This window comes from Pseudovibrio sp. Ad46, from assembly GCF_001623065.1.
Lineage (GTDB): Bacteria > Pseudomonadota > Alphaproteobacteria > Rhizobiales > Stappiaceae > Pseudovibrio.
Map to the genome: position 1 here is coordinate 115,343 of NZ_LMCG01000040.1, position 115,343 is coordinate 230,685.

General features: G+C 51.3%; 105 protein-coding genes and 1 riboswitch (1 of these 106 cut by a window edge). Of the genes, 49 read left to right on the plus strand and 56 right to left on the minus strand.

Annotated features, from left to right (window positions below):
* Positions 1 to 13: 13 nt before the first annotated feature.
* The gene (locus PsAD46_RS07520; RefSeq protein ID WP_063306526.1) at positions 14 to 1,522 is read left to right on the plus strand and encodes a hypothetical protein; all 1,509 of its coding nucleotides are present in this window, start codon (positions 14 to 16) and stop codon (positions 1,520 to 1,522) included.
* A gap of 164 nt (positions 1,523 to 1,686) precedes the next feature.
* On the opposite strand, the gene fbaA is transcribed toward PsAD46_RS07520, so the two are convergent.
* Both fbaA and PsAD46_RS07530 read right to left on the minus strand, forming a co-directional pair.
* On the minus strand, positions 1,687 to 2,757 hold the full coding sequence (gene fbaA, locus PsAD46_RS07525) for a class II fructose-bisphosphate aldolase (RefSeq protein ID WP_063306527.1): 1,071 nt from the start codon (positions 2,755 to 2,757) through the stop codon (positions 1,687 to 1,689).
* Positions 2,758 to 3,036: 279 nt separating this feature from the next.
* On the minus strand, positions 3,037 to 3,852 hold the full coding sequence (locus PsAD46_RS07530; RefSeq protein ID WP_063306528.1) for a (Fe-S)-binding protein: 816 nt from the start codon (positions 3,850 to 3,852) through the stop codon (positions 3,037 to 3,039).
* Positions 3,853 to 4,075: 223 nt separating this feature from the next.
* Here PsAD46_RS07530 and nfsB point away from each other — a divergent pair, with 223 nt between their 5' ends.
* Positions 4,076 to 4,732: an oxygen-insensitive NAD(P)H nitroreductase gene (nfsB, locus tag PsAD46_RS07535; protein ID WP_063293838.1), complete on the plus strand. Its 657-nt coding sequence runs from the start codon at positions 4,076 to 4,078 to the stop codon at positions 4,730 to 4,732.
* A gap of 184 nt (positions 4,733 to 4,916) precedes the next feature.
* Positions 4,917 to 5,357, plus strand: a complete 441-nt coding sequence (locus tag PsAD46_RS07540) for a GNAT family N-acetyltransferase (RefSeq protein ID WP_063306529.1) — start codon at positions 4,917 to 4,919, stop codon at positions 5,355 to 5,357.
* Between the two features lie 77 nt (positions 5,358 to 5,434).
* Here the strand turns inward: PsAD46_RS07540 and PsAD46_RS07545 are convergent, their stop codons facing one another.
* Positions 5,435 to 5,833 carry a cytochrome c family protein gene (locus PsAD46_RS07545; RefSeq protein WP_057463750.1) on the minus strand — a complete coding sequence of 133 codons (399 nt, stop codon included), beginning with the start codon at positions 5,831 to 5,833 and terminating at the stop codon, positions 5,435 to 5,437.
* A 340-nt stretch (positions 5,834 to 6,173) separates the two neighbouring features.
* Here PsAD46_RS07545 and PsAD46_RS07550 point away from each other — a divergent pair, with 340 nt between their 5' ends.
* The 3 genes from PsAD46_RS07550 to glcF are packed head-to-tail and all read left to right on the plus strand — an operon-like array spanning position 6,174 to position 10,219.
* On the plus strand, positions 6,174 to 7,670 hold the full coding sequence (locus PsAD46_RS07550; protein WP_063306530.1) for an FAD-linked oxidase C-terminal domain-containing protein: 1,497 nt from the start codon (positions 6,174 to 6,176) through the stop codon (positions 7,668 to 7,670).
* Positions 7,671 to 7,705: 35 nt separating this feature from the next.
* Entirely contained in the window at positions 7,706 to 8,905 is a 1,200-nt protein-coding gene (gene glcE / locus PsAD46_RS07555; RefSeq protein WP_063306531.1) for a glycolate oxidase subunit GlcE, read from the plus strand.
* A 3-nt stretch (positions 8,906 to 8,908) separates the two neighbouring features.
* Entirely contained in the window at positions 8,909 to 10,219 is a 1,311-nt protein-coding gene (gene glcF / locus PsAD46_RS07560) for a glycolate oxidase subunit GlcF (RefSeq protein ID WP_063306532.1), read from the plus strand.
* A 63-nt stretch (positions 10,220 to 10,282) separates the two neighbouring features.
* Here the strand turns inward: glcF and PsAD46_RS07565 are convergent, their stop codons facing one another.
* The 3 genes from PsAD46_RS07565 to PsAD46_RS07575 all read right to left on the minus strand — a co-directional run bounded on the left by PsAD46_RS07565 (position 10,283) and on the right by PsAD46_RS07575 (position 12,834).
* Positions 10,283 to 10,783, minus strand: coding sequence for a PEGA domain-containing protein (locus PsAD46_RS07565; protein ID WP_057463746.1), 501 nt, complete (start codon positions 10,781 to 10,783; stop codon positions 10,283 to 10,285).
* A 362-nt stretch (positions 10,784 to 11,145) separates the two neighbouring features.
* Positions 11,146 to 11,916, minus strand: a complete 771-nt coding sequence (locus PsAD46_RS07570; protein ID WP_063306533.1) for a hypothetical protein — start codon at positions 11,914 to 11,916, stop codon at positions 11,146 to 11,148.
* A 207-nt stretch (positions 11,917 to 12,123) separates the two neighbouring features.
* Positions 12,124 to 12,834, minus strand: coding sequence for a L,D-transpeptidase (locus tag PsAD46_RS07575; RefSeq protein WP_063306534.1), 711 nt, complete (start codon positions 12,832 to 12,834; stop codon positions 12,124 to 12,126).
* Between the two features lie 448 nt (positions 12,835 to 13,282).
* Here PsAD46_RS07575 and PsAD46_RS07580 point away from each other — a divergent pair, with 448 nt between their 5' ends.
* Positions 13,283 to 14,032, plus strand: a complete 750-nt coding sequence (locus tag PsAD46_RS07580) for a protein phosphatase CheZ (RefSeq protein WP_063287144.1) — start codon at positions 13,283 to 13,285, stop codon at positions 14,030 to 14,032.
* Between the two features lie 155 nt (positions 14,033 to 14,187).
* Positions 14,188 to 14,844 carry a DNA-3-methyladenine glycosylase I gene (locus PsAD46_RS07585; RefSeq protein WP_084404374.1) on the plus strand — a complete coding sequence of 219 codons (657 nt, stop codon included), beginning with the start codon at positions 14,188 to 14,190 and terminating at the stop codon, positions 14,842 to 14,844.
* Positions 14,845 to 14,910: 66 nt separating this feature from the next.
* On the opposite strand, the gene PsAD46_RS07590 is transcribed toward PsAD46_RS07585, so the two are convergent.
* The 6 genes from PsAD46_RS07590 to hisS form a co-directional block, all read right to left on the minus strand.
* A complete protein-coding gene (locus PsAD46_RS07590) occupies positions 14,911 to 15,744 on the minus strand; it encodes a GNAT family N-acetyltransferase (RefSeq protein WP_208981723.1) in 834 nt (277 codons plus the stop codon).
* A gap of 207 nt (positions 15,745 to 15,951) precedes the next feature.
* A complete protein-coding gene (locus tag PsAD46_RS07595; protein ID WP_063293693.1) occupies positions 15,952 to 17,769 on the minus strand; it encodes a calcium-binding protein in 1,818 nt (605 codons plus the stop codon).
* A gap of 281 nt (positions 17,770 to 18,050) precedes the next feature.
* Positions 18,051 to 21,824, minus strand: a complete 3,774-nt coding sequence (locus PsAD46_RS07600) for a calcium-binding protein (protein ID WP_063306535.1) — start codon at positions 21,822 to 21,824, stop codon at positions 18,051 to 18,053.
* Positions 21,825 to 22,081: 257 nt separating this feature from the next.
* Positions 22,082 to 23,047, minus strand: coding sequence for an ATP phosphoribosyltransferase (hisG, locus tag PsAD46_RS07605; RefSeq protein WP_063306536.1), 966 nt, complete (start codon positions 23,045 to 23,047; stop codon positions 22,082 to 22,084).
* Complete coding sequence (locus PsAD46_RS07610; protein WP_063306646.1) at positions 23,047 to 24,144, minus strand: ATP phosphoribosyltransferase regulatory subunit; 1,098 nt, start codon at positions 24,142 to 24,144, stop codon at positions 23,047 to 23,049. The genes hisG and PsAD46_RS07610 overlap by 1 nt, the downstream gene beginning before the upstream one ends.
* 25 nt (positions 24,145 to 24,169) lie before the next feature.
* Positions 24,170 to 25,690 carry a histidine--tRNA ligase gene (gene hisS, locus PsAD46_RS07615; RefSeq protein ID WP_063293696.1) on the minus strand — a complete coding sequence of 507 codons (1,521 nt, stop codon included), beginning with the start codon at positions 25,688 to 25,690 and terminating at the stop codon, positions 24,170 to 24,172.
* 260 nt (positions 25,691 to 25,950) lie between these two features.
* Between hisS and PsAD46_RS07620 the strand changes: the two genes are divergently transcribed.
* The 7 genes from PsAD46_RS07620 to PsAD46_RS07650 all read left to right on the plus strand — a co-directional run bounded on the left by PsAD46_RS07620 (position 25,951) and on the right by PsAD46_RS07650 (position 31,942).
* Complete coding sequence (locus tag PsAD46_RS07620) at positions 25,951 to 27,099, plus strand: glycosyltransferase family 2 protein (RefSeq protein ID WP_063293697.1); 1,149 nt, start codon at positions 25,951 to 25,953, stop codon at positions 27,097 to 27,099.
* An 85-nt stretch (positions 27,100 to 27,184) separates the two neighbouring features.
* Positions 27,185 to 28,690, plus strand: coding sequence for a glycosyltransferase family 39 protein (locus PsAD46_RS07625; RefSeq protein ID WP_063306537.1), 1,506 nt, complete (start codon positions 27,185 to 27,187; stop codon positions 28,688 to 28,690).
* Positions 28,691 to 28,771: 81 nt separating this feature from the next.
* Positions 28,772 to 29,569, plus strand: coding sequence for a ChbG/HpnK family deacetylase (locus PsAD46_RS07630; protein ID WP_208981724.1), 798 nt, complete (start codon positions 28,772 to 28,774; stop codon positions 29,567 to 29,569).
* A 219-nt stretch (positions 29,570 to 29,788) separates the two neighbouring features.
* Positions 29,789 to 30,478, plus strand: a complete 690-nt coding sequence (locus PsAD46_RS07635) for a Crp/Fnr family transcriptional regulator (RefSeq protein ID WP_008552228.1) — start codon at positions 29,789 to 29,791, stop codon at positions 30,476 to 30,478.
* 80 nt (positions 30,479 to 30,558) lie between these two features.
* Positions 30,559 to 30,972: a group III truncated hemoglobin gene (locus PsAD46_RS07640; RefSeq protein WP_063293700.1), complete on the plus strand. Its 414-nt coding sequence runs from the start codon at positions 30,559 to 30,561 to the stop codon at positions 30,970 to 30,972.
* Between the two features lie 59 nt (positions 30,973 to 31,031).
* Positions 31,032 to 31,460 carry an acyl-CoA thioesterase gene (locus PsAD46_RS07645; RefSeq protein WP_057463735.1) on the plus strand — a complete coding sequence of 143 codons (429 nt, stop codon included), beginning with the start codon at positions 31,032 to 31,034 and terminating at the stop codon, positions 31,458 to 31,460.
* Positions 31,461 to 31,492: 32 nt separating this feature from the next.
* Positions 31,493 to 31,942, plus strand: a complete 450-nt coding sequence (locus tag PsAD46_RS07650) for a group III truncated hemoglobin (RefSeq protein ID WP_244273181.1) — start codon at positions 31,493 to 31,495, stop codon at positions 31,940 to 31,942.
* A gap of 27 nt (positions 31,943 to 31,969) precedes the next feature.
* On the opposite strand, the gene PsAD46_RS07655 is transcribed toward PsAD46_RS07650, so the two are convergent.
* Positions 31,970 to 32,350: a hypothetical protein gene (locus PsAD46_RS07655; RefSeq protein WP_208980504.1), complete on the minus strand. Its 381-nt coding sequence runs from the start codon at positions 32,348 to 32,350 to the stop codon at positions 31,970 to 31,972.
* A 47-nt stretch (positions 32,351 to 32,397) separates the two neighbouring features.
* Positions 32,398 to 32,528, minus strand: a riboswitch (SAM-I-IV-variant riboswitch).
* A 288-nt stretch (positions 32,529 to 32,816) separates the two neighbouring features.
* Between PsAD46_RS07655 and PsAD46_RS07660 the strand changes: the two genes are divergently transcribed.
* Positions 32,817 to 34,058, plus strand: a complete 1,242-nt coding sequence (locus PsAD46_RS07660; protein WP_063306538.1) for a PQQ-dependent sugar dehydrogenase — start codon at positions 32,817 to 32,819, stop codon at positions 34,056 to 34,058.
* Between the two features lie 85 nt (positions 34,059 to 34,143).
* Here the strand turns inward: PsAD46_RS07660 and msrA are convergent, their stop codons facing one another.
* Both msrA and PsAD46_RS07670 read right to left on the minus strand, forming a co-directional pair.
* Positions 34,144 to 34,773 carry a peptide-methionine (S)-S-oxide reductase MsrA gene (gene msrA, locus PsAD46_RS07665; protein WP_057463732.1) on the minus strand — a complete coding sequence of 210 codons (630 nt, stop codon included), beginning with the start codon at positions 34,771 to 34,773 and terminating at the stop codon, positions 34,144 to 34,146.
* A 118-nt stretch (positions 34,774 to 34,891) separates the two neighbouring features.
* Positions 34,892 to 35,359, minus strand: a complete 468-nt coding sequence (locus PsAD46_RS07670; protein ID WP_063287156.1) for a GNAT family N-acetyltransferase — start codon at positions 35,357 to 35,359, stop codon at positions 34,892 to 34,894.
* A gap of 296 nt (positions 35,360 to 35,655) precedes the next feature.
* Here PsAD46_RS07670 and PsAD46_RS07675 point away from each other — a divergent pair, with 296 nt between their 5' ends.
* Positions 35,656 to 37,044, plus strand: a complete 1,389-nt coding sequence (locus PsAD46_RS07675; RefSeq protein WP_063306647.1) for a sugar porter family MFS transporter — start codon at positions 35,656 to 35,658, stop codon at positions 37,042 to 37,044.
* Positions 37,045 to 37,563: 519 nt separating this feature from the next.
* On the opposite strand, the gene PsAD46_RS07680 is transcribed toward PsAD46_RS07675, so the two are convergent.
* The 6 genes from PsAD46_RS07680 to PsAD46_RS07705 all read right to left on the minus strand — a co-directional run bounded on the left by PsAD46_RS07680 (position 37,564) and on the right by PsAD46_RS07705 (position 43,578).
* The gene (locus PsAD46_RS07680; RefSeq protein WP_063306539.1) at positions 37,564 to 38,226 is read right to left on the minus strand and encodes an NAD-dependent epimerase/dehydratase family protein; all 663 of its coding nucleotides are present in this window, start codon (positions 38,224 to 38,226) and stop codon (positions 37,564 to 37,566) included.
* A gap of 124 nt (positions 38,227 to 38,350) precedes the next feature.
* Positions 38,351 to 38,797: a DUF4268 domain-containing protein gene (locus tag PsAD46_RS07685; protein ID WP_063306540.1), complete on the minus strand. Its 447-nt coding sequence runs from the start codon at positions 38,795 to 38,797 to the stop codon at positions 38,351 to 38,353.
* A gap of 94 nt (positions 38,798 to 38,891) precedes the next feature.
* Positions 38,892 to 40,544 (minus strand): chaperonin GroEL, encoded by a 1,653-nt coding sequence (gene groL, locus PsAD46_RS07690; RefSeq protein ID WP_063302469.1) that lies wholly within the window; start codon positions 40,542 to 40,544, stop codon positions 38,892 to 38,894.
* Between the two features lie 65 nt (positions 40,545 to 40,609).
* Positions 40,610 to 40,897, minus strand: coding sequence for a co-chaperone GroES (gene groES, locus PsAD46_RS07695; RefSeq protein ID WP_057464068.1), 288 nt, complete (start codon positions 40,895 to 40,897; stop codon positions 40,610 to 40,612).
* A 479-nt stretch (positions 40,898 to 41,376) separates the two neighbouring features.
* The gene (locus PsAD46_RS07700; RefSeq protein WP_063293706.1) at positions 41,377 to 41,952 is read right to left on the minus strand and encodes a hypothetical protein; all 576 of its coding nucleotides are present in this window, start codon (positions 41,950 to 41,952) and stop codon (positions 41,377 to 41,379) included.
* Between the two features lie 174 nt (positions 41,953 to 42,126).
* On the minus strand, positions 42,127 to 43,578 hold the full coding sequence (locus PsAD46_RS07705) for a sigma-54 dependent transcriptional regulator (protein WP_063293707.1): 1,452 nt from the start codon (positions 43,576 to 43,578) through the stop codon (positions 42,127 to 42,129).
* A gap of 380 nt (positions 43,579 to 43,958) precedes the next feature.
* Here PsAD46_RS07705 and PsAD46_RS07710 point away from each other — a divergent pair, with 380 nt between their 5' ends.
* On the plus strand, positions 43,959 to 45,401 hold the full coding sequence (locus tag PsAD46_RS07710) for an EAL domain-containing protein (protein ID WP_063293708.1): 1,443 nt from the start codon (positions 43,959 to 43,961) through the stop codon (positions 45,399 to 45,401).
* 43 nt (positions 45,402 to 45,444) lie between these two features.
* Here PsAD46_RS07710 and PsAD46_RS07715 read toward each other — a convergent pair whose 3' ends face one another.
* The 9 genes from PsAD46_RS07715 to PsAD46_RS07755 form a co-directional block, all read right to left on the minus strand.
* Entirely contained in the window at positions 45,445 to 46,800 is a 1,356-nt protein-coding gene (locus PsAD46_RS07715) for a pitrilysin family protein (RefSeq protein WP_063306541.1), read from the minus strand.
* Positions 46,801 to 46,813: 13 nt separating this feature from the next.
* Complete coding sequence (locus PsAD46_RS07720; protein ID WP_063287163.1) at positions 46,814 to 48,223, minus strand: pitrilysin family protein; 1,410 nt, start codon at positions 48,221 to 48,223, stop codon at positions 46,814 to 46,816.
* Positions 48,224 to 48,409: 186 nt separating this feature from the next.
* Positions 48,410 to 49,147, minus strand: coding sequence for a hypothetical protein (locus PsAD46_RS07725; RefSeq protein ID WP_208980502.1), 738 nt, complete (start codon positions 49,145 to 49,147; stop codon positions 48,410 to 48,412).
* Between the two features lie 198 nt (positions 49,148 to 49,345).
* Positions 49,346 to 49,852, minus strand: a complete 507-nt coding sequence (gene lspA / locus PsAD46_RS07730) for a signal peptidase II (protein WP_057464062.1) — start codon at positions 49,850 to 49,852, stop codon at positions 49,346 to 49,348.
* 27 nt (positions 49,853 to 49,879) lie between these two features.
* Complete coding sequence (gene ileS / locus PsAD46_RS07735) at positions 49,880 to 52,813, minus strand: isoleucine--tRNA ligase (RefSeq protein ID WP_063306542.1); 2,934 nt, start codon at positions 52,811 to 52,813, stop codon at positions 49,880 to 49,882.
* 339 nt (positions 52,814 to 53,152) lie between these two features.
* On the minus strand, positions 53,153 to 54,127 hold the full coding sequence (locus tag PsAD46_RS07740) for a DMT family transporter (RefSeq protein ID WP_057464059.1): 975 nt from the start codon (positions 54,125 to 54,127) through the stop codon (positions 53,153 to 53,155).
* Between the two features lie 162 nt (positions 54,128 to 54,289).
* Positions 54,290 to 55,228, minus strand: coding sequence for a DMT family transporter (locus tag PsAD46_RS07745; protein ID WP_063306543.1), 939 nt, complete (start codon positions 55,226 to 55,228; stop codon positions 54,290 to 54,292).
* 24 nt (positions 55,229 to 55,252) lie between these two features.
* The gene (locus PsAD46_RS07750) at positions 55,253 to 56,254 is read right to left on the minus strand and encodes a bifunctional riboflavin kinase/FAD synthetase (protein ID WP_057464073.1); all 1,002 of its coding nucleotides are present in this window, start codon (positions 56,252 to 56,254) and stop codon (positions 55,253 to 55,255) included.
* 234 nt (positions 56,255 to 56,488) lie between these two features.
* Entirely contained in the window at positions 56,489 to 56,935 is a 447-nt protein-coding gene (locus PsAD46_RS07755; RefSeq protein ID WP_057464057.1) for a MaoC family dehydratase, read from the minus strand.
* Positions 56,936 to 57,215: 280 nt separating this feature from the next.
* Here PsAD46_RS07755 and PsAD46_RS07760 point away from each other — a divergent pair, with 280 nt between their 5' ends.
* Entirely contained in the window at positions 57,216 to 57,599 is a 384-nt protein-coding gene (locus tag PsAD46_RS07760; RefSeq protein ID WP_063306648.1) for a response regulator, read from the plus strand.
* Between the two features lie 174 nt (positions 57,600 to 57,773).
* A complete protein-coding gene (locus PsAD46_RS07765) occupies positions 57,774 to 58,448 on the plus strand; it encodes a protein phosphatase CheZ (protein WP_063287169.1) in 675 nt (224 codons plus the stop codon).
* Positions 58,449 to 58,541: 93 nt separating this feature from the next.
* Here the strand turns inward: PsAD46_RS07765 and PsAD46_RS07770 are convergent, their stop codons facing one another.
* The gene (locus PsAD46_RS07770; protein ID WP_063306544.1) at positions 58,542 to 59,396 is read right to left on the minus strand and encodes a TIGR01459 family HAD-type hydrolase; all 855 of its coding nucleotides are present in this window, start codon (positions 59,394 to 59,396) and stop codon (positions 58,542 to 58,544) included.
* A 202-nt stretch (positions 59,397 to 59,598) separates the two neighbouring features.
* Here PsAD46_RS07770 and mutL point away from each other — a divergent pair, with 202 nt between their 5' ends.
* Entirely contained in the window at positions 59,599 to 61,554 is a 1,956-nt protein-coding gene (gene mutL, locus PsAD46_RS07775) for a DNA mismatch repair endonuclease MutL (RefSeq protein WP_063306545.1), read from the plus strand.
* 99 nt (positions 61,555 to 61,653) lie between these two features.
* Here mutL and PsAD46_RS07780 read toward each other — a convergent pair whose 3' ends face one another.
* The 3 genes from PsAD46_RS07780 to PsAD46_RS07790 form a co-directional block, all read right to left on the minus strand.
* On the minus strand, positions 61,654 to 62,955 hold the full coding sequence (locus PsAD46_RS07780) for a porin (protein WP_063287172.1): 1,302 nt from the start codon (positions 62,953 to 62,955) through the stop codon (positions 61,654 to 61,656).
* A gap of 836 nt (positions 62,956 to 63,791) precedes the next feature.
* Positions 63,792 to 64,352 carry a 16S rRNA (guanine(966)-N(2))-methyltransferase RsmD gene (gene rsmD / locus PsAD46_RS07785; RefSeq protein ID WP_063287173.1) on the minus strand — a complete coding sequence of 187 codons (561 nt, stop codon included), beginning with the start codon at positions 64,350 to 64,352 and terminating at the stop codon, positions 63,792 to 63,794.
* Positions 64,349 to 66,385: a pseudouridine synthase gene (locus PsAD46_RS07790; protein WP_063306546.1), complete on the minus strand. Its 2,037-nt coding sequence runs from the start codon at positions 66,383 to 66,385 to the stop codon at positions 64,349 to 64,351. Before PsAD46_RS07790 ends, rsmD begins: the two co-directional genes overlap by 4 nt.
* Before the next feature lie 510 nt (positions 66,386 to 66,895).
* On the opposite strand from PsAD46_RS07790, the gene PsAD46_RS07795 reads away from it, so the two are divergent.
* Complete coding sequence (locus tag PsAD46_RS07795) at positions 66,896 to 67,327, plus strand: nucleoside deaminase (RefSeq protein WP_063298790.1); 432 nt, start codon at positions 66,896 to 66,898, stop codon at positions 67,325 to 67,327.
* Here the strand turns inward: PsAD46_RS07795 and PsAD46_RS07800 are convergent.
* The 3 genes from PsAD46_RS07800 to PsAD46_RS07810 form a co-directional block, all read right to left on the minus strand.
* Positions 67,296 to 68,123 carry a hypothetical protein gene (locus PsAD46_RS07800; RefSeq protein WP_063306547.1) on the minus strand — a complete coding sequence of 276 codons (828 nt, stop codon included), beginning with the start codon at positions 68,121 to 68,123 and terminating at the stop codon, positions 67,296 to 67,298. The two genes, PsAD46_RS07795 and PsAD46_RS07800, sit on opposite strands and share 32 nt — an antisense overlap.
* A 54-nt stretch (positions 68,124 to 68,177) precedes the next feature.
* A complete protein-coding gene (locus PsAD46_RS07805; protein WP_057462248.1) occupies positions 68,178 to 68,762 on the minus strand; it encodes a class I SAM-dependent methyltransferase in 585 nt (194 codons plus the stop codon).
* A gap of 81 nt (positions 68,763 to 68,843) precedes the next feature.
* Positions 68,844 to 69,734 carry an EamA family transporter gene (locus tag PsAD46_RS07810; RefSeq protein WP_063306548.1) on the minus strand — a complete coding sequence of 297 codons (891 nt, stop codon included), beginning with the start codon at positions 69,732 to 69,734 and terminating at the stop codon, positions 68,844 to 68,846.
* Positions 69,735 to 69,942: 208 nt separating this feature from the next.
* On the opposite strand from PsAD46_RS07810, the gene PsAD46_RS07815 reads away from it, so the two are divergent.
* The 3 genes from PsAD46_RS07815 (at position 69,943) to PsAD46_RS07825 (ending at position 72,772) form a co-directional block, all read left to right on the plus strand.
* A complete protein-coding gene (locus PsAD46_RS07815) occupies positions 69,943 to 70,692 on the plus strand; it encodes an AraC family transcriptional regulator (RefSeq protein WP_063306549.1) in 750 nt (249 codons plus the stop codon).
* Positions 70,693 to 70,821: 129 nt separating this feature from the next.
* Positions 70,822 to 71,451, plus strand: a complete 630-nt coding sequence (locus PsAD46_RS07820; RefSeq protein WP_063293716.1) for an NAAT family transporter — start codon at positions 70,822 to 70,824, stop codon at positions 71,449 to 71,451.
* Positions 71,452 to 71,662: 211 nt separating this feature from the next.
* On the plus strand, positions 71,663 to 72,772 hold the full coding sequence (locus PsAD46_RS07825) for a PLP-dependent cysteine synthase family protein (RefSeq protein WP_063306550.1): 1,110 nt from the start codon (positions 71,663 to 71,665) through the stop codon (positions 72,770 to 72,772).
* Between the two features lie 59 nt (positions 72,773 to 72,831).
* On the opposite strand, the gene PsAD46_RS07830 is transcribed toward PsAD46_RS07825, so the two are convergent.
* From PsAD46_RS07830 to PsAD46_RS07840, 3 genes are all read right to left on the minus strand, one after another.
* Positions 72,832 to 73,275: a VOC family protein gene (locus PsAD46_RS07830; RefSeq protein ID WP_063293717.1), complete on the minus strand. Its 444-nt coding sequence runs from the start codon at positions 73,273 to 73,275 to the stop codon at positions 72,832 to 72,834.
* A 504-nt stretch (positions 73,276 to 73,779) separates the two neighbouring features.
* Positions 73,780 to 74,370, minus strand: coding sequence for a TetR family transcriptional regulator (locus tag PsAD46_RS07835; RefSeq protein ID WP_193776924.1), 591 nt, complete (start codon positions 74,368 to 74,370; stop codon positions 73,780 to 73,782).
* Positions 74,371 to 74,524: 154 nt separating this feature from the next.
* Positions 74,525 to 75,109, minus strand: a complete 585-nt coding sequence (locus PsAD46_RS07840; RefSeq protein ID WP_063306551.1) for a methyltransferase domain-containing protein — start codon at positions 75,107 to 75,109, stop codon at positions 74,525 to 74,527.
* Between the two features lie 144 nt (positions 75,110 to 75,253).
* On the opposite strand from PsAD46_RS07840, the gene PsAD46_RS07845 reads away from it, so the two are divergent.
* Complete coding sequence (locus PsAD46_RS07845; RefSeq protein WP_063306552.1) at positions 75,254 to 76,693, plus strand: aldehyde dehydrogenase family protein; 1,440 nt, start codon at positions 75,254 to 75,256, stop codon at positions 76,691 to 76,693.
* A gap of 124 nt (positions 76,694 to 76,817) precedes the next feature.
* Complete coding sequence (locus tag PsAD46_RS07850; RefSeq protein ID WP_063306553.1) at positions 76,818 to 77,210, plus strand: DUF2147 domain-containing protein; 393 nt, start codon at positions 76,818 to 76,820, stop codon at positions 77,208 to 77,210.
* A 201-nt stretch (positions 77,211 to 77,411) separates the two neighbouring features.
* Here the strand turns inward: PsAD46_RS07850 and PsAD46_RS07855 are convergent, their stop codons facing one another.
* Genes PsAD46_RS07855 through PsAD46_RS07865 form a run of 3 tightly spaced genes read right to left on the minus strand, consistent with a single transcriptional unit; the run spans position 77,412 to position 81,381 of the window.
* Entirely contained in the window at positions 77,412 to 79,706 is a 2,295-nt protein-coding gene (locus PsAD46_RS07855; protein ID WP_063306554.1) for an FdhF/YdeP family oxidoreductase, read from the minus strand.
* 46 nt (positions 79,707 to 79,752) lie between these two features.
* Positions 79,753 to 80,505, minus strand: coding sequence for a formate dehydrogenase accessory sulfurtransferase FdhD (fdhD, locus tag PsAD46_RS07860; protein ID WP_063306649.1), 753 nt, complete (start codon positions 80,503 to 80,505; stop codon positions 79,753 to 79,755).
* A gap of 30 nt (positions 80,506 to 80,535) precedes the next feature.
* Complete coding sequence (locus tag PsAD46_RS07865; protein WP_063306555.1) at positions 80,536 to 81,381, minus strand: patatin-like phospholipase family protein; 846 nt, start codon at positions 81,379 to 81,381, stop codon at positions 80,536 to 80,538.
* Between the two features lie 215 nt (positions 81,382 to 81,596).
* Between PsAD46_RS07865 and PsAD46_RS07870 the strand changes: the two genes are divergently transcribed.
* Entirely contained in the window at positions 81,597 to 82,364 is a 768-nt protein-coding gene (locus PsAD46_RS07870; RefSeq protein ID WP_208981725.1) for a LuxR family transcriptional regulator, read from the plus strand.
* Positions 82,365 to 82,685: 321 nt separating this feature from the next.
* Here the strand turns inward: PsAD46_RS07870 and purD are convergent, their stop codons facing one another.
* A complete protein-coding gene (gene purD, locus PsAD46_RS07875; RefSeq protein ID WP_063306556.1) occupies positions 82,686 to 83,966 on the minus strand; it encodes a phosphoribosylamine--glycine ligase in 1,281 nt (426 codons plus the stop codon).
* A 120-nt stretch (positions 83,967 to 84,086) separates the two neighbouring features.
* On the opposite strand from purD, the gene PsAD46_RS07880 reads away from it, so the two are divergent.
* The gene (locus PsAD46_RS07880; RefSeq protein ID WP_063302443.1) at positions 84,087 to 84,575 is read left to right on the plus strand and encodes a hypothetical protein; all 489 of its coding nucleotides are present in this window, start codon (positions 84,087 to 84,089) and stop codon (positions 84,573 to 84,575) included.
* A gap of 71 nt (positions 84,576 to 84,646) precedes the next feature.
* Positions 84,647 to 85,591: a 4-hydroxybenzoate octaprenyltransferase gene (gene ubiA / locus PsAD46_RS07885; RefSeq protein WP_063293725.1), complete on the plus strand. Its 945-nt coding sequence runs from the start codon at positions 84,647 to 84,649 to the stop codon at positions 85,589 to 85,591.
* 5 nt (positions 85,592 to 85,596) lie between these two features.
* Here the strand turns inward: ubiA and PsAD46_RS07890 are convergent, their stop codons facing one another.
* Positions 85,597 to 86,196: a DUF6101 family protein gene (locus PsAD46_RS07890; protein ID WP_063306557.1), complete on the minus strand. Its 600-nt coding sequence runs from the start codon at positions 86,194 to 86,196 to the stop codon at positions 85,597 to 85,599.
* Between the two features lie 317 nt (positions 86,197 to 86,513).
* On the opposite strand from PsAD46_RS07890, the gene PsAD46_RS07895 reads away from it, so the two are divergent.
* The 6 genes from PsAD46_RS07895 to lpxK are packed head-to-tail and all read left to right on the plus strand — an operon-like array spanning position 86,514 to position 92,006.
* Positions 86,514 to 87,857, plus strand: a complete 1,344-nt coding sequence (locus tag PsAD46_RS07895) for a TldD/PmbA family protein (protein WP_063306558.1) — start codon at positions 86,514 to 86,516, stop codon at positions 87,855 to 87,857.
* A complete protein-coding gene (locus PsAD46_RS07900) occupies positions 87,844 to 88,638 on the plus strand; it encodes a 3'(2'),5'-bisphosphate nucleotidase CysQ (RefSeq protein WP_063295492.1) in 795 nt (264 codons plus the stop codon). Before PsAD46_RS07895 ends, PsAD46_RS07900 begins: the two co-directional genes overlap by 14 nt.
* A gap of 50 nt (positions 88,639 to 88,688) precedes the next feature.
* Positions 88,689 to 88,931 carry a DUF4170 domain-containing protein gene (locus PsAD46_RS07905; RefSeq protein ID WP_057462263.1) on the plus strand — a complete coding sequence of 81 codons (243 nt, stop codon included), beginning with the start codon at positions 88,689 to 88,691 and terminating at the stop codon, positions 88,929 to 88,931.
* Between the two features lie 48 nt (positions 88,932 to 88,979).
* Positions 88,980 to 89,675, plus strand: coding sequence for a lysophospholipid acyltransferase family protein (locus tag PsAD46_RS07910; protein ID WP_057462264.1), 696 nt, complete (start codon positions 88,980 to 88,982; stop codon positions 89,673 to 89,675).
* Positions 89,676 to 89,699: 24 nt separating this feature from the next.
* On the plus strand, positions 89,700 to 90,989 hold the full coding sequence (locus PsAD46_RS07915; RefSeq protein WP_063306559.1) for a 3-deoxy-D-manno-octulosonic acid transferase: 1,290 nt from the start codon (positions 89,700 to 89,702) through the stop codon (positions 90,987 to 90,989).
* Positions 90,990 to 90,992: 3 nt separating this feature from the next.
* Positions 90,993 to 92,006: a tetraacyldisaccharide 4'-kinase gene (gene lpxK, locus PsAD46_RS07920; protein WP_063306560.1), complete on the plus strand. Its 1,014-nt coding sequence runs from the start codon at positions 90,993 to 90,995 to the stop codon at positions 92,004 to 92,006.
* On the opposite strand, the gene PsAD46_RS07925 is transcribed toward lpxK, so the two are convergent.
* The 5 genes from PsAD46_RS07925 to PsAD46_RS07945 form a co-directional block, all read right to left on the minus strand.
* Positions 92,003 to 92,224, minus strand: coding sequence for a DUF2093 domain-containing protein (locus tag PsAD46_RS07925; protein ID WP_093517470.1), 222 nt, complete (start codon positions 92,222 to 92,224; stop codon positions 92,003 to 92,005). The genes lpxK and PsAD46_RS07925 overlap by 4 nt on opposite strands.
* A 104-nt stretch (positions 92,225 to 92,328) precedes the next feature.
* Positions 92,329 to 93,693 (minus strand): MATE family efflux transporter, encoded by a 1,365-nt coding sequence (locus tag PsAD46_RS07930; RefSeq protein WP_057462268.1) that lies wholly within the window; start codon positions 93,691 to 93,693, stop codon positions 92,329 to 92,331.
* Positions 93,694 to 93,699: 6 nt separating this feature from the next.
* A complete protein-coding gene (locus PsAD46_RS07935) occupies positions 93,700 to 94,122 on the minus strand; it encodes a helix-turn-helix domain-containing protein (RefSeq protein ID WP_057462269.1) in 423 nt (140 codons plus the stop codon).
* Positions 94,123 to 94,268: 146 nt separating this feature from the next.
* Positions 94,269 to 96,047, minus strand: a complete 1,779-nt coding sequence (locus PsAD46_RS07940; RefSeq protein WP_063306561.1) for a monovalent cation:proton antiporter-2 (CPA2) family protein — start codon at positions 96,045 to 96,047, stop codon at positions 94,269 to 94,271.
* Positions 96,048 to 96,161: 114 nt separating this feature from the next.
* On the minus strand, positions 96,162 to 98,066 hold the full coding sequence (locus tag PsAD46_RS07945) for a monovalent cation:proton antiporter-2 (CPA2) family protein (protein ID WP_063306650.1): 1,905 nt from the start codon (positions 98,064 to 98,066) through the stop codon (positions 96,162 to 96,164).
* A 217-nt stretch (positions 98,067 to 98,283) separates the two neighbouring features.
* Between PsAD46_RS07945 and PsAD46_RS07950 the strand changes: the two genes are divergently transcribed.
* Positions 98,284 to 99,033, plus strand: a complete 750-nt coding sequence (locus tag PsAD46_RS07950; protein ID WP_063306562.1) for a transglutaminase family protein — start codon at positions 98,284 to 98,286, stop codon at positions 99,031 to 99,033.
* A 67-nt stretch (positions 99,034 to 99,100) separates the two neighbouring features.
* On the opposite strand, the gene tldD is transcribed toward PsAD46_RS07950, so the two are convergent.
* The 3 genes from tldD to PsAD46_RS07965 all read right to left on the minus strand — a co-directional run bounded on the left by tldD (position 99,101) and on the right by PsAD46_RS07965 (position 101,860).
* Positions 99,101 to 100,525: a metalloprotease TldD gene (tldD, locus tag PsAD46_RS07955; RefSeq protein WP_063293732.1), complete on the minus strand. Its 1,425-nt coding sequence runs from the start codon at positions 100,523 to 100,525 to the stop codon at positions 99,101 to 99,103.
* 115 nt (positions 100,526 to 100,640) lie between these two features.
* Positions 100,641 to 101,246, minus strand: a complete 606-nt coding sequence (locus PsAD46_RS07960; protein WP_208981726.1) for a LysE family translocator — start codon at positions 101,244 to 101,246, stop codon at positions 100,641 to 100,643.
* Positions 101,243 to 101,860, minus strand: coding sequence for a LysE family translocator (locus PsAD46_RS07965; protein WP_208980500.1), 618 nt, complete (start codon positions 101,858 to 101,860; stop codon positions 101,243 to 101,245). Before PsAD46_RS07965 ends, PsAD46_RS07960 begins: the two co-directional genes overlap by 4 nt.
* A 196-nt stretch (positions 101,861 to 102,056) precedes the next feature.
* Here PsAD46_RS07965 and PsAD46_RS07970 point away from each other — a divergent pair, with 196 nt between their 5' ends.
* Positions 102,057 to 102,623 carry a DinB family protein gene (locus tag PsAD46_RS07970; protein ID WP_063306563.1) on the plus strand — a complete coding sequence of 189 codons (567 nt, stop codon included), beginning with the start codon at positions 102,057 to 102,059 and terminating at the stop codon, positions 102,621 to 102,623.
* 104 nt (positions 102,624 to 102,727) lie between these two features.
* On the opposite strand, the gene PsAD46_RS07975 is transcribed toward PsAD46_RS07970, so the two are convergent.
* Complete coding sequence (locus PsAD46_RS07975) at positions 102,728 to 103,255, minus strand: invasion associated locus B family protein (protein WP_082830689.1); 528 nt, start codon at positions 103,253 to 103,255, stop codon at positions 102,728 to 102,730.
* A gap of 548 nt (positions 103,256 to 103,803) precedes the next feature.
* Here PsAD46_RS07975 and coxB point away from each other — a divergent pair.
* The 8 genes from coxB to PsAD46_RS08010 all read left to right on the plus strand — a co-directional run bounded on the left by coxB (position 103,804) and on the right by PsAD46_RS08010 (position 110,839).
* The gene (gene coxB / locus PsAD46_RS07980) at positions 103,804 to 104,727 is read left to right on the plus strand and encodes a cytochrome c oxidase subunit II (protein ID WP_063287202.1); all 924 of its coding nucleotides are present in this window, start codon (positions 103,804 to 103,806) and stop codon (positions 104,725 to 104,727) included.
* A gap of 82 nt (positions 104,728 to 104,809) precedes the next feature.
* A complete protein-coding gene (ctaD, locus tag PsAD46_RS07985; protein WP_063293733.1) occupies positions 104,810 to 106,402 on the plus strand; it encodes a cytochrome c oxidase subunit I in 1,593 nt (530 codons plus the stop codon).
* Between the two features lie 141 nt (positions 106,403 to 106,543).
* On the plus strand, positions 106,544 to 107,476 hold the full coding sequence (locus PsAD46_RS07990; RefSeq protein ID WP_063287204.1) for a heme o synthase: 933 nt from the start codon (positions 106,544 to 106,546) through the stop codon (positions 107,474 to 107,476).
* A 23-nt stretch (positions 107,477 to 107,499) separates the two neighbouring features.
* Complete coding sequence (locus PsAD46_RS28090; RefSeq protein ID WP_193757736.1) at positions 107,500 to 107,655, plus strand: hypothetical protein; 156 nt, start codon at positions 107,500 to 107,502, stop codon at positions 107,653 to 107,655.
* A 9-nt stretch (positions 107,656 to 107,664) separates the two neighbouring features.
* On the plus strand, positions 107,665 to 108,288 hold the full coding sequence (locus PsAD46_RS07995; protein WP_063287205.1) for a cytochrome c oxidase assembly protein: 624 nt from the start codon (positions 107,665 to 107,667) through the stop codon (positions 108,286 to 108,288).
* Positions 108,289 to 108,346: 58 nt separating this feature from the next.
* Entirely contained in the window at positions 108,347 to 109,225 is an 879-nt protein-coding gene (locus PsAD46_RS08000; protein WP_063293734.1) for a cytochrome c oxidase subunit 3, read from the plus strand.
* Between the two features lie 143 nt (positions 109,226 to 109,368).
* Positions 109,369 to 109,764: a DUF983 domain-containing protein gene (locus PsAD46_RS08005; protein ID WP_208981727.1), complete on the plus strand. Its 396-nt coding sequence runs from the start codon at positions 109,369 to 109,371 to the stop codon at positions 109,762 to 109,764.
* Positions 109,754 to 110,839 carry an SURF1 family protein gene (locus tag PsAD46_RS08010; RefSeq protein WP_063306564.1) on the plus strand — a complete coding sequence of 362 codons (1,086 nt, stop codon included), beginning with the start codon at positions 109,754 to 109,756 and terminating at the stop codon, positions 110,837 to 110,839. The genes PsAD46_RS08005 and PsAD46_RS08010 overlap by 11 nt, the downstream gene beginning before the upstream one ends.
* Before the next feature lie 52 nt (positions 110,840 to 110,891).
* Here the strand turns inward: PsAD46_RS08010 and PsAD46_RS08015 are convergent, their stop codons facing one another.
* Complete coding sequence (locus PsAD46_RS08015) at positions 110,892 to 111,377, minus strand: peroxiredoxin (protein ID WP_057462915.1); 486 nt, start codon at positions 111,375 to 111,377, stop codon at positions 110,892 to 110,894.
* Positions 111,378 to 111,517: 140 nt separating this feature from the next.
* Positions 111,518 to 112,375, minus strand: coding sequence for a protein-disulfide reductase DsbD domain-containing protein (locus tag PsAD46_RS08020; protein WP_063293736.1), 858 nt, complete (start codon positions 112,373 to 112,375; stop codon positions 111,518 to 111,520).
* Positions 112,376 to 112,567: 192 nt separating this feature from the next.
* Between PsAD46_RS08020 and PsAD46_RS08025 the strand changes: the two genes are divergently transcribed.
* The 3 genes from PsAD46_RS08025 to PsAD46_RS08035 all read left to right on the plus strand — a co-directional run.
* A complete protein-coding gene (locus tag PsAD46_RS08025) occupies positions 112,568 to 113,161 on the plus strand; it encodes a YqgE/AlgH family protein (RefSeq protein WP_063293737.1) in 594 nt (197 codons plus the stop codon).
* Between the two features lie 190 nt (positions 113,162 to 113,351).
* Positions 113,352 to 114,758 (plus strand): threonine synthase, encoded by a 1,407-nt coding sequence (gene thrC, locus PsAD46_RS08030; RefSeq protein ID WP_063293738.1) that lies wholly within the window; start codon positions 113,352 to 113,354, stop codon positions 114,756 to 114,758.
* Positions 114,758 to 115,343: the 5' portion of a pitrilysin family protein gene (locus tag PsAD46_RS08035; RefSeq protein WP_063293739.1), read on the plus strand. Its footprint extends 686 nt past the window's final position; the window shows 586 of its 1,272 coding nt (coding positions 1–586); the start codon lies at positions 114,758 to 114,760; the stop codon falls past the right edge of the window. The genes thrC and PsAD46_RS08035 overlap by 1 nt, the downstream gene beginning before the upstream one ends.

Consider the following 115,343-nt stretch of genomic DNA (forward strand, 5'->3'; position numbering starts at 1 on the left):
TCGGAGTTGATCTATGTCCCCGCAAACGTTGAACAAACAAGAGCACAAATGGGCCAGTGACATGGCGCGCCATCTTAACCTGAACTTTGTGGAAGAGGTGAATGCTCCTATTGATCCAGGGGAAGAGCTTGCTGCCTTGGAAAAAACAGCAGAATACTTGTTTGCAAATACGGATCTCGTAAAGCACCAAAGCGCAGTCTTCTCACCATTCAAAAAGGCAGGTCAATCCGCTCGCTCAGGTATTGCAAGTGCGAAGAAGGATTTTAAAGGCCGCAAAACTCAAAACGCACAGGCACGGATCACAAAGGTTAAAGAGAACATCGCCTCTATGGAGCAACTCATTACAGTTGCCAAATCTAACCAGATAGGTTTAGAGGCGCAGCTACCTTGGGTGAAAGAAGACCTCGCGCAACTGGCACTCGAGTTACCTATTGTTGACAGCCTTGCCATTGCTAAGAAAATCCCGAGCAAAAAGCACAAGAAATTCCTCAGTCTTGATCAGGAAGCCAACGGCCTGATTAGTGAAGCAGAGACGCTTTGCGCAAACTTTCAGGTGGATGCTGCGAACAAGATCCTGAAGAAACTCAATAAGACGCTTCAGAACTATCAGAAGGAAGTCGATTGGCTGCATGCTCTGCCCGAAGTTTCTGGCGTCGGAGCTAGCGAAAACCCACATGTTTCCAAACTCGACAAACTTGCTGCTGCACTTATGCGAAAAAAGACTCAGGAGCATAAAGTCGAGCTGGTCAAAGCTGAGCCGGATGAGAAGACGAAGGCTTTTCTTAAGACTTGGAACAGAGAGAACTTCTCTGATCCTTCCGAAAGGCTCGATCTCCAAAAAAGAGGCGGCTGCAAAGCACCCTTCAAGTTCATCGTTCGAACAGGTTCAATGGATGATTTTATCAATCAAAAGGGTTGTTTCTCTGCTCAGGGAGCTGAGTATCTGGAGAACAAGGATGCCATTTGTACGTCTGTCGTGACAGACGAAAAATGCTTTGTTTACGGCGCCTTCGGCGTCATCTTGGATGTCCCGCCACAAAACGTTCTGGTCTCTAGTCCTGATGATCTTATGAGTGAACTCAACATTGGGCGCAAAGATAAAAAGGACAGAATGGTCAACGTCACACAAGAGCAAAATGAAAAGCTTCTTGATGTGCCAGACCACGTTCGCAACGGTTACTTGAAGAATGAGCTGGACAGATACCAGTACGACAAACGTCAGCAGAACGTTGATGACTTGATGGACAACACCTACTATGCGCATAACGAAGTGATTGTTTCATCCAAGGACGGCATTCAGCCTAAACAAGGCGTAGACGCAACTGAGCCTGTCAAGATCAATGGTATTTTCCTCATAGACGCTGAACCTTCACCCGACACCATTGCGTTTCAGGAATTTGAAGGCAAGAAGGCCCTGACCAAGGAAGAAAAATACCAGATCTTCATGGAACACGCCGAAAAAGTAGCCAAAAATCTCGGCGTACCGATCCTGTTTTTAGATGGTGAGAGCACGATGGCTTAATCATCTTAGAACAGGTTAACTACTAGATGTTGGCTCTGCCAGCACCCATAGTGCGGTGTAACCTTCCACGAAACGTAATGTACTGCGTCCCAGCATAAGTGGACAAACATAAAAAGCCCGACGCGTCTGCACCGGGCTCTTCAATCTTATAAAATCTAGTCAGCTTACTGGCAGAGGCTCTTGCCAACGCAGTTCAGGTCTTCGCAAGCTTCTTTCAGGCGTTCAACAATGCCCAGCTCACCTTCACGCAGCCATTTGCGTGGGTCGTAAGCCTTCTTCGTTGGGGCACCAGTTTCCGGGTCGATCTGGTATTTGAAAGCACTTGCGTTTGCTTCCACGTACGCACCAACCTTTTCAGAGAAGGCGAACTGTGTATCGGTGTCGATGTTCATCTTGAACACGCCGTAGTTCAGGCTCTCTGTGATCTTGGATTTCTCAGAACCGGACCCACCGTGGAACACAAGCGCCAGCGGGTTTGTACCAAGGCTGTGAGTTTCGCTGACCAGTTTCTGGCTTTCACGTAGAATCTCAGGGCGCAGCTTCACGTTGCCCGGCTTGTAAACGCCGTGCACGTTACCGAAGGATGCCGCAACGGAGAAGTGGCCAAGTGGGTTCAGACGGTCATAAGCCTGCAGAACGTCTTCAGGCTGGGTGTAAAGCTTTGGATTGTCAGCTCCGATGTCATCATCAGAACCGATGCCGTCTTCTTCACCACCAGTCACGCCCAGCTCAATCTCAAGGCTCATTTCCAGCGGAGCCATCATCTTCAGCAGGCGTTCGCTTTCAGACAGGTTAAACTCGATGTCTTCTGCAGAAAGATCCAGCATGTGAGAGGAGAACAGTGGCTTGCCGTTTGCCTTGTAGAATGCTTCACCGTGTTTGATGAGCTCTTCCAGCCAAGGGATCAGGCTCTTGTCTGCGTGGTCGGTGTGCAACACAACGCCAACACCGTAATGCTCTGCCAGAAGGTGCACGTGCTGAGCTGCAGCAACTGCCCCAAGCACTTTTGCCTGGAAGCTGTCCTTGATGCCTTTACCGGCATAGAACTGCGCACCACCGTTGGAGAGCTGAACGATAATATCTGTATTGTTTGCAGCTGCTGCTTCAAGAACTGCGTTGATGGAGTCCGTTCCAACAACGTTGACCGCAGGCAAGGCGAACTTACCTTCGCGGCATGCTTCAATCAGGGTTTTATAGTCTTCACCAAAGATGACGCCCGGCTTGAGCTTTCCCATTTTTATAGGCTCCTGTGTAACAGCAGATAGGGGAGACAAAGTGCCTCACACTGTGAACTGGCAACAAAGCCGGACCATGGCCTTGGCCAGTTGCCGCGCACACTACTCAGCAATACGCAGAACTACAACATTTGTAAGGGCATTCTGAGGAATTTAATGGATTTAAGAGGCAAATCACTGGCCTTAAGCAGTATTTCCCGTCATGCAGAATTTGTGTTTTTCACAAGCAGCACCGGGAACCACAATCCCTGCGCAAGGTTCGGTGACGACCTAGGGGAATCAGAGGATGGACTGACCTGCCATCACACGGGCACTCAAGCCAATCGGCATGGATTGAGTATCACCTGCCAGAACCTCTAAAGCAGGTCTGAGCTCAATGGCAGACCCATAGCGGCGCAGATGGGTAGAAAGCTCCATCAGGAGCGCCAGATCTGTTGAGACAAGCGTACCAGCCCCACAGGAGCGCACCGCATGCAGCAAACCGCTCAAATCGCCGGGACCCAGTTCAGGGGAGATCGTTCCCTCTGGAGCGCATTTGACCTGAGAAGCACAGATCTGCGGCAGGTCAACAACGCCCACTTGCTCCATCTGACCCAGCAGAATGCGGGAAGCGACCTGACTGCCAAATAGATTTGGCGCGTCTGACACATCCAGAAACGCGACCTTACCTGCAAAGCCTTGCAAGCTCTGCCCAAACTCCGGCGCAGCCAGCAACAGATCAGAAACTTCAAAACACTTACGCGTAAACTTGGCGGTGATCTTCGTGAGTTCTTCAGACTGCTCGGAAAGCAGCGGCGCGTAGGCCCGTTCAAACACCTTGGCACAAAAAGGAGAAAGCACAGCCACATAGTCATAATGACCAAACTGAGAAATCACCTCCTTCGCCATATCTCGCGCATCCTCCAGCTCATTGGAACGAAGCGACACAAGCCCGCAACAACTTTGTATGCTGGGTGCTTCAACCTCATAACCAGCTCTTTCCAGCAGATGAACTGCAGCTTTTATGAGGGAAGGACGAAAGAGATTGGTAGTGCAGGAAACAAACAAACCGACCCGGGCATCCTTTTTGTATTTGGGGCGTCTTGGTCGGGCCATAAAAAGAGAAGTCCTGCAGTTTCTGAGCAATGCATAAATGAAATCGCTACAACCTGCCTGCCACAATTCGAAGGGGACTTCAATGCTTTATCAGGCGTCGGGTACGGAGCTTGTAGTATACATTTTGTGCCTATGTGCATTTTCTGTGCGTACTTGCTAAGAAAAAACTAATGGTTATCTTCCGGTCAGAACATCACTTAAAATAAGAAACTGGAACATGAGCATGAACCTGAAAGACGTCGCGCTGAGCCGCTATTCCACCAAGGAATTTGATCCATCAAAGCAGATTTCCGCAGAGCAGTTTGACCACATTAAATCCCTGCTTCGCTTCAGCCCATCAAGTGTGAACTCACAACCTTGGCACTTTATCATTGCAGACACCCCAGAAGGACGTGAGCGCGTTTCAAAGGGCACACAAGGCATGTTCTCCTTCAACAACGGCAAGGTGCTCAACTCCTCCCACGTCGTCGTCTTTTGCGTAAGAACGGACATCTCTGATGAGTATCTGGACCGTCTGTTGGAAGCAGAAGAACAAGATAAACGCTTCGCTGACCCAGCTGTAAAAGAGACAGTCAAAGCAGGCCGTGCCACCTTTGTGGGTATTCATCGCGACCAGCTCAAAGACGCTGACCATTGGATGGAAAAACAGGTTTACCTCAACATGGGAACCATCCTCTTGGGTGCAGGCGCGCTGGGCATTGATGCTGTGCCGATTGAGGGCGTAGACGTTGACGCGCTTAACGAAGAGTTTGGCCTTCAGGAAAAAGGCTACCGCGCAGTTGCTCTGATTGCCCTCGGCCACCGTCACGAAAGCGACTTCAACGCCGCCCTCCCAAAATCCCGCCTCCCGGAAGGCGAAATCTTCACAGAACTGGCTTAATCAGTTCTACAGCTGACGCAAAAGGGGGTGCTCCGCGCATCCCTTTTTACATGAAATGACCGAGTTTTATTCTGCATTTTGACTGTACTAAACTACAATCAAAAGCAGGTGCACAAAGTTACCTCAATTGCCTGCCATCAAAATACGAGGGAATCAAAAAACACATATACTTAGAAAGAGTTGAATGATGATCAGACCGTATCGGGACGCGGACCTTCCAGCTGTGCTAGACATTTACGCGAAGTCCAAACTTGATGAGTTCGCCTATGAAGATAAGCAGTTTGAATTACTCCCGCTTGATCAGGACCGCAAGCGGTATACGAGTCTAATCACGTCGCAAATCTCAGTTTATGAAGAAGAGAAAATGCTGGCCTATGCAGCTCAGGATGGAGCTGATCTCAGGTCATTGTTCGTCCACCCGCAAGGCAGAGGCAAGGGCATCGGTAGAACGCTCATGCAACACATGCTGGCGAGGGCTGAGGGGGAGGCAACTCTCTATGTCGCTAAATCCAACCTGCCGGCCAAGCGGCTCTATGAGCAATTTGGTTTTGTCATTACCAGCGAGTTCATGACCGATTATAACGGCATTCCGATCCTTGCAAACAAGATGGTGCGCAAGGCTTAAGCCACTCACCAACATAGCAGCAATAAAAAAGGGCCGCAGAACTGCGACCCCCGATCTTTAGAATCTCTGGAATCCAATTATTTCTTGGAGCCGTCTTTATTGAACTGAGCGAGGTACGCAATAACGTCCTGACGCTGAGTTTCTTTCTTAAGACCAGCGAAAGCCATCTTACCTTTCGGGATAACTTTCTTCGGTTTTGTAAGGTATGCGTCCAGGGTAGCTGCGTCCCAAGCTTTACCTTCTTCTTTACCTGCCAGAAGAGGCTTGGAATACTTGTAGCCTTCGACTTCACCCCAACCAGCATCGATGATGCCGTTGAGTTTAGGTCCTACCTTGTTCTTGGCTTTTTCACCAACAGCATGACAAGCCTTACATTTTTTGAAAACTTTTGCGCCCTTAGCAACATCGCCTTCAGCGAATGCCGCACCGGAACTCAACAGCAATGCAAGCGCTGCAACGACGCCAAACTGCTTCATATTTTATCCTTCCCACTATATCCTAAGAGATAACCGCGAATAGAGAACAACATAGTCTAACTCATGGGGTAGTTCCCACAGATTCGACGTTACCTTCGTATATATTGTTACGGCATATTGTCGCGGACGGAATTGATCATAAGCATAAACGACTGAAAATAACTTGCTTTGAGTCAAACTCACCAAAATCTGAAGCCGTTGTTTTGTGGGCGACAATAGACTTAATGCGGCTTTTATCTTTGCAAAAATTATGAGAGTCTCATCTATTGTATTCAGTAAGTACGGTTGGGTTGGTGGCTTGGAAATATAGTTTCAAACCACAACTCAGGAGGGAGGCCTGATGGCAGCGATCGCAATGCCAAAACCGTCACAGGAAACACTAAAAAAGCGCTCCAAAATCGTCGCTGATTTGAAAAAAATCGTGCGTGGAGAAGGTGTTATCTGCGATGAGATCGAGATGCGTCCCTATGAGACGGATGCCTTGACGGCATACCGCCAGCTGCCGCTTGTTGTGGTCTTACCTGAGACCGTGGATCAGGTCTCGCAAGTGCTCAAGTACTGCTATGACAATAATGTAAAAGTAGTGCCTCGTGGTGCCGGAACTTCCCTGTCAGGTGGTGCATTGCCGTTGGAAGACGGCGTTTTGCTGTCCATGATGAAATTTAATCGGATTTTGGAAATAGATCTGGAAAACCGGGCAGTTGTGACCCAGCCGGGTGTAACCAACCTGGGGATTACGACGGCTGTACAGCAGGATGGCTTCTATTATGCTCCTGATCCGTCCTCCCAAATCGCCTGTTCCATTGGCGGTAATATCGCTGAAAACTCCGGCGGCGTGCACTCCCTCAAATACGGTTTGACCACCAACAACCTGTTGGGACTGGAAATTGTCCTTATCACCGGAGAGGTGATCCGCCTCGGCGGCAAACATCTGGATTCTGAGGCCTACGACTTGATGGCCCTGCTCACAGGCTCCGAAGGATTGCTCGCAGTTGTCACTGAAGTCACTGTCCGCGTTCTACAAAAACCGGAAACAGCCCGTGCAGCACTCATCGGCTTCCCAACCTCAGAGGAAGCTGGCAAGTGCGTTGCTGAAATCATCGGAGTAGGTATCATCCCCGGTGGCATGGAGCTCATGGACAAGCTCGCAATTGATGCTGCCGAGGACTTCGTACATGCCGGATATCCGTTGGATGTTGACGCCCTCATGATCGTGGAACTGGACGGCCCTGAAGCTGAAGTCGATGATTTGCTCAAGCGCGTCAGTGCAATCGCAGAAAAGAACGGCTCATCTTACCTGCGCGTCTCTCAGTCAGAAGACGAGTGCAACACATTCTGGGCAGGGCGCAAGGCAGCCTTCCCGGCAGTGGGCCGTATTTCGCCGGATTATTTGTGCATGGACGGCACCATTCCACGCGCAGCTCTGCCACAAGTCCTGCAGGAAATGCAGGAGCTGAGCGAAAAACATGGGTTACGCGTCGCTAACGTGTTCCATGCAGGCGATGGAAACTTGCATCCACTCATCCTTTATGACGCCAACAAGCCGGGCGAACTGGCCGCAGCAGAAGCCTTTGGCGCAGACATCCTGCGCCTTTGCGTAAAAGTAGGCGGCGTCCTCACAGGGGAACATGGTGTCGGCATTGAGAAACGCGATCTCATGCCGGAAATGTACTCTGAGGATGACCTGAAACAGCAGCAACGCGTGAAGTGTGCGTTTGATGAAAAGCAGCTTCTCAATCCGGGCAAGATGTTCCCGGTCCTGCACCGTTGTGCAGAGCTTGGCTTCATGCACGTTCATCAGGGCCAACTGCCATTCCCGGATATTCCACGCTTCTAGAGCGTGATCCTAAGACAAGAGAACAGGACGAAACCATGGGAGAGGGTTTCCACCCAACAACAGCTGATGAGCTGGAGGCGGTCGTCAAATGGGCCGCCGCCGAGCGAACTCCGCTGGAAGTAATCGGCAGCGGCTCCAAGCGCAACTGGGGCAGGGCGGTGCAGTCCGCGCATACTTTGCGCGTTGACGGCATCACCGGCGTGATCGACTACGAACCGGCAGAACTTGTGCTCACCGTGAAGGCAGGCACGCCACTGACGGACGTTCAGACCCTCTTGAAGGAGCACAATCAGGAACTCCCCTTTGAACCAGCAGACCTAAGTGCAGTTCTGGGTGGCCCAAATCAGGCAGGCACCATTGGCGGTGTTCTGGCAACAAACCTGTCTGGCCCGCGCCGTCTCAAAGCGGGTGCAGCACGCGATCATGTACTTGGTCTGGAAGCTGTTTCTGGCCGTGGCGAGATCTTCAAGGCAGGCGGACGCGTGGTGAAAAACGTGACGGGTTATGATCTTTCCCGGGGCTTCTGCTCCTCATGGGGTACTCTTGCTGTTGCCACAAGTTTCTCCATCAAAGTTCTCCCTCGAGCAGCCAAAGAATGCACCTTCGTATTGCTGGGCCTGACCCCGCAAGAAGCATCCAGTGCCATGTCAGAAGCGATGGGGTCTTCCGCAGAGGTTTCCTCTGCAGCTCATCTGCCCAAAAGCTTCTGCCCGCTCTCACAAGAACACTCCATCACTTTGCTCAGATTGGAAGGCATTCCCGTTTCCATCGACTATCGCTTGAACAAACTGCGCAGCATCCTGAAGCGCTTTCCATCGCAAGAGCTCATCGAAGGTCAGGCCTCCCGCAAAACATGGGGTGATCTGCGTGACCTCATTCCGTTCGCCGGAAGTGACAAGCCGCTCTGGAAGCTCTCAGTAAGCCCGACTGCTGGTCAACAGATGATTGCTGAGCTGGAAAAGCGCTTTGCAATCCGCTGGATGATGGACTGGGCAGGTGGTCTGGTCTGGGTGGAGATGCAAGGCGAAGAGCCTCACGATGTTCCGCTCCGCCGTCTGATTGCTGAAAACGGTGGCGGTCACGCTACGCTCCTGCGCGCAAGTGCTGAGCTGCGCATGAGTGTGGATGTGTTCCAGCCCTTGCCGGAGACATTGATGGGGCTTTCTAAGCGCTTGAAAGCTCAGTTCGATCCGCACAACATCCTCAACCCGGGCCGAATGTACGCGGGGATCTAGGTCATGCAAACCAACTTCACACCAGAGCAACTCAAAGACAGCGCCACAGCAGTTTCCGAACAGATCCTGCGCAAATGCGTGCACTGCGGATTTTGTACCGCAACGTGCCCAACCTTCGTGCTGCTGGGAGATGAGCTGGACAGTCCACGTGGCCGCATCTACCTCATCAAAGAGATGCTGGAAAACGACCGCCCTGCAGATGCCAAAACCGTCAAGCATATCGACCGCTGCCTGTCCTGTTTGTCTTGCATGACCACATGCCCTTCGGGTGTGAACTACATGCATCTTGTAGATCACGCTCGCATCCATATCGAACGCACTTACAAACGTCCGTTACAAGACCGGATGCTCAGAGCAGTGCTACAGGCCATTCTGCCCAAACCGGGCCGTTTCCGTCTTGCAATCGCAGCCGCCTTCTATGGTCGCCCACTTGCTGGGCTCATGAAGAAATGCGGTGGTACGCTTGCAAAGCTGGGTACCCTGCTGGCGCTGGCTCCGACCAAATCAGCAATGCCCTCGCAGTTCGCAGGACAGGAAACCGTTGCCCCGAAAGTGCAGAAGAAGGGCCGCGTCGCCATCTTGAAAGGTTGCGCGCAAAGCGTCCTTGCCCCGTCCATCAATGATGCAGCGACCCGCTTACTTACCCGCATCGGCTATGAAGTGGTCTTCCCGAAAGGCGAGGGCTGTTGTGGTGCGCTCGTTCATCATATGGGCAAAGAAGAAGCCTCTAACGAACAGGCCAAAGCCAACATTGATGCATGGGTGAGAGAGATGGATGGTGAGGGGCTCGATGCCGTCATCATCACCGCGTCAGGCTGCGGGACCACCATCAAAGATTATGGCTTCATGCTGCGCGATGACCCGCAATATGCGGCGAAAGCTCAACAAATCTCGCAGATGTCCAAGGATATTGTTGAGTTTCTGATTGAGCAGGATTTGGGCGAAGCACAGCTGCACGAAGAGCTGACCATCGCCTACCACTCTGCCTGCTCCATGCAGCATGGCCAGAAGATCACTTGGCAACCGAAGAAGCTGCTGCAAAATGCTGGCTTTACAGTCAAAGAACCTCTGGAAGGGCACCTCTGCTGTGGCTCGGCTGGTACCTACAACATCATGCAACCCAAAATTGCCACTGCTCTGCGAGACCGCAAAGTAAGCAATCTGGAAGCTACCAAGCCAGACCTCGTCGCCACCGGCAACATCGGCTGCATCACCCAAATCTCCAGCGGCACCCAAATCCCGGTCATCCATAGCATCGAGCTTCTGGATTGGGCTTATGGTGGCCCAAAGCCGATGATGCTGGATAAGGTGTAAGTATGCTGATCTAAGCTGCTTTACACAAATCCCTCTCAAATAAGATTGAGAGGGATTTGGAAGTTATACGCCGCCTCCACGACGCATAACATTCTCCTGATGAGCTTTCTCATCATCAGCATATTGCTTCCGAATATGTGAGAGATCGCCGACAGGTGTATTAGGGTTTGCTGGGTTTGTTGGCTTAAGCTCAACGAGAACTGGGTTCGGCTTGTGATTGAGCATCGCACCGGTATACGCGTCCACACCTACGCCAATCACACCTCCGATCAGGGCATTGCCTGCCATAGCAGCTGCACCGCTTCCTGCAACTTCAGTGGTGACATGTACTTTCTGCGTTTTATAACCTTCTTTGGAAACGGTGACGTTGAACTTTTCTTTGCGTGAAACCTTGAGTGTACAAGGCGAGGAACTGCAGGTCATCCCTATGTCCGTCGAGATCTGTGCATCCTCTGGAGAGGTATAGATTTTGACTTTTTCACTCATACCGCGTGTGACACTGGCGCACCCTGAAAGGACAAAACCTGCTGAAATAAATGACGCAAACAAAAATGTAGTCTTCATCTCAAAATTCCCGCCTTAGAAAACTGAACCGATACCCTCGGCATCGTGGGGGACATGCAACGGTGAAAAATTTGATTCCCAATGCATTTATGAGTTTGATTTTGTGCCTTTCGCAGCTTCAGGCAATTCCTGAAAATGAATATGTTAAACTGATGGTTTTAGGGGTAAAAATCTATTGAGTTCAAACCCACCCTCAATCTCGTGGATTAATTGCAGAACGGCTCAAACACTGACAGTCTAAAACCTGAAAGCTGCGCGAGCTTAATTGAGATCGACATCCAAAATGCCGGCGTACTGCAGTTCATCCAAACGCAGACTAGATATTTGGGGTGAGGAGTGAGCTACATGAAGCCTTCTGCCATTTACTCAGCGAGAACATGCCCATCGGAGTGAATTTTGCAGCTGACTTTCCCGCCAAGTTCACCTTCTATATGTCGTAACTCCGCTGCAATTTCTGGTGGGATCTGATCTTCGTCAATCGTTGGAGGCGGAACAGCGACGACTTGGGTATGCCAATCTCCGGCAAACACCAAGCCAGTCTCATGCGCAAGCAGCAACAAGCTCAACATACTGGCGAAACAGCCAAGCAGGATGGCTGCAAGCGTATACCGGTTGAGTGATGGTCCTTGGTCTTTCAGGCAATCCTCCAGAACACCGCGGATCTGGGTGATGTCTTCAGAGTTCAAAGGCTCATCCAACAGCTCAATGGGTGAGCGTTCCTCGCTCGTGTGTTGTGAGGGAGAGGCGTTGCTCTCTTCATCAGCCCCGTCAACAACGGGTCGTAGACACTCAAATACAGGTACATAACCCATGTCTGGCAACCGGATCTGCATGTGATGCACATCAGGGTGTGCGTCGTTGTAACCCCGCAGAAGAGACCGCAAGCGCGAGATGTTGACCCGCACAATTGGGTTTTCACGCGGATTAAACCCTTCAGGTAAATTGAAGACCCTCTGTCCAATAACTTGCTCTTTGAGGTCTTCTTCCTGTTTGGAGAGTTTACGCTCGACGAGAAACGTCAGGAGGGCAGTTAGTTTCGGGCTTCGCCTGAAGTTGGGGCTGGACAAAATACTGGAAAGAGTTGCAACCACTTCGTCCTTGCTGATGACTAGTCCATTCTTCTTGGCACACATACGCCGCACTCCCAAAACACACAGATGTGGCTTGGGGGAAAAGTCCCTCAATCAGATGGTCAGCAACGGCACATTCACATAATAAGCCTGTTTAAAGACAGACCTTTATTTTTTGATGCTTTGCCGTTGTCTGGGGTACGGCAAGCAACTTGAAGTTGTTGCCTTATCATAGGTTCCTGTACCCAAGATTGCAACAAACGTGCATGCCTAGCGCACATAGACCTTTGCGCCAACCGGAACCATATTATACAGCTCCGCCACATCTTCGTTTCTCATACGAATGCAACCGGAAGAAACTGCTTGGCCAATCGTCCATGGTTCATTCGACCCATGAATACGGTAAAGCGTTGAACCCAGATAAAGTGCACGCGCGCCCAATGGGTTACGCGGTCCGCCCGGCATGTAACGAGGGAGGCTTGGTTGCCGTTTCAGCATCTCAGCAGGTGGCCTCCAGTCTGGCCACTCGCGCTTACGGGTGACTTTGTGAACGCCAGCCCATTCAAAACCTGGACGGCCAACGCCCACGCCATAACGGCGGGCCTTGCCATTGCTTTGCACCAGGTAAAGATATCGTGATGTCGTATCGATCACGACAGATCCGGGTGAATACGAGGTGTTGTAGCTCACTGTCGTCGGCAAGAACTGTTTGGGAATACGGCGATCGTACCGCTTTGATGTCGTACGCGACCGTCTTGCTTGTTTTGCAGATCCACGAAGGTTCTGGACAGCCTTGGCTTGGGATCGCGGAATTTGCACAACCCACGGATTTGCAAGATCAGGGCTAAGGACAAGTGGAGGTGCAGAGGCGCGCGGCTTGTACTCTGCTTGCGCAGCAGTACCAAACGCACAAACTAAGCTACCTACGCCGAACAAAGTAACAAACCAGTTTGCTTTGCTTTTTGCCGTTGCTCCAAACATTCCACACTCCTCTGGACCTTGCCAATGACCCGATGTCCTCGGGAAAACTAGGAGTTGCAGTTCTAATAATCGTTAAAATTATCAATGTAATTAATGCTAGTTCAAACTAAGGTTAACCAATTGTTACTGGGTTATGCGGCCAATCGTCGAATTTATCCTTAAAAATCAATGCTGATAAATCTAAGGTAATAATTAACACTCTAAGAAGTATGTGAGTAGTGACCGGCGTGCAGGAGTGCGAATCGTGCCCATCTTACTTATGGGTGCATGGACGCGTCTTGTGACCGGGATTGCTATTTAAAACCTGTAATTGAGAGCCTGTCTTCGTAAGCCTGTGCCAGTTTGCGAAGAAAGGGCGGAAAACAAAAGAGGGCGCATCGCCGGACAGGAGTAGCGACGGTGTGGTCCTCATTAGGAAGCGTATTGGCTTCATGAGTTCGGGGTTGGGATGTCAGTTGTAAGAAAAACCTTTCGTGCAGAGGCTCAGTTCGGAGTGCGTAGCAAACGCACCGAAGTAAGCACTCCGATTCAGGACAATGGTGAAGAGTTGCGTCACCAGCAGATCATGGAAGAAATTGCCAGCTTGAAAGAGTTGGTGGGATCTCCGGCAACTGACCCACAAGAACTGTCCCGACGCGTCGCAGAAGAACTGCGTGAGGAAATCGGCGAGGCCGCAAAGCTCAAGGGTGAGCTGGATGCGATTTATCAGGCAATCGCTGAAACCAAGAATGAAATTGCTGCTCTTCACAACAAGGCCAGCGTCGACAATGACGAGCGTGGCCGCGTGACATTGGAGCTGGGTGCGATTGTATCCGGCACCGAAGGGGCGACAGAGCAAATCCTGACCGCAGCTGAGGTCATCGACCAGAGCGCAGCAACGGTCATGCCAATGGTCCCGAGTGAGCATGAAGGCCTTGTCACTGACATTCATGAGCAGGTTGTGTCGATCTTTGAAGCCTGTAACTTCCAGGATCTGACTGGCCAGCGCATCAGCAAGGTGGTGAACACCTTGTCATTCGTCGAAGAGCGCATCATCCGTATGATTGAGATATGGGGCGGTATTGAAAGCTTCAAGGAGATCAGTGATCGTATTGCCTCTGATAAAGAGGGCGATGATTCCGCACTGCTTCATGGTCCGGCTTTGGATGTGGAAGCTGGTACCGTGACACAGGATGACATTGACGCTTTGTTCGATTGATCTGTCTGAAAAGTGAATTGCAGATGGCTTGCTATTTTGGCAAGCCAATGCTTTATAAGAGAACATAACATAAACATTTTGAGCGGGTTAGTGAGGGTGACTGATGGTCGCCCAACAAGAGCCTGCAAAGACGATTGACCAAGAAGGGCAAGGCAATGGACCAGAACTCAACACCGATTGCTGAAGGACTGATCCGCGGAGAAGATGGCAAAGACCGCTGCTGGTGGCATGGGGGAGATCCATTCTATCAGGCCTATCATGACAATGAGTGGGGGCATCCGGTCACCAACGACATCCGTCTCTTTGAAAAGATCTGCCTAGAAGGTTTCCAGTCCGGTCTGTCCTGGATTACTATCCTGCGCAAACGCGAGAATTTCCGCGCTGGCTTTGCAGGTTTTGACTTTGAGAAGGTCGCAAAGTTCACACAAAATGACATCGAGCGCCTTGTTCAGGATGCCGGCATCATCCGCCACCGCGGCAAGATCAATTCCACCATCAACAACGCCAATCGTGCACTGGAAATGCGTGAAGAGTTCGGTTCACTCGCAGCTTACTTCTGGAAGTGGGAACCAACCCCGGATCAACGCCCTGAGACCTGTGATTACGCCAACCTCAAGACGCTCGGCAAAACCGAAATCTCCACGGCCATCTCCAAAGATCTCAAAAAACGCGGATGGTCCTTCGTCGGCCCAACCACCGTCTACGCCTTCATGCAAGCTATGGGCATGGTCAATGACCACCTCGAAGGCTGCTGTTGCCGGGACATCGTTGAGGCCAAGCGCGAGGCTTTGGTGCGCCCTGTGAAGAGCTAGCAGAAGTTCTGCCCAAATGGATGATGAGGTGAGGGGGCTTAATGCACCAATCACCTCGTACGATTGCTATGCAGTGTCAGCCGGACGCTCAAAGGTGCCTTGGGGGGGAAGGATAGCAAGAACAAGCGTTTCGCGATGCTCAAAGCCACAACGCCGATAAATCCGGCCTGCCGGGCCGTCACTGTGAGCTTGTAAGACAGGTATGGTAGCAGGTGCCTGCGCCTTAGCCCAATCGACACCAGCAGTAACAAGAGCCGCGCATATGCCGCGCTTGCGATGGCTGGGCCGTGTCTCAACTTCCTGAAAACGCGAAACCGCTGCATCGGTATAGATTCCCAGATCTGCAACCAAGAGCACCCCATCAAAAGCGCCAAACCAGTTCGCCAGTCCTGCTTTAACCTGGCGGCGACGGCTCTCAAAGCGTCTCCGCACATAGGTCCCGAAACTGTCTCGGTCATAGCCCTGATCAACAGCAGTGTCGATTTGGAGCGCGATGACTTGCTCCCAGTCTTCATCAGTCTGAACAAGACGGATTACGATCCCATCTGGCACCGGAGCACGGCTCAAAGGCCCGGTCAGGCTTAGCACATCGATTTGTTCCAACTTGTATCCAAGATCAGATAAAGGCGTATGTGCAGCCCCAATTGTCATGTCAGGTGTATCCCAACCGAACATTGTATGCGCAGCCTCTGGAAGGTCCTTGCGAAACTGCGCAATCTGCTTTTCTGGTTCAACCTTGTCACCCCGGAAGAAAACCATATTGCCAGCCCAGTAATGAGGCTCTTCCGGTATGCGCAATATGATCCGGTCTGGATGAACCTCAACCTCACTAACGCTCCGTTCAACAAGGAGATCACTACACACCCCCAGAGTCTTCGCTATTTCCTGCTCGTTGCCCACACCGCGTCCTTCAAGTCACCCTGCTTTCAATCAGCATGAAGCTATTGAAAATAATCAACGCCCACAAGGGCAACACACCCCATCAAAGCAGAACCAAGCGTCCTATCACTCATCCGCTATTGTCAAACGTTAGATCAGCAGGGCGAAATATAAAAAAGCCCCGGCGAATACACGCCGAGGCCTCATATTAGTCTAATTCACCACCACTTAAACGAATGCAAAATCATCAGCATGGAGATCAGCTACAGAAACATTCTGCAGGGTGATTGAAGTGTCATCATTCACATAGATAACAGTATCCGCACCAACATCACTTGCTGCAGCAAGGACATCTGCAACGCTATCGAAAGTCTCAGAGAATTGAAGCACATCCTCGGAACCAGCGCCGGCTACAAAATCCGTGATGATGTCATTGCCAAAGTTTGACCGGAAATAGAACGTATCGCTATCCGCTCCACCTTCCATGGTGTCATCACCCGCGCCAGCATCAAACGTGTCATCACCAGCACCGCCGATAATAGTATCATTGCCACCATATCCGTAGATCTTATTTGCATTTGCATCACCCGTTAGATGATCGGCATGCTTATCAGATCCCATAATGTTTTCGATGGAGACGTAAACGTCGCCAGCAGCATCTCCAGTGTTGTTTGATTGGTCGGTCAAGTCCACAGTGACTGCAGATGTAGACCAACGATAACGCACAGTGTCATTGCCAGTGCCGCCATCGAGATAATCTGAACCCGAACCATAAGCGTTGAGCCAGTCATCGCCGCCGCCGCCTTCCAGGTGGTCATTGCCACTAAAGCCAAACAGTCCGTTATTTCCGTCGTCTCCGACGATAACGTCATCAAAGTGAGATCCGAAAACCTGACTGATGTTTGTCAGTTGATCGCCTTCAGCATGGCCGCCAGTATTCACGTTGGTCGCTAGATTAACTGACACGCCTTCTTCCGACAGTGTGTATCTGATAGCATTCCGGCCACCACCACCATCAACATTGTCAGCACCAGCACTGCCGTAGATTTCCTCATTGGAGTCCGTACCGGTGAAGGTGTCGTCACCAGAGGTGCCGTAGTACCTAAGGACACCATCTTCTTCGATTGGGAACTGAGATAGCATTGTTCCATCAGAAAACTCAAACTGCTCAATTTGAGGGTTATCTGCACTCCAGTTTTTGATTGTTATAACGTCAGCAATCTCGTCAAGTGGTTGGTCTGGATTAGCTGGATCAATAAGATAGATCTTCAGGTCATTACCATCAATCACGCCTTTAAGGTTTGACAGTGTGATACCATCTTCAAAGCGGATGGTATCTGTTCCAGATGTCTCAGTAATAACGTCCTTGCCAAAGCCAAGCTTGAACACATAGGTGTCATTGTCTTCTCCACCGAGAAGGTGATCATCTCCTTTACCACCATAAAGGGTGTCGTTACCTTTATCGCCGTAAATGGTATCATTGCCGCTTAGTTTGTACTTTGAGTCATCACCATAAATGGTGTCGTCTCCATCTTCCCCATGAAGAGTATCGCTACCATCTTTTCCTTCAATGTAATCATCATTGTTCGTTGCAAAGATTTCATCAGCTTTATAAGAACCATGTAGTCCGGTAATATTGGTAAGCTTCACATTTCGAACATCTAAAACAAGAGGATCGTTCTCGGACCCACCAGTTGGATTGAAGGAATATTTCGGAAGAGATGTTCCTACCTGCACAAAAGTGTCAGCATATGTCACAGTGCTTTTTATCTCTTCAATGCCAGTCATTGTAATGATCTCGACATTAGCGTAACTTGAATACTGATCAAAGCCATAAATCTCAATTACATCATATCCAGAGCCCCCGATGTAATGATCTCCATTTGTTGTAGTACCAATTCGGAAGGTATCATCACCTCCAAAGCCACTCATGATGTCATTACAGAGTGTGCCTTCGAAAATATCATTCCCTGCTGTTCCGTTGTACTGACCGCCATATCCGTAGGTATAACCCAGATTGTTCTTATCAGTATCTATATACGCCATAATAAAATCCCACTATACATTGTTTCTATGAAGTTGTTTAGGTTCATTCAACTTCATATGGATAGTGTTTTACGTAGCTTGCGCGTGGCTTTTATAAATAAATTAATGTATTTTTGATTTTTTTATTAGTTTATTCACTTCATGTATGAATGTGATGTTGTTCTTTTGCTGTAATGGAAAGTGGTATATTTTTGAAAACGTCTTTTCAAAATTTACCACTTCCTACTGTGAAGCTCCGACATAGAAATGCCGGAGCTCAAAGCACTTGATTACATAACTACTCAGGAAGCGAACGCAAAATCATCTGCATGCAGATCAGTAATCGTTACATTCTGCAGAGTTATAGAGTTTCCCTCATCAAGCTGGATGACAGTATCAGTTCCAACGTCACTTGCTGCCGCAATCACATCCTCAAAGTTCCCAAAGGTGCCTTCGCTGAAGTGGATGGTGTCGACAGAATTTGCTCCCGCAGTGAAATCTGTAATGACATCTTTGCCGAAGTTTGCACCGAAATAGAACGCATCGCTGCCTTCGCCTCCAGTCAGAGTGTCATTACCGGCTTCACCATGAATTTGATCATCACCACCACCAGATTCAATGATGTCATCACCTGCACCGGCAAAGATGATGTGATCTTCGGCTAAGGTAGTAGAGTAAAACTCATCAGAGCTTGAGAGTGTAATCTGAGTAACTATCTCATCAGGTTGGCTTGCACTTGCCATTTCAAGCTTCTGGCTAATGTCATCTCCGGTCCAGATCGTACCATCTGCGAAGTGGAGCTCGCCAAAGTCGAACTGCGAAGTTTGACGGTTAAAAGCTTCTTTGATGATGATTGTCCCACCATCAGCAAATGTCAGCAGGAGATCCTCCTCCTGCTCTGCCACGTAAGCATCAACAACGGAACTCGGCGAGACATCTTCACCAAATACAATCTTGTTTGGCTGAACTGTAGGAGAAGTTGCTTCCAGTGTGTCATTGCCATCCCCCAGATTATAAAGGAATGTGGCATCTTTACTGCGATAGATAATGAAGTCGTCGCCTGTCCCGCCTTCAATTATGGATGAACCACCATGTGCGAATATGTTGTCATCACCCGCACCTCCGAGTAGCTCGTTACTCTCGCTGGAAAAACTAACGATAACGTCGTCACCATCTCCGCCATCAAGGATATTTTTGCCTCTATATCCTTCGAGTGTATCATTACCTGCCCCACCTTCAAGATGATCATCACCTTCGCCGGCATTCAGTTTGTCGTTGCCTGCACCGCCAATTAGATGATCATTTCCATCGTCACCGAAGATGATATCATCACCTCCGAGCCCATCAATGGTATCATCAGCAGTAGTGCCTCGAAGATGGTCTGCCTCATCACTCAAGCCTCCAAGAAGCCTTTCATTGATGCTTTCCCAGTTCCAAATTGTGCCATCGGCAAATTCGATTTCACCGAAGTTTAGGCGCAATATATCAGGATCAATGACAGATAGCAGGTTTACTGTTCCACCATCTTTAAATGTGAGTAAGATGCTTTTTGAAGTACCTGTGAAGCGTGTCACTGAAACTTCGTCTGGCAAGATACCTTCGCCAAGGATCAGTTTATGACTTTCATTCTGCAACTCGCCTGAGTACGCTAAATCAACTGTGTCATTGCCATCTCCAAGCTTGTAGTGGAGTGTGACTTTTGCGTTTGAGATGTAAAGTTTATCGTTTCCTGTTCCTGCATCCACAACGGCAGAACCACTCCAAGCAAGAATTTTATCGTCACCACTTCCCCCTTTGATCTGGTCTACTCCATCAGTGGCGCTGTAAATTGTATCGTTGCCATCTCCTCCATCGAGGATGTTGTTGCCCGTCCAGCCGTTCAGTTTATCGTTGCCAGCCCCGCCTTCCAGGTGATCATCACCTTCTCCACCGAAGAGATCATCATTCCCTTCACCTCCAATGAGATGATCGTCACCGGAGTAACCGTCGATTGTGTCGTCACCACCCCGGCCATCAATCACGTCATCGCCCAGGGTGCCAGCGAGTTCTTCACCTTCGTCACTAGCGTTTTCAAAGCGCATCTTGTTGAAGCTTTCCCAGTTCCAAACAGTGCCGTCTGCAAAGTGGAGTTCGCCAAATGTAAAGTGATTTGGTCCATAGTGGAAAACATCGTAGAGACGCAACGTCCCGCCATCTTTGAAAGTCAGCAGAAGGGTGGTTGAAGTGCTACTTGCACGCGTAACAGTAACCTCATCAGGTGATATACCTGCTCCAAAAATAACTTTATTGTTGTAAGAGCTATCGTCAGAGTGCTTGATGTCAACAGTATCATTGCCATCACCTAGATCGTAATGAATGGTGACGGTTGAACTAGATATATCTATATCGTCATCACCTGTTCCACCATCAACAATCGCAGTTCCACTCCACGTATAAATGGAATCGTCTCCGCTCCCACCAATAATTGTATCCTCGCCGTCTGTGCTGCTAAAGAAAGTGTCATTGCCATCGCCACCATCGAGAATGTTGTTGCCAATAGAGCCTTTTAGCGTGTCATCGCCAGTACCACCTTCCAGGTGGTTATTTCCTTCGACACCTTCAAGCGTGTCGTTTCCGGCACCGCCGATTAGGTGATCATTTCCTGAATAACCAATGATATCATCGTCACCACCCCGGCCATCAATCACGTCATCGCCCAAGGTGCCAGCGAGTTTTTCACCTTCGTCACCAGCGTTTTCAAAGCGCATTTTGTTGAAGCTTTCCCAGTTCCAGACAGTGCCATCTGCGAACTGAAGTTCTCCGAAGGCAAAGCCATTCGGTCCATAATAAAAAGCTTCTTTGACAAGCAAGGTGCTGCCATCTTTGAATGTCAGCAGGAGGTCAAGATCATTGCGTTCGGTGCCATATTTATCTGTGCCTTCTCCCTGGCGAGTTACCGTGATCTCATCAGGGGAGATGCCTGGGCCAAAGACGATTTTGTCATTGTAGGAAGAATCTACATCGTGGTTGACGTGAATGGTGTCGTTGCCATTGCCAAGGTCATAGCGGAAGGTAGTGGTACCTTCACCGTAGTTGAACTCATCGTCTCCAGCGCCACCGTCGAGATAGTCGTCACCATTACCGGCTTTCAGGATGTCGTTGCCATTTCCGCCAAGGAGAGTGTCGTTCCCATCGCCACCTTCCAGCGTGTCATTGCCGCCGTAGCCCCAGATCTTGTTGTCACCAGCATCGCCTGTGATGTGGTCACCGTAGCTGTTGCTGCCCATCACGTTTTCGATGGAGACGTAGACGTCACCAGAAGCATCACCAGCATTGTTTGCCTGGTCGGTCAGGTCCACGGTAACCCCAGATCCTGACCAGCGATAGCGTACAGTATCGTTTCCTGAGCCGCCATCAAGGTAGTCCGCTCCAGAGCCATAAGCGTTGAGCCAATCATCACCGGCTCCACCTTCCAGGTGATCATTGCCGTTCTGAGCAAACAGGTTGTTGTTGCCATCATCACCAATCAAGACATCATCATGATAAGAACCAATGATGGACTCGACATTTGAGATCTGATCGCCTTCCGCGTGGCCACCAGAGCCTTCACCTGTCGCAAGATTAACGGTCACGCCAGCATCGGACAGAAGATAGTTGACGATGTCGGTACCGCCTTTGCCATCAATCGTGTCTGCACCTTCACTACCGTAAATCTCATCTCTATCGGAAGTTCCGATAAAGGCATCATCTCCATCGGTTCCATAGAGCTTCAGACGTCCGTTACTTTGTACGGCAATTTTTGACAGGGATGTCCCATCAGCAAATTCAAATCGTTCGATGCCGTGATCACCAGCAATCCAATTATCAAAGTAAAAAACGTCAGCAATCTCATTAAGCGGCTGGTTCGGGTTAGCCGGGTCGATCAGATAGAATACCAGATCGCCACCTTCGAGGCGGATCTTGAAATCGCTTAGTGTGAGGTCACCATCAAAACGAATGGTAGTGATTCCAGGCGCTCCTCCAAAATAGTCGATGCCTATTCCACGCTTGAAACCGTAGCTGTTATCGCCTTCAAGAGGCATTTTATCTGCAGCCATCTGTTTTCCTCGAATTTCATAAATATTTAAATATGTGCATTGAGCACATATAAGAAATGCACTTCAAGGTTGTGCCTAGGTGACTCAAAGAAATCGCTAAATTTACATAAATTAGATGGATAAGTATTTTGAAGTTACTTCAGGTATGTCATAGATACATAAACACGCAGAAATCTCACAAGTAACGCAAATCAACGCAATAAAAAACGCACCCCGGTCAGAGGTGCGTTCAAAAATATTTCTCAGTGGTTTAGGTGTTAGCCTGCGACTTTTTGTGCCAGAGGCTCAAACAGCGGGTTTGCTGTGTGGAACACATACTCCAGCGGCGTCACAGTCACCATTTGTGCTCCTTCTTCGCGCAGCATGTCTGCACATTCAGGCACTTTGGCAGCAGGGCAATGCAGGACTAAAGAAGAACCTTCAATGCCGAACGGGGCAACACAGCCAAGAGCAGCAACCTTCTCCAGCACCTTTGCAGGGGTTGCGACAACAGTACGCATCTCTTTGAAATTGTGAGCGTTATCCTGCGCCGTGATCCGGTCCAGCATCAAACGGGCGGCCTGCAAAGCACTCTCATTCCAGTTGGCTGTTCTGGACGCCACAAGGTGTGCCTGAGACCTGGCGATCACACCATCCTCAGGGATCTTCAGATTGTTGGCTTTCAGCGTAGAACCAGTTGAAGTGATGTCCACCACCAACTCAGCAGAACCAGCAGCAGGTGCACCTTCAGTCGCGCCAGCACTCTCAACAATGCGGTAATCCGCAATGCCTTTTTCCGCGAAGAACTGCCGAGTATGGTTCACATACTTAGTCGCAATACGCAGGCGGCGACCATGCCGCGCACGAAAATCAGAAGCAACATCAGCAAGATCGGACATAGTGGACACATCAATCCACGCCGTTGGAACCGCAATCACAACGTCCGCATGGCCAAAGCCAAGAGCGGTGATGATATGCGTCTTTTCTTCGGGGCGGTCGATGTTCTCGTTGACCAGATCCGTTCCGGTGATACCGAAGTGGACCGTACCAGCAGCAATCTCACGCGCGATCTCGGAGGCCGAAAGGAAAGCGATCTCAACGCCGTCCACGCCCTTCAAAGTCCCACGGTAATTGCGATCACCACCCGGACGCTTCACCTTCAAACCAGCCCGCGCGAAGAACGCGTGGGTCATTTCCTGAAGGCGGCCTTTGGACGGTATCGCAAGAATAAGATTAGAGCTCATCAGCTTGCTCCCTCAAAAGCGCGGTCCAGCCAGATTGTAAAGCCAACAGCAGGCACAGTACTTGGCGCACCAAGACGTTCCACCAGCTTGTTGTAGCGACCACCACCGATCACCTGTCCAAGATGTTCACTGGTTTCATGATGAATTTCAAAGACAAAGTCGGTGTAGTAATCGAGACGGCGACCAAAATCACCGGAGTACTCCAGCTTTGAAATGTCAATGCCACGCGCTGCCATCAGGTCGGTACGCTTCGCCAAACGCTCAATAGAGGCATCCAGATTAAGCCCGGTCTCGTTGGCAAACCCGTGCAAGGTCTCAACCGCTTTCGCAGGTGGCGGACCGGACACGTTGAGATACTCGCTCAATCGCGAGATCACATCCTTGTCCACGCCTGATCCAGCAGAAAGGGCGGCTTGCTCCATGAAGCGCTCAGCAATTTCGTGAGCTGTACGTCCACCAACAGCAGAAATGCCCGCAAGTGAAAGCACATCTTCAACAACAGCCACAGCTGCTTCTGGGTCCCGCCCCTCAAGAGCAGCAAGAAAGCCCAGCTTCGCATCCGGCTTGGCTTCAACACCACTCATTCGGGTGATAACCTGATCCAGCCGGTCACGCTCACCAAACACATCACGCAGACGACGTTGCCAAACCTTTGGAATCTCAAGCGCTTGCAGAACAGCTGTAAACAGGCCTTCATCACCCACTCGAATGCGTGGGGAGGACAGGCCCAGCTTATCAGCAGTCTCTAGAGCAAGCGCCAGCATATCCGCATCAGCTTGTTCTTCATCCTCGCGGCCAATGGATTCAACACCAGCCTGCATGGTTTCACCCAGTTGCCCAGGTCGATGTCGGAAAACTTGCCCAACATAAGAGAATGCCGCAGTACGACCCGCGATACCTGTTTCCAGATAATGTCGGGCAATCGGAATAGTAAAATCTGGACGCAAGCAAAGCTCTTGTCCATCTTCCCCTGTAGTCAGGAAAAGGCGCCGCCGGAGATCTTCACCAGCCAGATCTAAAAAGATATCGGCTGGCTGTAAGATTGGCGGGGTTGCCTCTTCATAACCTGCATCCCGAAAAAGCTGGCCCAAAGCCACGCTGCGGTTATCCCCCAAGGTCATATTAGTTCTCGCTTTGGTTTTTGCGATCGTCTTCCTGTGCGGCCAGAAGCTTTTTCACTTCTGCAACAAGATCATCCCGTTTCACAGCAAACTGTGCAGGACGGCTCTCACGCCAGGTTTTGTTATCTTCAATCTCGGCAGAAAGGCGTTTGCCTTCAATGAGATCTTTGATTTGAATTTCGCCTTCTTCACGCTCTTGCGAGCCTTGAATGATGGCACAAGGTGAATTGCGGCGGTCAGCGTACTGAAGCTGCTTGCCAAACTGCTTTGGGTTGCCCTGATACATTTCTGAGCGGATACCAGCAGTGCGAAGCTCCTGAACCATGGCTTGGTAATGCGCAAGGGAGTCAACGTCCTTGTCCATCACACATACAACCACTGGGCCTGCAACTTCTTCCTGCCCAAGCTTGCCGAGCATAGTGAGTGCTGACATCAGACGGGAAACACCAACAGAGAAGCCGGTAGAAGGCACAGGCTGGCTCATGAAGCGGGAAACAAGGCCGTCGTAACGCCCGCCACCACCAACAGAGCCAAAACGCACAGGGCGGCCTTTATCGTCTTTCACTTCAAAGGTCAGTTCAGCTTCATAAACAGGGCCGGTGTAGTATTCCAAACCGCGCACAACAGATGGGTCAATGAGAACACGGCCATCGGTGTAGTCAGCTGCATCAAACAGCTTGCCCATGGTTGCTAGCTCTTCAACGCCTTCTGCACCAGTTTTGCTGTCTGCGATCAAACCACGAAGGTTCTCGATGGTCTGGTCAGTGGTTTCCCCGCCAGCTTCCACAAAGGCAAGAACCTTTTCCGCTTCCGCTTCGCCAAGGCCAGCACCCTTGGTAAAGTCGCCGGAAGCATCTTTACGGCCTTCACCCAAAAGCAGCTTAACGCCTTCAACACCAAGACGATCCAGTTTATCGACAGCCCGTAGAACGGTCAGGCGGGTTTCAGCGTGTTCGTCACCGGAAAGGCCGATCACTTCCATCACACCGTCCAGAACCTTGCGGTTGTTCACGCGGATCACGTAGTCACCACGAGCAATGCCGAGGCGCTCCATCGTGTCGGACGCCATCATGCAGATTTCAGCATCAGCAGAGACAGAAGGTGCACCAATCGTATCTGCATCAAACTGCATGAACTGGCGGAAACGACCCGGTCCTGGCTTCTCATTCCGGAATACATAACCAGCGCGGTAGCTGCGGTAAGGCTTTGGCAGGCTTTCGAAATTCTCGGCCACATGACGGGCGAGGGGCGCGGTCAGGTCGTACCGCAGGCTCATCCATTGCTCGTCATCATCTTGTAGCGAAAACACACCAGCGTTCGGACGGTCCTGATCTGGCAAGAACTTGCCAAGAGCATCAGTGTACTCGAACATTGGAGTTTCCACGGGCTCAAAGCCGTAAAGCTCATAAGTCTGCTTGATAACGGAGAGCATCTGCTCCATCGCCTGCAGTTCAGCTGGACCGCGATCTACAAATCCACGCGGTAAACGAGCTTTGAGCTTGGCACTTTTCTTTTTTGCCATGAGGCCGTCTCATCCATGAAATAAAAGGGTTGTTGCAAGCGCTTCCCGCAATAAGTCCCCAGAACGCACCAAGGGAAGCATGCTGTTGTCTGTCTCCTAGCCCATTGAGCAGGGGAGGGCAAGGCGCGAAGCGGGTGCAATCCGGCGCAAATTTCCCAATCAATACTTGCAATAGCGTCAAGAGAAGCTAAGGTCGCCCCAAAAAATGGAAGGACCATTCCCTTACGCATGCAAAGGAAGGTCTGCACACTGGAGAAATCATGGTGTCAAACACCAACTACGAACCAACTGAAATCAGCAAATCCGAAGGTCGCGTTACAGGTCCAACAGAGTTAACTGTTGTATTGCCGACTTATAACGAAAGCAAAAACGTTCCCATCGTGGTTGAGCTGCTGGATAAAGCGCTCGCTGGTGTAGCTTGGGAAGTTATTGTTGTTGATGATAATTCTCCAGATGGGACCTCTAAAGTCACTGCTGACATTGCGCAGCAAGACCCGCGTGTTCGCATTGTTCAGCGTATTGGTCGTCGTGGTTTGTCCGGCGCATGCATTGAAGGCATGCTGGCCTCCAGCTCCAAATTTGTAGCTGTGATGGATGCTGACCTTCAGCACGATGAGAGCCTGTTGCCCAAGATGCTCGAAGCACTTCGTTCTGAAAGCTACGACATCTGCGTTGCCTCCCGCCATGTGGAAGGTGGGGATGTTGGGACGGGTTTGTCCTCAATTCGTGCATGGGGCTCCAATCTTGCCAACAATCTGGCACGTAAGTTTCTTAAAGTGGAACTGTCCGACCCGATGAGCGGCTTCTTCATGCTGCGTCGTGACAGGTTTGTTGAGCTCGCTCCGCGTTTGTCGTCCCAAGGCTTCAAAATCATGCTCGATATTGTCGCCAGCGGAAAAGGCGCTCTGCGTGTGAAAGAACTGCCTTTCGTTTTTCGTGAGCGTCAGCATGGTGAAAGCAAGCTCGATACACTAGTGACCATGGATTACCTCGGCCTGCTGGTTTCCAAAATCTTCGATGACAAGATTTCAGTTCGCTTTCTTATGTACTCCATGGTCGGTGGAACAGGTGTCGTCGTTCACCTTATCGCACTGAAGATCTTTCTTGCCGCCTTCGGCATGCCATTTGGCCTCTCTCAGTTGGTTGCGACCTTTGTGGCCATGTCCTCAAACTTTTTCCTCAACAACCGCCTGACCTATCGCGACCGTCGTTTGACAGGGCTTGCGTGGATCAAAGGTCTGCTCACATTCTATGTGATCTGTAGCTTTGGTATTTTGGCAAACGTTGGTGTGGCAGAGTTGATCTACACGAACAAACCAATCTGGTGGTTTGCTGGTGCTGCTGGTGCTGTTATGGGTGCGGTTTGGAACTACGTTGTTTCCAACGCTCTGACATGGCGCAAAGGCTAAAGCGTTTCTTCGAATAGCGAGAGAAGCTTTTCACAGGAAGAAACGCAGGAAACCAAAGTTAAAGCACTTTGAGGAAAGCATTTAAATGCAGGACAATCCCGCAGGAAAGCCGCTGAGCTTTTGGTTGCGCCCGACCAATCTGATCCTGATTGTCGCCGTGCTGTCTTTGGCGCGGCTGGCAACTGGTATGAATGTCGATCTGGTTGAGGATGAAGCCTACTATCGTTTGTGGGGGCTGTATCCTGCATTGGGTTATTACGACCACCCGCCAATGGTCGCTTATTGGATCTGGCTTGGTCAATCCTTGTTCGGTGACACGGCTCTTGGCGTTCGCTTCATCAGTATCCTGTCTGCTGCAATCGGTTCCCTTGCCCTCTGGCGAACTGCAAAAATTCTATATGACGCCCATGTCGCTGGCTGGACAGTCCTGTTTTTCAACGCAAGTTTGCTGATTGGTGTCGGCTCACTGTTAGCTACGCCTGACGCACCCTCTGTTTTCTTCTGGGGACTGGCTTTGTGGGCCATGGCAGAGCTGACGGTATCCAAAAATGCGAACTGGTGGATTCTGGCTGGTATCTTTGCAGGATTAGGCCTTCTTTCAAAATACTCCGTGTTGTTTCTGGGGGTAGGGATTATTCTCTGGCTGGTGTGGGTGCCGGAGAACCGCAGATACTTCCTGTCCTGGCAGTTGTGGCTCGGCGGAGCACTGGCAATCGCAATCTTCTCTCCAGTACTTTACTGGAACTCGCAGCATGAGTGGATTTCTTTTGTAAAGCAGTTTGGGCGTTCTGTACCGGAAGGGTACTCCGTCAAGTACATTGGCGAGTTCATAGGCGCTGTTGCAGGCCTACTGAGCCCGCTCGTCTTTATCATTGCGATGGTTGGTGCGTGGCGCGTCATCCGCAAAATGATAAAGCAAGACAACACGGCCAGCCTGCTGGTTCTGACGGTCCTGCCGTTCCTGATTTATCTACTCTTCCATTCACTCCATTCGCGTGTTCAGGGCAACTGGCCAGCACCAATGTATCCGACACTTGCCATGTTCGCTGGTATTGCAGCAGCTTATCCGCCTGCCAATGTTGGTCGCTGGTTCAAGGTGCTTGCCCCGACTACAGTCGGCCTGGGTGTCGTTGTCGCTGGCGTGGTCTATATCCACGCCTACACCCCGCTCAACACATCTCTGGGCCGTAAAGATCCAACGCACCAGATGCGCGGCTGGCAAGATATTGGGGATGAACTAACCGAGTTGGCAGACGCGAATGACATCAATTGGATTGGCACAACCAGCTATGGTTTGACTGGCCAAATGTCGGATGCGCTCAAGAAGACAGACCTCAAAGTCTACGGAATTCCTGAGCGAATGCGCTATGCAATGATTCCCGATAATCTCCAAAATCCCGAAAATAGTGACATGCTGTACGTCACCGAGGAAAGAAGAGACCGCTCACAAAAGCTGAAAACTAACTTCAATCAGGTTGAGCTGCTGAAGACCATCCCCCGAGAGAATAAGGGATTATTCGGAAAAACCGCTATTGAAAATGTACGGGTCTATCGATTATCAGACCCGAAACAGCCCCTGAAATCCAACTGAAACAGCTGAGATTCCGTTGCGTTAAATTTGCAGGCTTTGTTAAATGTACTCCTGAACCTTTTGGATTGGGAGATCCGCGCGATGAAGCGCATCCTCTTGACGAGTCTCGAATTTGGGCAAAGCTACGGTGTTGACCGGGCGATCTGCGATCTAATCATCGCAGGTCGGCTTTCTGCTGTAGGCTGCGTTGTCACTGGCAAGATGTGGTCGAGGGAGTTCTATCAGCTGCGTGACGTGGTTGCCTGGGCCGAACATGAAACCATGGTCGGTCTGACAGTCACACTGACAAAGCCCGCCGGACCGCTCACCGATTTTGGCCGGACCGTATTCGGAGAGACGTTCCCCGCCCCGTGGTGGTATGCAATGCGCAGCCCCATGAAGATGCTGCCGGAAGAGGCGATTGCCGCTGAGATCGCCGCACAGGTGGATCTGTTCGAAGAGGTCTATGCCCGTCCGCCAGCATTTGTTGCCATTCAGGGAAATCTCGCAAAGCATCCTGCCGTGCATTCAGCGCTCATCACGGTGCTCAGCATGATGACAGGGCGAGAGCCTGCACTGGTACTGCCTGCTGGTGTTAGTCGATCAAGCAACTCCATTTCAAAGCGCGCCACCAAAGCCGGATTGGAAACTATATTCTCAGGACCAGATCTGCCAATGGCTGATGAGGACACGGATCTGAGAGATTTCTTCTGGCACGGAATCAATGAGGCACAGGATTCGGCGATGGTCCTATGTCGGCCATCCTATCCTGAAGAGCAGGCCCAACCCGTCAAAAAGAAAAACGTACGCCAGAGCTCATCCCGTGAGAACCAGCTGAAGTTCCTGATAAGTGAGGAATTTCCGTTTCTTTTGATGGAAAAAGATATCTTCTTGTTCTAAGAACGATCTCTTCCTGCGGTTGAAGAGATCGTTCCTTTTGAATTTGCCATAAACGTTGGGGTATTTATGAACACCCCTAATTTGCCTAAAACTAAAGAACATCTCTGTGACTCCGGTCACAAAATGGCCGCATGATAGACCTAATTAAAATCATCAATTATATTGATGCAGCTTAAACTAAAAAACTGAATCTACGGCGCGTCAGGATCTTGTGGCAAGATGACAAAGTTCAAAGAACTCCTTCAAAATAGCTTTTCACTGTCGGGTTTGGCTGAGGAACACGCACACGGTCTCTCTGAGATAGCTCAGCCTATGTCATTGAAATCCGGCGCAGTTCTCTTCAAGGCCGGAGATCCGGGCAATGGTTGTTACGCAATCATCGAAGGCAGCATGAAAGTCTCCGTCGTCTCGTTGGATGGCAGTGAGCAGCTGCTCGCAGTTCTCGGGCAGGGCTCTCTGGTAGGTGAAATTGCTTTGCTTGACGGCAGTGAGCGTTCCGCTACCGTTACGGCACTCAAGCCAAGCCAGCTTGCATTTATCTCCAAAGCTGCATTTTATCGCTACGCCGATGAAAACCCCGCTGTTTACCGTCACATGCTGCAGATCGTAGCGACTCGCCTGCGTCGTTCAAACGATGCACTCGCTGCACGGTCCTTCTTGCCACTCAATGGCCGGGTTGCGCAGACGCTGCTGCAACTCTCTGAAACATTTGGCAAAAAAGTCGACAGCAACAAAATTCTTGTTCACTATAAGATCTCTCAGGCTGAAATCGCCAATATGGCTGGTGGGGCTCGGGAGAACGTCAGCCGCGTCCTCAATGTCTGGAAGAGAGAAGGTGTAATCAGCCGCCTCTCTGGATATTACTGCCTCGAAAAGCCGGAGGTGCTACGAGCTGCCGCAGAGCTTTAAACTCGGTATTTGAGTAAAAGTGACCCGAAGTAACAAGAAGGGCATGGGCCTTGTCCCTACAAGGCTCCTGAAACACCGAGATGACCTATCAGCATTTTGACATTCGCCCGCAGGACGAGTGCACACCAATCCATCCTGACCTGACGCATTCTCAAGTGCGTGCTTTGGTTGCCAGTCATTCAGAAAAACTCCGTCACAATGGCGAGCTGGCATCAGTCTACCAAAATAGCATGAAGTGCGACTGGGAGGATTACGAAGCTCAGGCCGTGCGATTCTGGTGCTCCGCTCTCATGAAAGACAGAAGCTATTCTGGCCGTCCACTTGGCAAGTATCGTGGTGCTGCAAAGCAGGTATGCAGCGATGATATTGCCAGCTGGTTGAAATTATTCGAGAATGCAGTAGATGAATGCGTTGCTGAAACTGCTCGGGCCAACACCAAGAAATGTGCGACCCAGGTTGTTGATTGCTTCCATATGGCGATGATCCCTGCTTGAGTAGTTGAGCTTCGCCATGCATAGCATTTCCTCTGGTGGATCTACGGAGCTTTAGAACTATGAATGATACAAGAGACGCTGTCGAAGAAGAGCAGCCAATTGGTGAACTGACCACGCGCACAATGGCGATGCCGGCAGACACCAATGCTTCTGGCGATATCTTCGGCGGTTGGGTTGTCTCTCAAATGGATATTGCCGCCGGTATTGCAGCAAGCCAGTGCGCCATGGAGCGCGTTGTGACTGTTGCGATCGACAGCATGACCTTTATCCGCCCTGTTAAAGTGGGCGATGTAATGTGTGTCTACTCCAATGTGCTCCGTGTTGGCAGAACCTCTGTAACGCTTGCCATTGAGGCCTGGGCTTTGCGCCACCGCTTTGGTTATCGCGAGAAGGTTACGAATGCTCAGTTCACCTTTGTTGCTGTTGACGATGACGGCAAACCGATTGTGATCTCTGAAGAGCAACGTGCTAAATACAACAAGGCTTAAGCGGATCGCGGACCAGGAACAGGAAACAAGCAGTGTCATCAAAAATTCCCGTTATGTCAGCGCGTGAACGGACACCGCTTGATCCTTCCATCACACCTGCCCAGATTAATCATCTGGTTGAGAGTTTTTACGGCAAGGTCCGCCAGCATGAAACGCTTGGGCCGATCTTCCTGAGAGAGATGGGCGAGGACTGGGGTCCGCATCTACACAAGATGAAGCACTTTTGGGCGTCAGTGCTGCTAAAAACTGGATCGTATAAAGGCAAGCCGGTTCCCGCTCACGCGAGGATTCAAGGGGTCACCACTGAGAATTTCCATGAGTGGATGGACCTGTTTGAAGACGAAGTCTATGCGATTTTCTCACCAGAAGCCGCACCGCTTCTTCTAGCAACTGCACAGCGCATCGCACAGAGCCTGTGGCTTGCAATGTTCGCAGACCCATTTGCCACGCCTCCTGCAAAATTCGGCAGCCGCGCAGCTTAAATCAGTTCTTATTTTAGTGCAGCTTACCTAGCTCGGGAACTTCTTTTTCGAGCGCAGCGCGTTTTGCCTGAAGTACTCACGCAAGGCTTCCAGTTCTTCAGGACGGCGGCGTGCAGTATCCGCAAACAAGCGCTCGTCGACAACCGTGTGGCAGCCTTCTGCCCAAAGCCGAAGCAGCACAGCAAACCTGTCGGAGCGCTCGTCGGTGGTCAGCGGCGTATTCGGCTGTCGGGTTGAATTGGAAAGCAACCGACTGCGCAGTCCTTTCTCCAGAATCAAGCAATCCAGCAAATAGGCAGCAGTAAACTCGTCGGCAAGGTGTGCGACGGCTTCCCTCAAAGATTGAGGCACATATTCAGATACATACGATTGCCATGCAGACTGTGGCTGACCAGCAATATCAAACATTAAATCCTCCATCGGTTTCCCGAGGAGGACTGGCGCAAAATCCATTGAAACTACCGCTTGGTTGTTACGAATGATGAAGACAGCGTCCTCACTTCGAAACCACATCCCTTTTGGCGGAGACCACCTTGCCCGGTTAGGCAGGTTGGCGAGGGCGCCAGCCCTTCTCTTGATGATGCGTAGGATTTGGCACGAAAATGAGGCAATTGCAAGTGGGCACCTTTCCTTTGTTCTTTGTCCACACTTTCAAACTTACGTTGTGTCGTATTCTAGCACCACAAAACGCAACTTCCGCTAAGTGAATATCTTCAATTTTTGTGGTTCTATAAACCGAATTCCCGTCATATCTGAGTATTCTCCTCAGACTTTGAATGAGCGCATAGTGGCGGCTCAAAAAGGCAGAGCATTTCAAATATTCCGATAAATTTTCTCAGTCAAATTTCTAAGCCCTTCAGGAAGGAAAAAAACGATGTGCACCACAAAGCCCGTTCTCTTTGGAGTCCTGACAGGGTGCGCTTACGCCTTGCTGCTAACCACATCTCTGGCGGCAACGACCACCAAAATGGTCGATGGTGTCAAAACAGAGTTTGTGGAGCAGGTCTCTGAAGAACAGAAAACTCTGGCTCGCAACGCTGAAGTTGTGGTCATGCCCAAAGGCTTCCACATCGAACCTTATGCAGCCGTGCCAGATGCCCGCCATATGGCCGTCGCGCCTGATGGCAAAACTGTCTTTGTAGGGACGACCACGGACAGAGTCTGGGTCGTTACTCCGGATGAAGAGGGCAAGAAAGCTGCAGAAGTTCGCCAGTTCGCTCCAGATCAATCCTTCATCATCCCAAATGGTGTTTGCTTCACAAAAGATGGCTCATTAGTCCTTGCTGAGCAAAACCGTGTTCTGAGTTTTCCGAACGCATTGGAAAATAAAGAGCAGGGCAAGCCAGCAGTGAAGGTGCTGGTCGGCAAGGGCATGCTTATCCCTCCCTCTGAAGAAAGCTATAATCACTCCTCCCGCGTGTGTGATCAGGGTCCGGATGACCGCATCTACATCTCTCTTGGCCAGCCTTACAACGTCCCGCCCAAGATGAAGCTGAAACTCTATGACAGCCTCGGCATCGGCGGCATTATCTCCATCACCGCAGATGGTATGGACCGTCAGGTCTATGCGACCGGGATCAGAAACTCCGTGGGCCTGGAGTTCCATCCAAACTCCGGCAATCTCTGGTTTACCGACAATCAGGTGGACGGCATGGGAGATGACATCCCGCCCGAAGAGCTGAACAAAGGCACCGAGCCGGGCAAGAACTACGGTTTCCCATGGTATGGCGGCGGAACGGTCCGTACCCCGCATTACATCGACGAGCCTGTCCCAAGTGGCGTGGTGAACCCGGAAGTCGAGTTAGACGCCCATGCCGCAAGTTTGGGCATGACATTCTATCAGGGCGATATGTTCCCTGAAGAATACAAGGGCGGCGTCTTCATCGCGCAGCACGGCTCATGGGACCGCTCAGTGCCAATTGGCGCACGTGTGGTGTTCGTGCCCATCAACGAGAAAGAAGAAGCTGGAGCCCCAAGTATTGTCGCAACTGGCTGGATTGATGCCAGCGGCGATTATCTGGGCCGTCCGGTAGACGTGGTCGAGCTTGGCGACGGATCCTTGTTGATCTCTGATGATTCTGCCGGAGGGATCTATCGCATGTACTACGAAGAGTAGGGCCCCCTTCTGACCTGCGACAATACACCTAAAAGCAAAAGACCAGAGCAGTGCCTCTGGTCTTCTTGAGTTCTATACTAAGCCCTTAGTGCTCGCCGGGGATACCTTTGTAAGCATTTGGACCCCAGACCTGCTTGACGCGCTGATCACGACCACAGCGATAGCGGTAGAACTTGTAGCGGATCGGGTTTTTCTCATAGTAGTTCTGATGATAATCTTCTGCATCATAGAACGGAGCTGCAGTGCGGATCGGTGTTACAATCGGGCGGTTCACCTCACCTGATTTTCCAAGCGCTTTCTTGGAGGCTTTTGCAGCCTTCAGCTGCGCAGGAGAGGTCGCAAAGATGGTTGTCTGATAGCTCTCACCACGATCACAAAACTGACCACCAGCATCAGTTGGATCAACGGAATGCCAGAAGGCTGTTAGCAGCTCTTCATAAGACACCTTGGCCGGATCAAACTTCACTTCCAACGCTTCAATATGACCTGTGCCACCAGCAGAAACCTGCTTGTAGGTCGGGTTTGCACTGCGGCCACCCGTGTAACCAGATGTGGTCTCAAGAACGCCCTCGATCTTGTCAAAGTCGGACTCGATACACCAGAAGCAACCACCAGCAAAAATAGCGGTTTCGGTCTCAGCAGCCTGTGCAGGCTGGCTCACAGCATAAAGCAAAGGAAGAACGGCAAGGGCTTTTGCAGCTTTGCGTGCAATCATCTCAGATCCTTAAATCAGGTCATGCATTGGAATTTCCAAAACCCTAGCAGCCACCAGCCCTCAACGGAAATGAAGTCCCTTCAACAAAACGTCAATCAGCGAGAGCATGGTTCGCGCTTCAAACCTCGCAGGACATATTCCAGCCTGTTACGTTAAAACCAGCCTTGTAATAGGTGCGTATGGCACCGTGATTGTCTGGGGCAACACGCAGTCCAATCCGCGTCAGGCCATCTTTCTTGAACGTCGCCTTCAACGCCTCAAGAGCTTTGGAGGCATACCCCTTGCCACGGTGCTCTGAGTAGACCAGAAAATCCATGATGAAGGCAGACGCATCATCTTGAAGGGAGTACCAGAGAAACCCAACTTCCACTTCGCCAGCCTTCGTTTTGTTGACGATGCTCAGCAGCTTATTGTGTTTGTTGCTTTTCCCCTCTGGAAAGGCCTTTGACAAGCCTTCCTCGGCTTTCTTCAGCGCGGCCTGTTCCTCCATTCTGCGATTATCCATCAGGTCCTGAGCGTATTCAGAGACGGAAATGATCTGAAACTCATCAAAACGAGCTGCGGGGAAATCCTGAAGAACAATCATGGTAAGTCCTGGTTGCCAAAGGTTGAAGCGCTTGGGAAGGCCTTGCGCTGATCATGCGACGGGAAGCTTAATTGAAGGCAAAGGCCGCGAAAAGCTCAATGCTGTAATTCCTAACAGGTGCGGTTTTAAGCCGCTGGATCATCATCGCGACACTGAAACGATCTAGGTTTTCTTTCCCGCATATGATCAATCGTTATTGGGGTCTTGCGAAAAACAGCTCAATTCAGGGCTGTGTGTCCTCCGGATGGTTAGAGACCTCCGCCTATACTTTCCCTTGGTCTTTAAAGGGAATGCGCATGATTATCCTCCTGGCATGTATCGCCGTACTCTGTGGTTTGCTCTATGGCTACAACGAAGGCGTCATCGCTGGCGCTTATGAGCCCATCAAAGCAGAGTTTGAATTCTCTGCGTATTGGGGAGGGCTTCTGGTCGCATCCTTGTCTATCGGCGGTTTGATCGGAGCCTACCTGAGCGCCTATCTCAGTGATAGATTTGGCAGACGGTCAACGGTCATCATCGCAGCCCTGTTCTTTATCACCGGAGCTGTCTTATCCAGTGTGGCGCAAGACCTTTTCATCCTCACATTCGCCCGTTCTCTCATCGGAATGGGGATTGGCCTGTCCTCAATGGCTGGCCCCCAATATGTCTCCGAAATTGCACCGCGCAAGATCAGAGGCCGTATGCTTGGCGCGTTTCAGTTCATGATCTCCTTTGGTGTCTTGATTGGCTACCTCTCCAATCTGATCACGCTTGATCTCGGCTACAGCGCAGAAGCCATTAATCGCTGGCAGTTCATGTTTCTCCTTTCTGCGATCCCTGCAGCGTTTCTGCTTTTTGGAATTTGGAGTGCCCCCGAAAGCCCGCGCTGGCTCGTCATGGCAAAGCGCTCGGCAGAGGCAGAGGCCGTCTTTGAAAAGATTGAACCAACCCGATCTGTGGCGTGGGTCAAAGGCAACGTGAAGCGGATTGAGGAAGACCTCGCCGAAGTCGCAGACCAAAAGGGGGGCTGGCTGGACCTCATCAATCCACGTAACCGGCCTATCACCAGTTTTTGTGTCTTCACCTTCCTGTTTCAACAGCTTAGTGGCATCAATGCGGTCATCCTCTACGCACCGGAGCTTTTCGGTGACCTGGGATTTTCTGAGGAAGCCAGCCGCTTGTCTGCAACGGTCGGTCTTGGTGCAGCACTTGCTCTGGCCGCAGCTGCCAGCTTGCTCCTTATTGATCGCGTTGGCCGCAGGCCTCTGATGGTCTACGGATTGCCAGCCTGCGCACTCTCTCAGTTCCTGATTGTGGGAGGTTTCCTCATGGGGGACGGGATTGGCACGGCTTTGTCCGTCTCAGGTCTTTGCCTCTACGTGATCTCCTATTCCCTCTCCATGGGGCCGCTGCCATGGGTCTACATGTCAGAGGTGTTCCCCAATTACCTGAGGGCCAAAGGCATGGTCGTAGCGGTAACCGTCAACTGGGTCTTCACATTCCTCGTTGTGTTCGGTTTCCCCAAATTGAACCAGCTCTTCACGATCACCGAGATCTTCCTGTTCTTCGCCATATGCTGTTGCATCGGAACCGTCTACGCCATCCGCCGCGCACCAGAGACCAAAGGTGTCTCTCTGGAGGATATCTACGAGCTGTTCCACAAAGGGGACAGCAAGACAGCTGAGAGGCCAGTCGCTGGCGAGTAAAACCACAAGCACCAAAAGCACCGCATGACCTCTCATGCAGTGGTGAAGCTAAAATCCCGAGAAACGGGAGGGGCAAGGCGAGCAGGCAATACCTGCGCATTGTATATAAATTAGTTTCTTCGGCATTGGCTGTCGCCTTGCCCGGGCGTTTTTGTATGAAACAAGGTCTCCACCAAAAGGCATTGGGAGCAGGTGCCTACCCATCAACGTGAGGTCTCACAAAACACAAGGCTTTGCTTCGAATACACCTTTCTGGGCAGTTGCTGTAAAGGACAGTTTGACTTGTCCCTGACAGCTGCAGCTGCCAGTGTAGACGCCCATCGGGTGACCAGCTTCCGCTTGGTCCCTGCACTAAAGACTTTCAAGGGGTGTTTCAACGGACCCGCCGGAAGATGCGTTACGCCTCCCGGTAGCCCCGCCCAGCCCACGCCACACTGACGGTCGCTCCGCCAGCTGCCCGTGTACGTGGACATAGGATTAGTATGGCGGGTGATTTGGGCGAGGGGGATAAGATTTTGCTCAGCCAGCTCTATCGGCAATCTCGTCGCCTTGCAGAATGCTGAAACCATTCCCGCCTTCAAGCGCAGCGGCAACAAGTGCGCGTGCAACTGCTGACCCCTCAATTGGACGATATTTGCGCAAAGGGCCTTTAAAGAGAAACGACAGCCGTGGCAACACCGACGCGGCAATCCCCTCAGCAAAGCGTTGCTCCTGACGCTCACCCAGCAACAATGAGGGTCGGAACACTTTTGTTGAAGGGAAAGCGAGCGTGCGAACTGCCTCTTCAAGCTCCCCTTTGACCTTCAGATAGGAGTTGGAACTGCCCGCTGCTGCACCAATCGAAGAAACCATGAGAAACTGCTCAGCACCAGCTTCACGCGCCAACCGCGTAAGGTCGTAGGCAAGCTGGAAGTCAATCGCGTAAAACGCTTCTTTTGAGCCGGCTGTCTTCAGCGTGGTCCCCAGACAGCAGAACACATCCGTCACGTTCATTGGCAGTTGAAAGCTGGCAAGATCGCTGAAATCGGTCAGATGCAAACGAAGCTTATCATCTTCAATCTCTGGATCTCTGCGCACAACTGCATGAACCTCGTCATACGCCTCACTGGCAAGCAGCAGCCGAACCACCTCAGAACCAATCAGCCCAGTTGCACCAAAGACCATCGCCACACGATTTTTCATAGGAAATTCCTCCGATTGTCAGCCAAAGCAGATTGGTAGATCAGGGTGAGAGTTTAAAACTCGAGTAAGTTGAAGCGTAATACAAAAAATAAGAGCACCATTTCAGGTGCTTTCATTTCGATTGCTACTTGGGAATGGCAGAGAGCAGCGGGAAGAGTGCCATATGGAAGTTTCCGAGCCAGGTTACATACCAGTCTGCAAGCTCAGGCATTGTCGTGTTGGTGCCAAGATCAACATCTCTCTTCCATAACACGATGCTGCAATATCGAGCATGTTCAGCAGGGTCCCAATCAAGTGACGCGCCGATCGCTGTCTCTACATGTTCTTTTTGGCCTAGCAGTTCTTTGAAGTAGGCCTCGCCGGGCTCATTCCGAAAGTTGATCATAACTTTCGCGCAGTTTTCTTCATCCAGATAATGGAGACTTAGATAAGCGTTCGGTATGCCAAACTTGATGTCGTAGTAACTTCCGTCGGGAACATTATTTCTCAGTTTAATCGGAAGTTTAGTGTCAGACATCTGGTCTTTGACTGCTTGCCAAATTTCATGATGTTTTTGTTTTAGTTCACTCATGAGTTGTTATTTCCTAGCTGAAGCTGATCGTGACAATGCAAAAAAGGGCACCCCGAAGGATGCCCTAATTCGTTTAAGCGTTGGTTGGCTTGGCTTAGAAGCCCATGCCGCCCATGCCGCCCATGCCGCCGTCCATTGGAGGCATTGCTGGGCCGGAGTCTTTCTTAGGCAGTTCAGCAACCATTGCCTCAGTAGTGATCAGCAGACCAGCTACAGATGCAGCATCCTGAAGAGCAGTACGAACAACCTTAGTTGGATCGATGATGCCAGCTTCAATCATGTTGACATATTCTTCGGTCTGAGCATTGAAGCCGAAGGTCTCATCCGCAATGTTGTCCTGGATTTTGCCAACAACGATGGAACCTTCAACACCAGAGTTTTCAGAGATCTGGCGAAGCGGAGCTTCAAGAGCGCGCAGAACGATCTTGATACCAGCTTCAATGTCAACGTTCTCGGAAGATACTTTCTCAACAGCAGCTTTTGCACGAAGAAGAGCACAACCACCACCTGGTACGATACCTTCTTCAACAGCAGCGCGTGTTGCGTTTAGGGCATCGTCGATGCGGTCTTTTTTCTCTTTAACTTCTACTTCGGTTGCACCACCAACGCGGATAACTGCAACACCGCCAGCAAGCTTAGCAAGACGTTCCTGCAGCTTCTCGCGGTCGTAGTCAGAAGAAGTTTCTTCAATCTGGGCTTTGATCTGGGAAACGCGTGCTTCGATGTCAGCTTTTTCGCCAGCACCATCAACAATGGTAGTGGTTTCTTTGGTGATGTTCACCTTGTCTGCAGTGCCGAGCATGTCGATGGTGACATTTTCCAGCTTGATGCCCAGATCGTCAGAGATCACGGTACCACCAGTCAGGATAGCGATGTCTTCGAGCATTGCTTTACGACGGTCGCCGAAGCCAGGAGCCTTAACAGCAGCAATCTTCAGGCCACCACGCAGTTTGTTCACTACGAGAGTTGCCAGTGCTTCACCTTCAACATCTTCAGCGATGATGATGAGTGGGCGGGAAGACTGAACAGCGCTTTCAAGGATTGGAAGCATTGGCTGCAAGTTGGAAAGCTTTTTCTCGTGAAGGAGAATAAGTGGCTTTTCCAGGTCAGCAATCATCTTTTCAGCGTTGGTGACGAAGTATGGAGAAAGGTAACCGCGGTCGAACTGCATACCTTCAACAACTTCAAGCTCGGTCTCAAGAGACTTAGCTTCTTCAACGGTGATAACACCTTCGTTGCCAACGCGCTGCATTGCTTCAGCAATGTCTTCGCCGATCTGGGTGTCGCCGTTAGCAGAGATAGTGCCAACCTGTGCAACTTCGTCAGTAGAAGAGATAGACTTGGAACGTGCGGTCAGGTCTGCAACAGCAGCAGCAGTTGCCATGTCAACGCCGCGCTTCAGGTCCATTGGGTTCATGCCAGCAGCAACGAACTTTGCACCTTCTTTAACGATAGCCTGCGCCAGAACTGTCGCAGTTGTTGTACCGTCACCAGCAATGTCGTTGGTTTTGGAAGCAACTTCACGCACCATCTGTGCGCCCATGTTTTCGAACTTGTCTTCAAGTTCGATTTCCTTCGCAACAGAAACACCGTCTTTGGTGATGCGTGGTGCGCCGAATGCTTTATCCAGAACAACGTTACGACCTTTAGGGCCGAGGGTAACTTTTACAGCGTTTGCAAGGATGTCGACGCCTTTAAGCATCTTGTCGCGGGCATCGGAGCCGAATTTGACTTCTTTAGCAGCCATGGTTTTGTCTCACTTAAATTCTTGAATAACAGAAGGGATCGTGGGGTCTCAACAATGGCCTGGAATTAAGCCAGGATACCCATGATGTCGGATTCCTTCATGATCAGCAGGTCTTCACCGTCGATCTTAACTTCAGTACCGGACCATTTGCCGAACAGAACGCGGTCACCAGCTTTAACGTCGATAGCGATCAGCTCACCGTTGTCCTTACGTGCGCCAGCGCCAACAGCGATAACTTCGCCTTCCTGTGGCTTTTCTTTTGCAGTGTCAGGAATGATGATGCCACCAGCTGTTTTTTCTTCAGACTCAATGCGGCGAACGACAACACGGTCGTGTAGCGGACGAAACTTCATAATTGGCTCTTCCTCTCATACGCGAGCGCCCCTTTTAGGCAACGCCCGGACGCGAAGGTTAAAAACTTTGAGAGTGGGTGAAACCTTGCGGGCCCACAGTGATTAGCACTCCCAAAGGCAGAGTGCTAACAACCGTGAAATGATGTAGTTTCACCCTCTGGTATAGTCAAGGAGAGAGCGGCAAAAAAATATTCTGGAGCGCAAAAAATATAGGAATACTGCGAGAAATTGGGGGCAATCTGGGACAGTCTCAACTCACCCTAGACGAATGGACTGTCTGTGCTGCCTGCACGGGAATTTCCGGAATCAGCGCAAAAGAAAAGCCGGCTTTAAGATCAAAGCCAGCTTTTGAACTTTAACAGGAAGCTTTCAGGTCTTAGAGCGTGTTCCCGAAAAGTGGTTCCGGTTTTTGGATAAGAATACGCGCAAAATTAAAGAGTTAGAGCTTGGTGCGTGAATGCATATGAACGCAACATGCTCTAATTCTGAAGAGGCGCGTCCTTCATGGAAAACGGAAGCTCAAAGCTGCCGGACTTTTCCGAGTTCTCGTCGTTAAACTGCACCTTCAGCACATAGTCTCCAGCTTGCAGCCCTTTAAGGTTGAAGCTCAAAGATGTCTGATACTCGCGGATTTGGTTGAAGCTTGCGGAGTGCAAGGCGGTAAACCCGTCCTGCGAAGCAAGCACCTGACCAGTGGTGTTGCGCAGTTCAAAGTCAACGCTCAGATCAATCGCATATGTGCTGCCCATTTCTTTGTAAGAGAAGCCAACAGGCTCAGCATAAACGGTCAATGGATCACCGCTCTGGAACTCTGCCGTCTCTAGGGGTGTGTAAGCCCCATAACTCTCAGCTGGTAGTGCGATGAATTTTGCTGCCGTAAAAGCGAGTGGCTGCTGCTGCCAGGCAATGGTGTAGGCGTCCTGAGCAGCTTTAAAGCCAGCGCTCGGCGCACTCTTGTCTTCAGCAGATGCAGCGCTACCCAACAAAGCAACCGCAAAAATAGAACAGGCTGCAGCTTTTGCGTAAGCTGACATCCCTCTCACTGTAAATGGCATTGTTAGCCCCCTAGAGCCAGCAGAACACAATATCTGCGGCACTCACCTGATTCTTGGCGGTGGTATAGCTCTTAAATCTAAGGGAGACAATACTGCCCCATTTGTTGAGGCAGCTTAGATATGCGTCACGAAGACATTCCTCATGCGATGGTTAAGCAATTACCACGCAATTGATCAGGCACCGGCTCGTTCAGCCCAGGATTGCTTCTTCCGGTAGATGGTCGAGGGGCTGATTTCCAAGGCGGCAGCTGCAAGGGCAATGTTGCCGTCAAAAGTTTCAAGCGTGGTCTCGATAATCTGCTTTTCCTGAAACCACAGCGGTTCGATTGACCGCCCCATGGAAGGCATCGGTTCGCTTGTGCTGAAGGCAATCTCGGAAAGAACAGGAACAGCCTGGTCACGCAGTAAAGGAGAGAGCATGAGTTCAGTGACTTCATCACCGTCATTCATGACCACAAGCTGGCGAATGACATTCTCCAGTTCGCGCACGTTACCCGGCCAGCTGTGCTGCAACAAAAGAGCTTCTGCATAGGTCGAAAAACGCTGAAATCTGCGATTTTCTTCTGCTGCATACTTCTTCAGGAATGTTTGAGCGAGGGACGGTATGTCCTCGCGGCGCTCCCGAAGAGCGGGCAGGCGGATCGGCAGCACGTGGAGACGATAGAACAGGTCCTCACGGAAGCGACCTGCGGTGATCTCTGTTTTCGGGTCTCTGTTGGTTGCGCAGATAACGCGCAGATCCAGCGAGCGTGGTTTATGCTCTCCAACCCGTTGAATGGAGCCGGTCTGAAGGAAACGCAAAAGTTTGCTCTGCAAGCAGAGTTCCATTTCACCGATCTCATCAAGGAACAAAGTTCCCCCATCGGCAAGCTCTGCTGCACCAGCTCTGGCCTCATCTGCTCCGGTAAAGGCACCGCGTGCATGACCGAAGATCTCGGACTCCATCAAATTGGCCGGAATCGCTCCACAGTTGATTGCGACAAAAGGCCCGCCTTTGCGTGCCGATCTGGCATGCAGCGCCTGTGCACACAGTTCCTTGCCTGTACCTGATTCTCCGGTAATGAAGGCTGGTGCGCTGGATGTGGCCATCCGGTTGATCTGCGCATAAACGCTTTGCATGCGGTTGGAAGCACCAACAAACCCTTCAAACTGAGCAGCTGTTCCAGACGTGTCGCTGGAGACAATCGCCTCAGAGCCAGTCGCGGCTGAAAGGGAAGGTGAGGGTGCCGCTCTCTTGAAGACACCCAGATGTGCTTCAAGTTTCTCCAAAAGCATTTCGCTTGTGTAAGGTTTGGTCAAAAAGTCATGGGCACCATTGCGCATGGCATTCATGGCACGGCTCACAGACCCCTTGGCACTGACAGCAATCATAACCGCGCGCGGCGCAGCAGCGACAATCTCTGAAAGCTCGGCTTCCCCACCGATGCATTCAAGATCGACAATAACGATATTGATTGGGGTATGTCGCAAAAAGGCGACAGCATGTTCTTTGCTCGCAAGAACATGCGCAGGTTGTCCGCTGGTAACATGCTTCGACAAAGCACTACTGGTTTTACGAGCCTCTGCACGATTAGTGTCAACGACACAGGCGTTCAAAAACCTATTGGTAGCTTTGGGGGATCCCATTGGCAGGCAACCTCAAAAATCAATACATCAGGTCGAAAATCATTCGACACCCTGAGTTTGTGCAAACAGGGTAAACAAACCCTTTTCGTTTTCGAGGTTGATTGCATTATGCAGTTAATTTCTTTCACGCAGAACGCTTCGAGCAACTTTCTTACCCGATAAATATCATTGTTCGCCAGAATCGCGCGCCGAAGTTCAGCTCGGGATTGTGACGAAAATCGTATGCGCTGATGATATATGTAGCTCTATTGTCATTCTTGCGGGGACAACACGGGTTTTCCCTAGAAATATAATGGGTATAGGGTTCGAACGACCTCAGTAAATGCGGCAAAATTCAGGTATGTATTTTGTGATTCGGACCAACAGGTACTCTTGAGGATATGACGCGCTTGGCGAACATTTCCATTTTGTTTTCTATTTCAGCCATTGCGGCCTCTTGTGGCACTGTGATGGTCTACCTTTTTGCGCGTCCGGTTGGCGAGGCCATCACCGTTGCCTTCACGGCGATGTGCACCATGATCTTCATCCATTTCATGTTGACCCGCTCTCAGGAAAAATCTGCGGTATCTGACGCTGTCAATCGCTTGGAAGAGCGGATTGCAGTCATCGATGATGATGTCGGAAACCTCGAAGGCCGCCTCACTGGCGTCGAGCACAACATTCCGCGTCGCACACGGGAAGAGATCGACCCGCTGTTTGCTGAAGTGGAGGTAATCGGTTCTCTGGTGAAGCAGATGGCCGAAGCCATGGCCGACATGGAAACCCGGATCGAAGATCAGGGCATTGCCATCGAGGACCAGCGCACCAAGCAAGCACAGCTTCAGCCTCAACCAGCTCAGCGCCTGGCCGCTCCGCAGGCCGCGGTGAGAGAACCATCTGTTGATCTGGCCAGTCAGGCAGCTGCTGCATTTGCGAGCGCAGCAGGCCAACCAATGGCTGCAAGTCAACCGATGGGTGCAGTGCAGGAACCGTTTGCTGAGACGCGCGCACCAGAGATGAAGCGCCCGGCAGCTCCGCGCATGCATCACCCCAATGCCGCTCTTGCCGAAGAAATTCGTGCAAGCATCGAAGCCGGCAGGGTGGACCTCTACCTTCAGCCAATCGTGACATTGCCACAGCGCCGTGTTCGCTATTACGAAGCCCTGACGCGTCTGCGCAAAGCCAATGGCGATACACTGGAACCAATCGAGTTCCTTCAGGAAGCGGACCGCACCGGCCAAATGCCAGCGATCGACAACATTTTGTTGTTCCGTTCCCTTCAGATCCTGAAGCGTCTGGCAACCCGCAACAGAGAAGCAGGTTTGTTCTGTAACCTGTCTCCAAGCACGCTCATGGATGAAAACTTCTTCCCGGGCTTTCTGGAGTTCGTGCGCGCCAACGACACATACTCAGATCTGTTGATCTTCGAGTTCTCGCAGGCTGATGTCGCCGTCATGAGCGCGATTGAGTATGAGAGCCTCGCTGCGCTGGCTGAGCTGGGCTTCCGTTTCTCTGTAGATCGCATCACCGATCTGCGCATGGACTTCCGCGCTCTGGCTGATCGCGGCTTCCGCTTTGCAAAGCTGCATGCATCACGCCTGTTGTTGCATGAAGATGATCTGGCCAAGAGCAACATCCATCCGGCTGATTTTGGCAGTTTGCTGCAACGCTATGGTATTGAGCTGATCGTGGATCACGTGGAGAGCGAAGGCGCTGTACTGGAGCTTCTGGAAATGGACATCCGCTGTGCGCAGGGCTTCCTGTTCTCACCGCCACGTCCTGTCCGTGCAGACGTTCTGCAAGGTGCGCCAAACCCGCGGTCACTAAAGAAAGAGGCGAGCTGATTTTCATCAACTCGCCTGCTTGTTTTCATGCTTTGAATAAGAGTTAGTTCAGTGGTTTGCCAACCGTAACAAAGGTTGGCTCAATGCGGTCAAACATATCCTGAGCAACCTCACGAACACCTTCCAGTGTCACGGCTTCAACCATCTCATTACGCTTGTCGATGTAATCAATGCCCAGCTCCTGGGTCTGAATGCCTGTCAGTTGACGGGCAATGCTGCTGGAACTGTCAAAGTTGAGAGCGTAGTTGCCAGTCAGATAGGACTTCGCTTCTTCAAGTTCAGCTGGAGTAGGCCCAGTCTGCGCCATACGCACCATCTGCTTCTTGATGATATCAATCGCTTCACCAGCTTTGTCCGAGCGTGTACCTGTGGACCCCATCAACAGCGCTGCGTGCTTGTAAGGAACCAGATAAGAGCCAACAGAGTAAGCCAGACCACGCTGCTCACGGATTTCGTCATAGAGCCATGAGGAGAAGGAGCCACCACCCAGAATGTGGTTCATCACGAAGGCAGACATGAACTTCGGATCATGACGTTCATAACCCGGCAGAGCGAACTGAATGGAAGTCTGTGGGCTCTCAAAGTCAACGTGAACAGCCTTATCTGTCACAGGCTCCACATTGGGAATGGCAACCAGATCTCCGTTTTCAGGCAAGTTTGCAAAGACTTTGTCCAAAACGCTGGCCAGCTCATCAGCACTAATGGCTCCCACAACGCCAATCTTCAAAGAGTCCTTTGCAAAGATCTTTGCGCGCTGTGTTTTCAGATCGTCAGAAGTCAGCTTGGCAACCGTGTCCTCTGTTCCCCGGCTTGGGCGGCCATAAGGGTGATCCGGGAAGATGGTCTTGGACAAATTCAGACCAGCCAGAGCATCTGGGCGTTTCAGGCTACGACGAATGCCAGAGATCGTCTGTGCTTTCATCCGCTCAAGCGGATCATTGTCAAAACGTGGCTCGTTCACAGCCAGGCGAAGCATCTCGAAGGTGTGATCTTTATTGGCCTGCAAGCTCTGGAAAGACCCATAGAAGAAGTCGCGGCCAGAACTGAAGGACAGACTCATAGTCAGATCTTCAAGGCGTCCCTGAAAGGCTTGGGAATCCAGATCACCAGCCCCTTCATCAAGCATGGTGCTCAGTAGGTTGGTCACACCCAGCTTTGCATCTGAATCCTGAGAGCTACCACCTGCAAACGCAAAGTTCAGTGCGATGATCGGAACAGTGTAGTCTTCTACCAACCATGCTGTGATCCCTCCAGGGCTTTTAACCTCTTGAATCTCGATGGCCTGGCTGTTCTGCACAAAGGTAGCGACGAACAGGAATGACAAGGCCAGCAACGCAAACAAGCTTGCCGTCATGCGGGAAGCGGAGGCAGAAGCTGCCATAAGAACTTTAGCTTTCATCGAGCGTCCCCTCTCACTCTGCATTTTCAGGTTTTGCAGCAGGCATCAGATAGCTCGCCACACTGGTTTCACTAAGGTACTTCTGTGCAACTGCCTGAACCTGTTCAGGTGTCACTTTGGCAATGCGAGCAGGCCAGGTCTGAACCTTCTCAACAGAACCGCCTGTGGTCAGAGCTGTCCCAAAGATGCGCGCCAGCACGTCTTGCTTGTCTTGCGCGTAAATGGCAGAGGCCAGCATAGAGCGTTTAGAACGTTCCACTTCTTCAGCTGTCACACCATTCTCAAGAACATCATTCACGATTGCTAGAGCACGCTTCTCCAACTCTTCCAGTTCAACACCATCTTTGGGAGAGGTGTAAAGAATGAAGCGGGTGTCATCCAAAGCGGTAGATTGGTACCAGGCACCAGCACTGGTCGCGACTTCGCCTTCAATCACCAGCGCTTTGTAAAGCCGGCTGTTAGCACCGCCACCTAAAATGTCTGAAAGCACTTCAAGAGCTTCAGAGTCACTTGGCTCTGCAGTGGTCGAGCTTGGTACGATCCAGCCATGTTGCAGGCTTGGCTGCGCAACCTGATCACTCTGCAGGCTAACTTCGCGATTGCCTGGCACGATCTGGACATGCGGACGATCACGTGGTCCCGGGTCTGCACGTTGCTCAACCTTGCCATAGGTCTTCTTGGCGAGGGCCAGAACGTCTTCCGAGGTCACATCACCGGCAACAATCAGGATTGCGTTGTTTGGTGTGTAGTACTTATCGTAAAAGGCGATAGCATCGTCTTTGTTCAGCGCCTGAATTTCGTTTTTCCAGCCAATCACCGGAATACCGTAGGGGCTGTTCGGAAACAGGACCTGATCGAATGTCTCAGATAGTCTGGCAGCAGGGCTGCGGTCCACACGTTGGGAACGCTCTTCGAGCACCACATCCCGTTCCGGATCAACCTGCTTTTCAGTCAGGATCAGGTTGGACATGCGATCAGCCTCATAGCCCATCACCATTTCCAGATGCTCTTTGGCAACCTGCTGATAATAGGCCGTGTAGTCTTGAGAGGTGAAAGCGTTTTCCTGACCACCTACCTGAGCTACTTTTTTGGAGAACTCACCCTCTGGTGTATTCTTGGTTCCTTTGAACATGAGATGTTCAAGAAAATGCGCGATGCCGGATTTACCGGGTTTTTCATCTGCTCCACCAACGCGGTACCACACCATGTGGGTCACAATCGGGGCGCGTCGGTCAGGGATGACAACCACCTGAAGGCCGTTGTCGAGAGTGGTTTGGGAAACATCGGTTCCGCCGATGTGTATTTTTGAAAAGTCTTCGATTGAAGCTTTCCCTGTTGTATCCGCAGCCACGGGCAATACTGGGCTTGCGAAAACAACCAGACTCAAAGCGAGGGCTTTAAGCGCGAGAGATCGACCAGTCACGTAGGGGGCTCCCTTTAAAATGAGCAGGACACAGCTGCCCTACCTATACCGTGATTGTGGTTAATCTCCTCGTGAATTATTCGTAATCTATTGCAGCTATAATGAAAAAAGCGCGAACATCGTCGCGCTTGCTTCATAGTTTATTCAGGCTTTCAGTAAGACTTGAACTCTCTGTTAGAGAAGTTCTTACTGCTTGCTCATGTCGATACGAGCGCCATCTTCAATTGCTGCTGCTTCACGCTTTTTGCGAACTTCTTCGCTTTCGTCCACTTCCGGGGTCGCAAAAGCAACGCCTGCAACAGGAGTGGAGTAAGCCACTGGAGGCTCGGTCAGGTATTTGCGTGTCGGCGTACAACTTGGATCGCCAGGTGCGCAAATAGGTGCTTCCACATCCTTGCCACCAAGCTGTTTTTTAGCGTCCTGATACTGCCTGCCAAGAGCTGCCAGTTCAGTCGGGCTCAGCTTGTCACCATCAAGAAGCTGCTGCTGACGTTTCTCAGCTGCGAAATCGCGAGGACGAGCTGCTGCTTTTTTCAGCGCAGGATGACCGCGCATTTGCTCAATGCTCAAAGGCTCACCTGGCTCTACCTTGTAGAACGCGCGGATCTCTTCAAGTTCTTCCTTGGAGCGGTCAACCGGCCAGTTGCTAGCGACTTCAGAAAGCTTGCGGGAATCAGGCTGCGGAAGGTTGCCAGCCTGTGTCGGCATAACAAGCGGAGCACGCTCTTTGTACTTGATGTCAGTGTTTTTCTGAGACTCAAGACCAACGGCGCTCAAGACACCAGTCATCAAACTCAAATCGGTGGTTTCAGTGCCATCATCGAAGTCACCATTACCTGTCATACAGGCGGATAGTGCGAGAGAGAGCCCGCAAACAAAAGTGGCCCGAACAACGAATTTTTTGCTACGGCTTTGCAATTTCATTACCCTTGTTTCCCGATCACCATCAAAACGGCGTTTGACAGGCATCACGGGTCAAATGACAGCCTGCGAAATCTGTAGTCCTCATAATCCAGTGATGCCACCTTAAAACAGGAATCACGAAACCATGAAGGCCCTAAGTGTGTAGTTATGCCCAGAAGCACCCGATATTCCCCACATATAATTGAGAATTAGGCAGTTTTAGGGCCGGCTATCCTTATTTTTGCCAATAAATAAGGTGTCGAGCAGCAAACCAGCAGCGCCAATAACAATCCATGCATCGGCAAGATTGAAGACGTACCAGGAAAATTCCCCAACATGGAAATAGAGGTAATCGACGACTTTGCCATAATAGAGGCGGTCAAAACCATTGCTCAGGGCGCCGGAGAGAACCAGCCCGAGGCAGAAACCTTCCAGCCGGTTACTTGCGCGCGCACTCCAGAACCAGATGAAAACTGAGGCAACAACCGTAAAGGCTGCCAATCCCCAGCGGCCAAGCTCTGTCGTTTGCTGGAAAAATCCGTAGGAAACGCCTTTGTTCCAGACCAGAACCAGATCCAGAAAAGGGCCTACCGGGATTGTAGGAATACCGCCACCTGAGAAATGAGCGACAGCCCAGAACTTGGCAATCTGATCAACAACCAGACCAGCTATGGCAAGGAGGAGGACGAGAGAACTGTGATGTCCCCAAAACTTCAGTTTCTTCAAGGTTAATTCCCTCGTCACATCGTTCGCTTAAACAGTCGTGCCATCCAGCTCGCGCATTGCATCCGCATCGCGCAGTGTCAGCTCAGGATACTCAGCGTCTGCACCAACTTCTGGCAGGATCTTCCAGGAGCGGGCACACTTGTTGCCCTCAGCAAGACCCGGCACAACGCCAACACCAGCAGTGTCTTCCAACGTGAACGCACCTTCAGGAGCGCTGTCAGAGGACAGGTTCAGCTGGGATGTGATCGCGATTTCTGCAACGTCCAGCCCGTCCAGAGCAGCCATCAGGTCTGCATCTGAGATGTAAACGGTTGGATGTGCTTCCAAAGAAGAACCGATCCGTTTTTCACGGCGCTCAATTTCCAATGCACCAGTGATCACACGGCGCACCGCACGAACCTTCTCCCACTTCGCTGCCAGCTCATCGTTTCTCCACGCGGAAGAAACAGCAGGGAACTGCTGCAGGTGCACAGAAGTTGTCGCTTCACCGTAACGGTAGCTCCAGCTCTCTTCCATGGTGAATGGCAGAATTGGTGCCAGCCACATGGTTAGATGACGGAACAGCTGCTCAATCACATAAAGAGAGGCTTTGCGCTTCGTGGAAGATGGAGCATCGCAATACAGCGCATCCTTGCGGATATCGAAGTAGAACGCGGACAGTTCAACAGTCATGAAGTTAAACAGAGCAGAGAACACGCGCTTGCTGTCGAACGCCTGATAGGCATCACGAACCAGCACATCCAGCTCGGCCAGACGGTGCAGCATCAACAGCTCAAGCTCATTCATGTCAGCAAGAGCAATCTCTTCGCCGTCATAGTGACCAAGAGACCCAAGCATGAAGCGCAGAGTGTTACGCATCTTGCGGTAGGCATCAACGTTGGTCTTGATGATCTCAGGGCCGATACGCTGGTCTTCAGCATAATCGACAGAACCAACCCACAAACGCAGAATGTCAGCGCCGTACTGCTTGATGACGTCCTGAGGTGCAACCGTATTGCCCAAAGACTTGGACATCTTGCGGCCCTGCTCATCCATGGTGAAACCGTGGGTAAGAACAGCATCATATGGTGCATGACCGCGAGTACCACAGCTTTCCAGCAGGGAAGAGTGGAACCAGCCACGGTGCTGATCGGTACCTTCAAGGTACAGAACGTAGTCGTCACCACCCAAACCTTTACGGTTCGGGTTCAGGTCTTCACGGCGTTCCATGCAGAAGGCGTGTGTTGAACCGGAATCGAACCACACGTCGAGGATGTCCTCGACTTTCTCGAAGTTCTCAGCATCATATGCATCGCCAAGGAAGCGCTGTGTTGCGCCTTCTTCAAACCATGCATCCGCACCTTCATTCTGGAAGGCTTCAAAGATACGTGCGTTGACCGCTTCGTCCTTCAAAACTTCACCAGTTTCCTTGTTCACAAGCACGGTGATCGGCACGCCCCATGCGCGCTGACGGGAAAGAACCCAGTCAGGGCGGGCTTCGATCATGGCATTCAGACGGTTCTGACCGGTTGCTGGCACAAAACGGGTCTCAGAAATTGCCTTCAGCGCTCGGGCACGCAGTGTGTCCCCTTTGGCTTCCTCGGAAAGTTCCTTGTCCATGTAAACAAACCACTGCGGCGTGTTACGGAAGATCAGCGGTGCTTTAGAGCGCCAGGAGTGTGGGTAGGAGTGCTTCACACGCCCACGAGCCATCAGACCGCCAACTTCTGTCAGCTTTTCGATAACAGCTTTGTTGGTGGAGCCTTCCTTGCCTTTACGGTCCAGGATGTACTTGCCTTCAAACAGCGGTACATGCGGATAGTAGGAGCCATCCGGCTGAACGGTCATCGGAACCTGCTCAGTACCAGCTCTTGCAAAGGCTTCCCGGTTGTCCAGGAACATCTGGAAATCTTCCTGACCATGACCAGGAGCGGTGTGCACGAAGCCAGTACCAGCATCATCGGTGACATGCTCACCGGCAAGCATCGGCACGTTGAAGTCGAAGTAGTCGCCAGCGCCTTCAGCACCACGCAGCGGATGCGCGCAGTATTCGATTGTGCTCACATCAACATCGGAAACACGCTCATAGGCATCAACGCGGGAGGCTTCGAAAACAGACTCAGCAAGCTTGTCAGCAATAATGAACTCTTCGCCAACTTTCGCCCAGTTGTCTTCAGCAGCTTCAGTCACTTTGAAGATGCCATAGCTGATGTCGTTAGAGAAGGAGATCGCGCGGTTCGCAGGGATGGTCCATGGAGTGGTTGTCCAGATAACGACTTTCTTGCCGATCAGCGCTTCATTACCGGACACAATCGGGAAGGTTACCCAGATAGTGTGGGAGATATGGTCTTCATACTCCACTTCCGCTTCAGCAAGAGCAGTCTTCTCAACGATGGACCACATCACAGGCTTGGAGCCACGGTACAACTGGCCGGATGTTGCGAACTTCATCAGTTCTTTCGCAATCACAGCTTCACTGTCGTAGCGCATGGTCAGATATGGGTTGTCCCAGTCTGCTTCAATACCAAGGCGCTTGAATTCTTCGCGCTGAACATCGATCCACTTGTCCGCAAACTCACGGCATTCCTTACGGAATTCGTTGATCGGCACAGCGTCTTTGTTTTTGCCTTTTTTGCGATACTGCTCTTCGATCTTCCATTCGATCGGCAGACCATGACAATCCCAGCCAGGAACGTAGTTCGCATCAAAGCCCTGCATCTGCATGGAGCGATTGATGATGTCCTTCAGGGTCTTGTTCAGCGCATGACCAATATGGATGTTGCCGTTCGCATAAGGAGGGCCATCATGCAGGATGAACTTAGGGCGACCCGCAGATTGATCGCGCATCACCTTGTAAAGGTCCTTGTCCAACCATTTGGCGAGGATCTTAGGTTCATTCTTTGGAAGGCCTGCCCGCATTGGGAAATCAGTTTTAGGCAGGTTGAGCGTGTCCGAATAATCGCGGCTCGGTGTATCGGTCATTTGGCAGTCCGCTTATGTGGGCATTTGTTTGCCCATAGGCATTTGGTAAAGCGCAGGAATTTGCGCAAGTTTGAAAATCCCGCCGTCTCTGTGACGGTTGGAGGTCTCCCGGTACTTCAGGGCGCCAGCGGGCGTCTCAACTGAAGGCCGGGCCAATAATTCGAAATTGGCACACCTTGAGTAAGGTCAAAGGAGTAGTCCTGTTATCTTCAAACTCGGCTAACATAATGAGTGCTTTTAGCAGCGCTTATCCTAGGAATAAAGAGCCTCTAACAACAAAGCTCAATATTCTCAAGACCAAGGACATTTTTCCTGAAGACTGGAGCTGCCACGCTGAAGTCAGTAATGGCGCTTGGGTGAACTGTCGACAAGCTCTTCGCTCTCCGCCTGACGCTTCGCAGCTGTCCGTTCACGGTGTGCAATGTAAAGCCCGCCACCTGAGATCAAAGCCACACCCAGCCAGACAAACATGTCCGGAATGTCCCCAAACAGCACGAAGCCCACAATCGTTGCACTGATGATCTCTGTATAGCTGAGCGGTGCAAGAACGGAGGCAGGGGCTCGGTCAAACGCAAGCACGATACACCCGTGTGAGGCAAACGAGATAATGCCCATCAACACGAACAGCGGCAGGTGAGTGAGGTCTGGTGTCGTCCATGCAGCAGCTTCAAACCCAAGCAGGCTTGCGATGATAACAAGCGGTGTCAGCGTCAAAACACCAGCAACACCTGTCGCAAACTGAATGCCAAGCAAAGAGGCACTCCCTGCCAGTTTGCGTGTCAGAACAAGATAAACTGCAAAGGAGGTCGCGGCAGCAAGGGGCAACAGAGATGGCCAACCCAACGCGCTCGACCCTGGACGGATAATGATCAGAGCCCCGATCATGCCAACCACAACAGCTGCCCAACGGCGCACACCTACTTTTTCCTTCAAAACAACAGCCGAAAGTACAGTCAGGATCATCGGCTGCACAAAGAAAATCGCAATCGCATCCGCCAAAGGCATGTACTTAAGAGAGGTGAAGAAGAAGATTGAGCAAATTGCGAGACAAGCACCGCGCACCAGCTGAATACGGTTGACCTCTTTCATCAAAGAGCCGAACGAACGGCCCATGAAACCCGCAATCACGAGAACAATAATCGCCTGACACAGGAAGCGGCCAAGCGACACCTCAACCGGCGAAATGAACGCACTGAGATACTTGGCTGTGCCATCCATCAGGGGGGCCAGAGACATTCCGGCGACCATAAACAGAATGCCATGTAGCCCGGCATTGGAGGTATGACTATCTGTCGAGGCGGTTGTTGTTGTCATGTTGCTCTCGGATAATGGGGATACGCTGACATATCAAAGCCAGCGCAGAGGGTAAGGGCCTATATTGACGCACCAGCTATTCCTTTGCGCAACCAAAAGAAAGTGCCGGTAGCAGGCTATTCAGTGCAGTTATCTAAAGAGTATCTGTTCCGCCCCTCAATATTATGAGGGAGAGGGTTTTCTCTCTGCATTTGCAAGTATCAGTCCGCTGCAGATGAGCATACCAACGCCAACCCAGACAAACTCGTCTGGGATTTCATTGAAGACCAGGTAACCGATTGTAGTTGCCGAGAAAATTTCAACGTAATTGATTGGAGCCAATACAGATGCCGGTGCTCTCTCAAAGGCTTTGACCAGCAGAACATGCGCGATCAGGCCAGTGGCACCAAGACAGAACAACAGGATTGTTGGCAGCGTAAAATTGGCATCCTGATTGACAATCACCAGATCTCCACCAAAACCAGTCAGCCAAGCATAAATGATGATCGGCAAAATAAAGAGACTTCCAGCAAAGCCAGTCGCGAACTGTATGGCGAGCTGAGAGGATTGCCCGGAGAGCTTGCGTGTCAGCATCAGATAGCAGGCAAATGTAAAAGCAGCAGCTAAAACGAGAAGGCTCGCCGGTTGGAAAACGCCGGTGCCGGGGCGCATGATCACAAGCACACCAGCAAACCCAATCAATACCGCCAGCCAACGTTTTGGACCAACTCTCTCCTTCAGAAAGACTGAGGACAGAACAACAAGAATAACCGGCTGCACAAAGAAAATTGCCGTCGCATCTGTCAATGGCAAGTACTTCAACCCAAACACAATGAACACCGAGCCCACCGCAAGCAGCAAGCCACGGCAGAACAAGGGCAGGGTGGTCTCTTTCAAAAGACTGAGCCAGCTCCGTTTTTGAAAAGTAGCAATCGCCAGAATTATGACGAGCTGCACGGCAAAGCGGAAGAAAGCGACCGTCAAAGGAGAGAAAAACTCTGAGAGGTATTTCACCACGCCATCGGTGCTCGATAGAATGAGCAACCCGCACATCATCAGCAGCACGCCATGCAACACATTATCAGAACTGGCAGTGCCAGCTCTCGTAGCCGCTGATGTCATGAACTATCTTTCTAAAGGGGGTGACTACCCGTCGGCATTGAGCATTTGGTCCAGATGAGAGAGCGGTCGCATGGAGGCAATCATTGCCCGCGCCTCAGCGCTATCCTGATCCATTTGGCTAATTAAGGCTTCAATACCGTCAAATTTAAGTTCGGCACGGATAAATCCGACGAAGCAGACTGTGACTGGCTTTTCATAGAGGTCACCAGTGAAGTCAAACACATGCACTTCAAGCAGCGGTGCACCATCATCAAAAGTTGGACGACGACCAAAACTGGCCACACCATCATGCATCACGCCGTCAATTTTGATCTGAACGGCATAAACGCCTTCTTTCAGCTCACAATTATCGGCAAGCTTCAGGTTCGCAGTTGGGTATCCCAACTCGCGGCCACGCTTCTCACCGTGTTGAACGGTTGCTTCAACAAAATAACGATATCCAAGCAAGCCGTTCGCCACTGCCAGTTCGCCTTCAGCAAGAGCGGCACGAATACGGCTGGAAGAGATGATCTCTCCCCCTTCGTCACCTTCTGCGCCAACGATGGTCACGGCAAATCCATGGGCTTCACCAGCTTGCTCAAGAAACTCAGGTGTTCCTTGACGCCCCTTCCCAAAGTGGAAGTCATAGCCAGTGATGCTCTGGGAAATGCCAAGGCGTCCAACCAGAATGTCCTTCACAAAATCTTCAGCGGCCATACCGCCAAACTCTTTTGTAAAGGGCAGTTCGATCACGCCATCCAGATGTTCCGCTTCAAAGATCTCTGCTTTGACATGTGCAGGCGTCAAACGAAACACAGGCTGATCAGGCCGGAAGAAGGTGCGTGGGTGTGGTTCAAACGTCATGGCGAGGGCCGGAACACCGCGCTTTGCAGCTTCATCACGCGCTAAATCAAGGACAGCCCGATGTCCGCGATGAACACCATCAAAATTCCCAATAGCAACAACGCCGCCGCGCAGTTTGTCGGGAAACTGCGCAAGGTCGGTAATATGCTGAAAAGAATGCGCCTGTTTGATCGGCTCACCCATGAACTGTACTTCCCGCTTGAGCGTATTACCGAAAAGTGGCTCCGGTTTTCGGATTAAAATACGCATGAATAGAGAGATTCAGAGTCTGACGCGCGAATGCGTAGAGCGCAGCATACTCCAAACATCTAGAATTTTGCGAGACGGTGCCGTGAGAAGTCCGCCCCGTCAAGCTCTTGAGATGGAGTTTGCCGGGCCGGACACAAGAAACTTCAAGTCCTGTGCAGGAATTTCAGCTTAAAGCGGAATATCCATGTCGGCGCGGGCAGGGACTTTGACCATCGCTTCCCCTTCCAAAACCACCTTGCCCTCGACCAGGCATTGGCAATCCAACCGGGCGCGATTGCCTTTGTCGATCAGCTCTGCAACGCTCACGCGCACCTCAATATCGTCGCCGATATACACAGGCGCGCGAAAATTTAAAGATTGAGACAAATAAATTGCACCTGGACCCGGTAATCGCGTTCCAAGTACGGCTGAGATAAGGCTCGCAGTGTAAAGACCGTGCGCAATACGAGTTTTGAAAGGGGTCTTTGCTGCAAAATGCTCCGACAAATGGATTGGGTTTCTGTCACCGGAAACCTCTGCGAATCCTACGATGTCTTGAGAGCTGACGTGCTTTACGAAAACTTCGGTCATGCCGACTGAAAGGTCTTCATAAGCGAGTGGACGAAGGCTGAGCATAGTGTTTCCTCGAATTAACCACAGGCAATATTGCCGGTAAAACGCGCGGAAACGCTAGTAAGCGGACCTCTAAAAAACAATTAGGCTTTTAGCATTATTGAAATCGTATTGGAGAAATTAACCTAACTATAACGTAGGGCGGGTAATTTCGCGAAGTTGAATTGGTGGGGACCCCTTTTATTTGGAAGGACACCTGCGTCCAGTGTGACCGAACAATGTCGTGGTCGCCGTGAGTATAGCAGAGAGGCAACGACAGCCTCTTGAGAATATGGAGTTGTACATGGCCCTTGATCTTCAGATGCCAATTCTGGTTGTCGATGATTATAAGACCATGATTCGAATCATTCGGAACTTGTTGAAGCAACTTGGCTTTGCGGACATCGATGATGCGGCTGATGGCACTGAGGCCTACGAGAAAATGAAGCAGCGCCGTTACGGCCTGGTGATCTCGGATTGGAACATGGAACCTATGACTGGCTATGAACTGCTCAAGCAGGTCAGGCAGGATGCTGCTCTTAGTAAGACGCCATTCATTATGGTGACGGCTGAGTCTAAAACGGAAAACGTGATCGCTGCTAAAAAGGCAGGGGTTAACAACTACATCGTTAAGCCGTTTAACGCGCAAACTCTTAAAGGCAAAATCGAAGCGGTATTCGCGGACTAATTTGCTTTGCGCACAATTGAAGAATATGGGCTGGGGTGAGGACGCGATAACGAGAGCGCCCCAAACCCTTCTGTGCACCCAACTGACCGGTTACAAGGTCGGGTAGAGCTCTGACCCGGCAGGCGATTTTGCCTGCTGGAGGAGACGTTCCCTACACAGGCAAAGGGAAGTGTTTTGACCAAAATTGATATTCAGCAACTCATCGATTTTCTGGAAGAAAGCCGTGAGAAATCTAGCGAAGTCACACTAACTGATGTGATGGGCCTTGCAGAGGTTATGACAGGTTCAATGGGGGACATCATTGAGCACATCCAACCTGCAGTGACCGTGGAACTGGCAGAAATCGGCGCGGAAATTGCACGGATGAAAGCCGAAATCAGTAAGCTTCGTGTCGCAGATATGAGAGATAATCATATCCCTGACGCTGGTCGGGAGCTGGATGCTATTGTTTCTTCAACAGAGGAAGCAACACATTCAATCATGGAAGCAGCTGAGGCCATCATGGCAGCTGATCCTGAGGACACTCAGACCTATCAGGACACCGTCAACAATCAGGTTATGGAGATTTTTCAGGCCTGCGCGTTTCAGGATATTACTGGACAACGCATTTCTAAAGTTGTCAGCACCCTGAATACGATTGATGAGCGTGTTTCCAACTTCGTCGAACGTTTACGTCTTGAGCAAGAAGCTCATAACGAACAGGGCGGGGAAGAAACGGATGAAGAGCGCCGCAAGCGTGAGCTGATCCTCCATGGCCCGCAGCACAAGGGCGAAGGCGTCTCTCAGGATGAGATTGATGCTATGCTCGGTGATGTGCAGCAGGACGATATCGACAAGCTGTTCGCCTGATTTTACTTGCGATCAATTTGTCAGTGGCACTGCCCACAAACAAGAAATCTAAAAGCAGTTTGTTGACCTGAAATGGTGCAAACTGCTTTAGTTTTACCAGCTCAGGCGCCCCATAAAACTGTGCGCATGCAGGCCTTCTGCCTTAAGCATGCTTTCAACGGCTTCGGCATCCCCTGTCAGATCCGCTGCATGAATACCTTCCGTCAAAAACAAAGCGTGGATGCCCTGGGCATTTGCACCTTTGATATCAGTCGGTAAACCGTCACCAATTGCCAGAATTTCAGTTTTTTCAAGCGCTCTGCCTGCGTACACATTCAGCTCTGCCCGCGCCATATCGTAGATCGGATGAAAAGGCTTGCCCGTAATGATGACGCGGCCACCCATCTCTTCATAAAGCTTTGCGAGTGCGCCTCCACACCAGACCAACTTGTCGCCTTGTTCAGCAACAATGTCTGGATTAGCGCAAATGAGTGGCAGGTCCAGCTTCAATAACTCTTCAAAATGAGAACGATAGTCTTCAGGCTCTTCGACGCGCCTGTCATTCAAACCTGAACATACGATAATGTCCGCAGCATTTGGCTCCAAAAAGTCAAAACTTGCACCATGAAACAGGCTATGATTCTTTTTGGGTCCAATATGATAGACTTTTGCGTGATCTATGGCTCGAAGATCAGCCTGAACAACATCGCCTGACGAGACAATTGAGTCATAGCAGGTCTGCGGAACACCCAAACTGCGAAGATGCTGTTCAATCTCATGGGATGGACGCGGTGCGTTGGTAATCAAAACAACAGGCTTGCCACAACGCGTCTTATAGCTCTCAAGAGCGTCAATTGCTGCCGGAAAAGCACTCACGCCATTATGTAAAACACCCCAGACATCACATAGAATGCCGTTGAACTGATCTGCAATCTGGCTGAGGCCAGTGATGGGGGATTGCTGCTTCATATGATGTTCTCTTGGAGGAAACTTGGATACGCTCTTGAAAAAAGAGTAGAGTTGAGCCAAGTCCTCATAGCCTGAGCAGGTGGCGACGACAAGTAGATATAATCACTGCTCATCTTGCATTGATACTGAGCGCAAATCTCTGTCACAAATATGATTTGGATGCGCCATGTATATGCAGAACAATCTTTGAGATGGAGCGGTTATGGCGGTAAGACAACTTAGCGATACGACAATTAACAGAATTGCCGCTGGTGAAGTGATCGAGCGGCCTGCAAGTGTCGTCAAGGAGCTGGTTGAAAACGCAGTTGATGCTGGTGCTACGCGCATCGAGATCGTCACCGCGACCGGTGGTAAAAGCCTGCTGCGCATCACAGACAATGGTGCAGGCATGACGAAGGAAGATCTTCAGCTCGCCGTCCGCCGCCATTGTACATCCAAACTGCCTGAAGATGATCTCATGGACATCCGGACTATGGGTTTTCGCGGAGAAGCGCTGCCATCCATTGGCGCAATCTCACGTTTGGAAATAACCACACGCCATGCCTCGGAACCTCACGCCTGGAAAATCGAAGTTGAAGGCGGCCAGGACAATGATATTGAACCAGCTGCATTGAACTCCGGAACACGCGTAGAAGTGAAAGATATCTTCTTCTCTGTGCCCGCCCGTCTGAAGTTCCTGAAGTCCGACCGTGCTGAAGCAACCGCGATCACGGAAATCATCAAGCGCATCGCTCTTGCAAACCCAACTGTCAGGTTCACCCTCTCTGGATCAGACCGCCGGCAGCTGGAACTGCCAGCTTGCACTGGAGATGATGCGGATCTCGCCCGGATCGGACAAATACTGGGCGCAGAGTTTACAAAGAACGCTATGGAGATTGAGGCGCTGAGGGAAGGAGTACATCTGTACGGATATGCAGGCCTGCCGACCTTCCACCGCGCCAACTCACAGCACCAGTTTTTCTTCGTTAATGGCCGTCCGGTAAGAGATAAGTTGCTCCTAGGCTCCCTGAAAGCGGCATACTCAGACGTGCTATCTCGTGATCGCCACCCGATCGTAGTGCTCAACATTGATCTTGACCCTCACCAGGTGGATGTAAACGTACATCCAGCAAAGGCAGACGTACGCTTCCGAGATGGTCAGCTGGTTCGTGGATTGATGATCGGTGCACTGAAGAATGCCTTCGTTCAGTCTGGCTTCAGAGCATCCACAGCAAACACCCAATCTGCAATCAACGCTATCCGCCCAATGGGACAAAGCGCAGGCTTCAATGTTCATTCCGGTGCGTCTATGCATACGCCCCAAGGCAATAGAGAAGCCCCTCAAAACTATTCATGGCAACAATCGTCCTATCGACCAGAAGAAGGTCCTACAGGTGTGTGGAGTGCTGCAGATATCCCGGATGTTGGATCCAGCGAAATGCAGTTGGGTCTGATGGAAGCCAATGCACCATATTCAGCACCAATGGATCAGTCGCAGTTGCCAGCGAACGAGCAGGGCGCACAGGCCTACCAACTGGTCGACGCGCCATCCGCAGACTCGCGAGCCCACGGACATCAGTTACCGGAAGACCGAGAAAACTTCCCGCTTGGTGCCGCCAGAGCACAAATCCACGAAACTTACATCGTGTCGCAAACCAAAGACGGGTTGGTCATCGTAGACCAGCACGCAGCCCACGAACGTCTTGTATATGAACAGCTTAAAGAGGATTTGTCGAAGCGCGATGTGTCTCGGCAGATGCTTCTCATCCCGGAAATTGTAGATCTCCCTGAAGAGGATGTCGCACGACTAGAAGAGCGTGCGCCTGAGCTTGAAGAAGTTGGCCTTGTTCTGGAGCGTTTCGGGCCGGGGGCAATTGCAGTGCGAGAAACTCCATCCATGCTCAAACGCCTTAACATCAAAGCGCTTGTGCAGGATCTTGCTGACGACTTTGCGGAGTTCGACAGCTCAACCCGCATCAGAGAGAAGTTGGATCTGGTGGCTGCAACAATGGCATGTCATGGATCAATCAGAGCAGGGCGAAGAATGCGTCCTGAAGAGATGGACAATCTACTTCGCGATATGGAAGCAACGCCAAAGTCAGGACAATGCAATCACGGCAGACCAACATGGATTGAGCTGAAGCTCTCCGATATCGAACGCTTGTTTGGTCGCCACTAATTTATACGACAAAAACCAGAAGAGGCGGATCAATGATCCGCCTCTTCCAGTTCGTATTCTCGATTACACTAGGCAATCGATGGGTTCTGACATGTGGCCTCAGAAGTCCCGTTGAACACGGAGCAGGACTGAGATGATATCCTGTTGGCCGAGTGGGCGAGTTGGGTTACCGCCGTTAGTAGAGTTATCGGGGTAAAGGTTCCCATTCGCTACGTTTCGATAGGCAACTTCAGTACCGATTTCGAATCCGCTAACTGGTGTCCAGCCAACCTTACCGACAACATCCCACTGGTTTTGGTTCCAAAGGAACTTGGAGCGAGCGTTAGCAAAAGAAGCCTGAATTGCTGCGTTCCACTCAGGAGAGAAGTCAGCTTGGAAACCCCATGCGATGGACCAACCGGTTGCAATTCCGTCTTCACCATCTGTAAGTGAGGTCGCATCCCAGACTACGTTCTGCCAGTCACTGTTTACGTAACCAAGCGCACCCTGTGAGAAGGTTGCCTGAACAACACCCTGGAAACCGGAGAGCGTGCTAGTGAAGAATGGTAGGTCAAATTCAAAACCACCACCGACGGCCCAGCCGAGCAACCCAGAAGGGTAAGATTCAAGATAACGGATCTCAGTTAGAGCACCCATGATCTGTGCGGAACCCCAACCCTGATCAAGTCGGATGTTAGCAACAAGGTCAGGGAAGCGCATGCCGCCGTAGCCTTGGTTAAATCCGGTTGAGTCAAGATATTCACCAGTAAAGAGGTTCTGCTGGCGAGCTGTTCTGTCTTCCACAGACCAGCTGGTGGACAAGCCGTTACCCAAATCGAAGGTATAACCAGCAAGCCAGAGGTTTTGGTCAGAATACGCAACGGTGGTGATCGCACCGTAGGCATAACCGGTCCAGAAGTCATAGAAGGACTGTGCACGACCAATGGTCATACCGCCAAACTGTACGAACGCATAATCAAGCGTCATAACAGTGTTGTCCTGTTCAACCCCAAAAGAGCCGACTGGGTTGTTCACGTTAGGAACAGAGCTGTCATCCTGAATAAAGCCAGGTGTGTCGACTGTTCCGAACAAATCAATGTAAGCACGAAGCAAGCCGTATTCTGTTTGAGTTCGGGCGTCCATGCGGAGGTAGCCACGTGCACGAGTGGATGTTGAATTTCTTGTCCGCTCAGACCAGTCGCTTGGGGCCGCCCCAAAGTTGTTGAAACGGTATTCTGCACGAACACGACCGCGAATTCTCAAACAGGTATCTGTGCCTGGAATATAAAAATATCCAGTACCGTAGGCGTCACAAATCTGGACATATTCTACGGGCTCCGGTGCAACGGGAAGATCGGCTGCAAGGACCGGAGTGGCACTCATCATAAGCGCTGCTGCGGCGCTAGTTGTAAAGTGGCGCATAATTCGACTCCTAAATCGGGTAGAAACCCACTCCTCAAACAAGGTTTATTGACAAAACTACTTAAGGCGGCCCAAATGCTGCCTAAGCAAAACTAATTTTATTGTTGTGTACGCGAATTCCCTGCAGCAATTGATGCCAGCACATGCTTGTTGATGCAATAATAACTCTAAAAATAACCTAGAGTTATCAAGCTAATCGAAACCGCTGTTTCATTCCTGCAACGCTTTTATCCCAAACTAGGTAGATGTAACAAACGCATTTCAGGGGTGCTCTTTATCGAATTAAGCCATTGTTATTATTCGTTAAAAAAATCATTACGCAGATTTGCGAGCCCTTTTCCTATGCAAGCTGCGTCATTCGAATCATAGACACAAATGAGGTCCGTATCAGGGAGTTGTGATGCTCCATGATAAGTATAGTGATAGTATTTACAAGTATTCGAATTTTGCGTTGTTTTGGGGAAGTTTGCGTTCTTTTGAGGACTGACGCGCTGCAATGCGAACTGTGAACCTCAATCCCGCAAATCTCTGTTTTTCAGGAGGCAGAGGGCCAATGCATCCTCCAGCCCACCCACACCGGACCAGATCCTCCGCCACAACACGGTGTCATCACCTCAGAATGCCGGGCAGCAACGACCTGCTTCAATCAGTTCGGGCTGAAGACCCCAAGCTCGCCTCTGCTCACAGTCCTCGCCCACCTGCGCCATCATTGAGCGCACTCACACATCACGGCGGTCCTCTATCCAGCACACAGAGGGGAGGGCAACAAAAAAGGCCTTCCCGAAACCACATCGGAAAGGCCTTCTTCTACTCTTTATATATAGGGTCGCTCTGGGCTACACGCCGAGATACCTGAGAATGAGGATCTGACTGTCGCCCGCATGGCGTACATCCAGCCCTTCAAACCCGTCAGGGATCACTGGAGAAACGCTCGCATCTTCTTCCCAGATGCAAAGGGCGCCTTTATTAAGCCAGCCGCCAGCCACGGCGCTGGACAGAGCCTTCTCGCCCAGCTCGTTGCGGTAAGGTGGATCCAGAAACACCAGGTCGAACGGAGCAATGGTTCCCGCTTCCCCTAAAGATGTTGCATCACGTCGCAAGATCTTTGTGGCGCCCATCAGTCCGGTGGTCTCCACATTCCGGCGGATCAGACCACGCGGCTCAACGGCCTCTTCAACAAAGACGCAGTACTTGCCACCACGGCTCATCGCTTCCAGACCAAGAGCGCCGGTCCCTGCAAACAGGTCCAGAACGCGTGCGTCCTGAACCGGATTGTCGTAGGAATGAGCGAGTACATTAAAAATGGTCTCTCTCATCCGGTCACTGGTAGGCCGTGTGTTTTGTGTCTTGGGCGTAGCGAGAGCAGTTCCCCGAAAGCGTCCAGCAACAATTCTCACGATTTTCTGCCGCCTTTGTTTCCACGAGGTGCGCCAGAGCGATCACCACCTGGGCGACCACCACGTGCTTTATCACCGCCAAAGCTCTTGCCGCCACCACGTGGGCCTTTGCTAAAGCTCGGCTTACCGCCATCACGGCCACCTTCGCGAGGACCTTTGCTAAAGCTTGGCTTGCCGCCATCACGGCCACCTTCACGAGGGCCTTTGCTGAAGCTTGGCTTACCGCCATCACGGCCACCTTCGCGAGGGCCTTTGCTGAAGCCGCGCTTTTCGCCATCACGGCCACCTTCGCGAGGGCCTTTGCTAAAGCCACGCTTTTCGCCGTCGCGACCACCATCACGACCGCCTTCGCGCTTATCGCCACGTGGTCCCTTATTGAAACCACCACGCTTTTCATCAGAAGGCGCATCATCGCGGGAGCGACGGTTGGAGAAGCGGCGCTCACCCGGTGTTGGACCGGTATCGCCAGAATAACGCGCATTGTCTGCAGGGTTAAAGTCACCACCGCGACCACCGTCACGTTTTGGAGCGTCGGCCTCAGCTGAACGTTTTGTGCCGCCATGAGCCAAATCGAAGTCACCACGCTTGGTGCGGGTGCCAAAACGACGCTCTTCCGGCTTACGCTTCGCAGCAGTTCTGCCTTCGTCCTCATCAAAACTTGGAGTGTATGTATCTACGCTGCCGTCTGCGCTGAACACGCGGCGCGGCTTGATGTAACCACCACGCTCGTTGCTGCCAAAGCGGGAAGGTCCAGCCTGACGGTCACGATCGCCGAATGATTTGCGGTCGCCGCGGTCACGATCACCAAATGGCTTGCGATCGCCACGGTCACGATCACCGAATGACTTGCGTTCACCACGATCACGATCGCCGAATGGCTTACGATCACCGCGATCACGGTCGCCAAAGGATTTACGCTCACCACGGTCTTCAGAAGGCTTGCGGTCACCAAAGGTTGGTTTCACACCAACGCGCTTACGGTCACCAAACGGGTTCTGTTCAGAGCGTTCACCACCACTATCTTTCTGGTCGCTGCCATGGCGCAGTGGCTTACTCTTGTTCTTAGCAAGAACAGCAGCAGCATCTTTTGCGCTGATCCAGCCACCACCGGCACCACCGGAAGATTTCTTTCTCTTCTTCAGTTCGGCTTGTTTGCTGGTCCGGGTATCCATCTGGTTGACGATAGGGGCGTCAAAGTCCAGGTCAGCTTCAGTAACAAGGCGTTCGCCCAGCTGGTCTTGAAGCACACGGCCACGGATTTCCTGCAGTTCACTGTCACCAAGGTCGCCCAGCTGGAACGGACCAAAGGAAATGCGGATCAGGCGGTTCACGGAAAGGTCAAGATGCTCAAGAATACGCTTCACTTCGCGGTTCTTGCCTTCACGCAGGCCAATGGTCAGCCAAACGTTGTCGCCTTTTTCAGTGTCCAGTGTCGCTTCAATAGCGCCATAAAGAACACCGTCAATGGCAACACCGTCTTTCAGGGCATCCAGCTGCTCTTGAGTCACCTTGCCGTAGGCGCGCACGCGGTAGCGGCGCAGCCAGCCAGTTGCAGGCAGTTCAATCACGCGGGAAAGGCCACCATCGTTGGTAAGCAGCAGCAGACCTTCGGTGTTGATGTCCAGGCGGCCAACAGTCACAACGCGTGGCATGTCAGCAGGCAGGATGTCAAAAACAGTTTTACGACCCTCAGGGTCTTTATTCGTGGTTACCGTGCCACGTGGTTTGTGGAACAGCCAGAGGCGCGTCCGCTCACGGGTTGGCAGAGGTTTGCCATCAACGACAACCTTGTCTTTTTGGGTAACGGTAAAAGCTGGTGTTTCCAGCACGGTGCCGTTGACGCTGACACGGCCAGCTTCAATCCATGTTTCTGCATCACGGCGAGAGCACAGACCAGCACGTGCCATTGCCTTGGCAATACGTTCGCCTGCAACGGTGACTGTCTGATTTGGTTTTTTGTCGCCGGAGGATTTTTTGGTCTGCTCGCCAGATTTGCGGGGGGAGCTAGATGGTTTTTTACCGCTGTTTTTCATTGGCTCTTGCCCGGCGAACCGGGGCCTTTAACTTTCTACACTCTGATCAGATACACTGGATGAGCTCGCATAGGCGTCACCGCCTTGGCTGCCCAGCAGTCTGCCAGATGCCACACAATATTCGAATGTCGTTAGAGCGCGTTCCGTTTGATTGCAGAGAACCAGACGATAAGAATTCACTCATAAAAAGAAAACGGAGCGCGACGCGTGGATGCATTCAAAACGCGGGCGTGCTCTGCTCCGGTCATAACCTAAGAGGCGCCAGTTGGCAAAGGGGCAAAAGCAGACTCTCGAATTTTTTTCTGATTTTTTTGGCTCAGACTCACCTGACACTTTCATAAATGATGACAGCTTGAGTGATCTGGACATTTGCGCTTTGCATAGGGCTGGCGCTTGTTAAACCGCTTTATCTCTTGTTTTTGCGTGTCTTTATCCAAAACCTGCTTCCACTTTTTAGCAATACGCACTAGCTTGGCCCCCATGAAGACGCCCACATTGAACTCTACTTTTATGGATCTGGCATTGGAGGAAGCGCGCGCAGCAGAAATGCGCGGCGAAGTCCCCATTGGCTGTGTTGTTGTAAAAGATGGAAGTGTCTTATCCTCTGCGGGCAACCGCACACTGGAGCTGAATGACCCCACTGCACATGCAGAAGTGCTGGCCATTCGCGAAGCCGGAAAGCAGCTCAGCTCTCAGCGGTTGGAAGGCTGTGACCTCTACGTCACGCTGGAACCATGCCCAATGTGTGCCGCTGCCATCTCCTTCGCTCGCATCCGCAGACTCTATTATGGGGCAGGGGATGCCAAAGGCGGCGGCGTAGACCACGGCGTCCGCTTCTACTCCTCCCCAACCTGCCACCACACCCCCGACGTCTACTCCGGCCTCGCCGAAACAGATTCAGCCGCAATGCTCAAAACGTTCTTTCAAGGGAAGCGGGATTGAAGCACCCCAATCTTTGCTCTGTTTGTAACTTGAGCAGGAACGGAAGCAGGGTCCCGGCAACTTCAGAGATGCTTTGAAACTCAGAAGACGGTGCTATCGCAAGTTCTGCTGCTCGCCAGATCATCGACGAATACTGCGGAAAGGCAGAGGAGGCGATGTTTGCGCATGGGAAGATATCTCGGGAGTAAACATTCAAGGCTAACATTTCTGCTTCAAACAGTGAGCGGATAACTCGCTTCATCAACCAGCTGCATACGCGTTTGCGCTCAGCACCGGTTTGAGCGTCATCGAAATGAGTTCGCCAGGATGCAGCCCATTTATGGACTCCATGAAGGTGGGCGATCGCGTGCGGTCCAAGAGATGGGGCAGGCAGCTTATTCAGAATATTTTGCGGTCCAAAGCAATATCCCGAAAAACTGAGTGAAAACCTCAGCCAGCGATACTTGGTGGAAAGCAGAAAATCTTCAGGCTTGATCCATTCCAAATCGATATCTGATGTCTGAGTGATCCAATGGCTTGGAAACAGATTTGGAACTTCTGGACTTTGAGCAAAGATGATCAAGTCTACATCTGAAACGCCTTTGACAAAGGTTTTCCGAGAGGCCGAGCCGCGAAGAGCCAGACTGTGAAACTGTTCGCCCAACTGAGTGTGAAGTTCTTCTGCAACACTGGCTAACTCACTTAGCAATGGTTCTTCGGGAGCTTGGCCAATGACGGGCAGTATTCCGTGCTTGTCAGCGGCAGAAAGTCGCCCAACTGACCTCACGTTTGGTGCTATGGTTTGGAAAGTCTCCATGGTCTCCTGCAAGCTCAACCGAACAGCGTCTCAACAACGGTCGTGCTTCAATAATCACTTGGAAGCAGTAATCGCGACCCAACTGGTGGGGGCTTTGTCGAACCCGCTGCCCTCCCAACTCTCATAGGCTATAGAAGACCAAGGGCCAGCCTGTTTCCAAAGGGTATTCAGCTCTTCTTTTGAGATGTAGTTGTAGTAGCGGCCAAAGCTGTCAGTGCCATCATGAGTGCCCACTTTGAAGCTGGCCCATACTGAACCTCCTGAGACCAAAGCGCGATAGATCTTCTCGAAGATAGAAGGCAGATCCTCTCTCAAGGCATGTGTCAGCGAGGCACACGCATACACGCCATCATAGGTATTCGTTGCAGCCAGCTCGTTAAACATCATGACCTTGACTTCCTGACCAAGCCGTTGGGTCGCCAGAGTTGCCAACTCTGATGAGCCATCAGTCGCATCAAGCTCAAAGCCTGCTTCAAGAATGGCTAGGGCATCAACACCCGCACCCGTCCCAAGCTCCAGGATGCGTCCGCCTGCTTTACAGTGTTTGAGGAATGGAAACAGCATAGAGTTAGGCAGGTTCTTGTGTGTCGCATACTCGCTGGCATTATCCTGATAAAACTTAATACTATTATTGCTCATAAAACATCCTATTGAAAAGCCTTGCGATTCGAGTAATGGAGAATAATAGTGCCAGAAATGCAGCGAAATTTGGCCTGAATATCAGGCCACTCTCTTCGCCGCGATCAAGGACCCGCCTGCAATCGCCAGTGCTGCGATTACGATGTTAGCGGCAAGGGTGCCTTCTCCAAACGCGATCAACAGAAGCGTTGAGATCAAAGGCGCACCATAAGCGAGGACGCCGAGCAGCTGCACGTTGCCGTGCTTCACGCCAAAGTCCCACGTGTAAAAGGCAATGCCCACGGGCCCAAGACCCAAACCAATCACGGCGATGATTTGTGTAAGATCCTGAGGGACAGCTGTGGTCTCCCAGAGGAAATGCGCGAGCCAGCCAAACACGGCAGTTAAAGCACAATAGCCGATCACGGCATCAGAAGAGGTGGTCTTGATCAGTCGGCTCAAAACAGAATAGCTGGACCAGATCAACGCACAACCCGCCGCTGCCACATAGCCAACAACGTACTCCCACTGCAGATTGCCTGCTGAACTGTCCCAGCCAAGCAAAACCCAATACCCAGCAAGAGCGACAAGAGCGCCGCCAACATGCCACCTTGTAATGGTCTCTCCCGGCAACAGGGCAGAGAACAACACAATGAGCAACGGCCAGATGTAGGCAATCAGTCCCGCTTCAACAGCAGGCGCATTCTGCAAAGCAACAAAGTACAGCGCATGGAAGCCAAACAATCCGCCAACACCAAGCAACCAGCCGGACAGAGGCAACTTGAAGGCAGAACGCACATCAGCCTTTCCCGTCAACAGCTTGCCGGAGAGTGTGAGCGTCGCCACCGTAAACGTCATGGCCAGCAACTGGAACGGCGGAAACTGATCACCGGTCAGCTTGGTCAGCACAGCAAGCGTGCCCCACAAAACAATGGAGATACTCCCGATGGAAGTCGCAGCGCTGATCTTGCCAGCTGATTGGTTCTGTAACATTTAAAATTCCGCTTGAAGACTGAGGCCATCACATCGCTGGAGGTTCCAACGAAACCGACCAGATCCTGCCTCATTTCCTGCATATTAGAATTAGGCAAAACAGGAAATAGATTTTCTTTTTGAGATTTTCGAAAGACCGCGGTATCCCTGAGCAAGCAGTCCTCTTAAACAAGCTTTTGGACCAAGAGTGGAGATCTGGAACGAAGTCATGCCCTATCAAGCTGTCATCCGTGAATATGACCGGCTGGAACTCGGACACCACCACGCGTTCGCGCAGGCTGTTGTTCCGTTACAGGGCGAAATGCAGATTGAAATTGGCGGCCACTTCAAGGAACTGACGGTCGGCTCCGTCGGCCTCATAGCGCCAGAAACCCTGCACGACAGCGAAACCACCGCCGGCAGCCGCTTCCTGATCATCGATGTCAGCGACAGAGCGGCCATTTCTCAGTTCTTCCGCCACGCAAGTGACAGCCATCAGGAACTCTCACCACTCGCACTAAAGTACCTCAACTTCGTCGCCTCGCTCACAGATACGTTTGAAGTAGACGCAAACGGCGCTGCCTCCATCCTGAACACAGCCCTTGAACTGGCAACAGGCCGAAGCGCAGATTTCATCGACCAAAACGCAATCTCACATCGATTGCAGAGCGTAAAAGAACAGCTGCCCACTCACAACAAGATCTCGGATATCGCGAAAGAGGGCGGGTATTCAGTCAGCAGCCTGCAAAAGAAACTCAAAGCCTCCTACGGCAAATCCCCAAAACAACTCCAGCTGGAGATGCGTCTGGACAAAGCTCTGACCCTGCTCAGATCAACAGACCAATCCATCGCAACCATCGCCTTCCAGATTGGCTATGAAAACGCCTCATCCTTCACCAATATCTTCAAAAAACACTTCGGCCTGACACCCTCGCAATACAGAGCCCAATACTGGGCCTCCAAAGCCAGCCACAGCTAACACTCCCTCGATTATACGATCCTGCAACTATTAAAATCCTTTAAGTTGTATGCTTTTACGGCGATCAGTATGTTGCATGCTTTGCTCAATATCCCCCCTACGTGCAAAGCAAACAACAGAAAGCATATAATGACTGAAACGGCTCTGATCACCTACATTGCTGCGCTTTTCTCCATGATGAACCCCATCGGAAACACGGGCGTTTTCGCGGGTATGACCGCCGACAGAGATGCCGCCACTGCACGGCGCATCGCGTGGACCTGCGCAGGCGCAATCGCCCTGACGCTCCTCACCGTCACCTGGACAGGTGGCATTCTTCTCAAGTTCTTCGGCATAACCGTCCACGAACTGCGTGCTGCTGGCGGCGTGATTGTCCTGCTGATCGCCCTCTCTATGTTGCGTAGTGACAACAGCCACCGCCAAACCCCGCAGGAAGCAGCCTCCGCAGCAGAGCAGAACCACATCGCCGTCGTCCCACTCGCCATTCCAATCGTTGCCGGACCAGGCGCCATTGCAACAGCCATTGTCGCCGCTGAGCGTCATTCTGGGATCTGGGCCAAGATTGATCTATCCATCGCAGCGGTTGGGCTTGCGCTGTTCACCGGTCTCTTGTTCTCAGTTTCAAAACCCATTGCAAACAAGCTCGGCGAGTCGGGTATGGGCGTCGTGACCCGCCTCATGGGCATGGTGCTCGCCGCAATCGCCATGGGCATGCTCGCTGAAGGCGTTATAGGCATGATCCCGGCACTGGCAAGCTGAGGCAATATCGCGTCTCTCTAAGCAAAGCATGCAAGGTCTGCTACGGTGGGCCTTGCTCGTTCAAAACCCTCTCATTTTCACCAGCCGCTTTACTCTCTGTTTTATACGGCAGCGATCCGCGCATGCTGCGATCCAAGCGCCAGCTATACTTGTCTCAAAGAAGCACGCCGCGAGCAGGGCATGCTGAAGCAACGGCAAGTCAGGTGTTTTCATGCTGGAGTTCAACAGCCATACCAACCACAGAAACCCCTCTAACAGAGTATGGGCACAACAGGCGATCCAGAATATTGAGGCGGATTACAACCGCTCGGCTGACACACACCTCATCAAGCTGAACATTCCCAAGCTCACCAAAGCGGGGATTGATCTTTACCTGAAAGACGAAAGCACCCACCCAAGCGGAAGCCTCAAGCACAGGTTGGCACGCTCGCTCTTCTTATACGGCATCTGTAATGGCTGGATCAGGGAAGGGACACCAATCGTAGAATCCTCCTCAGGTTCAACCGCGATCTCAGAAGCGTATTTTGCACGGCTGATCGGTAACCCCTTCGTCGCAATCGCTCCCAAAGCCACGGTGACGGGAAAGGTTAGGGAAATCAAAGCGCTGGGCGGTGAGGTGCATCTGGTGGAACCCTATCAGATCTATAAGGAAGCGGCGCGATTGGCAAAAGGACTGGGCGGCCATTACGTGGACCAGTTCACCTATGCGGAGCGGGCAACAGATTGGCGCGGCAACAACAACATAGCCCAGAGCCTGTTCTCCCAAATGGAGCTGGAACGCTTCCCTGCACCCAAATGGATTGTCATGAGTGCCGGAACAGGTGGGACAACAGCCACCATTGGCCGATACATCAGGCTTCACACGCAGGATTACCCCAAAACACAGCTCTGTGTCGTCGATCCTGAAAATTCCGTGTTTCATGAGTACTATAGAAACAGAGACAAAAGCATCGTCAGGAACAAACCCTCACTGATTGAGGGGATAGGTAGACCACGAGTAGAGCCCTCCTTCATGCCGGATGTGATTGACAGAATGATCGATATCCCAGACGCAGCGAGTATCGCGACAATCAGATGGCTGGAAGGGGTTATTCTGCGCAAATGCGGCGGCTCAACAGGCACAAACCTTTATGGTGCGCTCGCATTGGCCAAGGAGATGATGGAAAACGATCAGGAAGGCTCCATCGTCACCCTCATCTGCGACAGCGGAGAGCGTTATCTGGACACTCTTTACGACGACAACTGGGTGGCCAGCAAAAATCTGGACCTCTTACCCTACATGCACAAACTCATAGACTTCGCTGAAATCGATGGGATCTAGCGCGGTTTAACTCTGGAAAATACGCTAGTACCAACGTCACCAGCGTACTTGCTGCACCATCAAGGCAGATCGTAGAACCCTAAAGCATTGCCAGAAGGATCGGCAAACTCCGAATATGTAACGACCTCTGGTATTTCGACTGCTTCACCAGTGTCGATGTTCACTTCAGATCGTGCTTGTTGCGAAGTTGCCATATCGTCCACCAGAAAACGGACGATGGCGCCAGTTGATTGCGCGTCATCTGCCTCGAAGACCTGAAGCCAAACACCCGGTGCAACCTTAAACTCCACGATGCCTGGGACTGGTCTGATCACTTCGGTATCAGGACCAAGAAACTTGGCATACCACACCTCTGCTTCTGCCAATGAAGGCACCGGGACACCGATAGTCACCTCTTGGAACGGTTCTGCCGAGACAATACTCGTGAATGCCAAAGAGGCAACAAAGGCCAGTGCAAGCCTGCGCATGATCGTGACTGTATTCTGCAGCGAATTAAACGACATAGTTTCTCCTTTATGATTTAAATATAGTAACTATACTTTATGTACATAACGGCAATTGTCAACATCACCTCTTTTGACCCGAGAACTTTGATAGTGCCACGGTCCCAAGCATGTTCCCCAGGGAAGGAAGAGGGGATGCGGTTTGGGCACGGAGTTCAACTCGCATCTAATCTGCGAGCAGAGAGGTTGGCTCCCCCCTGATAAGTCCTTTTTAATTCTTGCCAATGTGATTTTAAGGAAAGGTCAGCCCAAGCCTTCTGAGAGGCTTGACCGAAGTACAGAGCTTGTCGGGTACATCATTGCTGCTCATGACACTCGCTTGTGCACGAGAAAGGTCCTGCGTGCATCTGAGATGAAAGCAGTGGAGCTATCCAACTCATAAGATTTTGGATAGTTGAGCCAACTCGTGGGTATCTTAGCCTGGATGCAATATTGGTTGCGTTTGTAGGTGCGCAAAAGTGTGGGCCGCTTTCTGCGACTTCCTCGCGCTTTTGAGTGTTTCTCCTACAGTCTGCTTTTCTTTGCTTGTAGTCCGATGATGTATGTGTAGATCGCGTCAAATAGCTCATCTCGAAATGAGAGGTTGAGCCATTCAAGGCCTTCAAACTGAGAAAGCTCTCTTATTGGATTTGATGGACTGGCCATTGGCCACAGACCTGAAACCAGCAGGGCGGACGTGAAAGCAATTTTCTGGCCGTCTTCCTTGCTACTATCATTCATTGCCTCTGCAATATTGGTCGCAACTCTTTCATAAAGCCCCAAGCCTTGCAGCTTGATCTTTTTGATGGCTTCCAAATGGGTGTTGTGTTCCAAAAATGATGCGGAAATACAAAGTAGCTCGCACAAGAATGGCTGCTCACAATATTGATCAGTTATAATCTTGCTAAGGTCCTCAATTGAGACGGTTCGTTGAGAAACATTGTTTTGAAAATTATCTACAAACAAGCACATTTCCTCATGCATCAAAGTCATAAGGATTTCTTCGCGGCTCCCAAAATAGCGATAAAGATTAGATTTGTTTACCGCTGCGTGTTTGCCGAGTTCGTTGAGCGACCAATTCATCACGCCCTTTTGAGAGCATAGTTCCTTCGCCATTTTGAGGATGTTTTCGCGTCGAGCAGCTTTCTGCTCATCCTTGCGTGCTCGCTTGAAGTCCATGGTTTCTCCGAATAGCTCGCCTTTATCGCCAAATCTAACCCAAGCCTTGATGGGATGTAGCTCTTACCCCATCAATCACTCAAAAAGTAGCTTAGGGTGCAGCGTAAGTGGGTTGATAGGCCCATACGACTGCAGGAGGGATATTTTTCCAGACACGTCGTGACCTGATGGCCTGAACACCTTTTCGCTTTGGAATAGGTGAGATTGTTGAATAGGTAAACTGCACTAATCGTCCACCTGGTTTGAGAACCTCAAGGCAATGATCACGAAACTGTTCGCGTTTTTCTTTCGGATAAACAAATTGAGGCAGGCTTGAAACAACGGCGTCAAATTGCTTCTTCCCATGAGAAAGATTTTTGAGTGTCTGGTAAGCATCCTGTTGCAACAAAATAGCTGCTGGGAAGTCCCTGGATAACCCTTCAGTAAATGATTTCGACAACTCAATCAGCGTTAAATCTTTTTCTTCAACACCTGCATGCAACAGAGCACGCGTGACGCAGCCTGTACCGGGACCAATTTCAAGTACCCGGGCACCAGGTTTGATGGCAGAGGCAAAGACCATAGCTCTGGCCAACTCCGAAGAGCTTGGCAATACCGCTCCTGTGCGCAGGGGAGCTTCCAACCAGTTTTCCGAAAACAACACACAATCAGACTTCTGTTTGAATGTTTGAGACATACCTTCATTCCTCAATCTAGGCATTTCAGGAGAAAATAATTGACTTGAAAAGAACCGATGGTCTTTTATATAAGAGACTATCAGTCTTTTACTAGTCAATAAAGAACGACTTCCGGCAGAATTAAAGAGGGTCAGGTGCAACCGATGAATAAAATTGAGCAGGTTCAGCAGGTCTTTGACTTGCAAAAAAGAAACTATGCCTCATCGAAGTCAGTTTCATTTGAATCGCGAATGGACCGGTTGGGGCGTATTGAGTCTCTGTTCCGCGAAAATTATCCGGCTATGGTGCAGGCGTTACAGAATGATTTCGGTACTCGTGATCCTGATGTGGCGTTCATGGGGGACGTCTATTCACCGCTAGAAAATGTCAAAGTCGTTCGCAAAAGCTTGAAAGTCTGGATGAAACCGGAACGCCAATCAGACGGGTTCATGCGCCTCTTGGGTCAACGCTCCTACATCCTCCATGAGCCTTTGGGCGTGGTTGGGGTCATATCTCCCTTCAATGCACCAGTTACACTGGCCTTTGACCCGGCTATCGACGCCATTGCTGCGGGCAACACGGTCATGATGCGTTTCCCGGAAATCATGCCTGAAACCGGAGCTTTGATGACAAGGCTCGTAGCAAAATACTTTGATCCATCTGAAATCGCTGTCGTTACCGGTGATGTTGACTTGGCAAAGTTCTTCTCATCATTGCCGTGGGATAAGTTGGTCTTCACCGGCGGGGCAACAACAGCTCGTCACATAATGGCAGCGGCAGCCAAGAACCTGACACCAGTTCTTCTTGAACTTGGTGGCAAGTCGCCCGTGTTGATTATGGAAGATGCTGATTTGCGTTCTGTCGCGCGCAAAACAGTAAAAACGCGCCTCATGAATGGTGGGCAAGTTTGCATAGCTGGAGACTATGCACTGGTGCCCGAAGCCCAGTTCGAAACATTTCTGAACTTATTGGAAGAAGAGGCCCACTCTATCTATCCGACAGTGCTGAAAAATCCGCAGTATACCGCTGTCGTTGGAGAGGCATCTTTTAAGCGGTTGAACTCTTACATTGAAGAGGCGCGGGAAAGCGGTGCTCGTATTCGTGAGATTATCCCTGAAGGAGAAGCTCTGCCTGATCTCGAGAGTCGAAAATTTCCTCTTATGCTTGTGGCCAACCCCAAGCCTGACCTGATGCTATCAAAGGAAGAGATCTTCGGCCCTATCTTGCCAGTTCTTAGCTATAAGACACTGGAGGATGCCCTTGCAATTATCAATAGCAAAGAGAAACCTCTGGCCCTCTACATTCATGGCAATGATCGTGCGAGCATTGATCGGATCTTATCTGAAACAAGCGCTGGCGGTGTGACGGTCAATGACTTCCTTATCCATGCCGGTTCGCACACCATGGGCTTTGGCGGCGTCGGGAACAGTGGCATGGGCCGTTACAAGGGAGGGAAGGTTGGTTTCAAGGCTTTCTCCAATCCCAAAAGCGTGTTCGAGCAAGGGGTAGTCAGACGGTTCTCGACTAACTTCTTGCCGCCACTCTCAGGAAGTCGAGCCCGAAAAATGCTGCTCTCCAGAGTTGGCCTGACTGAGACTTCTTGAAGCTCTCAAAGCTTAAATTTTCAAGCCATGAATAGTTACGCCGGAGATTGGGCAGACCCTTGCCTAAGCGCAGGTTCGCGATCAGCAGCACTTTAAAACCTAAAATTTGAAAGGGAATACACACATGAAAACTCTCATGCTCTCTTGTCTGACGGCGCTCACTTTGTCGTCAAGCATAGCTTTAGCGGCAGATCCAGCAATCGGTGTTTGGGAAACTGGGCTGGATGAAGGCCGATACAGCCATGTCAAAATCGAGCAATGTGGCGGCAAGATGTGTGGAACGCTTTTGCGGCTTTTCGAAGAAGATGGAACTCCGGTTAATGACGGCAATATCGGCAAGACAATTCTTTGGGATATGACCCCTAAGCCGGGCGGTAAATATCGTGATGGAAAATTCTGGCGTGTTTTTGATGGCAAGACCTATAACGGGAAAATGGACATGCTCGGAAGCCAGCTAAAAGTGTCGGGCTGCGTGATGTTCATTTGCGCAGGTCAAAAATGGAACCGAACTGAATAATTCGGAGATTGCATCTCCACCTCAAAACTTGCGACTGCCTAACTCATACAGGCAATGGCAAGCTTGTAGGGGGAATGGTGTGAAGAGCACATTGCGCTTATTCCTCCTACGAAACGCCATGACAAAGACGCATGGGCAGATTGTCAAAGCCATCATCTACGATAGGCAGTTCAACAAACTTTGACAGTCAAAACAGAAAAATCACCCCCGACGACGTGATTTAGACAGCGACACCGGAATAGCCTTGCTCGTTGGGGTGCCGGATTGGTCGCCTACGGAGTAAACGGGTACAAGGACATTCACCTCCGGGAAGTAAGAGGCAATGCAGCCCTGTGGCATGTCGTAGGGCACCACCTGAAAATCGAGGGCACGCCGATTGCGTCCGTCTTCGCTCACCGTTCCGATATCAACCTTTTCACCCTTGGAAACACCCGCCCGTCGCATGTCGATTGGGTTCATGAACACCACCTTGCGTCCGCCAGAGATACCTCTGTAACGGTCATTGAGTGTGTAAACGGTGGTGTTGAACTGATCGTTGGAGCGAAGGCTCTGCAGGGTGAACGTAAGCTTGGGCGCTCTGGCGGTTTGCTGTGCCGATGTCGCAAGCGGAAGGGAGTAGCCGGAAAACTCAGCTTTGCCGGACTTTGTTGCCCATCTTCGGTCGGCAATCGGATTACTCAGATAAAATCCGCCCGGCGTTCGCACCTGGCCGTTAAACCCGGCAAACTCAGGCAGCACTTCCTCAATCTTTTCCCGAATGCGATCATAGTTCTCTATGTAATGCGTCCAGTTGACCACCTTGTTGCCAAGGGTCGCTCTGGCCAATCCGGCAATAATCGCAGGTTCTGACATCAAAAGATCAGAGGCTGGCGGATTTACACCAGTAGATCCATGGATTCTGGAGAGTGAATCCTCCACGGTGACCATCTGCTCACCTGAACGCTGGTCATCATACTCGGTGCGGCCCAAACTAGGCAGAATATAGGAGAGGGCGCCTGTCATCAGATGGCTGCGGTTCAGTTTAGTTGCAATGCTCACCGTCAGGCGGCATTTGCGTATGGCTTCCTCTGTCAGGTTTGTGTCCGGCGCAGAGCGGGTAAAGTTGCCTCCAAGGCTCATGAAGACCCGCAGCTTGCCCTCATCCATCATCTTGATGGACTCAACAGCATCAACACCGGCATCCATCGGCGGGTCAAACTCAAAGGCTTGCTGCAAAGAGGTCAGAAACTCCTCTGAAGGGTCAGAGGTAATGCCCATACGGCGAATACCCTGCGTGTTCGCATGGCCCGGCATCGGGCAGGCTCCAGCCCCCGGCTTGCCAACGTTTCCCCGAATGAAAAGCAGGTTCATCATCTCGCGGATTGTTGCAACAGAGTGTTTGTGCTGGCTGATCCCTGTGCCCCACGTAATGATCGGGCGATCTGCCTGCACATAAATCGCAGCTGCTCTTTCAATCTCGTCGCGGGAGAGACCAGACTGGTCTTCAATCTCTTTCCAAGGCGTCAGTTCAAGCGCTTTTTCATAGCTCTCAAACCCGTTGCAGTTCTCTTCAATAAACACCCGGTCAACATGGCTATGGGTGAGTATCCGCTCATAGTCCCATGCCAGAATGGTCTTCACCATGCCGCGCACCGCCGCCATGTCACCACCCAGCTTCGGGGTGAAGAAATGGCTCGCAACAGGTGCGGAACCAAACCGCATCATCTCCAGTTGGTTCTTGGGGTCTGCGTAGCGTTCCAGTCCGCGCTCTTTGAGCGGGTTAAAGGACACCACATGCGCGCCGCGCTGGGTGGCTGCGCGTAACACCGGCAACATCCGCGGGTCAGTCGAGCCCGGATTGTGGCCAAAAACAAAGATGGCATCAGCTTTGGAGAAGTCTTCCAGACGAACGGTGGCCAGCCCGCTGCCGATCGCTTCTTCAAGCGCAATACCACTGGCTTCATGGCACATGTTGGAGCTGGACGGGAAGTTTGTGGAGCCATAAACACGCCCGAACAGCTGATAGAGAAAGGCAGCTTCGTTACTTGCGTGTCCGGAGGTGTAAAACACGACTTCTTTGGGGTCTTTGATGCCCCGCAGTTCTGCACCAATTTCCTTGAAGGCCTCAGCCCAACTGATTTCGTTATAGCGGTCAGTTATTCTGTTGTAGCGCAGCGGAGCTGTCAGACGGCCTTGATCCTCAAGATCAATGTCGGAGAAGGTCTGCAATTCAGAAACCGTGTATTCCTGAAAAAAGGAGTCTGTGATCCTCTTATCCGTCATCTCGGCAGCAACAGCTTTGACGCCGTTTTCACAAAATTCGATGGACGAGGTTTTTTCAGGGTCAACCCATGCACAGCCAGGGCCAATAAAACCGTCAGGCTGGTTGGTTCTCAAAACTGTCTGGATTCCTGAAGTAAGCGACGTGTTTTGCAACAGAGCCTGACCACAGCTCCACACGGCACCCCAGCCACCAGCGGGAGCTGTTGATTTCTTTGCAATAATAGTGTCGGACACGCCGGACTCCTCAGGCTCTTAGAACGCCCACGAACTTGATGAGTCGCTAGCTGTAGCGTGTGAAGCTGTATCCACGGTTGCAACTAAATAGATTTAAACAATTCTCTTGTGCTAACTTGACAGCCAGATCGCTGGGCGTTGCCATGACTGCAAGTGTTCCAACGCGGGCGCTGACTGCTTTTTGCACCAGATCAGAGCTGCACCGGCTCGTTGTGATGACCAGATCAACAGGTTCACCGCTGCGCACGCCAGCCCCAAGAGCTTTGTCCATGGCGTTGTGTCGGCCAATATCTTCGCGCACAGCCAGTATCTTATCACCACAACACACAGCAGCTGCATGCAAACCTCCGCCATAAATGCCATTGAGCGTTTGCTTGGATTGCATCGCTTCAAACATGGCCCCAATGCTCGCGGTTTTGGGAGCAGGCTGTTGGGCAAGCGGGGTGAGGGCACGTAAGGCCGCACGAATGCTATCAAGCCCGCACAGGCCACAGCCAGACGTTCCTGTCAGCAGGCGCTTGCGCTTCAAAGCGGTGAAAAACAACTCATCGTCAATATCCAGATTGACGCTGATGCCTTCCTCGCCGTGTTCATTCAAGTTGATTGAGTGCACATCACTGATGGAGGATACAATCGACTCGCTGATGGCAAAGCCAACGGCAAAGTCTTCGAGATCTCTGGGCGTGGCCATAAACACAGCAAAGCCTTCTCCATTCAACGTCACCGCAATGGGGACTTCTGGAGGAAGTTTTCTGCCTTCAGCAATCGGTGTTTGCCACTCAGGGTCCAGAATAGACAACCCAGACTCCACTTCTTTCTATTCTTCTTATCAAGAGATTAGGTAGTTCTCGATCTTTTGGTCAAGCTCAACCTTTACCTCATCACGAAGCCGGGCGCTATCCTCCAATATTTCTCGTGCCTTCAAAAAATCAAGCACTTGATATTGCTTAATGTTTGGGAAGATCGAAAGATCAGGTGCCCGTATTTTCAATTTTTCCTGAGAAATGGTCCGCATGAGGATCTGGGTCGCACCAAACACGCTTTCCGTTGCACTGGGAAACCCGCGTTTTTCATCGCGTTTGGGTGTGCCCACAACATCTACTGCAATCACGATGTCACAATCGCTGGGCAGCACATCAAAAGGCAGCGGGTTAACAACGCCGCCATCAATGAGCACCGTGTCGTTTAGGTGCACAGGCCTGAAGACAAACGGAATGGCGATACTGGCTGAGACAGCATCCACCAGACTACCCTCTGAAAAACGCACTTCCTCTGCCTTATAGTAATCCGCAGCAATGGCTTGAAATGGAATAGAAAGCTCGGAGAAGTCGGTTTTGAGCACATCCCCCACAAAGACTTCCAGCACACGTTTGGAATCAAACTGGCCAATGCTGGACTTACCACCAAGCAAGTCTGCAAAGCGTTTGGGCATGCTCACTTCAACCAGCTTGCTGAGCACCTTCTTCCACTCACCAAGTGTTTCAAGAGTATATGCCTCAAGCGCGTCTCCACTCACGCCACCTGCATATCCTGCACCAATCAAAGCGCCGATGGAGGTACCAGTAATGGCATGAGGTGTGATGCCCATGTCATCAAGAGCTTGCAAAACCGGGATATGGGAGAGACCACGGGCGCCTCCGCCACCGAGGGCAAGGCCAATCTTGGGAGTGCTCATTGAAAGCCTGATCCTTTAATAACTCTCATTAAAAATATAGGTGCTCTCGCTTGCTTTCCAATTGAAAACCGAGAGAAATAACGTGATAATCATGAATGACGAACATAGATAAACAATAGATGGGCACTGGGGCAAACATATCAATTGATTTGGTGGCAGTTAAGCGCACAACTTGGCTGGTTGATATGAAGTAAGGCTCCAATCTTGCGGTGTAAATGATGAACTATTCCATGGGTTATCCGGCAGGCTTTGATCGAAATCTACTGCAGTTTTCTCAAGATCTATGGAACTGTTCGTCCCTGCAAAGCCGCTGGGAAGAGCTTACCAGTTTTGCTGAAAGACTGGGCTTTGAAAAAGGCGCCTACATCATCGTGCCCAAAATCGAAGGTCGCGTAGAAGACCGGCAACCGATTTGCTTGTCCAATCACGCAGATGACTGGGTCGATCATTACAACAGCCATCATTACTACTTCAAAGATCCCGGTATGGATCATCTGCTCAGCGGCAAGAAAGCGGATCAGCTTTGGACCGATTATACCGTCAGACCAACCGGAAAGATTGATGAAGGCTTCTTCCATGATGTCCGCTCAGCAGGTCTGAAGTTCGGCGTGACCATCCCGGTGGATTGCTCCAACAAGCATTTGGTCGGTGGTGCCAGCTTTGCCTCCTGTGAACGGACACAGCTCGGCTTTGATGCACAGATGACGGCAAAGTATCCGATCCTGAAAGGGGCAGTGCAACTTTTCCATACCTACGCGCAAGAACCTGAAACCCTGAGTGAGTTCTTCGGATTCACGCCGAGAGAGCATGAATGTCTGCTGTGGTTGACGGCGGGGAGGGCAAATAAAGAGATCGCCCACATCCTGAATCTCTCAGAGAAAACCGTAGAACATCACATCAAACGAGCCTGCAAAAAGCTGCGAGTGACGAACCGGACGCATGCCGTTGCTCGTGCTATGACCTTTCAGTTGCTTTCGCCCTAGGCCTTTGCAACTTTAAGGCATCAGGGAAAATCCCCCATTGTTATGAGTTGTGCATTTATGCATAATCAAAATTGCTAGAGGTTGCACTTTAGCTCCTGCATGGCAACTTTTCGCCTCGTGCAGTTGTTTGTGGTAGTTTATCAATTTGATCTGTTGGTTGGGCACAGGCTGTCGTTGTCCGACTGAAAGTGTAGATAAATATAACTCCTCCGAAGTTCGCTTCGGAGGATTTTTTTTGGCAATTGTATTCAGTCGGCACAAAAAAAGAGCGGCTCGAAAAGCCGCCCTTTGTAAAAGTGTCTAGTCCTGCAAAAGACCGGATCAGTCCTGCTGCTCACGCTCAACTGCGCGCCAGCCGATATCTTTGCGGTAGAACCCACCCGGCCAGTTGATCTTCTCAACGGCCGCATATGCTTTTTCACGTGCTTGAGAAACAGTCGCCGCCCGCGCTGTGATGTTCAGAACACGCCCGCCATTTGACAGCAGTTTGTCATCAGCAGAAACCGTACCCGCATGGAAAATCTCCACGTCTGGGTCAGCTGCAGCTTCAGTCAGGCCTTTAATCTCGCTCAGTTTCTCATAGGAACCCGGATAGCCCTTGGTTGCCATCACAACAGTGATCGCAGGATCTGTGTGCCATTCCGCATCTACCAGATCCAGTGTCCCCTCAGCGCAGCCAAGCAGAATCGGCAGTAGATCGGTCTTGAGGCGCATCATCAGAACCTGACATTCCGGGTCGCCAAAGCGCACGTTGTACTCAATCAGCTTCGGGCCGTCCTTGGTGATCATTAGACCCGCATAAAGCACGCCTTTGAACGGGCAACCCTGCGCTTTCATGTCTGCAATGGTTGGGTGGATGATCTCTCTCATCACCCGGTCCATCATCTCCTCGGTCATCACAGGGGCAGGGGAGTAAGCACCCATGCCACCGGTGTTCGGGCCTTCATCACCATCGAACGCCCGTTTGTGATCCTGTGCTGTCGCCAGCGGGAGAGCATTCTTACCGTCTGAGAGAACAAAGAAGCTGGCTTCTTCGCCTTCAAGAAATTCTTCAACAACCACTTCTGCACCAGCAGCACCGAAGGCACCGTCAAAGCAGCTGTCGACTGCATCGAGTGCTTCCTGCTCGTTCATGGCCATGATGACGCCCTTACCTGCAGCAAGGCCATCTGCTTTCACCACGATCGGAGCGCCTTGCTCACGAATGTAGGACTTGGCAGCCTCGGCATTGTCAAACCGGCCATACGCAGCGGTTGGTACATTTGCACGGGAGCACATGTCCTTGGTGAAGCCCTTGGACCCTTCCAGCTGGGCAGCAGCAGAAGAAGGACCAAACACACGCAGGCCAGCATGGGTAAGACTGTCAGACAGGCCATCAACCAGTGGAGCTTCCGGGCCAATTACAACAAAATTGATGTCGTGGAGGCGGCAGAACTCGATAACACTGCGATGATCAGTCGGGTCCAGTGCAATACACTTGGCAAATTGCTCGATGCCTGCATTGCCCGGGGCAACAAACAGTTCGTTTAGCACCGGAGATTTCGCCAGAGACCATGCCAGCGCATGTTCACGCCCGCCAGAACCGATCAGCAGAATATTCATTGAAGTAGACCCTGAAAATAAGAAGGGAACAGGTTCCCCAGTTGTGCGTCTAGGATGTGATGCAGCCTGTAGCATGAGTATGGCTCACAGTAAACGAACAACAGCTCTGGAGAGACCAAAATGCCCCGTCCATCAGTCGAACTGTTGCTGGTTACACCACTGTTTATGAATGAATTCTTCGAGCTGCTGGCAAAATGGGGAGAGCAAGACACCCTTTCAGAGCCGGTTCGTTCACTGGAAGAAACCGCCCGCAGGTTGCTGGTAGACCCAAGTGCAGGGCAAGCATGGTTGATCAGAAGCTCGGGAAAAAGCCTTGGGTTTGTGCTTGTAAGCTACCGGTACAGTATCCGGGCTGGTGGCAAAGTCGGGTTCATAGAGCAGGTGGCACTCGCTCCAATGGAAGGGATTGAGCGGCTGTTACCGCCTGTGCTGCAGGCACTGGAGGATGATCTGGCACAAAAGTCGGTCGTTAAGATGGAAGTTTCGCTGAAGAGACCGGAGCGAAAGACCAGAAAACAGTTCTTCGAGGAATTTGGCTTCTTGACGCAAAGTGTTGATCTGTTGGAAAAGACAATTCACTACGAAGAGGAATTTCCTCTCAGCTTTTAAAGCGAACTTGGAACTTGCTGTGTGAAGGGAAACAAGCGCAGATAAGCTCCAGACATGACGGTGAGGTGGCAATGTTCAATACCAAAGACACTGGTCCAGTTGCAGATGCAGTAAAGCGTCATTGGGTTGATACGCGCTTGCCGCCAGGCCTTCGCCCCTTTGCTCGCCTTGCCAGGTGGGAGCGGCCAATCGGCTGGTACCTGCTTATGTGGCCGTGTTTGTGGTCATTAGCCCTCGCATCCAATGCGGCAGGAGCTGCCATTCCAAACATCTGGTACGCAGTGCTGATGTTTATCGGTGCAGTGGCAATGCGTGGGGCAGGATGCACCTACAACGACATTGTCGATAAAGATATTGACGATAAAGTCGAGCGCACACGCTCTCGTCCAATCCCCTCAGGTCAGGTCTCCAGCAAACAAGCCAAAATCTTTATGGCGTTGCAGGCGCTCGCCGGGTTGGTCGTATTGCTGCAGTTCAACACCTTCACCATAGTCCTGGGCATATCCTCTCTGGCAATTGTTGCTGCCTACCCATTCATGAAACGCATCACCGACTGGCCACAGTTCGTGCTTGGTCTGGCGTTCTCTTGGGGGGCATTGATGGGATGGGCCGCAGTATTTGGCAGTCTGTCACTGGCACCGGTACTGCTGTATTGCGGGGGTATCCTCTGGACAATCGGCTACGACACCATCTATGCCCATCAGGATAAAGAGGACGACGCTTTGGTCGGCGTGCGCTCAACAGCGCGATTGTTTGGCGAAAAAACCCGTCAGGCTCTGGTCATTCTTTATGGCGCAACAGTTGTTCTGTTTGCAGGAGCTTTTATTGCAGCAGGTAGTGGCCCGCTTGCATTTGCCGGATTGGCGCTGGGTGCATTTCACTTGCTGAACCAGATCCGCGTGTTGGACATAGATGATGGTGACCAGTGCCTTCAGCTCTTCAAGTCCAACTCAACCTTCGGCTTGATCTTGTTTATCGGATTGGTGCTGGACGGCCTTGCTGCCTATTACCTTTAAGAGTTTCAGCGCCGCAGAGATGTGAAACGGCGGGAGCTGGCGAATATCTTCTGCAACCGTGTTGGCTTGCCTGTTTCGCGGCCAACAAGAAAACGCGGACGTCGTCCAGTCAACGCTCGAAGCTTTCTGCGTGGCAACGCCTCACCTTTGGAGCATGTGTTAAGCCCCAAACGTGCCAGTTTGGAGGTGCCATCGCTGTCAATCATGAGCAGCGGCAGCGCCAAAACATCTGACCAGGCTTCCCAGTAATCCGCTGTCAGCTCCATATCTGTGCTGTTATAAAGCGGAATGCTCAAAGCATGATCGCGATGCAGCAAAATGACCTGATACTCCAGCTCATCGCTGATCTCGCTGACTGTCGCTCTCGCTCCAACACCAGAGTAAGACCCAAGCGGAACGGTTAAAGTAAGCGGAAGCCCACCCATCTCACGGCGAATAAGCACCTTGTCCGGATCAATGCGAATATCGGATCTGTTAACGCCCGGCGTTTCAAGAAGATCATCAGGAAGGTCCGCCTGCATGCGAAACGGCAGCGATACACTCACACGATTAATGTGGTTATCGTTGCTCGCAAGGCCCAAAAACTGCGATTTGTAGTTGATCACGGAACTGCCCCTCCCTCCACAGGTGTGGAGGTTTCAATTCATCTTCTTTTCAAACTAGAGGAAAATTACAGGGTAGAATCTGCGTAAGTCCTTAACTCGAATGGTTAAAAAACTCTGATTTTAAAGAGGCTTAGCGAACCTCTTCCGAACTTGCTAAAATTCTAACTATCTTTAAGTGGGCTCACCTATGTGCAAAGTCATGCCCAGCAAGCCGCTGCAATTTCTGCGTACAGCCCCGCGATTATTGGCAGGTGTGCTTGCTCTTGAGACAGGCACGCCCTAAACACGAAGAGCAAGAAAATAGGAGGTCCATGCGAATGTCTGACGCAATTGCCAATTCAAAGCTTGAAGAGCAGGCAGTGAGCTTGGTGGAAGCTGCAAAAGCAGCCGGCGCCGATGCAGCAGACGCAATCGCAGTTACGGGCATGTCATTGTCTGTTTCCGTGCGCGAAGGCAAGGTTGAAAACACCGACCGCGCAGAAGGCAACGTCGTCACACTCCGCGTATTTGTCGGCAAGCAGGTTGCCAGCATTTCATCCAATGCGAGTGACGATCCTGCTGAGCTTGCTGCCCGTGCCGTTGAAATGGCGAAAGTCACGCCGGAAGATCCATACGCTGGGCTTGCTGAACCTGAGCGTCTCCTGAAAGACATCCCGCAACTGGACCTTATAGATCCACGTGAGGTGAATGCCGAGGAGCTGACCAGAACTGCCCTCGACGCAGAAGCTGCGGCTCTTGCTGTTGAAGGTGTTTCCAAATCAGGCGGTGCTGGCGCAAGCTGGGGGCTCTCTGGCATCGTACTTGCCACAAGCCATGGCTTCGTTGGTGCCTATCAACGCTCTCGTTCAGGCTTCTCCATGACTGCCATTGCTGGTGAAGGCACCGGCATGGAGCGTGATTACGAATTCGATTCCCGTACCTATTGGGATGATCTGATGTCTGCGGAAGAAGTTGGCCGGATTGCAGCAGAGCGCACCGTGCGCCGCCTCAATCCACGTCAGCTGGAAACTCGCAAGGCGCCAGTGGTTTATGAACCACGCACAGCGCGCTCCCTGCTTGGTCACTTTGCAGGCGCGATCAACGGAGCCTCAATCGCCCGTGGAACCAGCTTCTTAAAAGATAAAATGGGCCAGCAGGTCTTCGGGAAAGGCATCACCATCTCCGATGACCCGTTTAAGGCGCGCGGCGGTGGCACAGCTCCGTTTGATGCGGAAGGAACCGGTGCTGAATACCTCAACATGATTGAAGACGGTATTCTGGGCCATTGGTTCCTTGACGGATATGCAGCGCGTGAGCTTGGCCTGACCTCAAATGGCCGTGCACGCCGTTCCGGGTCCTCCACCTCTCCAAGCGCAACCAATCTGACGCTTCAGGCGGGTGAGAAAACACCAGAAGAAATCTTAAGAGATATCGGCGAAGGTTTGTTGGTAACGGATTTGATTGGTCACGGTGCAAACGGTGTAACAGGTGACTACTCCCGAGGAGCCTCAGGCTACTGGGTGGAAAATGGCGAAATCGCCTATCCAGTGAGCGAAATCACCATCGCAGGCAACCTCAAGGATATGTTCCTGAACCTGACACCGGCATCTGATCTGGACGAACGATATGCAGTGGCCACGCCAACAGTGGTTATCGAAGGACTGACGATTGCCGGAAGCTAACAAATATAGCGTGCAGGAAGATTTAGAGCTGCTGGTTTCAGCAGCTCTGGAGGGCGGCAAGATCGCCCTTTCTTATTTTGGGAACTCACCAAAAAACTGGACCAAAGAAGGCGACTCGCCTGTCTCTGTCGCTGACATCGAAGTTGATCAGTTTCTGGCATCTAAATTGCGCGAAGCACGCCCCGACTATGGCTGGCTCTCGGAAGAAACCGAAGACGATCTGGTCCGTAAAGACTATGAGACAGTGTTTATCATCGACCCGATTGATGGAACTCGTGCGTTTTTGAATGGGCGCGATGAGTGGTGCCTGTCGCTGGCAGTGGTCAAAAATGGTCGCCCTACAGCTGGTGTAATTTTTTGCCCGGTGCGTGATGAGCTTTACACCTCCGTAGAGGGAGGAGGCAGCTATCTCAATCAGGAAAAGATTGCGGTTTCAGATCGCCCGTCCGTCACCGGCGCCTACATCGCAGGGCCAGTCAGTTTCCTTGAAAAAGAAGGCGTAAAGAGTGAGCAGATTCGGTTCAGTCCTTATCTGGGTTCACTTGCCTACCGTTTTGCACTGGTTGCCTGTGGGAAATTGGATGCAGGTCTGGCGCGTGCAAGAGCCCGCGATTGGGATCTTGCCGCAGCGGATTTAATCATCAGTGAGGCTGGGGGCCAGTTAGTAGACTTGTCTGGATCGACCCTCTACTACAATAAAACTAGAACAAATCACCCCGGACTAGTGGCATCTTCTGCCAAATTGTTTAAAAGGCTTCAGGGAATATCCGTAGAGGATTAATCCTTATCGGTTTCCGGTCGGACTCTCTGTGAAGAAGGTGAGCGAACACTATGAGTGCTCAAGAAGAAAACCAACAGCTACTTCACCTCGTGTTTGGTGGTGAATTAGAAGATATCAGCAATGTTCGCTTTAAGGATCTTAAGGATCTGGACATTGTAGGCATCTACCCGAACTACGCTGAGGCACACGTCGCGTGGAAAGCAAAGGCGCAAGGTACCGTTGATAACGCATTGATGCGTTACTTTATTGTACACATGCACCGTCTGCTTGATCCGGGCGCAGAAACCAAGTAAGTACTGCGCCTCCCGGGAATTCTGCCCGAACTCAAATGGGCTTGTGAAATGTTGAAAAAACTAGGCAAACACCCGCTTGTCATGAAGCTAGCGGGCACTGCCATGGCGTATTATCTGCTCTTTGTCTACAAGAGCAGTAAACTCACCATTGATCCTCCTGAGGTCTATGAGGAACATGAGGAGGGTGCACCATTCATCGCGTCCATGTGGCACGGTCAGCATTTCATGTTGCCCTTTGCATGTCCAAAGCACTGGGACATTAGGGTTATGATTTCTCGCAGTGCTGACGGCGAGATGCAAGCGGTTTGCGCATCAAAACTGGGGCTCGGTACAATCCGGGCCGCTGGTGCGCAGCGCTCCAGCCAAATCAAGAAACGTGGAGGCATGCGCGGTTTTATTGAAGCTGTGCGCGTACTCAAAGCAGGCGCCACAGTCTCCATGACAGCGGACGTACCCAAAGGTCCTGCGCGTAAGGCAGGCAAAGGCATCGTACAGCTGGCCAAGCACTCCGGTCGGCCAATCCTGCCCGTAGCAATGGCAACCAGCCGCCATTATGACCTTGATACTTGGGATAAGGCATCCATCAATTTGCCGTTCAGCCATATTGGGTTATGCTTTGGTAAACCTATTCCGGTGCCGGCTGATGCAAGCGATGAACAGGTCGAGGAAATTCGTCAGCGTCTGGAAAACAGCATGAACGAAATAACTGACAAAGCTTATGCAATCGCCAAATCAGGCAAATAACAAACACTGGCAGAACTGGGTCCCATGAGTTCAGTGATCTTCAGAGTCTATCAAGGTCTTGGCCGTCTGGCCGCGCCGCTCCTTGTTGGCTTGTATAAATTGCGCGCCCGCCAGGGCAAAGAAGATCAGAACCGCAAAGGGGAACGGTTTGGTGTCGCCTCGAAAGAGCGGCCATCTGGAAACCTGATCTGGATCCACGCAGCAAGTGTAGGGGAGGCCAACGCCGTCCTGCCACTTGCAAAGCAAGTCGTTGACGGTGGTTCCAAAGTTTTGCTGACAACAGCGACACTGACATCTGCGCAGGTGGTTGAAGCCTCAGCGCCTGAAGGCGTGATCCATCAGTTTGTTCCTTATGATACGCGCGGCAACATCAAGAGATTTCTGAACCACTGGTCACCTTGTCTGGCAATCACAGTTGAATCAGAAATCTGGCCGGCAACATTCCATGAGTTGGAAAAGCGGCAAATCCCACTGATCATCGTCAATGGACGCATGTCAGAAGGCTCCTTCTCAAATTGGAACCGTGTTCCCTCCTTTGCCCATTCAGTCTTTGGAACCGTCGATTGCGTGCTCGCCCAGTCAGATGATGATGCGGCCCGGTTCAAGCAACTGGGAGCAATCCGCGTCAGACCTACGGGCAATATCAAGTTTGACGGCAATGTTCCTGAGTGCGATCCGGTAGAACTCGCTGACTTCAAAGATCAGCTCGAAGGTCGCCCACGATGGCTTGCAGCCAGCACGCACCCAGAAGAAGAAGTTGAAGTTGCCAAGGCTCATCAAGAGCTCAAGCACAAGTTTGATCGCTTGCTGACGATTATCGTTCCAAGGCATCCGGTCCGGGCACAGGAAATCCGCGAAGAGCTGGAGCAGATGGGCCTTGTGTGCATTCAGCGCTCACGGGGCGAAGCTATTACCAATGCGACCGATATCTATATAGCTGACACGCTCGGCGAGCTTGGCTTGTTCTATCGTGTTGCGCCGATTGTGTTTATGGGCGGCTCGCTGAGGCCAATCGGTGGGCATAACCTCCTTGAACCGGCTCAAGTAGGCTGCGCCATCCTATCTGGTGTGCATACTCAAAATTTCGCATGGATCTATCGCCACTTCTCAAAGGAAGAAGGCGTTCTTCTGGTACACAACACCAGTGAGTTGGCCGATCAGATCGAAAACCTGCTTCACAACCCTGCGGAAGTTCAAAAGCGCGCTGACACAGCAAAAGCGCTGGTCGAATCTGGACGGGGCGCTCTGGCAGCGACCCAGCTTGAGCTGCAGCAATATCTGCCTGTGAAGCAATCAGCAGCAGGGAAGGAGTAGACGATGAACGCTCCTGACTTTTGGTGGACGAAAAACGGAACCTGGCAAGCCAAACTCTTGAGCCCTTTTGGTGCGCTCTACGGCTACATGGCGACACGTCGTTTCAGGTACAATCCCAGATACAAAGCCCGTCAACCTGTCATTTGCATTGGCAACTTTACAGCAGGCGGAACCGGTAAAACACCATTTGCGCTGGCGTTGAATGCTCTGTTGAAAGAGGCTGGCCACAAACCCGGCTTTCTTCTGCGTGGCTACGGAGGTTCGATTAAAGGACCGCTGCTCGTAGAGCCGTCAAAATATGCCGCCGCAGAAGTCGGCGATGAAGCGATGCTATTGGCACGCCGCGGCCCAACTGTGATCTCTGCTGATCGCACAGCCGGTGCCAAGCTTCTGGAAGAGCAGGATATATCTGTCATCATTATGGATGATGGATTCCAGAACCCGTCTTTGCATAAGGACTTCTCCATCGTTCTTCTGGATGCGAAGACCGGTATTGGCAATGCCAGATGTATTCCGGCTGGTCCATTGAGAATGCCGTTCAAGAAACAGCTGCAGCGGGTTGGCCTGCTGATGGTTGTGGGTGAGGGCGATGCGAGTATCGATCAGCAAAAGACGGCACGCCAGGCTGGGATCGATTTGATGCACGCTGCAATCCGTCCTGTGTCCGCAGATGCCTTAGACGGGGAACGCGTGCTTGCATTTGCGGGAATTGGTCGTCCTGAAAAGCTATATGCCAGCTTGCGGGAGGCCGGAGCTGAGGTCGTTGAGACCATGTCCTTCCCGGATCATCATTACTTCACGAAAGACGACGCGCGCCTGATACTGCGTGAAGCTGAAACGCAGGACTTGCTACCAATCACGACCACAAAAGATTACGTGCGTTTGGATGGCCGCGAAGAGCAATCTATCGCGCGGCTTGCAAGCGTGGCAAGTGTGTTGGAAGTGGAGATGAAAATCGCTGAACCAGACGCCCTCATCGAGCGCCTGAAACCTGTGTTGGACTGCGAAAAGCCTTAGGCTTGTAGGCCATTGCTTTCATAGGCTTTAAGGGCAGCATCTGCGTCAATGTACGCTTCCTGGCGAGATACACTCCAGTACTTGAGTTCTTCAAGCATGATCGTTTTGCCAGTGATCGCACACTTCACAAAGTTACCGGGTGCTTTCACCTGATAATCACCATCCAGATATTGGATACGTGCTTCTGTTGGAACGCGTGGCTGTTCAAAACGGTTCATTATTTCAGCATCCAGAGTTGTTGTGTTTTTCCTTTCTTACCGCTCAAACCTTAAAAAGGCCAGCGGTAAGAACATGCATCTTATGCAAATAAATCTGGCAGCATTTATGCAGTTGCCAGTTTTTCCTTGCGGATTTTCTCAATGGTTCGCCAGCAAACATATTGGGCCAGAAAGGCGAAAACAACGCCGCCAATGGCTTGTCCTGCCAGAACACCGTTTGCCTGATAGAAGTAAGCACCGGCAATGGTGAACGGGATAGTCCCAAGAGTTGCTCTGCCCCAGTTGAATAGCATGGAGTAAATTGGGAAGCCCAGATTGTTGAACACTGCATTGGTGACAAACAAAGCAGCATTGAACAGGAAACCAGCTGCCGCAAATGTGCAGAAGAAGAAGACCAGCGAAGCACTGTCGCCCTCAGCATTGAAGAACTGCACCAATGGCTCCTGCAACACAAACAGCAAACCCCAGGCTGACAGCGTGTATATCACGATCAGTAAAAGAGAATCTTTCACAACCTTGCTAAGCCGGTCGAATTCCATGGCCCCAAAATTCTGGCCAATAATAGGACCAACTGCACCGGAAAGAGCGAACAGAGCACCGAAAGCAACAGGAATAATCCGGCCAACAATCGCAAAGCCCGCGACAGCTCCATCACCAAACTGAGCCATTTCCGCAATAATCCAGGCATTGCCTGCTGGTGTTGCAATGTTGGTCAACATGGCTGGTGTCGCCACTTTGAACAGATCGACCGTATCGCTGACAGTCTTCGAAATCTCAGGCTTGCCGAGCATGTTGTGCTTGATGATCAGGATATAAAGGCCAACACCAACCATCACTAGGCGAGAAACAACAGAAGCGATTGCAGCACCAGTGATGCCCATATCAAACCCGAAAATGAGGATCGGATCTAAAATGGCTGTCACAAAGCCGCTGGATAAAGTCACAAACATCGCACCACGTGCATCACCCACGGATCTCAACAGTGCAGAAAGCACCATTGCACCAACAAGGAACGGCATGGAAGGCACGACGATGTAAAGGAAGAGCAACGTAAAATCGAGCGTACGCCCAGACGCCCCGAGCAACATCGCCAGATCATCCAGAAACGCCAGACTACCTGCCACGACAGCGAGTGATATCAGTGTTGATATTATAAGCGACATGCTCACAAGGCGGTGCGCACCTTTCACATCACCTTGCCCGATACGCCGGGCAACGGAAGCACTGGCGGCAATGGAAAGCCCGATGCCAATGGCAGAGTTGAAAAACATGATGGTTCCGGCATAGCCAATTGCCGCCGCAAGTTCTTCAATACCCAACTGTGCAATGTAAAAAAGGTTTGCAAAATCAACGAGAAAAATAGCAATCAATCCGACTGAGCCGGTGGATGTCATCACCAGAACATGGCGCATAGTCGAGCCATAGGTGAATTTTGCATCCCGTGTGCCGGATGAAGTTGGTCTGGACATAAAAACTCACTTTTGGCGATGCTGATAGCAATCGCAGGAGAGGGCCTCAATGACCCTGCAATCGTGTATCTTTCCGCTGGAACAGTGTTTCAGCATCTTCTTCAGCTCGGTTTGTAGGCTTTGGAGACGAATAATTTTGTCTTCCACCTCAGTCAGGTGAGCCCGTGCAATCTCGTCTGCGCCCTCGCAGTCATCCTCCGGGTGTTCCTTAAGCAGCATAAGGCTCTCGATCATTTCCAAAGAGAAACCGAGATCACGGCCATGACGGATGAAAGAAAGTCGGTTCAGGTGGTCTTCGCCATAACGACGCTGACCGCCCTCAGTGCGCGGAGGTTCCGGAAGCAGCTTTTTTTGCTCGTAAAAACGAATAGTCTGGACTTTAACGCCAGCCTTCTTCGCAAGATCACCGATTGAGTATTCACCAGCCATATCGAACCATACGGATTAATGTGGTCTCTGCGAGAAAGCAGTGCCGCAGATCACGAAATGTTGAAATGAGAGCGCACAGCGCCCTCGCAATAAATGTGCTTCAAATCAACCAGCGTCAAGAGCAGTGCTCTGATAACTTGATTTAATCAGTCAGGTTTTTCTGATTTGCTTTCATCACGTGGCGTGCGCTGGTGCAACTTGTCAGAGCCAGCAAGATCACCACCGGCAAGCTGCATTGTCAGGCGTTCATCGTCTCGTTTGCGAACATCATCTTCGACTTCGTCAATACGGTCTGACGGCAAACCAAGAAACTCAAGCGCTTTCCGACCAAAGGTCAGGCTGGACTCAAAAGTCTCACGGATCTGATAGTCAACGCCCAGACGGGTGAGATCAAGCGCATGAGCCCGGTCCGTGGCACGGCAATAAAGAGCTGCATTGGGGAACGCGGATCTGATCTGCAAAATTGCCTGCTTCATGACGCGGTCATCCTCAATGCAAAGAGCAATCAAGGTCGCATTCTCACCACCAGCTGCCTTGAGCACGTCGGGCCGCGTCGCATCCCCGTAATAAACCCTGTAGCCATATTGGCGAGCATAGTTGATCCGGTCCGGCTTGTTGTCGAGAGCTGTGACGGAAATCCCTTCTGAAGTCAGCATCTGCGCAACCATCATACCAAAACGCCCAAATCCAACGATCAGCACGCTCGGGCATGCATCCTCAAAGGTCTCGATTTTATTGGTCGTGTCGCCATGCTGTTTCATCCGCTCCGCAACAAAATCCAGACCTACTGCACCAAGTGGTGTGAGCAGCATGGTCAAAATAACAATAGCGCTGAGGATATTCGCAGATTCCTCTGGCAAGATTGCCGCAGCAGTCGCCGTTGAAAACAGCACAAAGGCAAACTCCCCGCCTTGTGGCAGAGTGACTGCCACGCGCAGAGCATCAGAGTTGGAAGAGCCAAACAAACGCGACAGGCCCCAGAGCAGAACACCCTTGGTGAGCATCAGCAACACGACCGCAGAAACGACACGCTGCCAGTTTGCGACAATCAGATCAAGTTCGAGCGCCATCCCCACAGTCATGAAGAACAAACCCATGAGCATTGTGCGGAAAGGCTCAATATCCGCTTCCAGCGTATGGCGGTAGCTGGATTCCGCCAGCATCACACCAGAGAGGAAAGCACCCAACGCCATGGAGAGCCCAACAAGGCTCATCAAACCTGCACTGCCCAGAGCAACCAGCAGTGCTGCAGCAATCATCAACTCACGAGCGCCTGAAGCCGTCAAAAGCTTGAAGAGGGGAGAAAGCAGGAAGCGGCCCGCAAAGATCACAAAGCCAACAGCAGCGACAACCGTGATCACCTGCATAGCAATGGAAGCTTCTTCCACATCCGCTTCAGCAGGGGCTAGAATGCTGACCATGGCAAGCAGAGGCACAATAGCCATGTCCTGCAGTAGCAAGATGCCGAAGGCCCGTTGGCCATACTTGGTGCTCAGGTGTCCGCGCTCCTGCAGCATTTGCAAGGCAAAGGCCGTGGATGACAAAGCAAGGCCAAGCCCGGCGATCAAGGCAACCTGCCAGGACAGGCCAAACACCATAGCACCCAAGGTCAGTATCAAACCCGAGATTACAACCTGTGCTGTCCCAAGCCCGAATATGTCTCGCCGCATGGTCCATAATCGGGCAGGCTCCAATTCCAGCCCGATCACAAACAACAGCAAAACGACCCCAAGCTCAGCGAAGCCCAGTATACGCTCAGGTTCATTGAAAAAGCCGATGCCATAGGGGCCAATCGCCATCCCAGCTGCGAGGAAACCGACCACAGCACCAAGGCCAAGCCGTTTGGTGATGGGTACAGCGATAACTGCAGCGGAAAGAACCACAATGGTTTCGATAAAGAACGGGGGGACGTGAGCTTCTGCCATTGGCATCCTAAAAAGCGGAATTCAAACTATTAAAACAGACATTTCTGATTTCAGTCGATTTTGATGGGAATACCTTAATTCTATCTAAGAGAAAATGTAGTTTTCCGTATAAAGCTAGTCTGAAGATGGCTTGTGTGGTGAAGTTTTTTCAGAATTCTCTGATTGTTCCTTCTCTGCCTTCTTTTCGGCCTCCGCAAGGCGGCGTGCAGGTTCGTTCAGGGCAGTTGATTCTGATTTCGGTTTGATCAAAGGTTTCACTGGCACATCGGGCAGCTTGAAGTGCTTGTAACCCGCATACAGGCCACCCACCTGCTGCAATGCCAAAAGCTCAGCATCTCTGCGCCGCACATCCGCAAGAATTTCATAGGTGCGGTCTTCATCCTCTCCCAACTCTTCCAGTATTTCCCGCCCGAACTGTAAAGCCGACTCCAGGGTCTCACGCAGCTGATAGTCTGCGCCCGCTGTCACAAGTTGAATAGCGTGACGACGGTCGTGGGCGCGGGCAAAGATTTTGGCGAGTGGGAACTGTGTTTTCGTCATGCGCACAATCTGGCTCGTTGTTTCGGCCCGTTCGGTACAAACCGCAATCACACTGGCATTTTCCGCCCCCGCTGCCCGCAAAACATTCAGTCGTCGCCCATCTCCGTAGTAAATCCGGTAGCCAAACCGAGAGGCCTCCCGGATATGCTGTGCGTCTGTATCCAGAACGGTTACGGTTGAGCCCTGCGCAATCAGCATCTGAGAGGCAAGCTGCCCAAAACGCCCAAATCCAATCACCAGCACATTGGTGCGGCCTCCCTCTGTATTGGGTATATCCGGTTTCACGGGCTCAGGCCTCAGCTTCACGCCAAACCATTGCGAGAGCCAAACGCTCAGCAGAGTAAACGCCATGGTGAAAGAGATGATTGCGGAGAGCAAGCTGCTCTGATGCGGGTTCAGCAAATCAACGGCGACAGATGCTGAGAAGATGACAAACCCAAACTCTCCAGCTTGAGCCAGCAAACCACCAATCTGCAAACTGTTTTCTGGTGTGTGGCCAGACAGGCGGGTGACAGAAAAAATGCTTAGACACTTCACGACCATCAAACCAAAACTGCAGGCAAGCACCACCACCCAGTTCTGATAGACAAAGTTCAGGTCGATGGACATGCCGACCGTGATGAAGAAGAATCCGAGCAACAAGCCGCGAAAAGGCTCCAGATCAGCCTCAAGCTCATGCCGGAAAGAACTTTCTGCCAGCATCACACCCGCAATAAACGCGCCCAATGCACTCGAAAGACCCACCGCTTTCATCAGTGTTGCTGCGCCAAGCACTGTGAGCAATGCAGAGGCTGTCATCATCTCGCGAGCACCAATACGGGCAAACAGCCGAAACAATGGGGTGAGCAGATAGCGGCCAACAGCAACCAACAGAAGCACGGTCGAAGCCATAATCAACGCCGTCTCCCAACCTGGCCGTTGGCCCGTATCGATAGGAACAGGCGCCACAATCGCCATCAGCGCGAGAATGGGAACAATCATCATGTCCTGAAACAGCAAGATTGCGATAGATGTTTGCCCCATCGGCGTCGTGCGATCGCCGCGGTCTTGCAAAATACGCAAGGAAAGAGCCGTTGATGAAAGCGCGAGCGAAAGGCCAATAATGAGAGATTTTTGCCAGGTCAGTCCCGCAAAATAGATAGCAAGCCCAATTAAAAGCGCGGAAAACCCTACTTGAGCTGACCCTGAGCCAAAAATCTCCTTACGCAAAGACCATAGGCGACCAGGATTCAGCTCAAGCCCGATCAAAAACAGCAGCATGACCACGCCAAGCTCACCAATGGGCCGCAGCTCATCAGGAGCGCTAAAGGGACTGCCAAGATACTGCCCAATCCCCCACGGCCCTAAAATAACGCCCGCTATCAAATAGCCGACGATGGTTCCAACCCGGATCAATTTGGCAAACGGCACCACCAGAATCGCCATGCTTAGAAACAGCATGATGTCTGTCACAAAATCCAGTTGGTGGAGTGTGATCATGAAAGGGTGCGGCTCATTATTATTTTTGAAAGAAGCTACAGACCCAGCGTAAATTCGGTTTGAATGCAATACAGACAAGCTGAGGTAAATCTTCAGCACCCTTAACGAAGTGCCAGTTTGAGCTCTCAGGTTGTAGTGTAAATAGATGCAATTTAGACCTTGAACCTACAGTGACTAGAGCCTTTACAGTCGATTCACTCTCGATTGGAGGCGCAAAATGCTAGACAAACCCAACACTCACTTAAACAACCTGCTCAAGGAAACCCCACTACTCAACTTTAGTGCGCCAACAATCCGGCAGCTTGTTGAGCAGCGCAAATGGAAGGATCTACCTCTCTTTGATCGTGCTGGAGCAGTCTATGATTTCGTCCGCAATGAAATTCAGTTTGGTTATAACAAAGCAGACAATATTCCGGCAAGTCAGGTGCTGGTTGATGGAATAGGGCAGTGCAACACCAAAGGCACACTTCTCATGGCATTGATGAGAGCCGTTGGGATTCCCTGTCGTCTGCACGGCTTCACAATCCATAAAGAACTTCAGCGCGGAGTAGTGCCCGAACTGGTCTACCAGATCGCCCCAGACAACATTTTGCATTCCTGGGTGGAGATCTATCTTGGGGACCGCTGGATTAATCTGGAGGGCTTTATTCTGGACGATGCGTTTCTCTCTGCTCTTCAGCAGAAGTTTGCCCCAAGCAGACAATCCCTTTGTGCCTACGGCGTTGGCACCAACTGCCTCAGCGCGCCTCAGGTCAATTGGCAGGGGCAGGACACTTACATCCAGAAAACCGGCATTAACAATGACTTTGGAATCTATAATAGCCCGGATGATTTCTACACTGAACACATGCAGGCGTTCTCGCCAATGATGAAGGTGCTTTATGAAAACGGCATCCGTCACGTGATGAACTGGAGAACCAATCGCATTCGCGCAGGTAAAGTGCCTGCAATTCCTTTGCGGGATTAGAAGCGTTACTACAAAGAAAAAGGGGCATCTCTACCCCTTTCAAACTCATAGAACCTGTCTGAACCAATCAGGTCGCAGTGCCACCAATCGTCATCTCGTTGATGCGCATGGTTGGCTGTCCAACACCCACTGGTACGCCTTGACCGGCCTTGCCGCAAGTTCCGATACCTGGATCCAGTTTCATGTCGTTGCCAATCATGGACACCCGTTTGAGCGCATCCGGACCGTTTCCGATCAACATTGCGCCTTTCACTGGAGCGCCAATCTTTCCGTTCTGGACACGGTAGGCTTCAGTGCAAGAGAACACGAACTTGCCAGAGGTGATATCAACCTGACCACCACCAAAGGAAACAGCATAAATGCCGTCTTCCAGGCTTTCGATGATCTCTTTTGGATCCTGATCACCATTCTCCATGATGGTATTGGTCATGCGTGGCAAAGGCTGGTGTGAGAAGGATTCACGGCGACCATTACCAGTTGGCTCAACCCCCATCAGGCGTGCGTTCTGACGGTCCTGCATGTATCCAACAAGAACACCATCCTCGATGAGTGTGGTTCGGCCAGTCGGCGTACCCTCATCATCAACGGAAAGAGAGCCGCGACGTTTGGAGATGGTGCCGTCATCAACAATGGTCACACCTTTTGCGGCAACCTGCTGTCCCATCAAGCCTGCAAACGCCGATGTTTTCTTGCGGTTGAAGTCACCTTCAAGGCCATGCCCAACTGCTTCGTGCAGCAAAATGCCCGGCCAGCCGTTGCCAAGCACCACGTCAAACGTACCAGCGGGAGCTGGGATTGCCTCCAGATTGACCAGAGCCTGACGCAGAGCTTCTTCAACAGCATGCTGCCAGCTTGTTTCAGCAACAAACTCACCAAACCCTTCGCGGCCACCAGAGCCAAAAGAGCCAGTCTCCTGTTTGTCGCCGTCACCAGCCACAATCGAAACGTTGAGGCGCACAAGCGGGCGTACATCACGAATACGGTGACCATCAGCTCGCAGGATGTCCACTGTCTTCCAGCTGCCTGCCAGCGAAACAGTTACCTGCTGTACGCGCGGGTCTTTCGCACGGGCATAGGCGTCAATTTCCTGCAGCAGCTGTACTTTTTCAGCAAAACTTGGGCTGCCAATCGGGTTTTCATCCGTGTAGAGCTTTTGATTGGTACGAGCTGGCGGTGCTGCATAGGTACCGGAATGACCGCTCTGGACAGAGGCAACCGCATCAGCAGCGCGTTTCAATGCAGCCTCGGAAATATCGTCGGAATGGGCATAACCAGACGCTTCACCCACAACAGCGCGCAGGCCAAATCCCTGACCGGTGCTGAACGTGGAGGACTTCAGGCGTCCATTGTCGAACACAAGCCCTTCGTTCTGGCTGTATTCCAGATAAAGTTCCCCATCATCAGCGCCTTTCAGCGCTGCCGCAGTAATCTGGCGCGCTGTCTCCTCGTCCAGTCCTGAGGTCTGGAGAAGATCAATAGGTTTATCGCTCATGGGTAAAACTCCGAAATAAAGGATTTGCTCTGTTGTGGCGAACAATCCGTGCACTTTCAAGGCTTACTATTCAATAAAGGAGGCGGGAAGGCCATCGCTCCCAAGTATTTGAGGGTCAATGCAGGAAAGCGAGCACCAATCCGGCACACACCAGAACGGCGCCAGAAACTCTATCGAGCCTGAATCTTGCGGAAGGAGCAGACAGCCAGTTGCGGGAATACCCGCCAAGAACGGCGATCAGTCCGTCAATTAAAATCGCCATCACAAGATAAGTCACCCCCATCACCGTAAGCTGCGGATCTGCTGGATAAGCCTTGTCAATAAACTGCGGGAAAAATGCCACCATGAACAGCAGTGATTTTGGGTTTGAAAGACCAACAAAGAAGCCAACTTTCAAATGCTTATGGCTTCCGCTCACTACCCTGTCATGCCGTCCCGCACGCAACCAGCTAGAGATGCCCAGGTAGATTAAATAGGCCGCTCCTCCAAGCTGAATAACCTCAAAGGCATCAGGGTAGGTGCGCACCACCCAGGAAAGGCCAAGCACAACAGCAATGATCTGGACAGCTTGTGCGATTGTCATGCCAGCCATAACAATCAGGCCCGCTGAGGTTCCTTCGCGAGTGGATTTAGTCAGTATCATCATCACGTTAGGTCCGGGAATAGCCAGTAAGATGAATGTTGCAACAATAAATCCGAGGTAAAGGCTGATATTCATCATCTGAAAACCAACAGTCCCATAAGGAAAACTCCGGCAGTGAGCAAAACACCACTGTTGAACCGCTTCAGCACGCCTTCAACACGTGGAGATCGAAACAACCGCTCAACCAGTCCGCCACCCACCACAAGCGGTAGATCCAGGCAGGTCGCGATCAGAAGAAAAGTTGTACCCAGAACAACAAACTGGGCATCTACCGGATGAGCGTGATTGAGAAAATGAGGGAAAAGAGCTGCGAGAAAAATGAGAGTTTTGGGATTGGCAATGCTGATCATGAAACCTGTCAGAAAGTCAGAGCCCTGACTGGTGGGCTCAGCAATCCTGCGGCTAGCAGCTCTCCATCTACGAAGGCCGAGATAAATCAGATAAGCCGCCCCCAAAACGGTCACAGTCTCAAAGACATAGGGATAACTGACAATGAGCCAGGAAAGCCCAAAGGAAACCAGCACCACCTGAATGGCTTCTGCTGCTTTAACGCCAATGAGTGTAAAGAGACCAGCAAAAGTTCCTCCGGATGCGGATCTGGAAAGGATCAACATTTTACTGGCGTCAGGCACCGACATGATAATCAATGTGGTGACAACAAACGCAATATAGACATGCATTGCTATGGGCAAGGATCACCTGCAAAGGTCCGGTCTGTTTGCATCAGGAGGCTGACGCTGCCGCAATCAAACAGAATGTGCTCCCATAGAAAACAGCACACCGGATTTAAGGTGCAAAAACCCTTTGCTTTGCGTGCCTCATTTTAGGAAAACTAAGAGGTCTCTTTGAAAACTGCGGAGACTGATCTCAAATTTTTAAGTGACGGAAATGACAGTGCTTCAATATTTTCAAGCGCAGGCCAAAAACAACGCTTGGGCGAATTATCGGCTACTTTCCAGTTGCAAGAAGCTCTCTGAAGACGAGCTAACGGCACAGCGAACAAGTTTTTTCCCTTCAATCCTGATGACACTGAATCACATCCTCACAGTGGATTGGTTCTATATCAGCGCTCTGGAAGGAGCGCCGCTCGGGATTAATGCATTTGATCCTGAGTACCCTTTTGAGCAACTACCGCCTCTTTTCGAGGCTCAAAGAAACTCAGATCAGAAATTAATTGCACACGTAGGCTCAATGGGCCTCGCTGACCTCTCCAAAATACATGTGCTGAGAGATGACAAGCCTCTGAGTGAGCGAGCAGACAGGCTTCTTCTGCATCTCTTCCAACATCAGATGCACCATCGCGGGCAAGTGCACGCCATGTTGAGCGGAACTTCAGTCGCACCACCTCAGCTCGATGAATTCTTTCTTAGCAATGAGATGGAGCAGCAGGCCCGTAAGGATGACTTCGGCGCACTCGGGTTCTGTGAGGCTGACATCTGGCCAGATCGTGGGTGATCAGCTAGTTAGGCAGGATCTTTCCTCGCGCCTGAAAAGACAAAAGCCGAGGCGATTTTCATCATCTCGGCTTTCAGATTACATTCGAGGGCAAGCACTTACACTTAAGGCAGAGCCGCGATTGCTTCTTTCAGACCAACCAGTGAGATCGGAATGCCGATACCTTCCTCTGGTGTCTCAAAGATGATGAAAGTTGCAGTCTGACCAGTTGTGAGCTTGTCGATCAGATCCTTTTCCAGCATCGCTTCAGAAACGCAACCGCTTGGGGCAGGCAGACAGCGGATGAATGGCATCCGGCCAACATCTTTTCCATCTACATTCAGACCAAGTTGCATCGGTAGCAAAACGCCAAGTGGAGCGAGAATGCGCAAAACGGTCGCTTGCTGGTCAGCCGTCTTAAGAATAATCGCTGTCAGGCCTACAGTATCACGTGCAGAATCTGTCACACTTTGAATAAGAGCACACTGCTCGACGTTAGAACCTGGGGATTTGGCGCAACGCTGCTGCCAATCACCAAACTCGCCTTTGAGTTCGCCAAGCGCTTGTTGAGCATGACCAGCTCCGGAAAATCCTGCGGCACCCGCCACTGTCATCGCAACTGTTAGAGTCAGCGTGCGTAAAAACTGCTTCAAAAAACCTTCCTCCAGTTCACCGGCTGTGCAGTGTCTGTCTCCCCAGCCAGCCAGCGTGGGGTGTTTCCCTAAAATATTGGAATACCGCTCCTGACGTCAAAGCGCAAACTGGCATTCTTGGCTGTCCACTTAACTGACGAGGAAGGAGGGATCCGACTCACATTGTTCACGCCGAGGTAACGTTCCTTTTTGCCGATAAAGTGACGATTTAGTGAGTGAAATTGGACGCATGGATAGAAATGATCGATTTTCGATATAGGGAAAAGTAACTAGGTGAAAACAGCGGAGATCGTTCAAAATCCAATTGCATCTGCGGATTTCTTATGTTTTTTGTCCAACTCATTGATTCAAGTCAAATGATACTGCGACTTATAGTCGCTATAACCTTAGGGGAATCGCGTAGAAACCCTTATTGGGTTATTATGTCGCAGATATTCACGCAGGTGTGAGGACTGGTCGGACGGGCCAAAGTGGGCACCCCACATGTGTGGACAAGAAGAGGATTGCCGTTTCGGCGGCATTAAGAGGGACAGGGAGCGCAAGACGTGATGAAGCTCTTGAAGCATCACCTGGCGACCATTGCCGCAACTATGGCAATCGGATTGACGGGTTTTATGGCAGGTGCAGCCAATGCAGCACAGCCAACGCCGTGGCAGATGGGTATGCAGCCTGCGGCGACGACAGTGATGGAAGACATTCGCTGGTTTAACGATTTTACCCTGATCATTATGGCCGGCGTGACGGTTTTCGTAGCACTCCTGCTGCTTGTTGTGATCATCAGGTTCCGCAAGAAGGCGAACCCAACGCCATCTCGCACTTCACACAACACTATGATCGAGGTTGTTTGGACGGTTGTCCCAATCCTCATTCTGGTGATGATCTCAGTTCCGTCTTTCCGTTTGCTCTTCAAACAGCTTGATATCCCTGAATACGAAATGACCATCAAAGCGACTGGTTACCAGTGGTATTGGGGTTATGAGTACGCGGATGAAGGCATGGAAGATGTCTCATTCGACGCCTTGATGATTCAGGACGATGAGCGTGCAGACATAATGGCTGAAAAAGGCCTGACAAACGCTGAGCTTCCTCGCCTTCTTGCGACGGACTACAACATTGTTGTTCCAGTCGACACCACAGTGCGTGTTCAGGTAACCGCAGCAGACGTGATCCACTCATTTGCTGTTCCTGCATTCGGCATCAAGATTGACGCTGTTCCATACCGCCTCAACGAAACCTGGTTCCGTGCTGATAACACCGGCATGTTCTACGGCCAGTGTTCAGAGCTTTGTGGTAAAGACCACGCGTTCATGCCAATCGCCGTGCAAGTCGTGACCAAAGAGCAGTATCAGGCCTGGGCCGAAGCTGCGAAGTCCGACGTCGACGAAGCAAACACACTTCTCGCAAAGCTGATTGCTGATGAGAAGAAGGTTGCTGCCACCGCAGCCACCGACGTGAAGGTTGCGTCCCGTTAATCGGGGTCACTGATTGAGCCGAGTATGCGCGCGTCAAGGGCTGCTGCGCATACGAGCAAGAACTTTACGAGGGAGCACAACTATGTCTGCGTCTGAAACGCATGCACATGACCATCCAACTGGATGGGTGCGGTGGGTCTACTCCACCAACCATAAGGATATCGGTATCCTTTACCTGATCTTCGCGATCATGGCTGGTATCATCGGCGGTCTTCTGTCCATCGCAATGCGTATGGAACTTCAGGAGCCGGGGATGCAGTACTTCTCCGATCCACACTTGTTCAACGTGTTCACCACAGCGCACGCGCTGATCATGATCTTCTTCATGGTTATGCCAGCGCTTATCGGTGGCTTCGCGAACTATTTCGTTCCGATCATGATTGGTGCGCCTGACATGGCGTTCCCACGCATGAACAACATCTCCTTCTGGCTTCTGCCACCAGCATTTATCCTGCTGCTCCTGTCACTCTTTGTGCCAGGCCCACCAGGTGCAAACGGTGTCGGCGGTGGCTGGACCATCTATCCTCCGCTGTCCACCTCCGGTCAGCCAGGTCCTGCAATGGACTTTGCAATTCTGGCGCTTCACGTTGCCGGTGCATCTTCCATTCTGGGTGCCATCAACTTCATCACCACCATCTTCAACATGCGTGCGCCTGGTATGACCATGCACAAGATGCCGCTGTTCGTTTGGTCCGTGCTGGTAACAGTCTTCCTGCTGTTGATCTCTCTGCCTGTTTTGGCTGGCGCGATCACCATGTTGCTGACAGACCGTAACTTCGGCACCACCTTCTTTGAAGCTGCTGGTGGCGGTGACCCAATCTTGTTCCAGCACTTGTTCTGGTTCTTCGGTCACCCTGAAGTGTACATCCTGATCCTGCCTGCATTCGGCATCATCTCCCACATCATCTCCACCTTCTCGCACAAGCCTGTGTTCGGTTACATCGGCATGGCCTACGCGATGGTTGCGATTGGTGTTGTTGGCTTTGTCGTTTGGGCGCACCACATGTTCACCGTTGGTCTGTCCGCAGATACGCAGGCGTACTTCCTGTTCGCGACCATGGTGATTGCAGTGCCGACTGGCATTAAGATCTTCTCATGGATTGCGACCATGTGGGGCGGTTCTATCGAATTCCGCACGCCAATGATCTGGGCGATCGGCTTTGTGTTCCTGTTCACCGTTGGTGGTGTAACCGGCGTTCAGCTGGCAAACGCAGGTCTCGACCGTGCACTGCATGACACTTACTACGTTGTAGCTCACTTCCACTACGTTCTGTCTCTGGGTGCTGTGTTCGCGATCTTTGCAGCCTGGTACTACTGGTTCCCTAAGATCTCCGGTTACATGTACTCCGAGTTCCTCGGAAACCTGCACTTCACACTCATGTTCATCGGTGTGAACCTGGTGTTCTTCCCGCAGCACTTCCTTGGTCTTGCTGGTATGCCACGCCGTTATGCCGACTACCCGGACGCATACGCTGGCTGGAACATGGTTTCCTCCTACGGTTCTTACCTCACCGGTTTTGCAGTGCTCATCTTCTTGTGGTGTGTCCTTGACGCATTCCTCAAGAAGCGTGTGGCTGGCGATAACCCGTGGGGCAAAGGCGCAACTACTCTGGAATGGACCCTGTCTTCACCTCCTCCATTCCACCAGTTCGAGATCCTTCCAAAGATCAAGTAACTGCACCGAAATTGCCGGGGGCGTGTCAGCGCCCTCGGTTCTAGGTAAAGCACAAGCCCGGAAGTGCTCCAATGTTCCGGGGATGAAGTCTAGAACGCTGAAAAACGGCACAGGTTTCAATATCGCGACAGAGGTACAGGCATGACAATGCTGGAACAGACACAAGGACTTCACGAGGACGCAACCGATCTTGGTGGTCGTGGAAGCGTTTCTGATTACATCGCGCTGCTCAAGCCGCGGGTAATGTCTCTTGTTGTGTTCACAGCAGCTGTTGGTCTGGTCATGGCTCCGGGTAATCAGCACCCGGTCCTCAGCTTCATTTCTATTCTTTGCATCGCCATTGGTGGTGGTGCATCTGGTGCGCTGAACATGTGGTGGGATGCAGACATTGATGCTGTCATGTCCCGCACTAAAAAGCGCCCGATCCCGGCAGGCAAAATCACACGTCAGGAAGCCTTTGCTTTTGGCATGGTTCTGTCCTTCGGTTCTGTTCTGACCCTCGGTCTGGTGGCAAACTGGATGGCCGCTGGTCTGCTGGCGTTCACGATCTTCTTTTACGTGGTCATCTACACAATGTGGCTCAAGCGCAGCACGCCGCAAAACATCGTTATCGGAGGTGCAGCTGGCGCGCTTCCGCCAATGGTCGGCTGGGCAGCTGTTACAGGTGACGTAACGCTGGTCAGCATCGCACTGTTCATGATCACCTTCACCTGGACACCTCCACACTTCTGGGCCTTGGCGCTGGTTAAAAACGGCGACTATCAGGCTGCTGGCGTCCCAATGTTGCCGGTCGTCGCAGGCGAAACCGCGACCCGTCACCAAATCGTTTTGTATTCTTTGCTGTTGCTACCAGTTGGCATGGCACCGTACTTCCTAGGCTTTGCCTCGGTGTTTTATGGTGTTGGTTCAGCCATCCTTGGCTTGGTGTTCCTCGGTTATGCAATCCGTGTCTGGAGAGTGCGCGAGGGTGATGCAGCCAAGAAAACAGCAATGTCTCTCTTCAAGTTCTCTTTGTTCTATCTCATGCTGATTTTTGCTGGGTTGCTCGCTGAGAACATGATTGGTCTGGTCTAACGCATAACTGGAAAGAGAAGAAAATGAGCAAGCAAAAAGCAGTTCTTTCTGAAGAGCAAGTCAAGACCCGCCGCGGACGTTCAGTGGCTCTTGCAGTCACACTCGGCGTTCTTGTTGCTATGTTTTATGTGATCACCATCGTGAAGCTCGGTCCGGGCATCATGGATCGTCCACTGTAAGAGACGCAAATGACTGATCAAAAACCAAAAACAGCAGAACAAGCCAAAGTAAACCGCAGCAACGCTACCGTCGCTGTGATTTGCGGGGGCGTGTTCTTTGGAATGGTTGGTTTGTCCTTTGCAGCTGTCCCGCTTTATCAGCTCTTCTGTCAAGTGACGGGCTATGGCGGCACCACACAGCGAGCAGAAGAGGCATCCGATACGATCCTTGATCGTGAGATCATCGTGAGCTTTGACGCCAACGTCGCTCCGGGTCTGGATTGGGATTTCAAACCAAAACAAAAGAAAGTCCGCGTGAAGCTGGGCCAGATGACCGAGATTATGTACGAGGCCCAAAGCCTCGCGCAGCAGGTTTCTACCGGGACTTCCACGTTTAACGTGGCGCCTTTCGAAGTCGGGGGCTACTTCAACAAAATTGATTGCTTCTGCTTTACCGAGCAACCGCTTGAAGCAGGAGAATCGATTGATATGCCGGTCGTGTTTTTCATCGATCCGGAACTGGACAAGGACGAGAGCCTGAAGAATATCAAGGAAATCACCTTGTCCTACACATTCTTTGAATTGCCGAAAGACGGCGAGGAAGAAACAGCTGCAGTGGCTTCTCCAAGCGACGCGGCCACTGACAAGCTTTAGGTTGCGAGACGGATCTGCCTTTTGCAGAAGCGACCTTTTTTGAAATGGGGAGAAAGATATGGCTGGTGTTAAAAACCACGATTATCACATTATCGAGCCAAGCCCATGGCCATTTGTTGGGTCAGTTGGGGCGCTGGTTATGGCAATCGGCGCGATTGTATTCATGCGCATGAGTGAGGGCGGCGTAAGCTTCTCATTTCTGAGCAACGCTGATGGCGAAACAACCGTTGGCTTTACGCTGAACGGTTGGGGCCTGTTTGCAATTGGTCTTGGTATCGTTCTTTACACCATGTTTATGTGGTGGCGTGACACGGTTAAGGAATCTCGCGAAGGGCACCATACACGCGTTGTATCCTTGCACCTGCGCTACGGCATGCTGCTGTTCATCCTGTCCGAAGTTATGTTCTTCGTTGCATGGTTCTGGGCCTTCTTTGATGCATCCCTGTTCGCGGGTGAAGCTGCGCAGTTTGGCCGTGTCGAGCACACTGGCGGTGTTTGGCCTCCACAAGGTATCGAAACCTTCGATCCGTGGCACCTGCCACTGTTGAACACATTGATCCTGCTTCTGTCTGGTACAACAGTAACATGGGCACACCACGCGCTGGTTCATGGGGACCGTGATGGCCTGAAATGGGGTCTGATCGCGACAGTTGTTCTGGGTGTGATCTTCACCATCTGTCAGGCCTACGAATACTCTCATGCAGCCTTCGGCTTCTCAGAGAACATCTATGGCGCAACCTTCTTCATGGCGACAGGGTTCCATGGCTTCCACGTGATCGTGGGCACCATCTTCCTCGCTGTGTGTTTGTTCCGTGCACTGGCAGGCCACTTCTCCACCACCAAGCACTTCGGCTTTGAAGCGGCAGCCTGGTACTGGCACTTTGTGGATGTGGTTTGGCTGTTCCTGTTTGCATCCGTTTACATCTGGGGCGGCTAAGCTTGCGGCATTAGCCAAGAGCGGGTCTGGAATTCAGACGAAAAACGAAAAAAGATAAGGGCGGCGCAAGCCGCCTTTTCTATATGTATATGACCTAGGTGCCTTACGAGCGTTCAAAGTCACCTGTGTATCCGAGGCTTCACATGAGTGAGAGGAAGAAGACAAAGGCTTATCTTGGCCTTCCTGCCAATCCATTTTCAGCTGGTCTTCGCGGAAAATGTCCACGGTGCGGGGAAGGGCCATTGTTTCAGGGCCTGCTAAACCTGCGTGTGTCCTGTTCCAGATGCGGTCTTTCCTATGACTTTGCAGATTCTGGAGACGGACCTGCAGTCTTTGTCATTCTCATTCTGGGGTTTATTCTTGTTGGTGGTGTTTTGTTCGTTGAGTTTGCGTACGAACCTCCACTCTGGCTGCATTTGATTATCTGGGCACCCGTGACTGTGGTGTTGAGTGTGACGCTTCTGCGCATACTCAAAGGCCTGTTGATTGCATTGCAGTACAAGAACAATGCAGCGGAAGGAAAGCTTGATGATCGCTGAAAGGGAGATTGGCGATGCTTCATCTGATTCAAAGCCTGCGCGAAAAAACGATGTCGCCTGGCATGAGGAACCTGAACCAGTTCCTGAACACACTCATCGCAACACGAGAAAAAACAAAGATAACACCGTGACAGATGATCAAATGGAACATGACGACACTGATGCTGAGGATGCAGTAGCAAAGCCTGGGTTAGTTGCATTTCTCAAGCGCTATTGGATCTTGCACCTGTGTGCTGCAGTTGGGCTAGCTATTCTAGCCAATCTGAGTTTGTGGCAGTTCAATCGTCTGGATGAAAAGGTGGCGTTGATTGCGCGCGCTGAAGTGCGGGCGACTGAACCTGCTGTTGCAGCGCCCGGCCCGGCAACCTGGGAGGATATGTCGAGCGACGAAATCGACTATATGCCTGTTGAGCTGTCTGGCCAGTTCATTATCGGCGAGCTGTACTACTTTGATACTCTAACCAAGCCGAAAGGCCCACTGGGCGGGCAGGGGTATTTTGTCTACGCACCCTTCATCACGAATGACGGCTGGAACGTTTTGGTCAATCGTGGCTTTGTTCCAATTGATCGTAAAGAGTTCAGCACACGTTTGGGCTCAGCTCCACCGCGTGGGCAAATAACCATAACCGGCCTTGCCCGCAGAGCTGAAGTGGCGAGCATGTTCTCCGCAGAACCAAACCAGAAGACCAATGTGTGGTATGTGCGCGAGCCAAAGGCGATGGCTGAAGCTATGGGATTGCTGCCGGATCAGACCGCACCCTACACGATTGACCTTCAGGAGACAGTGAGCGTTGCTGGTGACCTGCCGCAAGCGGGTGAGACCCGTATGACGTTCTCGAACAATCACCTGCAGTATGCCTTCACATGGGCAGGTCTGGCGCTCACTCTGGTCGGCGTCTACTTTGCCTTCCTGATCAAGGCATGGCTGGATCGAGGCAAGGTCTCTTCTGAGAATGAAGAGGACGATGATGAAGACGACGATGATTTTGATGCGGAAGAGGAAAAACGGAAGGCTGATCGCTTCCGCATGATATCTGACGCAGCACGGCGCAAGCGAAATAAATTTCAGCGATAGACTACAAAAAAGGGGAGCATGGCTCCCCTTAAACGTTCTTGGACAGCTTGCTTTATAGCTGAGAAAGAATGTTCTCAGCAGAGGAGATCGTTGCTTCTCCCGGAGCTTCTTCAATATTCAGAGAAGCCAGCACGCCATCTTTCACGATCATAGAATAGCGCTTGGAGCGGATGCCCATTCCAAAGGCGCTTGCGTCAAGCTCAAGGCCAACTGCCTTGGTAAAATCAGCGCTGCCATCAGCAAGAAAGAGGATCTTGTCATCAGCGCGCGTGTCGCGCGCCCAGGCACCCATAACAAACGCGTCGTTCACCGAAACAACAGCAATTGTTTCAACGCCTTTTGCCTTGATGGCTTCTGCATTGTCGATGAAACCCGGCAGGTGGTTCAGGTGGCAGGTTGGCGTGAAAGCGCCAGGAACTGCGAACAGAACTACGGTTTTGCCGGCGAACAGCTCTTCACTGGTCGCATCCACTGGCCCGTCGGCACTCATGGTTTTGAATGTAACGCTTGGCAGTTTTTCGCCTACTTGAATGACCATGGAAAGTTCCCCCAATTTGCTTTTGCTGATCACAACATAACAGACATCTCAATCAGAGGTCTGCATCTAAAAAGAAACGGGCTTCAGTTGTAGCTGCGAGCTCTCTATTTCGCAAATACAACTAAAGCCCGTAAACAAGCTTATTTCGAAGCGCTGGCCTGAGGAACTGAAACACTTTGCGTTTCCTCAAAAGCACCATCCTTGGTCACCAATGTAAGGCGGAGTTCAATGTCGCTCACATCTTCTGGCAGTCCAATATAGGACATAGTCCAGTGCGCCCTACCTTTTTTCACAGAAGTCAGCTTGGGTACTCCATGATAAGAACCTGCAGGCCCTTCAATGAAGAGCTCCGGCGATTTGTCCTTGGAGGAGATTTTCGCGCTGATGTTTACAGTGCGGTCCTTGCCTTCTCCGGTGATTTTTATCTCTGGAAACAAGCTCGGCATGTCGCCTTGCGTAATTGGAACCTGCGCAAAGGCATCATTGACCAGTTTGTCGGCAACATCATCTTTCATCGTGGCCGCAGGAAAGACGAGAGAGACCTCGGCCTGTCCTGGGATACAAATGTCTTTGCAGATGCCAAAGGTCAGGTTTGCATTCAAAATGGCCGGGCGTCCGTCATCCATGCGCTTAATCAGCAAAGGCAGCAGCACCTTGTCTGAATAGATCAGAGATGTGGAAAATCCGTCAGAGTAAGCCTTCGGCGCAGGGAACATCAGCTCCGCGCTAGCTATATTGACTGAATTAACAAAGCTAGCTTCTGTCGGAATACCGGCTTCACCTGGATATCTCCAGTATGTGTGCCAGCCTTCTTCAAGGCGAAATTCAATCCCGCCGCGATAGAGGCCATCGGTGTTAGGCTCGCTCGCACGTAAAAGGCGAACTGCACCGCCTTGAACAATAACCCATTCAGACACACTTGATGACAAGGCGCTTGAAACAGAGGCGGAGAGCACCGCAGCAGCGATGAGGGTCGATTTGAAGAATCTAGAAATCATAGAGTCTATTTAAACGGTCCCTTTTCAAATTCCCATTAAGATTGCCTCTCAGACAATCAATGATCCGTGAACAATCTCACCTTTTTTCCACTGATCATTGATCACCGGAAAAATCCGTGAGTACCTATAATATAATTGCCTCTACACTGAACTGAGGCAATCCGTTTGAAGCATGAGGAGAGCGCCCCCAACATGTCTGGTGAAAAACCGGGTTACATTGACGGACAATATCTCATTGCCATGCCCACTATGGAGGATGGCCGTTTTGCCCATTCCGTCATCTACGTGTGTGCTCACTCCGAAGAGGGAGCGATGGGGATTGTGCTCAATCAGCCGGCCCCTAACATCACATTTGGGCAACTTTTGGGTCAACTGAATATCGTCGAAGACGAAAATGATGATCCGCTGGCAATCGATATTTCTGAACGCAAAGTCTATCGCGGTGGGCCAGTTGATGCTGGTCGCGGTTTTGTCCTTCATTCAGACGACTATTTTCTGGAGGAGACGAGCCTCAAGATTGAAGACGGCGTTGTCCTAACCGCCACGGTCGAAGTTTTGCGCGCCATCGCAGCAGGCAAAGGCCCTAAGAAGTCATTGTTGGCATTGGGTTATGCTGGCTGGGCGCCAGGACAGCTTGAAACGGAATTACAGGCAAATGGTTGGCTGACGTGTCAAACAGATCCCTCATTGATCTTTGAAGGAGAGGGCGATCAGAAGTGGCACAACGCGCTTGATATTCTTGGGATTGATCCTGGGATGTTGTCCAGCGACATTGGCCACGCATGATCTTACGTGCCTAAACGAGATTTCGCCGTGCAACTTCCTACAATTTCTGCTATTTCCCTGTGCGCACTTGAAACGCAAATGCGACAGTTTTGGGAATCTAATTTCAGATTCCGGCTAAAAACCTGAGAAATACCAATGGGGTATGGCACTAAAATGCCCTGATTCAGGTTGAGCGAGAAGGGATGTAACGGTGAGATATGTAAGTACGCGCGGCGATGCACCAGAACTCAACTTTTCTGAGGTGCTGCTCACGGGGTTGGCACGCGACGGCGGTTTGTATCTACCAAAAGAGTTCCCGCAATTATCTACTGAGGAAATTTCAGGATTTGCTGGAAAGCCTTACAGCGACGTCGCTCTTAAGGTCATCGCCCCGTTCGTTGGCGACTCCATTCCGCATGACGACCTGAAAAAAATGATCGAGGAAGCCTATGCCAGCTTCTCGCATAAGGCTGTCGCGCCGCTCGTCCAAACTGCTCCCAACACCTACGTGCTGGAACTCTTCCACGGCCCGACCCTTGCGTTCAAAGATGTTGCAATGCAGCTACTCGGCCGCTTGATGGATTATGTGCTCACTCAAAAAAGTGCCCGCGCAACCATCGTTGGCGCCACTTCAGGCGACACGGGCGGCGCTGCAATTGAAGCATTCCGTGGCCGCGACCGAACAGACGTCTTCATTCTGTTCCCTGAAGGGCGTGTCTCACCTGTTCAACAGCGCCAGATGACCACCTCCAAGGAAGACAACATTCATGCCCTAGCTGTCAAAGGCAACTTTGATGATTGTCAGGGCATCCTGAAAGACCTCTTCAACGATTTCTCCTTCCGCGAGCGCGTAGGCCTGTCGGGTGTAAACTCCATCAACTGGGCACGCATTGTTGCTCAGGTGGTGTATTACTTCACCTCCGCAGTGTCTCTGGGTGCTCCACATCGCAAAGTGTCCTTCACAGTACCGACTGGCAACTTTGGTGACGTGTTTGCAGGTTATGTGGCAGCTCAGATGGGGCTGCCAATTGAAAAGCTGGTGATCGCGACCAACACCAACGATATTCTGGCCCGTACTCTGGACACAGGCCGCTATGAAATGCGCGGCGTTGTAGCAACCACTGCACCGTCCATGGACATTCAGGTGTCGTCCAATTTCGAGCGTCTGCTGTTTGCTGCAAACGGCGAAGACAGTGCAACTGTTAAAGCTCAGATGGACAGCCTCAAACAGTCCGGTGGCTTCACTCTCTCGGAAAAAGCCCTAGGTTTTATCAAAGAGAAGTTCTCAGCAGGTCGCGCAAGCGAAGAAGAAACAGCTCAGACCATCACGGACACGCTCAAGGAAAGTGGTTATTTGCTTGACCCGCATACCGCGGTCGCGATCCATGTCTCCGAAGAGCACAATGATGGTGTTACCCCGATGATCGTGCTGTCGACAGCACACCCGGCAAAATTCCCAGCGGCAGTAGAAAGTGCATCAGGTATTCATCCTGACCTGCCAGCTCATCTTGCTGACCTGATGGAACGTGAAGAGAAGTTTTCCGTTCTGCCAGCAGATGCGCAGGAAATTGCGAAATTCGTTGAAGGCAATGCACGTGCCGTGAAAGCAGGCGTTTAATGGCGGTCAAACTAACAAAATTAGAAAATGGCCTGACTGTAGTTACTGATCAAATGGAATACCTCAAGACAACAGCTCTTGGGGTATGGGTGAAAGCTGGCTCTCGCTCTGAAGGTGAGCATGAAAACGGCATCACCCACCTTCTGGAGCACATGGCATTCAAGGGCACCAGCAAGCGCAATGCCCGCGAAATTGCAGAGGAAATCGAAGCCGTTGGCGGCGAGATGAATGCCTCCACAAGTGTTGAACATACAAATTACTATGTGCGCACCTTGGCAGATGATGCACCTTTGGGTTTGGATATTCTCTCCGACATCCTTCAGGATTCCATCATTGACCCTGAAGAGCTTGCTCGCGAAAAACACGTAATCCTTCAAGAAATTGGCGCAGCACAAGACATGCCTGATGACCAGGTATTTGATGTGCTTCTGGAAACCGCATGGCCGGACCAGCCACTCGGTCGCCCAATTCTTGGTACGCCTGAAACTGTCACCGGCTTTTCTGCGGATGCCATCCGTCAGTATGTCGCGCGCAAGTACACAGCATCCGATATGGTGCTTGCTGCTGCTGGTGCAGTCGATCATG

Coding starts and splice junctions, on each gene's coding strand:
- PsAD46_RS07520 (WP_063306526.1), top strand. CDS start 14: ATGTCCCCGCAAACGTTGAACAAACAAGAGCACAAATGGGCCAGTGAC.
- fbaA (WP_063306527.1), bottom strand. CDS start 2,757: ATGGGAAAGCTCAAGCCGGGCGTCATCTTTGGTGAAGACTATAAAACC.
- PsAD46_RS07530 (WP_063306528.1), bottom strand. CDS start 3,852: ATGGCCCGACCAAGACGCCCCAAATACAAAAAGGATGCCCGGGTCGGT.
- nfsB (WP_063293838.1), top strand. CDS start 4,076: ATGAACCTGAAAGACGTCGCGCTGAGCCGCTATTCCACCAAGGAATTT.
- PsAD46_RS07540 (WP_063306529.1), top strand. CDS start 4,917: ATGATGATCAGACCGTATCGGGACGCGGACCTTCCAGCTGTGCTAGAC.
- PsAD46_RS07545 (WP_057463750.1), bottom strand. CDS start 5,833: ATGAAGCAGTTTGGCGTCGTTGCAGCGCTTGCATTGCTGTTGAGTTCC.
- PsAD46_RS07550 (WP_063306530.1), top strand. CDS start 6,174: ATGGCAGCGATCGCAATGCCAAAACCGTCACAGGAAACACTAAAAAAG.
- glcE (WP_063306531.1), top strand. CDS start 7,706: ATGGGAGAGGGTTTCCACCCAACAACAGCTGATGAGCTGGAGGCGGTC.
- glcF (WP_063306532.1), top strand. CDS start 8,909: ATGCAAACCAACTTCACACCAGAGCAACTCAAAGACAGCGCCACAGCA.
- PsAD46_RS07565 (WP_057463746.1), bottom strand. CDS start 10,783: ATGAAGACTACATTTTTGTTTGCGTCATTTATTTCAGCAGGTTTTGTC.
- PsAD46_RS07570 (WP_063306533.1), bottom strand. CDS start 11,916: ATGTGTGCCAAGAAGAATGGACTAGTCATCAGCAAGGACGAAGTGGTT.
- PsAD46_RS07575 (WP_063306534.1), bottom strand. CDS start 12,834: ATGTTTGGAGCAACGGCAAAAAGCAAAGCAAACTGGTTTGTTACTTTG.
- PsAD46_RS07580 (WP_063287144.1), top strand. CDS start 13,283: ATGTCAGTTGTAAGAAAAACCTTTCGTGCAGAGGCTCAGTTCGGAGTG.
- PsAD46_RS07585 (WP_084404374.1), top strand. CDS start 14,188: ATGGACCAGAACTCAACACCGATTGCTGAAGGACTGATCCGCGGAGAA.
- PsAD46_RS07595 (WP_063293693.1), bottom strand. CDS start 17,769: ATGGCGTATATAGATACTGATAAGAACAATCTGGGTTATACCTACGGA.
- PsAD46_RS07600 (WP_063306535.1), bottom strand. CDS start 21,824: ATGGCTGCAGATAAAATGCCTCTTGAAGGCGATAACAGCTACGGTTTC.
- hisG (WP_063306536.1), bottom strand. CDS start 23,047: ATGAGCTCTAATCTTATTCTTGCGATACCGTCCAAAGGCCGCCTTCAG.
- hisS (WP_063293696.1), bottom strand. CDS start 25,690: ATGGCAAAAAAGAAAAGTGCCAAGCTCAAAGCTCGTTTACCGCGTGGA.
- PsAD46_RS07620 (WP_063293697.1), top strand. CDS start 25,951: ATGGTGTCAAACACCAACTACGAACCAACTGAAATCAGCAAATCCGAA.
- PsAD46_RS07625 (WP_063306537.1), top strand. CDS start 27,185: ATGCAGGACAATCCCGCAGGAAAGCCGCTGAGCTTTTGGTTGCGCCCG.
- PsAD46_RS07630 (WP_208981724.1), top strand. CDS start 28,772: ATGAAGCGCATCCTCTTGACGAGTCTCGAATTTGGGCAAAGCTACGGT.
- PsAD46_RS07635 (WP_008552228.1), top strand. CDS start 29,789: ATGACAAAGTTCAAAGAACTCCTTCAAAATAGCTTTTCACTGTCGGGT.
- PsAD46_RS07640 (WP_063293700.1), top strand. CDS start 30,559: ATGACCTATCAGCATTTTGACATTCGCCCGCAGGACGAGTGCACACCA.
- PsAD46_RS07645 (WP_057463735.1), top strand. CDS start 31,032: ATGAATGATACAAGAGACGCTGTCGAAGAAGAGCAGCCAATTGGTGAA.
- PsAD46_RS07655 (WP_208980504.1), bottom strand. CDS start 32,350: ATGTTTGATATTGCTGGTCAGCCACAGTCTGCATGGCAATCGTATGTA.
- PsAD46_RS07660 (WP_063306538.1), top strand. CDS start 32,817: ATGTGCACCACAAAGCCCGTTCTCTTTGGAGTCCTGACAGGGTGCGCT.
- msrA (WP_057463732.1), bottom strand. CDS start 34,773: ATGATTGCACGCAAAGCTGCAAAAGCCCTTGCCGTTCTTCCTTTGCTT.
- PsAD46_RS07670 (WP_063287156.1), bottom strand. CDS start 35,359: ATGATTGTTCTTCAGGATTTCCCCGCAGCTCGTTTTGATGAGTTTCAG.
- PsAD46_RS07675 (WP_063306647.1), top strand. CDS start 35,656: ATGATTATCCTCCTGGCATGTATCGCCGTACTCTGTGGTTTGCTCTAT.
- PsAD46_RS07680 (WP_063306539.1), bottom strand. CDS start 38,226: ATGAAAAATCGTGTGGCGATGGTCTTTGGTGCAACTGGGCTGATTGGT.
- PsAD46_RS07685 (WP_063306540.1), bottom strand. CDS start 38,797: ATGAGTGAACTAAAACAAAAACATCATGAAATTTGGCAAGCAGTCAAA.
- groL (WP_063302469.1), bottom strand. CDS start 40,544: ATGGCTGCTAAAGAAGTCAAATTCGGCTCCGATGCCCGCGACAAGATG.
- groES (WP_057464068.1), bottom strand. CDS start 40,897: ATGAAGTTTCGTCCGCTACACGACCGTGTTGTCGTTCGCCGCATTGAG.
- PsAD46_RS07700 (WP_063293706.1), bottom strand. CDS start 41,952: ATGCCATTTACAGTGAGAGGGATGTCAGCTTACGCAAAAGCTGCAGCC.
- PsAD46_RS07705 (WP_063293707.1), bottom strand. CDS start 43,578: ATGGGATCCCCCAAAGCTACCAATAGGTTTTTGAACGCCTGTGTCGTT.
- PsAD46_RS07710 (WP_063293708.1), top strand. CDS start 43,959: ATGACGCGCTTGGCGAACATTTCCATTTTGTTTTCTATTTCAGCCATT.
- PsAD46_RS07715 (WP_063306541.1), bottom strand. CDS start 46,800: ATGAAAGCTAAAGTTCTTATGGCAGCTTCTGCCTCCGCTTCCCGCATG.
- PsAD46_RS07725 (WP_208980502.1), bottom strand. CDS start 49,147: ATGAAATTGCAAAGCCGTAGCAAAAAATTCGTTGTTCGGGCCACTTTT.
- ileS (WP_063306542.1), bottom strand. CDS start 52,813: ATGACCGATACACCGAGCCGCGATTATTCGGACACGCTCAACCTGCCT.
- PsAD46_RS07740 (WP_057464059.1), bottom strand. CDS start 54,127: ATGACAACAACAACCGCCTCGACAGATAGTCATACCTCCAATGCCGGG.
- PsAD46_RS07745 (WP_063306543.1), bottom strand. CDS start 55,228: ATGACATCAGCGGCTACGAGAGCTGGCACTGCCAGTTCTGATAATGTG.
- PsAD46_RS07750 (WP_057464073.1), bottom strand. CDS start 56,254: ATGGGTGAGCCGATCAAACAGGCGCATTCTTTTCAGCATATTACCGAC.
- PsAD46_RS07755 (WP_057464057.1), bottom strand. CDS start 56,935: ATGCTCAGCCTTCGTCCACTCGCTTATGAAGACCTTTCAGTCGGCATG.
- PsAD46_RS07760 (WP_063306648.1), top strand. CDS start 57,216: ATGGCCCTTGATCTTCAGATGCCAATTCTGGTTGTCGATGATTATAAG.
- PsAD46_RS07770 (WP_063306544.1), bottom strand. CDS start 59,396: ATGAAGCAGCAATCCCCCATCACTGGCCTCAGCCAGATTGCAGATCAG.
- mutL (WP_063306545.1), top strand. CDS start 59,599: ATGGCGGTAAGACAACTTAGCGATACGACAATTAACAGAATTGCCGCT.
- PsAD46_RS07780 (WP_063287172.1), bottom strand. CDS start 62,955: ATGCGCCACTTTACAACTAGCGCCGCAGCAGCGCTTATGATGAGTGCC.
- PsAD46_RS07790 (WP_063306546.1), bottom strand. CDS start 66,385: ATGAAAAACAGCGGTAAAAAACCATCTAGCTCCCCCCGCAAATCTGGC.
- PsAD46_RS07795 (WP_063298790.1), top strand. CDS start 66,896: ATGGATCTGGCATTGGAGGAAGCGCGCGCAGCAGAAATGCGCGGCGAA.
- PsAD46_RS07800 (WP_063306547.1), bottom strand. CDS start 68,123: ATGGAGACTTTCCAAACCATAGCACCAAACGTGAGGTCAGTTGGGCGA.
- PsAD46_RS07805 (WP_057462248.1), bottom strand. CDS start 68,762: ATGAGCAATAATAGTATTAAGTTTTATCAGGATAATGCCAGCGAGTAT.
- PsAD46_RS07810 (WP_063306548.1), bottom strand. CDS start 69,734: ATGTTACAGAACCAATCAGCTGGCAAGATCAGCGCTGCGACTTCCATC.
- PsAD46_RS07815 (WP_063306549.1), top strand. CDS start 69,943: ATGCCCTATCAAGCTGTCATCCGTGAATATGACCGGCTGGAACTCGGA.
- PsAD46_RS07820 (WP_063293716.1), top strand. CDS start 70,822: ATGACTGAAACGGCTCTGATCACCTACATTGCTGCGCTTTTCTCCATG.
- PsAD46_RS07825 (WP_063306550.1), top strand. CDS start 71,663: ATGCTGGAGTTCAACAGCCATACCAACCACAGAAACCCCTCTAACAGA.
- PsAD46_RS07830 (WP_063293717.1), bottom strand. CDS start 73,275: ATGTCGTTTAATTCGCTGCAGAATACAGTCACGATCATGCGCAGGCTT.
- PsAD46_RS07835 (WP_193776924.1), bottom strand. CDS start 74,370: ATGGCGAAGGAACTATGCTCTCAAAAGGGCGTGATGAATTGGTCGCTC.
- PsAD46_RS07840 (WP_063306551.1), bottom strand. CDS start 75,109: ATGTCTCAAACATTCAAACAGAAGTCTGATTGTGTGTTGTTTTCGGAA.
- PsAD46_RS07845 (WP_063306552.1), top strand. CDS start 75,254: ATGAATAAAATTGAGCAGGTTCAGCAGGTCTTTGACTTGCAAAAAAGA.
- PsAD46_RS07850 (WP_063306553.1), top strand. CDS start 76,818: ATGAAAACTCTCATGCTCTCTTGTCTGACGGCGCTCACTTTGTCGTCA.
- PsAD46_RS07865 (WP_063306555.1), bottom strand. CDS start 81,381: ATGAGCACTCCCAAGATTGGCCTTGCCCTCGGTGGCGGAGGCGCCCGT.
- PsAD46_RS07870 (WP_208981725.1), top strand. CDS start 81,597: ATGATGAACTATTCCATGGGTTATCCGGCAGGCTTTGATCGAAATCTA.
- purD (WP_063306556.1), bottom strand. CDS start 83,966: ATGAATATTCTGCTGATCGGTTCTGGCGGGCGTGAACATGCGCTGGCA.
- PsAD46_RS07880 (WP_063302443.1), top strand. CDS start 84,087: ATGCCCCGTCCATCAGTCGAACTGTTGCTGGTTACACCACTGTTTATG.
- ubiA (WP_063293725.1), top strand. CDS start 84,647: ATGTTCAATACCAAAGACACTGGTCCAGTTGCAGATGCAGTAAAGCGT.
- PsAD46_RS07895 (WP_063306558.1), top strand. CDS start 86,514: ATGTCTGACGCAATTGCCAATTCAAAGCTTGAAGAGCAGGCAGTGAGC.
- PsAD46_RS07905 (WP_057462263.1), top strand. CDS start 88,689: ATGAGTGCTCAAGAAGAAAACCAACAGCTACTTCACCTCGTGTTTGGT.
- PsAD46_RS07910 (WP_057462264.1), top strand. CDS start 88,980: ATGTTGAAAAAACTAGGCAAACACCCGCTTGTCATGAAGCTAGCGGGC.
- PsAD46_RS07915 (WP_063306559.1), top strand. CDS start 89,700: ATGAGTTCAGTGATCTTCAGAGTCTATCAAGGTCTTGGCCGTCTGGCC.
- lpxK (WP_063306560.1), top strand. CDS start 90,993: ATGAACGCTCCTGACTTTTGGTGGACGAAAAACGGAACCTGGCAAGCC.
- PsAD46_RS07925 (WP_093517470.1), bottom strand. CDS start 92,224: ATGAACCGTTTTGAACAGCCACGCGTTCCAACAGAAGCACGTATCCAA.
- PsAD46_RS07930 (WP_057462268.1), bottom strand. CDS start 93,693: ATGTCCAGACCAACTTCATCCGGCACACGGGATGCAAAATTCACCTAT.
- PsAD46_RS07935 (WP_057462269.1), bottom strand. CDS start 94,122: ATGGCTGGTGAATACTCAATCGGTGATCTTGCGAAGAAGGCTGGCGTT.
- PsAD46_RS07940 (WP_063306561.1), bottom strand. CDS start 96,047: ATGGCAGAAGCTCACGTCCCCCCGTTCTTTATCGAAACCATTGTGGTT.
- PsAD46_RS07945 (WP_063306650.1), bottom strand. CDS start 98,066: ATGATCACACTCCACCAACTGGATTTTGTGACAGACATCATGCTGTTT.
- PsAD46_RS07950 (WP_063306562.1), top strand. CDS start 98,284: ATGCTAGACAAACCCAACACTCACTTAAACAACCTGCTCAAGGAAACC.
- tldD (WP_063293732.1), bottom strand. CDS start 100,525: ATGAGCGATAAACCTATTGATCTTCTCCAGACCTCAGGACTGGACGAG.
- PsAD46_RS07960 (WP_208981726.1), bottom strand. CDS start 101,246: ATGATGAATATCAGCCTTTACCTCGGATTTATTGTTGCAACATTCATC.
- PsAD46_RS07970 (WP_063306563.1), top strand. CDS start 102,057: ATGACAGTGCTTCAATATTTTCAAGCGCAGGCCAAAAACAACGCTTGG.
- coxB (WP_063287202.1), top strand. CDS start 103,804: ATGAAGCTCTTGAAGCATCACCTGGCGACCATTGCCGCAACTATGGCA.
- ctaD (WP_063293733.1), top strand. CDS start 104,810: ATGTCTGCGTCTGAAACGCATGCACATGACCATCCAACTGGATGGGTG.
- PsAD46_RS07990 (WP_063287204.1), top strand. CDS start 106,544: ATGACAATGCTGGAACAGACACAAGGACTTCACGAGGACGCAACCGAT.
- PsAD46_RS28090 (WP_193757736.1), top strand. CDS start 107,500: ATGAGCAAGCAAAAAGCAGTTCTTTCTGAAGAGCAAGTCAAGACCCGC.
- PsAD46_RS07995 (WP_063287205.1), top strand. CDS start 107,665: ATGACTGATCAAAAACCAAAAACAGCAGAACAAGCCAAAGTAAACCGC.
- PsAD46_RS08000 (WP_063293734.1), top strand. CDS start 108,347: ATGGCTGGTGTTAAAAACCACGATTATCACATTATCGAGCCAAGCCCA.
- PsAD46_RS08005 (WP_208981727.1), top strand. CDS start 109,369: ATGAGTGAGAGGAAGAAGACAAAGGCTTATCTTGGCCTTCCTGCCAAT.
- PsAD46_RS08010 (WP_063306564.1), top strand. CDS start 109,754: ATGATCGCTGAAAGGGAGATTGGCGATGCTTCATCTGATTCAAAGCCT.
- PsAD46_RS08015 (WP_057462915.1), bottom strand. CDS start 111,377: ATGGTCATTCAAGTAGGCGAAAAACTGCCAAGCGTTACATTCAAAACC.
- PsAD46_RS08020 (WP_063293736.1), bottom strand. CDS start 112,375: ATGATTTCTAGATTCTTCAAATCGACCCTCATCGCTGCTGCGGTGCTC.
- PsAD46_RS08025 (WP_063293737.1), top strand. CDS start 112,568: ATGTCTGGTGAAAAACCGGGTTACATTGACGGACAATATCTCATTGCC.